The organism is Hazenella coriacea (assembly GCF_004341825.1).
Taxonomy (GTDB): Bacteria; Bacillota; Bacilli; order Thermoactinomycetales; family Thermoactinomycetaceae; genus Hazenella; species Hazenella coriacea.
The window spans coordinates 346,029-459,967 of sequence record NZ_SMAG01000003.1; the positions used below are offsets into that span (position 1 = coordinate 346,029).

At 37.6% G+C, this 113,939-nt stretch carries 125 protein-coding genes, 6 pseudogenes and 8 CRISPR repeat arrays (2 of these 139 cut by a window edge); of the genes and pseudogenes, 45 read left to right on the top strand and 86 right to left on the bottom strand.

The annotated features are described in order from the left end of the window. The 4 genes from EDD58_RS07800 to greA form a co-directional block, all read right to left on the bottom strand. Nucleotides 1-2,345, bottom strand: the 5' portion of a protein-coding gene (locus EDD58_RS07800; RefSeq protein WP_131924298.1) for an AAA family ATPase. The gene continues 460 nt to the left of window position 1, outside the view; 2,345 of the gene's 2,805 nt are visible here — the first part of the coding sequence; the start codon lies at nucleotides 2,343-2,345; its stop codon lies off the left edge, out of view. Beyond that, nucleotides 2,342-3,475, bottom strand: coding sequence for a metallophosphoesterase family protein (locus EDD58_RS07805; RefSeq protein WP_131924299.1), 1,134 nt, complete (start codon nucleotides 3,473-3,475; stop codon nucleotides 2,342-2,344). Before EDD58_RS07805 ends, EDD58_RS07800 begins: the two co-directional genes overlap by 4 nt. Nucleotides 3,476-3,607: 132 nt before the next feature. After that, nucleotides 3,608-4,378, bottom strand: coding sequence for a nucleotidyltransferase domain-containing protein (locus EDD58_RS07810; protein ID WP_131924300.1), 771 nt, complete (start codon nucleotides 4,376-4,378; stop codon nucleotides 3,608-3,610). A 180-nt stretch (nucleotides 4,379-4,558) separates the two neighbouring features. Next, nucleotides 4,559-5,038: a transcription elongation factor GreA gene (greA, locus tag EDD58_RS07815; protein ID WP_131924301.1), complete on the bottom strand. Its 480-nt coding sequence runs from the start codon at nucleotides 5,036-5,038 to the stop codon at nucleotides 4,559-4,561. Nucleotides 5,039-5,907: 869 nt separating this feature from the next. Between greA and EDD58_RS07820 the strand changes: the two genes are divergently transcribed. The 4 genes from EDD58_RS07820 (at nucleotide 5,908) to EDD58_RS07835 (ending at nucleotide 9,858) form a co-directional block, all read left to right on the top strand. After that, nucleotides 5,908-7,335 (top strand): amidase, encoded by a 1,428-nt coding sequence (locus EDD58_RS07820; protein WP_243648673.1) that lies wholly within the window; start codon nucleotides 5,908-5,910, stop codon nucleotides 7,333-7,335. Nucleotides 7,336-7,688: 353 nt separating this feature from the next. Further along, the gene (locus tag EDD58_RS07825; protein WP_131924302.1) at nucleotides 7,689-8,576 is read left to right on the top strand and encodes a metal-dependent hydrolase; all 888 of its coding nucleotides are present in this window, start codon (nucleotides 7,689-7,691) and stop codon (nucleotides 8,574-8,576) included. A 33-nt stretch (nucleotides 8,577-8,609) separates the two neighbouring features. Beyond that, on the top strand, nucleotides 8,610-9,029 hold the full coding sequence (locus tag EDD58_RS07830; RefSeq protein WP_131924303.1) for a VanZ family protein: 420 nt from the start codon (nucleotides 8,610-8,612) through the stop codon (nucleotides 9,027-9,029). Next, entirely contained in the window at nucleotides 9,022-9,858 is an 837-nt protein-coding gene (locus EDD58_RS07835) for a sulfurtransferase (protein WP_131924304.1), read from the top strand. The genes EDD58_RS07830 and EDD58_RS07835 overlap by 8 nt, the downstream gene beginning before the upstream one ends. A 55-nt stretch (nucleotides 9,859-9,913) precedes the next feature. Here the strand turns inward: EDD58_RS07835 and EDD58_RS07840 are convergent, their stop codons facing one another. Next, nucleotides 9,914-11,272: an aldehyde dehydrogenase gene (locus tag EDD58_RS07840; protein ID WP_131924305.1), complete on the bottom strand. Its 1,359-nt coding sequence runs from the start codon at nucleotides 11,270-11,272 to the stop codon at nucleotides 9,914-9,916. A gap of 377 nt (nucleotides 11,273-11,649) precedes the next feature. On the opposite strand from EDD58_RS07840, the gene EDD58_RS07845 reads away from it, so the two are divergent. Next, nucleotides 11,650-11,991, top strand: coding sequence for a DUF4870 domain-containing protein (locus tag EDD58_RS07845; RefSeq protein WP_131924306.1), 342 nt, complete (start codon nucleotides 11,650-11,652; stop codon nucleotides 11,989-11,991). Nucleotides 11,992-12,133: 142 nt separating this feature from the next. After that, the gene (locus EDD58_RS07850; protein WP_131924307.1) at nucleotides 12,134-12,460 is read left to right on the top strand and encodes a DUF4870 domain-containing protein; all 327 of its coding nucleotides are present in this window, start codon (nucleotides 12,134-12,136) and stop codon (nucleotides 12,458-12,460) included. A gap of 38 nt (nucleotides 12,461-12,498) precedes the next feature. On the opposite strand, the gene EDD58_RS07855 is transcribed toward EDD58_RS07850, so the two are convergent. The 3 genes from EDD58_RS07855 to asd form a co-directional block, all read right to left on the bottom strand. Next, the gene (locus tag EDD58_RS07855) at nucleotides 12,499-13,869 is read right to left on the bottom strand and encodes an MFS transporter (RefSeq protein ID WP_207903274.1); all 1,371 of its coding nucleotides are present in this window, start codon (nucleotides 13,867-13,869) and stop codon (nucleotides 12,499-12,501) included. Nucleotides 13,870-13,981: 112 nt separating this feature from the next. After that, a complete protein-coding gene (locus EDD58_RS07860; protein WP_131924309.1) occupies nucleotides 13,982-14,581 on the bottom strand; it encodes a rhomboid family intramembrane serine protease in 600 nt (199 codons plus the stop codon). A gap of 2 nt (nucleotides 14,582-14,583) precedes the next feature. Next, a complete protein-coding gene (gene asd / locus EDD58_RS07865) occupies nucleotides 14,584-15,441 on the bottom strand; it encodes an archaetidylserine decarboxylase (protein WP_131924310.1) in 858 nt (285 codons plus the stop codon). 90 nt (nucleotides 15,442-15,531) lie between these two features. Here asd and EDD58_RS07870 point away from each other — a divergent pair, with 90 nt between their 5' ends. After that, complete coding sequence (locus EDD58_RS07870) at nucleotides 15,532-15,747, top strand: gamma-type small acid-soluble spore protein (protein ID WP_131924311.1); 216 nt, start codon at nucleotides 15,532-15,534, stop codon at nucleotides 15,745-15,747. 6 nt (nucleotides 15,748-15,753) lie between these two features. On the opposite strand, the gene EDD58_RS07875 is transcribed toward EDD58_RS07870, so the two are convergent. Beyond that, complete coding sequence (locus EDD58_RS07875) at nucleotides 15,754-16,374, bottom strand: DUF502 domain-containing protein (protein WP_131924312.1); 621 nt, start codon at nucleotides 16,372-16,374, stop codon at nucleotides 15,754-15,756. A gap of 11 nt (nucleotides 16,375-16,385) precedes the next feature. Then, complete coding sequence (locus tag EDD58_RS07880; RefSeq protein ID WP_243648688.1) at nucleotides 16,386-18,272, bottom strand: peptidoglycan D,D-transpeptidase FtsI family protein; 1,887 nt, start codon at nucleotides 18,270-18,272, stop codon at nucleotides 16,386-16,388. Nucleotides 18,273-18,588: 316 nt separating this feature from the next. Between EDD58_RS07880 and EDD58_RS07885 the strand changes: the two genes are divergently transcribed. Continuing rightward, a complete protein-coding gene (locus EDD58_RS07885) occupies nucleotides 18,589-19,899 on the top strand; it encodes a S8 family peptidase (RefSeq protein WP_131924314.1) in 1,311 nt (436 codons plus the stop codon). Here EDD58_RS07885 and EDD58_RS07890 read toward each other — a convergent pair. Continuing rightward, nucleotides 19,891-21,018 (bottom strand): S8 family peptidase, encoded by a 1,128-nt coding sequence (locus tag EDD58_RS07890; protein ID WP_131924315.1) that lies wholly within the window; start codon nucleotides 21,016-21,018, stop codon nucleotides 19,891-19,893. The two genes, EDD58_RS07885 and EDD58_RS07890, sit on opposite strands and share 9 nt — an antisense overlap. A gap of 81 nt (nucleotides 21,019-21,099) precedes the next feature. Between EDD58_RS07890 and EDD58_RS07895 the strand changes: the two genes are divergently transcribed. Beyond that, nucleotides 21,100-21,510 carry a hypothetical protein gene (locus tag EDD58_RS07895; protein ID WP_131924316.1) on the top strand — a complete coding sequence of 137 codons (411 nt, stop codon included), beginning with the start codon at nucleotides 21,100-21,102 and terminating at the stop codon, nucleotides 21,508-21,510. 112 nt (nucleotides 21,511-21,622) lie between these two features. Here EDD58_RS07895 and EDD58_RS07900 read toward each other — a convergent pair whose 3' ends face one another. From EDD58_RS07900 to EDD58_RS07915, 4 genes are all read right to left on the bottom strand, one after another. Next, the gene (locus EDD58_RS07900; protein ID WP_131924317.1) at nucleotides 21,623-21,976 is read right to left on the bottom strand and encodes a hypothetical protein; all 354 of its coding nucleotides are present in this window, start codon (nucleotides 21,974-21,976) and stop codon (nucleotides 21,623-21,625) included. Between the two features lie 150 nt (nucleotides 21,977-22,126). After that, on the bottom strand, nucleotides 22,127-22,678 hold the full coding sequence (locus EDD58_RS07905) for a hypothetical protein (protein ID WP_131924318.1): 552 nt from the start codon (nucleotides 22,676-22,678) through the stop codon (nucleotides 22,127-22,129). A gap of 68 nt (nucleotides 22,679-22,746) precedes the next feature. Continuing rightward, nucleotides 22,747-24,303: an acetate--CoA ligase gene (locus EDD58_RS07910; protein WP_131924319.1), complete on the bottom strand. Its 1,557-nt coding sequence runs from the start codon at nucleotides 24,301-24,303 to the stop codon at nucleotides 22,747-22,749. A 130-nt stretch (nucleotides 24,304-24,433) separates the two neighbouring features. Beyond that, on the bottom strand, nucleotides 24,434-24,655 hold the full coding sequence (locus EDD58_RS07915; RefSeq protein ID WP_131924320.1) for an alpha/beta-type small acid-soluble spore protein: 222 nt from the start codon (nucleotides 24,653-24,655) through the stop codon (nucleotides 24,434-24,436). 215 nt (nucleotides 24,656-24,870) lie between these two features. Here EDD58_RS07915 and EDD58_RS07920 point away from each other — a divergent pair, with 215 nt between their 5' ends. The 5 genes and pseudogenes from EDD58_RS07920 to EDD58_RS15350 all read left to right on the top strand — a co-directional run bounded on the left by EDD58_RS07920 (nucleotide 24,871) and on the right by EDD58_RS15350 (nucleotide 27,819). After that, nucleotides 24,871-25,140: a spore coat associated protein CotJA gene (locus EDD58_RS07920; RefSeq protein ID WP_131924321.1), complete on the top strand. Its 270-nt coding sequence runs from the start codon at nucleotides 24,871-24,873 to the stop codon at nucleotides 25,138-25,140. Between the two features lie 5 nt (nucleotides 25,141-25,145). After that, nucleotides 25,146-25,400, top strand: a complete 255-nt coding sequence (locus tag EDD58_RS07925) for a spore coat protein CotJB (RefSeq protein ID WP_131924322.1) — start codon at nucleotides 25,146-25,148, stop codon at nucleotides 25,398-25,400. Nucleotides 25,401-25,415: 15 nt separating this feature from the next. Further along, a pseudogene (cotJC, locus tag EDD58_RS07930) lies at nucleotides 25,416-25,652 on the top strand (spore coat protein CotJC); the annotation flags it as partial. Nucleotides 25,653-25,932: 280 nt separating this feature from the next. Beyond that, nucleotides 25,933-26,357: direct repeats of the CRISPR family, unit length 30 nt. 344 nt (nucleotides 26,358-26,701) lie between these two features. Next, entirely contained in the window at nucleotides 26,702-26,818 is a 117-nt protein-coding gene (locus EDD58_RS15345) for a Fic family protein (protein ID WP_424321659.1), read from the top strand. Between the two features lie 225 nt (nucleotides 26,819-27,043). Further along, nucleotides 27,044-27,356: a CRISPR direct-repeat array (repeat unit 30 nt). Between the two features lie 346 nt (nucleotides 27,357-27,702). Continuing rightward, nucleotides 27,703-27,819 (top strand): Fic family protein, encoded by a 117-nt coding sequence (locus EDD58_RS15350; protein WP_424321660.1) that lies wholly within the window; start codon nucleotides 27,703-27,705, stop codon nucleotides 27,817-27,819. Nucleotides 27,820-27,977: 158 nt separating this feature from the next. Beyond that, a CRISPR array of direct repeats spans nucleotides 27,978-28,336; the repeat unit is 30 nt. Between the two features lie 83 nt (nucleotides 28,337-28,419). Beyond that, nucleotides 28,420-29,504: a CRISPR direct-repeat array (repeat unit 30 nt; unit sequence ATTTAAATACAACTCATGTTGATGTTCTAC). A gap of 179 nt (nucleotides 29,505-29,683) precedes the next feature. Here EDD58_RS15350 and cas2 read toward each other — a convergent pair. From cas2 to cas6 (EDD58_RS07980), 8 genes are read right to left on the bottom strand one after another with little or no spacing between them, the layout of a single operon-like run. Beyond that, a complete protein-coding gene (cas2, locus tag EDD58_RS07945; RefSeq protein WP_131924323.1) occupies nucleotides 29,684-29,980 on the bottom strand; it encodes a CRISPR-associated endonuclease Cas2 in 297 nt (98 codons plus the stop codon). Then, entirely contained in the window at nucleotides 29,980-30,978 is a 999-nt protein-coding gene (cas1b, locus tag EDD58_RS07950; RefSeq protein WP_131924324.1) for a type I-B CRISPR-associated endonuclease Cas1b, read from the bottom strand. Before cas1b ends, cas2 begins: the two co-directional genes overlap by 1 nt. Before the next feature lie 12 nt (nucleotides 30,979-30,990). Next, nucleotides 30,991-31,485, bottom strand: coding sequence for a CRISPR-associated protein Cas4 (locus EDD58_RS07955; RefSeq protein ID WP_131924325.1), 495 nt, complete (start codon nucleotides 31,483-31,485; stop codon nucleotides 30,991-30,993). Continuing rightward, nucleotides 31,482-34,061 (bottom strand): CRISPR-associated helicase Cas3', encoded by a 2,580-nt coding sequence (gene cas3 / locus EDD58_RS07960; RefSeq protein WP_131924326.1) that lies wholly within the window; start codon nucleotides 34,059-34,061, stop codon nucleotides 31,482-31,484. Before cas3 ends, EDD58_RS07955 begins: the two co-directional genes overlap by 4 nt. A 52-nt stretch (nucleotides 34,062-34,113) precedes the next feature. Further along, nucleotides 34,114-34,893 (bottom strand): type I-B CRISPR-associated protein Cas5b, encoded by a 780-nt coding sequence (cas5b, locus tag EDD58_RS07965; RefSeq protein ID WP_243648675.1) that lies wholly within the window; start codon nucleotides 34,891-34,893, stop codon nucleotides 34,114-34,116. A 13-nt stretch (nucleotides 34,894-34,906) separates the two neighbouring features. Next, nucleotides 34,907-35,854: a type I CRISPR-associated protein Cas7 gene (locus EDD58_RS07970; protein WP_131924327.1), complete on the bottom strand. Its 948-nt coding sequence runs from the start codon at nucleotides 35,852-35,854 to the stop codon at nucleotides 34,907-34,909. Next, a complete protein-coding gene (locus tag EDD58_RS07975) occupies nucleotides 35,854-37,749 on the bottom strand; it encodes a hypothetical protein (RefSeq protein ID WP_131924328.1) in 1,896 nt (631 codons plus the stop codon). Before EDD58_RS07975 ends, EDD58_RS07970 begins: the two co-directional genes overlap by 1 nt. An 18-nt stretch (nucleotides 37,750-37,767) precedes the next feature. After that, on the bottom strand, nucleotides 37,768-38,460 hold the full coding sequence (cas6, locus tag EDD58_RS07980; RefSeq protein ID WP_131924329.1) for a CRISPR-associated endoribonuclease Cas6: 693 nt from the start codon (nucleotides 38,458-38,460) through the stop codon (nucleotides 37,768-37,770). A gap of 651 nt (nucleotides 38,461-39,111) precedes the next feature. Further along, nucleotides 39,112-39,802: a CRISPR direct-repeat array (repeat unit 30 nt; unit sequence GTAGAACATCAACATGAGTTGTATTTAAAT). Nucleotides 39,803-39,947: 145 nt separating this feature from the next. Between cas6 (EDD58_RS07980) and EDD58_RS07985 the strand changes: the two genes are divergently transcribed. Further along, nucleotides 39,948-40,283: a hypothetical protein gene (locus EDD58_RS07985; protein ID WP_131924330.1), complete on the top strand. Its 336-nt coding sequence runs from the start codon at nucleotides 39,948-39,950 to the stop codon at nucleotides 40,281-40,283. Between the two features lie 138 nt (nucleotides 40,284-40,421). Here the strand turns inward: EDD58_RS07985 and EDD58_RS07995 are convergent. Beyond that, a pseudogene (locus tag EDD58_RS07995) lies at nucleotides 40,422-41,031 on the bottom strand (tyrosine-type recombinase/integrase). A 1,221-nt stretch (nucleotides 41,032-42,252) separates the two neighbouring features. Between EDD58_RS07995 and EDD58_RS15260 the strand changes: the two are divergent. After that, nucleotides 42,253-42,423, top strand: a complete 171-nt coding sequence (locus tag EDD58_RS15260; protein WP_131924496.1) for a helix-turn-helix domain-containing protein — start codon at nucleotides 42,253-42,255, stop codon at nucleotides 42,421-42,423. A gap of 80 nt (nucleotides 42,424-42,503) precedes the next feature. Here the strand turns inward: EDD58_RS15260 and EDD58_RS08005 are convergent, their stop codons facing one another. After that, complete coding sequence (locus tag EDD58_RS08005; protein ID WP_131924332.1) at nucleotides 42,504-43,379, bottom strand: competence protein CoiA family protein; 876 nt, start codon at nucleotides 43,377-43,379, stop codon at nucleotides 42,504-42,506. A gap of 1,282 nt (nucleotides 43,380-44,661) precedes the next feature. Next, nucleotides 44,662-45,083: direct repeats of the CRISPR family, unit length 30 nt; unit sequence GTAGAACATCAACATAGGTTGTATTTAAAT. A 1,008-nt stretch (nucleotides 45,084-46,091) separates the two neighbouring features. Between EDD58_RS08005 and EDD58_RS08010 the strand changes: the two genes are divergently transcribed. Then, a complete protein-coding gene (locus EDD58_RS08010) occupies nucleotides 46,092-46,451 on the top strand; it encodes a helix-turn-helix transcriptional regulator (protein WP_165875873.1) in 360 nt (119 codons plus the stop codon). Between the two features lie 272 nt (nucleotides 46,452-46,723). On the opposite strand, the gene EDD58_RS08015 is transcribed toward EDD58_RS08010, so the two are convergent. From EDD58_RS08015 to EDD58_RS08035, 5 genes and pseudogenes are all read right to left on the bottom strand, one after another. Beyond that, nucleotides 46,724-46,954 carry a hypothetical protein gene (locus tag EDD58_RS08015; protein WP_131924334.1) on the bottom strand — a complete coding sequence of 77 codons (231 nt, stop codon included), beginning with the start codon at nucleotides 46,952-46,954 and terminating at the stop codon, nucleotides 46,724-46,726. A 28-nt stretch (nucleotides 46,955-46,982) separates the two neighbouring features. Then, nucleotides 46,983-47,252, bottom strand: a complete 270-nt coding sequence (locus EDD58_RS08020; protein WP_207903276.1) for a hypothetical protein — start codon at nucleotides 47,250-47,252, stop codon at nucleotides 46,983-46,985. Continuing rightward, a complete protein-coding gene (locus tag EDD58_RS15355; protein ID WP_424321661.1) occupies nucleotides 47,249-47,506 on the bottom strand; it encodes a homing endonuclease associated repeat-containing protein in 258 nt (85 codons plus the stop codon). Before EDD58_RS15355 ends, EDD58_RS08020 begins: the two co-directional genes overlap by 4 nt. A 130-nt stretch (nucleotides 47,507-47,636) precedes the next feature. Beyond that, a CRISPR array of direct repeats spans nucleotides 47,637-48,393; the repeat unit is 30 nt; unit sequence GTAGAACATCAACAGTAGTTGTATTTAAAT. A gap of 1 nt (nucleotide 48,394) precedes the next feature. Next, nucleotides 48,395-48,676 (bottom strand): annotated as a pseudogene (locus tag EDD58_RS08025) (transposase family protein); the annotation flags it as partial. Nucleotides 48,677-49,056: 380 nt separating this feature from the next. Continuing rightward, complete coding sequence (locus tag EDD58_RS08035) at nucleotides 49,057-49,401, bottom strand: ArsR/SmtB family transcription factor (RefSeq protein WP_131924337.1); 345 nt, start codon at nucleotides 49,399-49,401, stop codon at nucleotides 49,057-49,059. A 638-nt stretch (nucleotides 49,402-50,039) separates the two neighbouring features. Then, nucleotides 50,040-50,731: a CRISPR direct-repeat array (repeat unit 30 nt; unit sequence GTAGAACATCAACATGAGTTGTATTTAAAT). A 161-nt stretch (nucleotides 50,732-50,892) separates the two neighbouring features. On the opposite strand from EDD58_RS08035, the gene EDD58_RS08040 reads away from it, so the two are divergent. The 3 genes from EDD58_RS08040 to EDD58_RS14835 all read left to right on the top strand — a co-directional run bounded on the left by EDD58_RS08040 (nucleotide 50,893) and on the right by EDD58_RS14835 (nucleotide 52,272). Beyond that, complete coding sequence (locus EDD58_RS08040; protein ID WP_131924338.1) at nucleotides 50,893-51,627, top strand: hypothetical protein; 735 nt, start codon at nucleotides 50,893-50,895, stop codon at nucleotides 51,625-51,627. Beyond that, the gene (locus tag EDD58_RS14830; RefSeq protein WP_165875875.1) at nucleotides 51,617-51,754 is read left to right on the top strand and encodes a hypothetical protein; all 138 of its coding nucleotides are present in this window, start codon (nucleotides 51,617-51,619) and stop codon (nucleotides 51,752-51,754) included. Before EDD58_RS08040 ends, EDD58_RS14830 begins: the two co-directional genes overlap by 11 nt. A gap of 347 nt (nucleotides 51,755-52,101) precedes the next feature. Continuing rightward, the gene (locus EDD58_RS14835) at nucleotides 52,102-52,272 is read left to right on the top strand and encodes a hypothetical protein (protein ID WP_165875876.1); all 171 of its coding nucleotides are present in this window, start codon (nucleotides 52,102-52,104) and stop codon (nucleotides 52,270-52,272) included. Nucleotides 52,273-52,516: 244 nt separating this feature from the next. On the opposite strand, the gene EDD58_RS08045 is transcribed toward EDD58_RS14835, so the two are convergent. Together EDD58_RS08045 and EDD58_RS14840 are read right to left on the bottom strand one after the other, a co-directional pair. Continuing rightward, nucleotides 52,517-53,704: a protein kinase domain-containing protein gene (locus EDD58_RS08045; RefSeq protein ID WP_207903277.1), complete on the bottom strand. Its 1,188-nt coding sequence runs from the start codon at nucleotides 53,702-53,704 to the stop codon at nucleotides 52,517-52,519. A gap of 855 nt (nucleotides 53,705-54,559) precedes the next feature. Continuing rightward, on the bottom strand, nucleotides 54,560-54,703 hold the full coding sequence (locus EDD58_RS14840; protein ID WP_165875877.1) for a hypothetical protein: 144 nt from the start codon (nucleotides 54,701-54,703) through the stop codon (nucleotides 54,560-54,562). Nucleotides 54,704-54,936: 233 nt separating this feature from the next. Here EDD58_RS14840 and cas6 (EDD58_RS08050) point away from each other — a divergent pair, with 233 nt between their 5' ends. Together cas6 (EDD58_RS08050) and EDD58_RS08055 are read left to right on the top strand one after the other, a co-directional pair. Next, on the top strand, nucleotides 54,937-55,695 hold the full coding sequence (gene cas6, locus EDD58_RS08050) for a CRISPR-associated endoribonuclease Cas6 (protein ID WP_131924339.1): 759 nt from the start codon (nucleotides 54,937-54,939) through the stop codon (nucleotides 55,693-55,695). Nucleotides 55,696-55,726: 31 nt separating this feature from the next. Next, on the top strand, nucleotides 55,727-56,137 hold the full coding sequence (locus EDD58_RS08055) for a hypothetical protein (RefSeq protein WP_131924340.1): 411 nt from the start codon (nucleotides 55,727-55,729) through the stop codon (nucleotides 56,135-56,137). On the opposite strand, the gene EDD58_RS08060 is transcribed toward EDD58_RS08055, so the two are convergent. From EDD58_RS08060 to EDD58_RS08070, 3 genes are all read right to left on the bottom strand, one after another. After that, on the bottom strand, nucleotides 56,121-56,528 hold the full coding sequence (locus EDD58_RS08060) for a hypothetical protein (RefSeq protein WP_131924341.1): 408 nt from the start codon (nucleotides 56,526-56,528) through the stop codon (nucleotides 56,121-56,123). The two genes, EDD58_RS08055 and EDD58_RS08060, sit on opposite strands and share 17 nt — an antisense overlap. Before the next feature lie 235 nt (nucleotides 56,529-56,763). Beyond that, nucleotides 56,764-57,057 carry an SMI1/KNR4 family protein gene (locus EDD58_RS08065; protein ID WP_131924342.1) on the bottom strand — a complete coding sequence of 98 codons (294 nt, stop codon included), beginning with the start codon at nucleotides 57,055-57,057 and terminating at the stop codon, nucleotides 56,764-56,766. Between the two features lie 78 nt (nucleotides 57,058-57,135). Next, nucleotides 57,136-57,567, bottom strand: a complete 432-nt coding sequence (locus EDD58_RS08070) for an endonuclease domain-containing protein (protein WP_131924343.1) — start codon at nucleotides 57,565-57,567, stop codon at nucleotides 57,136-57,138. 351 nt (nucleotides 57,568-57,918) lie between these two features. Here EDD58_RS08070 and EDD58_RS08075 point away from each other — a divergent pair, with 351 nt between their 5' ends. Continuing rightward, nucleotides 57,919-58,401: a DinB family protein gene (locus EDD58_RS08075; RefSeq protein WP_131924344.1), complete on the top strand. Its 483-nt coding sequence runs from the start codon at nucleotides 57,919-57,921 to the stop codon at nucleotides 58,399-58,401. A 72-nt stretch (nucleotides 58,402-58,473) separates the two neighbouring features. On the opposite strand, the gene EDD58_RS08080 is transcribed toward EDD58_RS08075, so the two are convergent. The 8 genes from EDD58_RS08080 to EDD58_RS14850 all read right to left on the bottom strand — a co-directional run bounded on the left by EDD58_RS08080 (nucleotide 58,474) and on the right by EDD58_RS14850 (nucleotide 63,998). Further along, the gene (locus tag EDD58_RS08080; RefSeq protein ID WP_131924345.1) at nucleotides 58,474-58,947 is read right to left on the bottom strand and encodes a class I SAM-dependent methyltransferase; all 474 of its coding nucleotides are present in this window, start codon (nucleotides 58,945-58,947) and stop codon (nucleotides 58,474-58,476) included. 276 nt (nucleotides 58,948-59,223) lie between these two features. After that, on the bottom strand, nucleotides 59,224-59,574 hold the full coding sequence (locus EDD58_RS08085) for a hypothetical protein (protein ID WP_131924346.1): 351 nt from the start codon (nucleotides 59,572-59,574) through the stop codon (nucleotides 59,224-59,226). 97 nt (nucleotides 59,575-59,671) lie between these two features. Continuing rightward, nucleotides 59,672-59,992: a hypothetical protein gene (locus tag EDD58_RS08090; protein ID WP_131924347.1), complete on the bottom strand. Its 321-nt coding sequence runs from the start codon at nucleotides 59,990-59,992 to the stop codon at nucleotides 59,672-59,674. A gap of 528 nt (nucleotides 59,993-60,520) precedes the next feature. Further along, nucleotides 60,521-60,778 (bottom strand): AbrB/MazE/SpoVT family DNA-binding domain-containing protein, encoded by a 258-nt coding sequence (locus EDD58_RS08095; RefSeq protein WP_131924348.1) that lies wholly within the window; start codon nucleotides 60,776-60,778, stop codon nucleotides 60,521-60,523. 1,077 nt (nucleotides 60,779-61,855) lie between these two features. Beyond that, a complete protein-coding gene (locus EDD58_RS08100; protein WP_131924349.1) occupies nucleotides 61,856-62,326 on the bottom strand; it encodes a hypothetical protein in 471 nt (156 codons plus the stop codon). Between the two features lie 147 nt (nucleotides 62,327-62,473). Further along, the gene (locus EDD58_RS14845) at nucleotides 62,474-62,770 is read right to left on the bottom strand and encodes a hypothetical protein (protein ID WP_165875878.1); all 297 of its coding nucleotides are present in this window, start codon (nucleotides 62,768-62,770) and stop codon (nucleotides 62,474-62,476) included. A 311-nt stretch (nucleotides 62,771-63,081) separates the two neighbouring features. Then, entirely contained in the window at nucleotides 63,082-63,549 is a 468-nt protein-coding gene (locus EDD58_RS08105; protein ID WP_131924350.1) for an HNH endonuclease, read from the bottom strand. Nucleotides 63,550-63,794: 245 nt separating this feature from the next. After that, nucleotides 63,795-63,998: a hypothetical protein gene (locus tag EDD58_RS14850; protein ID WP_165875879.1), complete on the bottom strand. Its 204-nt coding sequence runs from the start codon at nucleotides 63,996-63,998 to the stop codon at nucleotides 63,795-63,797. A gap of 140 nt (nucleotides 63,999-64,138) precedes the next feature. Between EDD58_RS14850 and EDD58_RS08110 the strand changes: the two genes are divergently transcribed. From EDD58_RS08110 to EDD58_RS15020, 4 genes are all read left to right on the top strand, one after another. After that, nucleotides 64,139-64,591: a hypothetical protein gene (locus EDD58_RS08110; RefSeq protein ID WP_131924351.1), complete on the top strand. Its 453-nt coding sequence runs from the start codon at nucleotides 64,139-64,141 to the stop codon at nucleotides 64,589-64,591. A gap of 204 nt (nucleotides 64,592-64,795) precedes the next feature. Then, on the top strand, nucleotides 64,796-65,239 hold the full coding sequence (gene ribD / locus EDD58_RS08115) for a bifunctional diaminohydroxyphosphoribosylaminopyrimidine deaminase/5-amino-6-(5-phosphoribosylamino)uracil reductase RibD (protein ID WP_131924352.1): 444 nt from the start codon (nucleotides 64,796-64,798) through the stop codon (nucleotides 65,237-65,239). Nucleotides 65,240-65,399: 160 nt separating this feature from the next. Then, complete coding sequence (locus EDD58_RS08120) at nucleotides 65,400-65,723, top strand: NUDIX domain-containing protein (RefSeq protein WP_207903278.1); 324 nt, start codon at nucleotides 65,400-65,402, stop codon at nucleotides 65,721-65,723. Beyond that, the gene (locus tag EDD58_RS15020) at nucleotides 65,720-65,869 is read left to right on the top strand and encodes a hypothetical protein (RefSeq protein ID WP_207903279.1); all 150 of its coding nucleotides are present in this window, start codon (nucleotides 65,720-65,722) and stop codon (nucleotides 65,867-65,869) included. The genes EDD58_RS08120 and EDD58_RS15020 overlap by 4 nt, the downstream gene beginning before the upstream one ends. Nucleotides 65,870-67,000: 1,131 nt before the next feature. Here the strand turns inward: EDD58_RS15020 and EDD58_RS08130 are convergent. Then, nucleotides 67,001-68,230 (bottom strand): cell wall-binding repeat-containing protein, encoded by a 1,230-nt coding sequence (locus EDD58_RS08130; RefSeq protein ID WP_131924353.1) that lies wholly within the window; start codon nucleotides 68,228-68,230, stop codon nucleotides 67,001-67,003. A 248-nt stretch (nucleotides 68,231-68,478) separates the two neighbouring features. On the opposite strand from EDD58_RS08130, the gene EDD58_RS08135 reads away from it, so the two are divergent. From EDD58_RS08135 to arsC, 3 genes are read left to right on the top strand one after another with little or no spacing between them, the layout of a single operon-like run. Then, a complete protein-coding gene (locus EDD58_RS08135) occupies nucleotides 68,479-68,805 on the top strand; it encodes an ArsR/SmtB family transcription factor (RefSeq protein WP_131924354.1) in 327 nt (108 codons plus the stop codon). Nucleotides 68,806-68,824: 19 nt separating this feature from the next. Continuing rightward, nucleotides 68,825-70,126, top strand: a complete 1,302-nt coding sequence (locus EDD58_RS08140) for an arsenic transporter (protein WP_131924355.1) — start codon at nucleotides 68,825-68,827, stop codon at nucleotides 70,124-70,126. A 12-nt stretch (nucleotides 70,127-70,138) separates the two neighbouring features. Beyond that, the gene (gene arsC, locus EDD58_RS08145; RefSeq protein ID WP_131924356.1) at nucleotides 70,139-70,564 is read left to right on the top strand and encodes an arsenate reductase (thioredoxin); all 426 of its coding nucleotides are present in this window, start codon (nucleotides 70,139-70,141) and stop codon (nucleotides 70,562-70,564) included. A gap of 115 nt (nucleotides 70,565-70,679) precedes the next feature. Here arsC and EDD58_RS15360 read toward each other — a convergent pair. The 12 genes and pseudogenes from EDD58_RS15360 to EDD58_RS14860 form a co-directional block, all read right to left on the bottom strand. Beyond that, nucleotides 70,680-70,790 (bottom strand): annotated as a pseudogene (locus tag EDD58_RS15360) (PEP-utilizing enzyme); the annotation flags it as partial. Between the two features lie 19 nt (nucleotides 70,791-70,809). Continuing rightward, complete coding sequence (gene merA / locus EDD58_RS08150; RefSeq protein ID WP_131924357.1) at nucleotides 70,810-72,447, bottom strand: mercury(II) reductase; 1,638 nt, start codon at nucleotides 72,445-72,447, stop codon at nucleotides 70,810-70,812. Further along, on the bottom strand, nucleotides 72,448-72,597 hold the full coding sequence (locus EDD58_RS14855; protein ID WP_165875880.1) for a hypothetical protein: 150 nt from the start codon (nucleotides 72,595-72,597) through the stop codon (nucleotides 72,448-72,450). A 24-nt stretch (nucleotides 72,598-72,621) separates the two neighbouring features. Beyond that, nucleotides 72,622-73,020, bottom strand: a complete 399-nt coding sequence (gene merR / locus EDD58_RS08155; protein WP_131924358.1) for an Hg(II)-responsive transcriptional regulator — start codon at nucleotides 73,018-73,020, stop codon at nucleotides 72,622-72,624. Between the two features lie 261 nt (nucleotides 73,021-73,281). After that, nucleotides 73,282-73,743, bottom strand: a complete 462-nt coding sequence (locus EDD58_RS08160) for a sporulation protein (RefSeq protein ID WP_165875881.1) — start codon at nucleotides 73,741-73,743, stop codon at nucleotides 73,282-73,284. Between the two features lie 643 nt (nucleotides 73,744-74,386). Continuing rightward, nucleotides 74,387-75,292: a class A beta-lactamase gene (gene bla, locus EDD58_RS08165; protein ID WP_131924360.1), complete on the bottom strand. Its 906-nt coding sequence runs from the start codon at nucleotides 75,290-75,292 to the stop codon at nucleotides 74,387-74,389. Between the two features lie 115 nt (nucleotides 75,293-75,407). Then, entirely contained in the window at nucleotides 75,408-75,812 is a 405-nt protein-coding gene (locus EDD58_RS15130; protein ID WP_243648677.1) for a hypothetical protein, read from the bottom strand. A 106-nt stretch (nucleotides 75,813-75,918) separates the two neighbouring features. Continuing rightward, nucleotides 75,919-76,287 carry a hypothetical protein gene (locus EDD58_RS08175; RefSeq protein ID WP_131924361.1) on the bottom strand — a complete coding sequence of 123 codons (369 nt, stop codon included), beginning with the start codon at nucleotides 76,285-76,287 and terminating at the stop codon, nucleotides 75,919-75,921. A 607-nt stretch (nucleotides 76,288-76,894) separates the two neighbouring features. Further along, complete coding sequence (locus EDD58_RS08180) at nucleotides 76,895-77,662, bottom strand: SDR family oxidoreductase (RefSeq protein ID WP_131924362.1); 768 nt, start codon at nucleotides 77,660-77,662, stop codon at nucleotides 76,895-76,897. Beyond that, nucleotides 77,663-78,082: a MerR family transcriptional regulator gene (locus EDD58_RS08185; RefSeq protein ID WP_243648678.1), complete on the bottom strand. Its 420-nt coding sequence runs from the start codon at nucleotides 78,080-78,082 to the stop codon at nucleotides 77,663-77,665. Nucleotides 78,083-78,257: 175 nt separating this feature from the next. Continuing rightward, on the bottom strand, nucleotides 78,258-78,752 hold the full coding sequence (locus EDD58_RS08190; protein WP_131924364.1) for a hypothetical protein: 495 nt from the start codon (nucleotides 78,750-78,752) through the stop codon (nucleotides 78,258-78,260). Between the two features lie 89 nt (nucleotides 78,753-78,841). After that, nucleotides 78,842-79,000, bottom strand: a complete 159-nt coding sequence (locus EDD58_RS14860; protein WP_165875882.1) for a hypothetical protein — start codon at nucleotides 78,998-79,000, stop codon at nucleotides 78,842-78,844. Nucleotides 79,001-79,073: 73 nt separating this feature from the next. Between EDD58_RS14860 and EDD58_RS08195 the strand changes: the two genes are divergently transcribed. Beyond that, nucleotides 79,074-80,645: a recombinase family protein gene (locus EDD58_RS08195; protein ID WP_131924365.1), complete on the top strand. Its 1,572-nt coding sequence runs from the start codon at nucleotides 79,074-79,076 to the stop codon at nucleotides 80,643-80,645. A 42-nt stretch (nucleotides 80,646-80,687) separates the two neighbouring features. Beyond that, nucleotides 80,688-81,038 (top strand): annotated as a pseudogene (locus EDD58_RS08200) (manganese catalase family protein); the annotation flags it as partial. 190 nt (nucleotides 81,039-81,228) lie between these two features. Here the strand turns inward: EDD58_RS08200 and EDD58_RS14865 are convergent. Continuing rightward, nucleotides 81,229-81,396, bottom strand: a complete 168-nt coding sequence (locus tag EDD58_RS14865) for a hypothetical protein (RefSeq protein WP_165875883.1) — start codon at nucleotides 81,394-81,396, stop codon at nucleotides 81,229-81,231. Between the two features lie 259 nt (nucleotides 81,397-81,655). Here EDD58_RS14865 and EDD58_RS14870 point away from each other — a divergent pair, with 259 nt between their 5' ends. Further along, the gene (locus tag EDD58_RS14870) at nucleotides 81,656-81,814 is read left to right on the top strand and encodes a hypothetical protein (RefSeq protein ID WP_165875884.1); all 159 of its coding nucleotides are present in this window, start codon (nucleotides 81,656-81,658) and stop codon (nucleotides 81,812-81,814) included. Between the two features lie 10 nt (nucleotides 81,815-81,824). Next, nucleotides 81,825-82,043, top strand: a complete 219-nt coding sequence (locus EDD58_RS08205) for a hypothetical protein (protein WP_131924367.1) — start codon at nucleotides 81,825-81,827, stop codon at nucleotides 82,041-82,043. A gap of 62 nt (nucleotides 82,044-82,105) precedes the next feature. On the opposite strand, the gene EDD58_RS08210 is transcribed toward EDD58_RS08205, so the two are convergent. Further along, on the bottom strand, nucleotides 82,106-82,543 hold the full coding sequence (locus EDD58_RS08210) for a hypothetical protein (protein WP_131924368.1): 438 nt from the start codon (nucleotides 82,541-82,543) through the stop codon (nucleotides 82,106-82,108). A 352-nt stretch (nucleotides 82,544-82,895) separates the two neighbouring features. Here EDD58_RS08210 and EDD58_RS08215 point away from each other — a divergent pair, with 352 nt between their 5' ends. Further along, nucleotides 82,896-83,729, top strand: coding sequence for a hypothetical protein (locus EDD58_RS08215; protein WP_131924369.1), 834 nt, complete (start codon nucleotides 82,896-82,898; stop codon nucleotides 83,727-83,729). Nucleotides 83,730-83,763: 34 nt separating this feature from the next. Here EDD58_RS08215 and EDD58_RS08220 read toward each other — a convergent pair whose 3' ends face one another. The 6 genes from EDD58_RS08220 to EDD58_RS08245 form a co-directional block, all read right to left on the bottom strand. Further along, entirely contained in the window at nucleotides 83,764-84,009 is a 246-nt protein-coding gene (locus EDD58_RS08220) for a hypothetical protein (protein ID WP_131924370.1), read from the bottom strand. Between the two features lie 35 nt (nucleotides 84,010-84,044). Then, complete coding sequence (minD, locus tag EDD58_RS08225; RefSeq protein WP_131924371.1) at nucleotides 84,045-84,845, bottom strand: septum site-determining protein MinD; 801 nt, start codon at nucleotides 84,843-84,845, stop codon at nucleotides 84,045-84,047. Nucleotides 84,846-85,235: 390 nt separating this feature from the next. Beyond that, nucleotides 85,236-85,604 carry a YkvA family protein gene (locus tag EDD58_RS08230; protein WP_131924372.1) on the bottom strand — a complete coding sequence of 123 codons (369 nt, stop codon included), beginning with the start codon at nucleotides 85,602-85,604 and terminating at the stop codon, nucleotides 85,236-85,238. Between the two features lie 27 nt (nucleotides 85,605-85,631). Further along, complete coding sequence (locus tag EDD58_RS08235; RefSeq protein WP_131924373.1) at nucleotides 85,632-86,192, bottom strand: hypothetical protein; 561 nt, start codon at nucleotides 86,190-86,192, stop codon at nucleotides 85,632-85,634. A 211-nt stretch (nucleotides 86,193-86,403) separates the two neighbouring features. Further along, nucleotides 86,404-87,636, bottom strand: coding sequence for an MFS transporter (locus EDD58_RS08240; RefSeq protein WP_131924374.1), 1,233 nt, complete (start codon nucleotides 87,634-87,636; stop codon nucleotides 86,404-86,406). Nucleotides 87,637-87,791: 155 nt separating this feature from the next. Then, entirely contained in the window at nucleotides 87,792-88,040 is a 249-nt protein-coding gene (locus EDD58_RS08245; protein WP_243648679.1) for a YlbG family protein, read from the bottom strand. 189 nt (nucleotides 88,041-88,229) lie between these two features. On the opposite strand from EDD58_RS08245, the gene EDD58_RS08250 reads away from it, so the two are divergent. Next, entirely contained in the window at nucleotides 88,230-88,559 is a 330-nt protein-coding gene (locus EDD58_RS08250) for a hypothetical protein (protein ID WP_131924375.1), read from the top strand. Here the strand turns inward: EDD58_RS08250 and EDD58_RS08255 are convergent. Further along, nucleotides 88,556-88,966 carry a YlbF/YmcA family competence regulator gene (locus EDD58_RS08255; RefSeq protein WP_131924376.1) on the bottom strand — a complete coding sequence of 137 codons (411 nt, stop codon included), beginning with the start codon at nucleotides 88,964-88,966 and terminating at the stop codon, nucleotides 88,556-88,558. The genes EDD58_RS08250 and EDD58_RS08255 overlap by 4 nt on opposite strands. 235 nt (nucleotides 88,967-89,201) lie before the next feature. Here EDD58_RS08255 and EDD58_RS08260 point away from each other — a divergent pair, with 235 nt between their 5' ends. After that, nucleotides 89,202-89,690, top strand: a complete 489-nt coding sequence (locus EDD58_RS08260) for a protease complex subunit PrcB family protein (protein WP_131924377.1) — start codon at nucleotides 89,202-89,204, stop codon at nucleotides 89,688-89,690. A gap of 162 nt (nucleotides 89,691-89,852) precedes the next feature. On the opposite strand, the gene EDD58_RS08265 is transcribed toward EDD58_RS08260, so the two are convergent. Continuing rightward, on the bottom strand, nucleotides 89,853-90,221 hold the full coding sequence (locus EDD58_RS08265; RefSeq protein ID WP_131924378.1) for a hypothetical protein: 369 nt from the start codon (nucleotides 90,219-90,221) through the stop codon (nucleotides 89,853-89,855). A gap of 99 nt (nucleotides 90,222-90,320) precedes the next feature. Here EDD58_RS08265 and mgtE point away from each other — a divergent pair, with 99 nt between their 5' ends. Both mgtE and EDD58_RS08275 read left to right on the top strand, forming a co-directional pair. Then, nucleotides 90,321-91,685, top strand: a complete 1,365-nt coding sequence (mgtE, locus tag EDD58_RS08270) for a magnesium transporter (protein ID WP_131924379.1) — start codon at nucleotides 90,321-90,323, stop codon at nucleotides 91,683-91,685. A gap of 89 nt (nucleotides 91,686-91,774) precedes the next feature. Then, nucleotides 91,775-93,121, top strand: a complete 1,347-nt coding sequence (locus EDD58_RS08275) for a hemolysin family protein (RefSeq protein WP_131924380.1) — start codon at nucleotides 91,775-91,777, stop codon at nucleotides 93,119-93,121. A gap of 20 nt (nucleotides 93,122-93,141) precedes the next feature. On the opposite strand, the gene EDD58_RS08280 is transcribed toward EDD58_RS08275, so the two are convergent. From EDD58_RS08280 to EDD58_RS08320, 9 genes are all read right to left on the bottom strand, one after another. Next, the gene (locus EDD58_RS08280; RefSeq protein ID WP_131924381.1) at nucleotides 93,142-94,227 is read right to left on the bottom strand and encodes a S8 family peptidase; all 1,086 of its coding nucleotides are present in this window, start codon (nucleotides 94,225-94,227) and stop codon (nucleotides 93,142-93,144) included. 68 nt (nucleotides 94,228-94,295) lie between these two features. After that, nucleotides 94,296-94,490: a type II toxin-antitoxin system antitoxin gene (locus EDD58_RS08285; RefSeq protein WP_131924382.1), complete on the bottom strand. Its 195-nt coding sequence runs from the start codon at nucleotides 94,488-94,490 to the stop codon at nucleotides 94,296-94,298. After that, nucleotides 94,487-95,329 carry an SPFH domain-containing protein gene (locus tag EDD58_RS08290; protein ID WP_207903283.1) on the bottom strand — a complete coding sequence of 281 codons (843 nt, stop codon included), beginning with the start codon at nucleotides 95,327-95,329 and terminating at the stop codon, nucleotides 94,487-94,489. The genes EDD58_RS08285 and EDD58_RS08290 overlap by 4 nt, the downstream gene beginning before the upstream one ends. Nucleotides 95,330-95,422: 93 nt before the next feature. Next, on the bottom strand, nucleotides 95,423-96,064 hold the full coding sequence (locus tag EDD58_RS08295) for an SGNH/GDSL hydrolase family protein (protein WP_131924384.1): 642 nt from the start codon (nucleotides 96,062-96,064) through the stop codon (nucleotides 95,423-95,425). 14 nt (nucleotides 96,065-96,078) lie between these two features. After that, nucleotides 96,079-97,095, bottom strand: a complete 1,017-nt coding sequence (spoVAD, locus tag EDD58_RS08300; protein WP_243648680.1) for a stage V sporulation protein AD — start codon at nucleotides 97,093-97,095, stop codon at nucleotides 96,079-96,081. A gap of 54 nt (nucleotides 97,096-97,149) precedes the next feature. Further along, entirely contained in the window at nucleotides 97,150-97,626 is a 477-nt protein-coding gene (spoVAC, locus tag EDD58_RS08305) for a stage V sporulation protein AC (protein WP_131924386.1), read from the bottom strand. 285 nt (nucleotides 97,627-97,911) lie between these two features. After that, nucleotides 97,912-98,259 carry a cupin domain-containing protein gene (locus tag EDD58_RS08310; RefSeq protein ID WP_131924387.1) on the bottom strand — a complete coding sequence of 116 codons (348 nt, stop codon included), beginning with the start codon at nucleotides 98,257-98,259 and terminating at the stop codon, nucleotides 97,912-97,914. Between the two features lie 324 nt (nucleotides 98,260-98,583). After that, entirely contained in the window at nucleotides 98,584-99,030 is a 447-nt protein-coding gene (locus EDD58_RS08315) for a CBS domain-containing protein (protein WP_131924388.1), read from the bottom strand. A 79-nt stretch (nucleotides 99,031-99,109) separates the two neighbouring features. After that, nucleotides 99,110-100,300, bottom strand: coding sequence for a M20 metallopeptidase family protein (locus tag EDD58_RS08320; protein ID WP_243648681.1), 1,191 nt, complete (start codon nucleotides 100,298-100,300; stop codon nucleotides 99,110-99,112). Between the two features lie 336 nt (nucleotides 100,301-100,636). Here EDD58_RS08320 and EDD58_RS08325 point away from each other — a divergent pair, with 336 nt between their 5' ends. After that, on the top strand, nucleotides 100,637-100,981 hold the full coding sequence (locus EDD58_RS08325; protein ID WP_131924390.1) for a YugN family protein: 345 nt from the start codon (nucleotides 100,637-100,639) through the stop codon (nucleotides 100,979-100,981). A gap of 44 nt (nucleotides 100,982-101,025) precedes the next feature. On the opposite strand, the gene EDD58_RS08330 is transcribed toward EDD58_RS08325, so the two are convergent. From EDD58_RS08330 to EDD58_RS08340, 3 genes are all read right to left on the bottom strand, one after another. Further along, complete coding sequence (locus tag EDD58_RS08330; RefSeq protein WP_131924391.1) at nucleotides 101,026-101,406, bottom strand: Asp23/Gls24 family envelope stress response protein; 381 nt, start codon at nucleotides 101,404-101,406, stop codon at nucleotides 101,026-101,028. 308 nt (nucleotides 101,407-101,714) lie between these two features. Then, on the bottom strand, nucleotides 101,715-102,605 hold the full coding sequence (locus tag EDD58_RS08335) for an NYN domain-containing protein (RefSeq protein ID WP_131924392.1): 891 nt from the start codon (nucleotides 102,603-102,605) through the stop codon (nucleotides 101,715-101,717). A gap of 350 nt (nucleotides 102,606-102,955) precedes the next feature. Further along, entirely contained in the window at nucleotides 102,956-104,026 is a 1,071-nt protein-coding gene (locus tag EDD58_RS08340; RefSeq protein ID WP_131924393.1) for a citrate synthase/methylcitrate synthase, read from the bottom strand. Nucleotides 104,027-104,155: 129 nt separating this feature from the next. Here EDD58_RS08340 and EDD58_RS08345 point away from each other — a divergent pair, with 129 nt between their 5' ends. Beyond that, the gene (locus EDD58_RS08345) at nucleotides 104,156-105,052 is read left to right on the top strand and encodes a LysR family transcriptional regulator (RefSeq protein ID WP_131924394.1); all 897 of its coding nucleotides are present in this window, start codon (nucleotides 104,156-104,158) and stop codon (nucleotides 105,050-105,052) included. Nucleotides 105,053-105,244: 192 nt separating this feature from the next. Here EDD58_RS08345 and EDD58_RS08350 read toward each other — a convergent pair whose 3' ends face one another. After that, nucleotides 105,245-105,538, bottom strand: a complete 294-nt coding sequence (locus tag EDD58_RS08350) for an Fpa/YlaN family protein (RefSeq protein ID WP_131924502.1) — start codon at nucleotides 105,536-105,538, stop codon at nucleotides 105,245-105,247. Between the two features lie 195 nt (nucleotides 105,539-105,733). Here EDD58_RS08350 and EDD58_RS08355 point away from each other — a divergent pair, with 195 nt between their 5' ends. Together EDD58_RS08355 and EDD58_RS08360 are read left to right on the top strand one after the other, a co-directional pair. Next, nucleotides 105,734-106,099, top strand: coding sequence for a molybdopterin-binding protein (locus EDD58_RS08355; protein WP_131924395.1), 366 nt, complete (start codon nucleotides 105,734-105,736; stop codon nucleotides 106,097-106,099). 236 nt (nucleotides 106,100-106,335) lie between these two features. Beyond that, nucleotides 106,336-106,965 carry a DUF3267 domain-containing protein gene (locus tag EDD58_RS08360; protein WP_131924396.1) on the top strand — a complete coding sequence of 210 codons (630 nt, stop codon included), beginning with the start codon at nucleotides 106,336-106,338 and terminating at the stop codon, nucleotides 106,963-106,965. A gap of 86 nt (nucleotides 106,966-107,051) precedes the next feature. On the opposite strand, the gene EDD58_RS08365 is transcribed toward EDD58_RS08360, so the two are convergent. The 4 genes from EDD58_RS08365 to EDD58_RS08380 form a co-directional block, all read right to left on the bottom strand. Continuing rightward, nucleotides 107,052-107,537: a PaaI family thioesterase gene (locus tag EDD58_RS08365; protein ID WP_131924397.1), complete on the bottom strand. Its 486-nt coding sequence runs from the start codon at nucleotides 107,535-107,537 to the stop codon at nucleotides 107,052-107,054. A gap of 15 nt (nucleotides 107,538-107,552) precedes the next feature. Then, the gene (locus EDD58_RS08370) at nucleotides 107,553-108,593 is read right to left on the bottom strand and encodes a M42 family metallopeptidase (protein WP_131924398.1); all 1,041 of its coding nucleotides are present in this window, start codon (nucleotides 108,591-108,593) and stop codon (nucleotides 107,553-107,555) included. Nucleotides 108,594-108,828: 235 nt separating this feature from the next. Beyond that, entirely contained in the window at nucleotides 108,829-109,959 is a 1,131-nt protein-coding gene (locus tag EDD58_RS08375) for an aminopeptidase (RefSeq protein ID WP_131924399.1), read from the bottom strand. 113 nt (nucleotides 109,960-110,072) lie between these two features. Beyond that, the gene (locus tag EDD58_RS08380; RefSeq protein WP_131924400.1) at nucleotides 110,073-110,414 is read right to left on the bottom strand and encodes a MazG nucleotide pyrophosphohydrolase domain-containing protein; all 342 of its coding nucleotides are present in this window, start codon (nucleotides 110,412-110,414) and stop codon (nucleotides 110,073-110,075) included. Between the two features lie 101 nt (nucleotides 110,415-110,515). Here EDD58_RS08380 and EDD58_RS08385 point away from each other — a divergent pair. Together EDD58_RS08385 and EDD58_RS08390 are read left to right on the top strand one after the other, a co-directional pair. Beyond that, a pseudogene (locus EDD58_RS08385) lies at nucleotides 110,516-111,071 on the top strand (LOG family protein). Nucleotides 111,072-111,200: 129 nt separating this feature from the next. Further along, on the top strand, nucleotides 111,201-111,710 hold the full coding sequence (locus EDD58_RS08390) for a GAF domain-containing protein (RefSeq protein ID WP_131924401.1): 510 nt from the start codon (nucleotides 111,201-111,203) through the stop codon (nucleotides 111,708-111,710). Between the two features lie 59 nt (nucleotides 111,711-111,769). On the opposite strand, the gene EDD58_RS08395 is transcribed toward EDD58_RS08390, so the two are convergent. From EDD58_RS08395 to EDD58_RS08405, 3 genes are all read right to left on the bottom strand, one after another. Next, nucleotides 111,770-112,351 carry a hypothetical protein gene (locus tag EDD58_RS08395; RefSeq protein ID WP_131924402.1) on the bottom strand — a complete coding sequence of 194 codons (582 nt, stop codon included), beginning with the start codon at nucleotides 112,349-112,351 and terminating at the stop codon, nucleotides 111,770-111,772. A gap of 65 nt (nucleotides 112,352-112,416) precedes the next feature. Then, the gene (nagA, locus tag EDD58_RS08400; RefSeq protein ID WP_131924403.1) at nucleotides 112,417-113,586 is read right to left on the bottom strand and encodes an N-acetylglucosamine-6-phosphate deacetylase; all 1,170 of its coding nucleotides are present in this window, start codon (nucleotides 113,584-113,586) and stop codon (nucleotides 112,417-112,419) included. A 72-nt stretch (nucleotides 113,587-113,658) separates the two neighbouring features. Further along, nucleotides 113,659-113,939: the 3' portion of an NUDIX hydrolase gene (locus tag EDD58_RS08405; protein ID WP_165875886.1), read on the bottom strand. 154 nt of this gene lie beyond the right edge of the window; 281 of the gene's 435 nt are visible here — the last part of the coding sequence; its start codon lies off the right edge, out of view; it ends in the stop codon at nucleotides 113,659-113,661.

Here is a 113,939-nt window from a genome sequence, read left to right on the forward strand (position 1 = left end):
TTTGCCAAGTGACAAGCATTTCTCTGCAATTGTAACCGATTCATCTCATCTTTAAGTCCAGCCAATTCCCCTTTAATGACAGGTAGTTGGTCCACTCGACTCGCTAAACTCTTCCATCTACCTTCACTTTGGTCATACTCTTCCTTGATTTGCTTTTCTTCTTCGCTTAATCGTTTTTTCTTATTTTTGATGTTGAGAAATTCCTGATGCCAATCGATTCCTGCCAATTCTGCTTCTATCGTTAACTTTTGTATTTCCAACTGTTCAAGTTTTATTTGCAACTCTATGATCTGTCGCTTCCAGTCTTCTTCTTGTTCCACTTCTTGCTCTTCTTCAATCGTCTGATGAAGCATATGAAGCTGTTTCTCAAGGGTTTGGATCTTCGCTGTCTGTTCTGCCCAGTTGCCAATTTCACTTATATCAATCGTTTTATAATGAAGAAGCCATGGCTGAATGGATTCTTCCCATTCCTTAGCTTCGATCCGTAATGTCTCTATCATTGTCAACTGACTTTCCAAATCCCTTGTTGCAGAACGAAACTGCTCTTTGATTTGTAAAACATGCTCTTGAAAGTCACATAAAAGTTTCTTCCACTCAACTCCAAAAGGAGGCAGTTTTTCCACATAAGAGCCCAACCATTGTTCAAGTTCCGTACGGATCTTTTGCTGTCTCGCTTTATTTTTAGTTAGCTGCTTTTGCTCCTGTTCCCATTGAGAGAGTTGATTATATTTGTGATGTAGAGAAGAAATCGAAGAGGTTTGCCACTTCTTATACACCATTTGATCTTGCTCCCGAATTTGTTGCATCTGTTTATTAAATAAAGTGATCTCTGTCAACAATGGCTCAACCTGCTTCAGATGGTTTTTCTTATGTGACTTCCTTTCAGTCGATGTTTGTCTCCATTTCCAAATAGCAAATAAGGTCCAGAGCAGTGGAACGACCGATACCTCTAGGAAAGAGAACAAGGCAATGACAGTAGCGATGACACCTAGTCCGCTTCCAATCATCCAAGGTAAGGTGGAGTGAACAGACTGAACATGATTCATTTGCTCTAAAGCTTGTTCAACCTTCTCCTTGTTCAGTTGAATAGAAGTATAGGTCTCTTCATTTTGACTTAGTTGACGGAGATCTTCTTCCAGCTCGTCCAACCGAAAGTTTTGATTCGACCCTATTCGATTTCTTAAATCACTCTGTTCAGCTTCAGCTTCCAATCTGATGTATTCTTCCATTTGGATTAATGGCTGATGAAGCGCATCGTGCTCCAGTGATTGAACCTTTTCATACGATCCCCTTAACTCTTCCAACTCCGAAACTAACTCATTTTTTTGCTTATTGGCTTCATCTAATTTCTCACGAACTTTTTTCAATTGATCTAGTTGTTGCGTTAATCTCTGTACATCTACTTCTTGAACCCGATGAGGTGGCTCCAACTCTTCAATTTGCTTCTGAATGGCGATCCTCTTCTTGAGGTTACTTTTTAGTTTTTCCTCTTTTTCCGAGATCGATTGGCTTTGTATTCTTACACTTTCAAATTGCTCCATACACAAAGCTAACTTGCTTTGTAATTGACTTTTTTGTTCAGCTTGTTGCAGTCGTTGATCAACCTGAGCCAACTCCTGCTGAAGTGAAGCCAACTCTTGACCTTTTTGTCTCCAGTAATGTTTGTCTTTAATATATTGCTCGTAGTCCTGTTCTAATTGTTCGCATTCACCCATCAATCGTTGATGTTGTGCAAAGATTTTCCCATACTCTTTCTTTTGAGAGCTTTTCGTCCCGATTTCTTGAATCTCTTTTTCTAAAATTTGAATCGCTGAAGAAGTTTCTCCACCTCCACCATGACTCACCAAAGATTTTAATCGTTCAACCACTTGTGAATCCTTATTTTTGGGGTTATATAGTGAATCTGATGTCAAAAATGAAATTCGGTGCAGTTGCTCTCCTGAAAGCTGAATCTGTTGTTCTATAAAACGACGATTCTTTTTAGTCGCATCCATACTGAATTGATCCGTAATATCTTTTCCTTTTGCTAGGTGAATGATTTGCTCACGATCTTTTGGAAACTTTAAGTGCCTTACAATTCGATACATTTCCTCTTGGATCTGATACTCAATCATTCCTCCATATTCATCTGTCTGCCAAGGGGTATAAGGATTTACCCAGTCTGCTCGTGTTCTTCTTTTAACATCTTCCTTCACAGGGCCAAACCATAATGCATGAATGCCCTGAATAAATGTAGACTTTCCAGACTCATTTTTTGCTTCAATAATATTAATTCCATCTTTAAATTCAAATTTCTGATTCACTAAACAACCAAATCCACGAAATTTGACTTGTCGCAATTTCATGTTGCTATCTCCCTTGCATATAGAGCTTCTAACCCTTTCCTTAATGCCAACTCATACTCTTCACGTTCTACATCTGTTTGAGCATGAGCTAAGCGCTTTTCGACTAAGCGAATAAAAGCTCCAATCACATCCGACTGTTGCCGAAGATAATCGAGATCAAAGTCAGGTAGAGTTTCATCTTCCCAAACAACCGAATAAAATCCCAACTCCTCTAGTTGTTGGGACAACCAATGACATGTATCTTCAGATAGCTGTAAATGAATCGAGCGTCTTCCACTCAAAACAAACCGATGATAACTCTCTTTAGATGAAGATTGGGTCTGTTGCACGATCTCATCTCGTAAAGTCTCTACTGTCTCATAACCACTTACATCAATGAAGTGTTTTTCATAGGTTCGAGTTTGAATCGGGATTTCTTCGATCCGAAGACTTTCATCAGTCATTTCTCCAATGGTAATCGTACGTGTACCAGTTTCTTTCCAACTAAGGGCTTCAGGTGAACCTGGATATCGGACAAGAGTTTTACGCCGATTCTCGAGGCGAGTTTCATAAGCTTTATGTATATGACCAAGAGCGATGTAATCCATTTCTAAAGGAGCTAACTCATTTTTCCTAAGTGGGAAATATTCAGATGATACATGATCTTGAGATGAAAAGTCCCCATGTACAACCATAATTTTCTTCCCAGTTGAGTGAACTTGAGGAGGTGCAATCCACTCAGGCTCTCTAAATTCAGTAAATCCACGACCATAGATATGTAAATCATATTCTGGAAATGAGATACTTTCCCAATCTCCCTGAAAAATATGAACATTCTCTGGCCATTGTTCTGAAGCATAGACAGAATCCTTACGAAAAGGATCATGGTTACCTGGAGAGATCAAAATCTGTGTGTCGGCAATTTCTTTAAAACAAGTTTTGACAAATTCGACAGTGGATGGTGTGACTGAACCGTGTTCCAGAAAATCTCCAGCAATGAAGAAAAATGGAATATGTCGATCTTTGATCAGGGAGATTATTCGTTGAAAAGTTTGCCGATGTTCTTGTCGTCTTTGTTGAACATGTGTAACTCTTTTCATTGGTTCATCTAGGTGCAAGTCAGCCGTATGCACCCAAGAGATGGGTTTCACTTCTATTTTCCCTCCTATATTTATGAGCCATTCTAATCACATATAGAGCCAAATTCCGGTGGAATAGCGTTATTTCTAATTCATTCAAGTAACTTTACTCTAGTTAAAAACTTATTTTATTTAAGTCATGACTTACCTATTGTATACAAATCCCAACTGAGATAAGATCATTTCATCAATCTGAGACACCTGAGTCTTATGATCTGGGAATGATGCTATTTTTTCTTCGAATTGGTCTATTTCATTCATGATCCATGAATGAAATTGTTCATCAGCTGGAACCAATAAGCTTTCTTGTACCATTTTCTTTTCGACAAGATCATGAAATCGTTCTATACACCAAGAAGCAAGGGAAATGTTAGACAGGAGTTGCCATACTGAGACAGGAGGGACACTCTGATGCTGGTCCAACCAATGCAAACAAAATAACGCACGTAATAAATACATATATTTTTTGGCTGAAACTTCTTGCTGATTCATCATAAAGTTTTTATAATTTCCACGTGCCATACTTAAATAGTGATAACCTAACCGTTTCAGCGAAACCTGATTTAGAGCCCAATCCCTCATTTTTTTCGCTATTTCTCCTTGCTCTATGTAAACAATAGGTGAGAAAAGCCATTCGATTAAAGATGGGTTGGAGCGGAGCAATAATTGACCTGCTTTATAAAGGTCCCAACCATGAAAATCAAGATCCTCATGGATCGGGAGTTGAATCACATCCTCAGGAGAAGCTAAGGAAAGGTATTTTTGCACAGGATGATGGTAAATAAATCTCACATCATAGTCACTATCTACAGAAGCAAAACCCCATGCTCTGCTTCCAGACTCCACAGCATATAGGATAGTTACATCATGCATTTCCTCTGTTGTTTGTAATTTATTTAAAATGGTTTGCTTCATGATTTAGATCTCCATGATTTATTGGAAAGAATATAGGGATTTCAACATATATTAAATTAACTAAAACTTTTCGTATAGTCTAACTACAGAAACCCTTTTTCCAATTACTTTTGACTCATTTGGAAAAAGGGCTCATAGAAAACCGGAATGATTTATAGACCATTCCAGGTTACTGTTCGTTTAGGAAATCTCCACAATTTTAAATTGAATGGTACCAGATGGGACTTGTACATGAATGGTTTCGCCCACTTTTTTACCGATTAATTCTGCTCCAATCGGTGATTCGTTAGAAATCTTATTTTCTGATGGGTCAGACTCTGCACTTCCAACAATGGTATAAGACTCTTCATCCCCGTCAGGTAATTCCTGAATGGTAACCTTCGATCCAACATGAACTTTATTCTTATCACCATTTTCAGAGCTGATGATTTTTGCATTTCGAATCATATTTTCCAATTGGATAATACGAGATTCAATAAATGCTTGCTCTTCTTTAGCCGCATCGTACTCCGAGTTTTCACTAAGGTCTCCTTGGGCAATGGCTTCTTTTAGCCGCTCTGCAACTTCATGACGCTTTTGGGTTCTAAGGAGTTCCAACTCTTGCTTCAACTTCTGAAGCCCCTCTTCCGTTAACAGCACCTCTTTTTTATTTAGCGACATACCGATTCCTCCTTATGATCGAACTATCTGAAAGAGTTACCTTCGATCTATTAGTTTCATCATTAATAAACATCATATAGGGCATGCAAAAGAACAATATTCCCCATTTAATGCATATGCTAGAACATCTTGTATTATGACATAAGCGGATCGAAAGCGGCACAAGTCACAGAAAACGAAGCGGCATTATACACCAAAATGTTTCATATGCACATCGTAAGCGATTACATTTTAAAATTACTACCAAATGAACCAACCATTAGGAGAATACCTTTTTATACCACGCGTAAACCACGCAGTCAATATGAGTTGCAGACTATATTAGCATATTTACCCTCATTCTCCAAGATATTTACTGAAGTTTTTCTTTCAAAGAGATGAACATTTGGAGATAATAGGAATATATGCTAAGCACTGATTCCTTTAAATTTTTCGGCCTTTTTTCGTTCGCTACATTGATCAATCACGAAAAATTCCTGCTAGCTATTTTAAAATGAATTGAAAGCAAATAGCTCTTTGAAGTATGCTGATTCTTGTAGATTCCATTTTAATTTTTAAATGCTGAAAAATGAGATGCCTTCTTTCTGTATCACTTTCAGCTGTCAGTCATATTCGAATGGATCTGGAAATAAAGGCATGATGACTAGACTCCCTCACCCTTTCTCAATCGTTTGTACAACAGGTTGGGACTTTGGCATTTTTTAAAAATTCCTATAATATTCGTCAAAACTGTGTGAAACTCCTTCTTTTATCTACATTTTTTTGAGCCGGAGGTTCACCCCATTTTTGTCATGCGAAAGCTATTTTTTGTGTACGGGTTACAGAGTTCTATGTACTGATATGCCATAACCAGTTTAGGAGGTTCGGCAATGAATGAGTTGATCTCCATGGATGCAACCACACTTGCTGATAAAATTAGAAAAAGCCAGTTAACTCCACTCGAAGTGACTGGTGCCTATATTAAACATATTCATCGAGTCAATCCACATCTTAATGCAATGATTCAAAATCGTTTTCAGGAGGCAAAGCAAGAAGCAAAAAAGATGACCAACCAGTTACACACTAGACAAGCTTCTACCTCTGGACGGCTATTTGGAGTTCCAATTAGTATTAAAGAGTCTTTTATGGTTAAAGGGATGAAAACGACTGGAGGTTTACCATCTCGACAACAGTTGGTGGATGAGCAAGATGCTGAAGTCGTCCGTCGTCTGAAAAACGAAGGGGCTATTATCCTCGGAAAAACAAATACACCCGCACTCTGCTTCTGTCAAGAAACAGACAACACTGTATACGGGCGAACGAATAATCCTTGGGATCTATCTCGTACTGTAGGGGGATCAAGTGGAGGTGAAGCCGCATTAATCGCCGTAGGAGGAGCCGCTGTAGGCGTGGGGTCTGATATTGGGGGTTCGATTCGTTTCCCTGCCCACTTCAATGGTGTGATCGGCTTTAAATCGGGAAACAGACAAGTACCTTCTGAAGGAAGCTTTCCACCTATTACATTTCCTCTACAAGAGCAAATGTTGGGGATCGGTGCCTTTTCAAAGTCTGTAGATGATTCTCAATTGATCTATGAAATCATTTCTGATCATCACCTAGAAAAAAGGGATCTACAAACCTTTAAAGTGGTCATTCCAGACCTTCCCGCTGATCTTCCTATGCAGTCAGAAACTTTGCGACAGTTGCAACACGTTCAACAGTTATTGTCCACAGAGTTTACGATGCATCGTGATCAACCACCTTATTTTCAGGAATCGGCCTGGATGTGGCAGCAAATCATGTCTGTAGATGGTGGAAAAAATCTTGTTGATCTAGCTGCCGAACGTGGTTGGAGTTCAGTGATCTCCGATTGGACAAAGGCAAAGATAGGTCTAAAGCCTCACTTACATCCGTACCTCACTTGGGCATTGATGGGGGCAAAAATGTTTAAACCCAACACTCAATCATGGGAAAAATTAGTCCAATTAATAACAATCGCTCAACAGGCCGTTGATCAATATTTGCGCGACCGAATTCTTATTTTACCGGTTTATCATTCTACCGCACCCCAACATGGGAAATTATATAGTGAAATTTTCTCTATACGAAAAACCTTTATGAAATACATGCCAACCATCTCCTATGCAAATACCTTTGGACTACCTACCCTGATCATGCCGATTGGTACTGATGAGGCAAATATGCCATTAGCAGTCCAACTGATTACTGCTGTCGGTCAAGAAGATGCTTTATTTCAACTAGGTAGATATTTAGAGCCCCTTGTACGTGGATACCAACGGTGTACAACTTTTGACTGATCACATAGGATTCACACTTTTAAAAGAAATGCCCATTTCAAGGTTGTTAAGATTTCCTCACCCAGCTCCCATCGGCTAAAGAGAGCTGGGTGTCTCTCATTCCTAATGATTCGGATTCAGCCAAGTCATTGTTTCTCTTCTCGCTCTCGTAGCAGATTTGCAAAAGTCGCTCGTCAGAGAAACATCTCCTCTCCTAGAATCAGTTAGTCAAACCACTTGATTTCTAATTCATCAAGTTATTTTGCTCAAGTTGAGTTCATTAACATACTTTTTCAACACATTAAGTTCCCAGTGTTTGATAAAATGAAAACTGTAAGTGATCTTCATAACTGGCCTGAAAGTGAGGTTTAACTTTGGATACGATTACCCATGGTTTATTTGGAATCACCCTATATGGGGCTATAAATAAGGAGCATTTGCCTGTTCAAGTCAAACGAGGACTGCTTGCAGTGGCCTTAGTAGGTAGCCAAACTCCCGATATTGATGTAATCGCAGGATTTACCGAAACAGGTGCCATCATGTCACAAATGTGGCATCGAGGACTCACCCACTCCATTTTTCTAGTTCCTGTATGGGGATTTCTCCTCTATTGGCTCGCCTCCTGGATTTTTAAAGTACGAGATCGAAGGTTTTTCTATTATGGAATGTTAGCTGTTTTTATCCACGATACCATCGACTTATTTAATGCTTGGGGAACAGGATACTTAGAACCTTTTTCATCGGTCCGGCTCACGATCGGAACCATCCCGATCGTTGATCTAGTTTTTTGGTCGATTTTCCTCATCGGAATGATTGTCTTAAAAGTAAAAAAGCAGGGAGCATCTACGAAAGTCTTTCGGGTAATAGCTCTTGCGATGTTGCTTCATTTTTCGATCCAAACTACACAAGGGTTGATTATTGAATCTCAAGCCCAAGATCGCTATGATCAAACCGAATTAGCCGCTTCATTTATTCCATGGCACTATAAAGTGATTGGGAAAAAGGACGACCAAATAGAAATTTATTCAGATAGCTTATTTACTGAACCGAAACTAGAGCTCACCTTAACTTCAAATGAAAAAAGCGATCTGACACCCTTATTTGAGCAAAATCCAAAAGCAAAAGTACTTTCAGATTGGTCGCCGTTTGTAGTAATTGTCGACAATGACAAGCATCTGGGGATTTTTGATCCACGTTTTTATCGGAACGGTGAATCGATGCTCTACGAATATATCGAGAAAAAATCTGTCGCTCAAGAGTAAACCTAGGGTTCCATATATGATTGGAGGGACAGCATGAAAGTAATGAACACATCCCCAACTCATAAGCCCTGGAAGTTCGCTTTTATTGGTTATATACTATTTTTGTTGACTGTTTTCGCCTTAGCTTATTTGAAACTAATCCCAGTGAAACTGCAATATTTACCGCTGTTTGATACCATTGGACACTTTATGTTACTTGGGATCGCTTCCTATCTGTCTCACCGCGCATTTAATCGAAAAATGATTTCACTTGGCTGGGTAAAAATCCCTCTCGGACCTCTTCTGATCAGTATCTTTATTATGATTGAAGAGTTCCTTCAATCATTTTCACCTTATCGGACGATGAGCCTGTCAGATATTGCCGCAAACTTGAGTGGGATTATTCTCTTTTATTTGATTGACTGGGTTTATCTGAAAATAAAACATCATCAAAGGGGTGAAGACCATGCATAGTTTAATTGAGATGGAATGGCTACAGCAACACTTGGACGATCCTAACCTCCTCATTATTGATTGTCGATTCCAACTTGGTCATCCAACATCAGGGAAAGATGGTTATTTACAAGAACATATCCCTGGAGCTCATTATCTTGATTTAGAAAAGGATTTATCAGGCTCCATAGGTTCTCATGGGGGCAGACATCCTCTTCCTGATCCACAAGACCTAGCCCATCGACTTGGGGAGTTGGGTGTGAACAAGCAAAAGCATATCATCATCTATGATAATCAAGGTGGTTCCATGGCCTCCCGTTGTTGGTGGTTACTCCAATACTTAGGTCATCCAAAAGTCTCCGTGCTGAACGGAAGTTTTCATCACTGGAAACAAGCAGGATTTCCAGTTACTCATGAGCTTCCCCAAAAATCTCCGTGCACATTTGTCCCACAATTAAATGAACAGATATTAATTCGGATGGAAGAGCTAAAAAGGAAGTTAAGTGATCCTGATCTAAAGCTTATTGACTCACGGGAGTATCAACGCTACATAGGGGAAATGGAACCAATCGATCCCGTTGCCGGTCACATTCCAGGAGCGATCCACTCTTTTTGGAAAAAAGTTCTGAATGAAGATGGTTTTTGGAAGAACCCAGAGGAACTACAAAGTCTATTTGCCCATCTTCCTCGAGATGAGGAGATCATTGTTTACTGTGGATCAGGAGTAACCGCCACTCCCAATGTTTTAGCATTGAAGGAAGCTGGCTTTTCTAACGTCAAATTATATGCTGGAAGTTGGAGTGACTGGATCTCTGATCCTAATAACCCCATCGCTCGCGGCGAAGAATAAGATAAATAATCAGTAAGAAAAGAAGGCGACCCAAACACAGGGTCGCCACTTTTTTCTATTTCATTAATTTTTTGATCCCATTAACCCCCGCTTTACTCGAAGGATAACGAACGGAAAGATCAAAACGAGTCGTTTGTTTGACAATACTTTTAAGATGGGAAAAGGTTTCAAAGCTAAACTTTCCATGATAGTTCCCTAACCCACTAGTTCCTACTCCACCAAATGGAAGATAGGGACTAGCCAAATGAACCAGCGTATCATTGATACATCCTCCACCAAACGGAATCGATTGAATTACCTTTTCCTGAACAGCGGGGTTTTCAGAAAAGAAATATAAAGCTAAGGGCTTGGGTTGTTCTCGAACCAACTGAATCACATCATCCAATTGCGTGAATGGTAAGATCGGTAAGATCGGACCAAAGATCTCATCTTGCATCACAGGCGAATCCCATGACACATTTTCTAATAAAGTGGGAGCAATTACACAACGAGAAGCATCTGTTTCCCCCCCGACTACCACCTCACCATCCTGGATAAATTGCTCCAAACGATGAAAGTGTTTTTCACTAACAATCCGTACGTAATCGGGATTTTCCAAAGGTTTATCACCATAAAAAGAAGTGATTACTTGCTTCATTTTAACAAGTAACTCCTCTTTTATATCCTTATGTACATATAGATAGTCAGGAGCCACACATGTCTGACCTGCATTCACAAATTTACCCCAAATGAGTCTTTTTGCAGCCAGATCCAAGTTGGCATCTTCTGCTACAATCGCAGGGCTTTTCCCACCCAGCTCTAACGTGACAGGTGTTAATGTTTTAGCTGCTTTCTCCATCACGATTTTTCCGACTGGAACACTTCCTGTGAAAAAAATATGATCGAAAGGCTCTTCCAGTAAAGCCGAACTGACCTCAACATCGCCTTCCACCATGGTGACAAACTCTTTTTCAAAGATCCCTTCTAACATTTGAATCATCATTTTCGAAGTGTTCGGTGTATACTCAGAAGGCTTAATCACCGCACAGTTTCCTGCCGCAATCGCTCCCACTAAAGGTGCCATCGACAATTGAAATGGATAATTCCATGGAGCGATGATTAATGATACCCCATAAGGCTCCGGATAAATATAACTTTTGGAACCCACTAAGGTAAGAGGAGTTTTTACTTTTTGAGGAGTCATCCATTTCTTCAAGTTTTTCATTGTATGCTTAATCTCTTCTAGCAAAAAGCCGATCTCTGTAATATAAGCTTCCTTCTCAGATTTATTTAAGTCTTTCCTCAAGGCTGTTAAAATGTCGGGTTCATATCGTTGAATAGCCTCTCTAAGCTGTTGTAAACGTTGCATTCGAAAAGAGTAATCTCTCGTTTTTCCGCTATAAAAGAAATCCTTTTGTTTCTGTACAATCTCCATCACATTTCATCCCTCCTGGCACGATGCTTCTTCTTTATATTAGAATACTACTCCATAACCTGTTAGTCTTTATATTATTTTTTAAAATGAGGACTTATGATTTCAGTTTATCATCCTACCAATCGGAAAATATTCAAATTTGGGAAGAATATATCCAACAACTTGTCGAATAATTGGAAATGATATAAACTAAACCTGATTGTTTTTATAAGTGTCCTATTATTAAATGCGTCCCATCAATCCCCTATTTTAAATAGGGCTTATTACATTTGAACTTCAATTTCAAGAGGCAGATTTTTTATGAAATAAGTAAAAATGATGAATGGTGGGATGTTACAATAACCTTTGAATAGGATAGAACATAAAGGAGGAATTTGATGGAACATTCATTCGTTTCAAATGAAGAAAAGTTTTTTGCTATTCTGTGTCATGCGAGTCTTATTTTGGCTGCCCCCATTCTACTACCTGTTATTTTTTATATTCTAAAGAAAGATTCCACCTTTATTCGTGAACATGCAAAAGAAGCTTTGCTCTTCAATATTGTAGTTGTAATTGCCATTGTGATCGCAAGTATTTTATCAGCTGCCGTTATCGGGCTTATTCTCTTGCCCATCGTTGCGATCTTCGCCATTATTTGTCAAATAATCGCCATTTCAAAAGCAAAAGATGGACAAATGTATCAATATCCGATCACTTCTGATTGGACCAAAAAGTTTTAACATCTCTAACGATCTTCTTTTTGCAAGATGATGAGCATCTACGATTATCAGGTAGATGCTTTTTATTATGCAAGGAAAACGAACATATACGTAGAATATAAAGCAGAGAAGATGGTTTATTTCATAAAAGGTGAGGTGGACGATGGTTACAACAAAAGAAAAAGGATTAAGTATACTTTGTCATGGGAGTGGGATTTTCTTCCCAATGATTGTTTCACTTTCGATTTTGTTACTTTATAAAAAGTCACCCTTTATTCGGCTTCATGCTCGAGAGGCTCTCATTTTTCAGTTAGCCTTTCATCTGACACTGTATGCATCCTTTTTGACATTGCATATTTATATCGGATTTATACTTGTACCTGTTTTACTTTTATATGGGACAATTGTCATTCTGATCGCAATCATCAAGGTATGGGAAGGTCAGTCCTTTCATTATCCCTTTACATCTCGCTGGGCCAAAAAATTATAATTGGGCAAGTACTTAATTTCATACTCACCCTGTTTATCCTATGTCTGTGGTTTGGTATCGTTAGGATGTGTAACCGTTTTCTGATTAGATACCAATGATTCCTTCTCTCTTTGCGGTTGTAGGATTGGTACATGGCGCTGGGCTAGCCAAGCAAGCATCTGACTAAAACCAACGATCAAAATAAACCAGCGAATATGTTCAATCTTCGGAGAGACCCCTACCCAATAAATAAAAAATGCGATGCTGATTAATTTCCCCAAACTAATAGCTAATTCGCGTGAAACTACGTATTCCACTCGTTTTTGAGCAGTTTGCTCTGTCTCTCCAATGACATCAAAAACAGTAGATGTTAATGGTGACATAAAGAGAGGATAAAATAATGCAGCTCCAATACCTAAAACAAAAAGACTCCAACTACTCACCTGGAAAACGAATGGTAAAACAACCAGTCCCATCATTAATGAACCGAAAAAAATAAAATGATTACGTCGTGCTGGCTTCATAAATCGACCCACAAAATAAAATGAGAGCAAAGAAACGAGTGATGTAATCGTAAAAAATGATCCTAGTGTTAGCTCATTTTGAGTCATCACATAAACCAATAATCCAATGAGGAAACCAAAAACTCCTTCCCGCATCCCTTGAGCAATCATAGCAATTGTCACCCAAAACCAATGGTTTCTAGGGCTTTTGATCAAAGCTAAAATAGATCCTAGTTGAAACCTTCCCTTAGCCATTCTCCGCTTAAACAAGAAACTAACAACGACCGCAGCCAAAAAAATACCTAGAGAAATACCAAAAATGATTCGATAACCTAGAAAATGATTTACTTTGGTAATGACTAAACCTGAAATAAAAGGTGCAGTAATTCCAGCAATTGAACCGATTAATCCGTTGACTCCATTAAAAACATCGCGATTTTCTCGTTCAGTGATTTCAAAGTACATGACATTAAATGCTAACCAAAAAAAGCCTGCACCTAAGCCTAACAATGCCCCAATCCCAGACACATAATCGACAGAGTGAGTTCCTAGGATCAACACACTGAGATAAAATATAGACAGAGTAGCTACACCCACTCGAATCGCAATAACACGATCCACATGTTTCACTACCCATCCTGCAACAATAAAAGTCATAGCACCTACTAAGTAATGCATAAAATTAAACCAACTAATCAACTGCCAGTCTTGTTTGATTTTCCATAAGTACACATTGACAAATGAATTGGAAAGTGCCGTAGCGGTAGCAAATAAACCACTCACAAGCAGTAATAGCCAAGCTTCACGATCCAAACGATCGATGTCTCCCATGATTCGCATAAATAACTCACCACGAATAGCTTTTCCAAAACAGCTTTTTTTACTATCCAATGGGGCAAATTCACAAACACAAAGATTTAACTTCAAAATCTTTAATCCACTATAAATTAATCAAAAATTTTATATTTTATAAATATTAACCCTAAAGTACCCCCCTCTGTTCGCAAACAAAAGGGGGGTTTGTGTCAGTGACTAACCCTTAATCTTCATCTGACTGATTTAATTGTTTCATCATAATAATCATGGCAGCTAAAAGAAAACCCGCCAATAATGCTAATAAATGAGGAAATAGTAAGCTAAAATTAAATAAGAGATTGATAACCGTTAAAATTAACAAGGCTCTCCCGGTCATCACATCCATTAATCGACGAGCATAGAGATATAGATAAACTCCCAACAATCCATAGATGGCAGAGCTAGCCCCTGTTTGTATGCCATCCACTTCAAAAAGTATGATTCCGATGTTTCCAATAAGTCCAGTAAGCAGGAAAATCAATAAAAAGTGCAACTTTCCAAATAACCATTCTAACTGTGGTGCTAATATATACTGGGCGAAAACAATAAATATAAATTGAAAAAAGTTAACATGAAGGAATAATGATATTAAAAATCTCCAGTATTCTCCTTGATCTATTCGCAGATGATCAATGGCTCCATATTGCACCCATGTATGAGGATCACTCATATGTCCAGTGAACAAAACCGAAATAAAAAATACAGTTTGGACTAATATCAGGCTACTTACTATTGGAAATAAGCGTGGAAATTTACGCAAAGGGATCATCGTATGTCCAAACAAAATTAGTCCCCCTCAGTTGTACAAACGCGAGCTATACTTTGCCCCATAACCACTTTCGTTCCAGAAACGGCTTCAATCGTCCATTCAATTTGATTGGGCTCAAACAGCAAAATCACTGTGGAACCAAATTCAAAACGACCCACTTCGTCTCCTTTTTGAAAGTGATATGATTCGCTGTACTTCTTATGATTTTCAAGTTGTCGATTTCGTGGATTGGTAATGATCTTTTCATCAAAAACCACTTTAATACTACCTACATTGGTAGCTCCTACTTTAACCAAAGCCATCTGTCCACAAGAAGATTGAATATAAGAGATCACTCGTTCATTGCGAGCAAATAAACCAGGAAAGATCCGAACCCCCAACTCATTGACAGGGTATAATTCACCTGGAATATAGGTTAATTCTTCGATCCAGCCCGAAACAGGCATATGGATGCGATGGTAGTCACGAGGGCTTAGATAGATCGTGACAAATTTTCCACCATTAAATTTCTCCATATATGTATCATTCTCACCTAATAATTCCGATAGCGAGTAAGAAACTCCCTTAGCCTGAATCAAAGTCCCTTGGTCAATCATCCCTGCCTGGGAGATCGTTCCATCCACTGGACTGATCACTACTTGTGGATCAACAGCAATCGGTCTTGCCTCTGGTTTGAGCTCACGAATAAAAAAGTCCAATAGATTTTCGTATTCACTAAGCGGACGTTTTACAATCGAAAGATCAATGTCATACATTTTAATGTAAACGGGTATCACTCGCCGACTAATTGGATGCTTTGCAAAACGTCCTACGACTCGAGACATGCTCTTTTTAGGCATCCATTTCCATATCTTTTGGGTAATAGACTTTTTCATATTTCCTCCTTAACGATAAAATTACAGGAAAAAAACGGTTGCAATAATTCAATTTTACTCGGGCATGATAATGATCGGGAGGTGATAATCATGCCTATTAACAAAAACGATCTGCCACAACAAGCTAGAACAAATGCACAAAAAGTGCGCCAACAGAACCAACAAGCTGCACAAAGCGCTGGTGGATACCAAAGCTATAATGCAGCTAACCAAACTGAGTTTGCTTCCGAAACGAGCGCTCAAGAGGTAAACAAACAAAACCAACAATCCATGGCTAAAAAGAACCGCAATCAAGCAAACCAATAATACTAATTAAGTTTCTGCCCCATCTCGTTGGTTAGATGGGGTTTTCTCTTTCTTACCTGCTACTCCAGCCGATATCACAAGTCGCAATGCCTCATCAACGGAGAGATCAATCACTTCCACCCGTTCTTTTTCAAACCAATGTAAATCCCCTGACACCTGTAAACTTTGCGGAAAATAAACCCCTACATACTCTTTGCCATCTTCTGTAGAAAATATTGGCTTCTTCACAGTTAGAAAACCAATTCGTTTAGAATCAGCAACCGAAACAAATACAACAGTATCAAATGATTTCTTCTCTCCAATAAATGAATGGATTGTATCTTTTAAGGTGCCATATAACCCCTTTACAAATGGAATACGTTCAATCACTGCTTCTAAAGCCACTAAAAATTGTCTAGTAATCCATAGTCTAGCAAAAACCCCCATAGCTAACACAATCAATACAACTGTAAGTATTCCCATTCCTGGAAAATCTAAAGAAATAGGAAATTGCTTTAACCATGTATTTCCTAAGCCATTCAACAGTTGATACAAGTAAGACAACAAATAAACAGTTCCAGCAATTGGAACCAATACCAACAGACCATTCAGAAACGTAATACTTAATCTTCGCATCAACTGTTTCATATTCCTCACCCTCAAGGTTGTTTCGTCATAAATCTTTGATAATAAGTGGTAATTAAATTCTCAGCAATCGGTCCTGCGGCTACAGCCCCATACCCTCCTTCTGGTACAACGACAGCAACTGCAATCTGTGGATCATTGGCTGGAGCAAAGGCGATAAATACAGAGTTCTCTACTCTCCCTCTGCCCGGAATATCTTGTTCAGAGGTTCCTGTTTTTGCAGCTACCGGAAATGGCAAATCGTTAAATAAATGAGATGCAGTCCCACCTGGTTGAGTCACTTTCACCATTCCATCAACAACCACTTGAACATGATCAGGTTTCATCGGAACCTTATTTAACACTTTCGGTTGAGTTACTGTTGTTATTCCTGTCGCAGGATCTACCACTTTCTCCACTAGTTGCGGTTGCAAACGTACTCCGTGATTGGCAAGAGTAGCTGTAAACTGCGCCAATTGCATCGGCGTGTAACGCTGGGCTTGACCAAAAGATGCCAGAGCCATCGCACCTAGTCCCGAGTTTCGCTTCGATATGATCAGGTAATCCTCTGATCCATCCTGTTCTCCTTTCAGTGGAACACCTGTAGGAACTCCTAATCCAAAGCCATGAGTGATTTGCTGAAATTGGCGAACACTTTGCATTTTATCTTGACGATACCACTTTGTTGCAATCCAAGCCATATAGGTATTTGATGATTTTTGCAGTGCTTTTTCTGGTGTTAGAATTCCATAGTTGTGACCACCTGAATTTCGTACTGGAGGTGTTGCAGGCGCATAGTAATAGGAGCCTGGATCAGACCATGTCGTCTGCGGTTGAATCACCCCTTGATCTAACCCCATCCACACCATTAAAGGTTTAAAAGTTGAACCAAGTGGAACCACAGAAAACGGATGCTTAGTAAATTCTTTTTCGGGGTCCTTAGATCCTCTTGCATCATATGGCGCCTCTTGAATCGTTCCATTTCTCATCACAAAACTTAATTGGCTTAACTCCTTTTGAGTCACTTTGCGATTCCACATACTTGGATCATAATCTGGATAACTAACCATTGCCCGAATTTTACCTGTTTTCACTTCCATCGCCACAGCATAAGCGGTTTTCGCATATGGGGCAGGACGAACCCCTTTTCCCTGTTGGAGATCGGCTAAATGCTGTTTAGTAAATTGTTCAGCTTGTAGCTGCATCGACTCATCTAAGGTTAAATACAAGTCCTTTCCAGATTGAGGAGGGACCTCTTTTAAGATATCCACCAGCTTTCCAGATGAATTAACACGAACCAATTGATAACCATGTTTCCCTTTTAGGGTATCGTGATAGCTATACTCAATTCCGTCAATCCCAACTTGTTCCCAATCTAAATAATGTGAAGAGGAACGATCCACGTTTTTATATTTTTTCAACGATGACTTTGCACCGCTAAAAGGTCGCACATAACCAATCGTTTGAACAGCAAATGTATCATTTCTATATTGACGCAAAGGTTCAATTAGTACGTGAACACCTGGGAAAGAAGAAGGGTTCTCCGAAATCTTTACAACCTCTTGATCAGAAAGGCGATCCTTTAATTTTTTTGGAACATACGGAGGTTGTTTGCGTATCGTTGATTTCCCACCACCATCCATCCCAATATCCATGCTTTCAATTACTTGGGGATAGGAAAGTTGTAAAGTTTCTGCTAGTCGATGAGCGGTTGCTATTTTTTCTTCTTTTTTAATATCTGGTTCCAAGTAAATCGCTGTGTAAAGTGACTGGTTGGTAACTAGTGATTTACCTTGATGATCAAAAATTTTACCACGAGGAGCGATAATTGGAATCTCTTTAAAATTATTCTCTTGGGCTAATTGTACATATTGCTCTCCCGTTCCTAGTTGAATCCAACTCACACGTACAATGATCAGCACAAACAACAAAAAAATAAGAAACCAAAACACCTGTAATCGGCCATGATGATGAGCCGATCTGTGTTTATTTTTATTATAAGTCATCTTTTCATCTGACCCTTTTTCTCTCAGTTGTAAATGGTGATTGATAAAATATTCGCTTTCTAGTTTACCATAAAAATAGAGCTGGAACAGTTTTTGCTGAGCACACTTCACCCGTCATTCATGGATTTTTTTATTTCTAGACAAATGAAGTTTCCTCCCTTTTCTATTAACCATATGCTAATCTAACAGAATTTCTACTAAAAGTAGTTTCTAGAAAAGGAGGAGAGTTTAGATGCCTACCATTTTATCACGTTGGGTCATCGATCATGGATCTAAAATGGACCCTGCCCTCAAAAATATGCTTATGCATCGATTTCGTTTTCTTCACCGGATCCCGCGTATTTTTCGAATTGCCACCGAAATGACTCTACAAAGAGTGACAAGTATTCCTGTGTTAGTTCAATTAGAGTTAGATCCTGTTCAAGCAAATAGTATGACAATAAACTCAAATCCACTTAAATTTCAAGGGTTTTCAATAAAAAAGTACTTTAAGGAGCTCCGTACCTGCTCTTTGCCTGTATCTCTTTCCCAACTTCCACAGCTGCTACAACTATCCGAAGTGAAAAAAATTTATTTAGATCGCACTGTAACCACTTGCCTAGATGTCGCTTCTCCAACAGTGTCAGCACCCCATTTCTGGAAAGAGGGCAATGAAGGCCAAGGCACAACTATTGCAATTATAGATACAGGTATTCACCCTCATCCAGATCTCTCTGATCGACTCACTGCCTTTGTCGATTTCGTCAATCACAAAAAAAAACCTTATGATGATAATGGACACGGAACCCATTGTGCGGGGTGTGCAGTTGGAGATGGAAAGCTTTCACAAGGTCGCTATCGAGGCACAGCTCCAAAGGCTCAGGTAGTGGGTGTCAAAGTATTGGGTAGATTTGGAGAAGGGTCACTTTCAAAAGTTATCTCTGGAATTGAATGGTGTATAAAAAATAAAGACAAATATAATATTAGAATCATCTCACTATCATTAGGTACTGAAGCCACACTTCCATATCAAGACGATCCTATCTGTCAGATCGTTGAACTTGCTTGGAAAGCAGGGATCATCGTAGTAGCCGCAGCTGGTAATGCAGGTCCAGATCCACAGACGATCTCCAGCCCTGGTCACCATCCACTTATCCTTACGGTTGGTGCCTCTGATGATCGAAATACTACTCACCCCACCGATGATCAAGTCGCTACCTTTTCCAGTCGTGGTCCTACCGCAGAAGGGCTGATTAAGCCTGATCTTGTTGCTCCAGGCACCAATATTACTTCTCTTCGTAGCAAATGTTCATTTTTAGACTATACCATGCATAAAAACCGCGTGGATGGTCACTATTTTGTGATGTCAGGCACTTCTATGGCTACACCACTGGTAGCAGGGGCGATCGCAATACTCCTCACTGAAAACCCTTCCTTGACTCCAAATCAAGTAAAAGAAAAACTCATAAAATCAGCAAGATCTTTAGATGATCTAGAAACATCTCAAGGAAAAGGACAACTCGATATTCGCCGAGCTTTTTTTATAAAAAATTCTTCATTGTAACCGTTCATAGGATCGAATCGCTTGATAGGCATTGAGGACACCAATATTACCAGCTACCTTCATACGACTGGAAGATTGGCTCAAAATATAGCGAATCTGTTCTGGATTTAGTTTTCGGTTTAAGTATAGTAACAGAGCGACTACCCCAGAAACATGAGGAACTGCCATTGAAGTTCCACTCATCTCACGACGAGAATGATTTAACCAAGCAGACAAGATTTTATCCCCTGGTGCTGCTAGATCAACACCTTTACCCATATTACTAAAAGAAGAAATCATTCCATCTTTAGAGATCGATGTTACAGCAATGGTCTCTGGATATCTAGCTGGATAATCAATCTGTGAAGAAAGCCCGCGATTTCCTGTAGCTGCTACCATAACAATCCCTTTTTGATGTGCGATTTGCACGGCATGGCGAAGCGACTCACTCACATTCTCCATACCAAAACTCATATTGACTACATGCATTTTATTTTCAATACACCAATTAATCGCACTAAGCAAATCGGATAGGTTAGCACTTCCTTTCCGATTAAATGCCTTTACCGCATATAGATGTGTTCGTGGAGCAACACCAATCACTCCTAGTTCTGTCGCATATCCAGCGATAATACCTGCTACATGAGTCCCATGACCATTATAATCATGAGGAGTAAAGTAAGGGGATAAAACGTTCACACCACCTCGATAACGATCCCGAATCGCTGGATGGTCATTCGCAATCCCTGTATCGATAATAGCAACACGAATGCCTTTCCCTTTCGTTTTAGGCCAAGCTTTGATTGCATCGATAAATTGGATCCCCCAAGGGATTGATTTTCCTATTTGTGGGGTTAGTTTACCGAGATAAGGCTCAGTTATTTTCACACGTATATCAGGCTCTGTATATTCCACATCTGGATGCCCTTTCAGTCCTTGATAGGCTAACTCTTGTTCATACTCTCCTATAATCATTCCCAATTGATTTAAATAGCGGATCGGTTGTACTCCAGATCTTTTCATATCTTGAAGATAGCGATTCACTCTAATTCCATTCCTCAAATAAAAGATTTGGCGTATTTTCTTTTTCCGCTTCATCCAGCTCATGGTAATAGGGAGTTGCCACTCAGAACTTACCATCTGTTATCACTCCCATCTTCACTCAATCATGTAGAGTTGAATATTTAAGAACTATGGGCAATTACGAAGGAGGGATATACAGTGAAAAAACCCAAAAATGTGCGCCCAACCTCTTTACCCAAGATGTTTCTTACAGCCGATTCACAAAAGTCACAGCAAGCTTTACCTTCACCAACCTCATATATCGATCAGGTCAGAAAGTTCACCAATGAAATTTCCAAACGATCTAATCAAGTTGACCAATTAATGCAAGCGATGAACTCTCTCAACTTTGCATTTAAAGATCAGGAGGGCTTAAAAAAGCTGATTGAATCCTTAGCTAAACTAAATGAATCGCAACAAAAAAAAGCGTCTCCACCTCCTTCAACAGGAAAAACAGGTGGGGGAAACTCTCCTGCTACTCCCAAGTTAACTGGAGATAGTTTTTATGATTTATTTAACTCTCCAGCTATGAAAGAGATAGTGAAGGAAGTGTTTAAGTCAAAAAGCTAAGAAGTTAAAGTTGCTTCCCCAGAGCCTATTTTTCCAAGGACTTCTTGCACAAAAGAGTAAGAACAACGAAGAAAAATCAGACTCTGGGGAAATTATATCTACTGTTTATCAATTATCGTTTTCCTTTTTTTCTTAATGTTCTTTTTTGTAATGGGCGTTTAGGGTAACTTTTATCCGCAGAGTTAGGAAGATCCAAAGGAATTTTGTAATCTTTCAGTAATTGTTGCGTTCCTTGTGGTGATCTCATTTGATTTAAAATCGATTCCATCATTTCGTTGGAGATGGGTGCTTGGGTAACTTTCCGAATATAGTCAAAAAAGCCATTCATTCCTTTATTTTTGTATGACTTTTTAGCACCTGTTAAAAACTGATCGATTTTCTCTTCTGTCATGGTATTTTCGCCTGTAAAACGATTGATTAAATCTGCAAAATCCTTTTTGGATGGCTTCTTTGCCTTTTCTTCCATATCTTCATACCTCCTTACTGCCTACATGACAAGATCAGGTTGCTTATCCTTAGTTGTATGTACATAGATACCACCCTGTATCTGGTAAATACCCAAGCCAACAAAAAAAGGCAGAAGCCCCTATCGCTTCTACCTTTTTTAAAATGGCAACTAGTCGTTGCAACAACTATTTTTTTTCTGTTTTAATAAGCGACTAAATTCATTAGCTGTACAGCCAGTTAATTCAAAGTTAACATCTCTTCCAACTTCTGAAACTTGGCTCCAAAATTCAACTACGCAAGAGAGCGGCTGAGAAACTCCTTTTTCATCTGCAAAGAAGTAAGTCGTCTCTTCACCTGTCTCTGGGTTTTCAAACGTTACATAAATCACTTTGTAAGGAACTGTACCATGATCTTCATCTAAGAGATCAAAACTGGCTTCATGACTAATTAATAACTCATCAAAAGAAACAGAGATCTGACCCGATTGATGAGAATCATCATTCAACTGGTATTGAAACTCACACTCTTTGTTTTCATTATTGATCCTTACTGATGTTGCAGTTCCATATATCCGTAATTCATCATTATTTACATCAATCGTGCCAAACAATATTTGCTTACCTTCCATATATCTTTGTAAAAGTTGCTCCAAATGAGAATCAAACATTTCTCGAGTGGATGTTTGGAAGTTCACATTACTACCATGAGGAAATACTTTCATAATAATAGCTCCTTCGCCGATGCAAGTCATGCAAGTCGCATCAATTATATCGAAGGCGATTCAAACATTCAAGACATCGACTGTTTCCGTGCCTTCTCCATCTCTCTTAATTCGATGCGTCTAATCTTGCCACTCGTGGTTTTTGGCAATTGATTGACAAATTCAATCTCCCTCGGATACTTATAAGGAGCGGTAACCACTTTCGTATGATTCTGTAATTCAGTCACCAGTTCATCTGAAGATGGAATGTTTTCTTTCAGTACTACAAAAGCTTTCACGATTGAGCCACGAATGGGATCTGGACTTGCAACCACCGCACACTCTTTTACTTTGGGGTGTTTGACCAACGCATCTTCGACTTCGAAAGGTCCAATCGTATACCCTGAACTAATAATAATATCATCAGACCGACCTTCAAACCAAAAATAACCCTCTTCATCCATCCGTGCACGATCCCCCGTTAAATACCAGTCTCCCCGAAAAGCAGCTTTTGTTCGTTCATCATCAAGATAATATCCTTTGAAAAGAGCTGGAGAAGATTCATGAACAGCAATATGTCCCACGGTTCCTTGCGGAACTTCATTTCCTTCATCGTCTACCAATGATACACGATTACTTGGAGTCGGCTTACCCATTGATCCTGCTTTTGGCTCCATATCCTTGAGCGTAGCTACGAGTAAGGTGTTTTCTGTTTGTCCGTAACCATCACGTACTGTTACTTTAAAGTATTTTTTAAAGGTATCAATAACCTCACGATTTAATGGTTCTCCAGCACTTACCGCACTCCGTAGTGGAGATAGGTCAAAACGGTTCAGTTGCTCTGTCTTCGCCATTAAACGGTACTCTGTCGGGGTACAGCAAAGAACATTTATTTTTTGATCCTGTAACAAGGTTAAGTATGTTTCTGCCTGAAAAGACCCATGATATACAAAAGCCGTAGCACCTGCCCCTAAAGTGGAGATAAAAGGACTCCAAATCCATTTCGCCCAACCAGGTCCTGCAGTTGCCCAAACCCGATCACCATCCTGAATATCAAGCCAGTACTTAGTCGTCTCTTGGTGAGCAACCGCCCACTGGTGATGGTGAATCACTCCTTTAGGACCACCTGTTGTTCCTGAAGTGTAGGAGATAAATGCAATATCATCGGCCTTTGTTTGTGGTAAGACTGTATTAGGATCTCCTACAATCCTATTTAAGCTGATCCATGACTCTGCCGCTCCATAAACGATGCGGTGAGTTACACTGTTTAATCCATCCATAGCTTTATTCACTCGATCTACAAGGGATTCATCCGCAATGACTGCTTTCACATGAGCATGTGAAAGGCGATAATTTATATCTGATATTTGTAACATTTCAGAACCCGGCAAAAGAACTAAACCAGCTTTTAAACAAGCCATGTAAGTCACATACGCCTCAGGGATCCGAGAAAGGAGAATCATCACTCGATCTCCTTTTTGAAGACCTTGCTCCACAAAACCTTTAGCTAGCTCATCAGATTTTTCCTTTAATTGTTGATATGTAAGAATCTGTTGATCACCTACTTGATTCATCCAATGAATGGCAATCCGACTCGAATCAGCATAACGATCAATGTCATGACACATATTGTAGTAAGTATTCATTCAATACACCCCTTTTGAATTTATGTGAATAATTATTCTTTAAATACCTCTTATTTTCCTTCTATAAAAAAATGAATAAGCAGTGGCAATATTAGCCACTGCTCATTAACCAAGTATTTAGTTGGAATAATTACTGGATGACAGATCCACCAAGTTGTTGTTCTGCTAAAGCTACAAGACGCTTGGTGATTTCTCCTCCCACAGAACCGTTAGCACGAGAAGTTGTGTCAGGACCCAATTGAACACCGAATTCTTGTGCGATTTCGTATTTCAATTGATCGATCGCTTGAGCAGCTCCCGCAACTAACAATTGGTTCGTGTTACGCTCACGGTTGTTAGCTGATTGTTGCATGTGTTGTTCACCTCCTTGTAAGTTTGTATCCTTATGATGTGCCGAGATCATCTTTTCATGTGTAGGAAATATTGGTACCAATGGATGAAAAGAGAAGCATTCTTCTTTGATATACCTATTGCCATTTAAGATTGCTTTTTGGATAAACAATCCTCAACATGAATAAATCCTTTTTCTCCTCATATAGTTTAGAAAAGATTTTGCCTAAGAACCTTATGAAAGGATGGTGTCCTGTATTGAATAAAGTAAAGTCTGCACCTAATCCTTTTAAGCACCAGTACCGAGTATGGTTTCCATATATAAGCCCTTATGATCCCTGTCCTCCGATGAAAGCCAAATATTATGTAGTTCCACCTAATCAATATTTAGGATTTCAACCTCCTAACCTGCCACAATATCCACTTGAGGCTGCACTATACCATGGAACCCTTTGGCCCATTTTATACAGTCCCTATCACAAACGATCAGACATTAAAGGGGAGTGAAACGAATGGGAGGCAAAAGTCAATTTCGTTTACTACGCAAGCTACAGGAAGTGGATTTTGTCCTTTTAGAACTAAATTTGTATTTAGACACGCATCCTAACGATCTTAAAGCATTACAACAGTTTAACCACTTATCACAAAAACGAGAACAAATTCGTGAAAAGTATGAATCTAAATATGGGCCTTTATACAACTATGGACTTAGCAAAAATCGATACCCAAAAGGATGGTCAGAAGGACCTTGGCCATGGGAGATGTGAGGAGGCAATAAGACGATGTGGGTTTATGAAAAAAAGCTTCAATATCCTGTTCGAGTAAGTAAGTGTAATCCACGTTTAGCTAAGTATTTAATTGAACAGTACGGGGGAGCTGATGGGGAACTTGCTGCCGCCCTGCGTTATTTGAATCAAAGATATACACTTCCAGATAAGGTAAAAGGATTGCTTACAGATATTGGCACCGAAGAATTTGCCCACCTAGAAATGATCGCAACAATGGTATACAAATTAACCATGTTATTATATCTATCCCTAAAAAGGTGGGATCATGATTGGAAAAAGCAAATTAGCCCATCAGTCAATTGGTGGGCTAATTTAATGGAGTAGAGGAAATGAATGCCGATCTTATGTCTTGATTTCAGCTATTATCTTCTTTCTATTGTGCTATTTAGCCCCTAAATCGATTCTGAGTAATCCTCACCAAACTTAAGGAAAAAACTTTTAAGTATATTTAATACATCCAATGTTGTTGTTCTACCAAGCCATAGACAAAATAAAACAAATCTTCTGGAGGATTTAAATACAACTACTGTTGTTGTTCTACATTACAACAATTTTTATTGTTACTGCGATAACTGATTTAAATACATCCAATGTTATTGTTCTACTTCTGCATCAGTCGATCATTCCTTTCGATTTCATATATTTAAATACATCCAATGTTATTGTTCTACAAATAAATAGCTTAAAGAAAAAGAATGAGCTTGATGAATTTAAATACATCCAATGTTATTGTTCTACTCGTGGACTACCTTGGGATTATGAATATCCCAGTTATTTAAATACATCCAATGTTATTGTTCTACAATGGGGGTTTTTATTGTGATATGATATATAACAAAATTTAAATACATCCAATGTTATTGTTCTACAAAGTTGATTTGAAGGCATCGGAAAAGGCTCAGGTTATTTAAATACATCCAATGTTATTGTTCTACCCAGTCACTATAGGCTTTATCATTTCAAACTTACTACATATATACATGTGTATCAAGGGTTAGAGGCGTTTTTCTCCAAGTGGTTGTCCTTTTTTAGAAATTGATGGGAGAAATCTGAGAAAGTAGTGTGATATCAATACTTGGACTCTATTTAGAATGGATCGAGGTTGGAGAAAAACTATAAGTATAGTGCTTAGAATCCATCATTTTATCATGGAGCTTCATGGAGATGAGGATTAAGCAGGTGTAATGTCTCCTGATCGATGTCATCTACCCTCCTAAGCAAGTGATTTATGGAAAAGAATTTCATCCAACACTCGAACAAAAGGCGGGAGTTTTGGTACAATCCTTTATCACACACACCCCTTTTACAATGGAAATAAACGAACAGCTTTAATGTGCTTGGATATTTTCTTGCCGATGAAAAACTATCATCTCAAAACTCCCAAAGGAATTTGCTAAAGAAGAACAATTCAAAGGAGACACTGGTCCTGAAGAAATCGGAAAAGTAATTGGAGAATACATGGTGTTACTGGGTTGACCATTCCCCATGTATAAAACGAATAAAGACCACCCGGTATAGGATAGTCTTTTGCGTTTAATAAATATTGCAAAAATCCAGTTTAATATATCTAATGTTATTGTTCTACTTTCTTGGATAATTTTCTTTTGTTGTTTCCGTGTTGCATTTAAATACATCTAATGTTGTTGTTCTACAAGAAGTTGTTGTTCTACTTCCCACAATCAAGCAATGGGGAACATTGTCGAACTATTTAAATACATCTAATGTTGTTGTTCTACTTCGATGATCGAGCTAGAAAGAAAGTGTGATCGTTGATTTAAATACATCTAATGTTGTTGTTCTACGTAGGATCTTGTGGGCTTTGTTCCATTTGCTATCTCATTTAAATACATCTAATGTTGTTGTTCTACGTCTCAGAAGTTCCACAACTTCCCTAAAGGGTTCTTATTTAAATACATCTAATGTTGTTGTTCTACCCCGGTCACTACAGACCTTTTCATTTCAAACTTACTACATATATACATGTGTATCAAGGGTTAGAGGCGTTTTTCTCCAAGTGATTGTCCTTTTTTAGAAATTGATGGGGGAAATCTGAGAAAGTAGTGTTATATCAATACTTGGACTCTATTTAGATATGGATCGAGGTTGGAGAAAAACTATAAGTATAGTGCTTAGAATCCATCATTTTATCATGGAGCTTCATGGAGATGAGGATTAAGCAGGTGTAATGTCTCCTGATCGATGTCATCTACCGTCCTAAGCAAGTGATTTATGGAAAAGAATTTCATCCAACACTCGAACAAAAGGCGGGAGTTTTGGTACAATCCTTTATCACACACACCCCTTTTACAATGGAAATAAACGAACAGCTTTAATGTGCTTGGATATTTTCTTACCAATGAAAAACTATTATCTCAAAACTCCTAAAGGAATTTGCTAAAGAAGAACAATTCAAAGGAGACACTGGTCCTGAAGAAATCGGAAAAGTAATTGGAGAATACATGGTGTTACTGGGTTGACCATTCCCCATGTATAAAACGAATAAAGACCACCCGGTATAGGATAGTCTTTTGCGCTTAATAAATATTGCAAAAATCCAGTTTAATACATCTAATGTTGTTGTTCTACTTTGTTTCGTGAAAGGAGAAGAAACCGAATTCTTTGTATTTAAATACAACTACTGTTGATGTTCTACTTTCCCCTAAAACCTTTATCCGAACTGTGTCACCCATTTAAATACAACTACTGTTGATGTTCTACACGAGGTGGTTATATCATGTCAAATCGAGTTATCCATTTAAATACAACTACTGTTGATGTTCTACACGAGGTGGTTATATCATGTCAAATCGAGTTATCCATTTAAATACAACTACTGTTGATGTTCTACCAATCATGCCCTCGCTGACATCTGCCTCAGCGTGTTATTTAAATACAACTCATGTTGTTGTTCTACGCGGCTTTTGCTTCAGTGGTTTCAGCAATTGGACCTTATTTAAATACAACTCCTAGTTGTAGTTGGAAACTGAGAGGGCACATAATTTAAATACAACTCATGTTGTTGTTCTACGTTTGTAGAGTTTAACTTCTTGAAAGATCTGGGTTAATTTAAATACAACTCATGTTGTTGTTCTACATATGGAGATGATGAGGTTGTTTCCAATTTCGATTATTTAAATACAACTCATGTTGTTGTTCTACAGCGGATCAACTGGATGAAATGGAACGCTCAAAAACCATTTAAATACAACTCATGTTGTTGTTCTACGATTCATATTGTTGATTTAACAAATCAAGGCATGTTGATTTAAATACAACTCATGTTGTTGTTCTACGAAAGATTACTATAAAGATCGCAAACATCCCAAGAGATTTAAATACAACTCATGTTGTTGTTCTACAACTGACGCAGATATGACTCCATTCGCTGACGTTGAATTTAAATACAACTCATGTTGTTGTTCTACAAGGTCATCCTTTGATCGCCTTTTCTGCTTGCTTGGATTTAAATACAACTCATGTTGATGTTCTACGTTTGTGGGTTCACGGTTGAGCGAACCGGATCAAGTAATTTAAATACAACTCATGTTGTTGTTCTACTGAAGGTGGAACATTCACAAATACAAAATCAACCTTATTTAAATACAACTCATGTTGATGTTCTACTTGGTGAGCAATTTGGGGAGACAAGAGGGGAAATTTAATTTAAATACAACTCATGTTGATGTTCTACATAAGCACGATCAGTGAGGCGCCGATAAAAATAATATTTAAATACAACTCATGTTGATGTTCTACTATCTGAATTCGATGGATGTAACCCAAATACCAACATTTAAATACAACTCATGTTGATGTTCTACAACATACTAGGAACATACTTACCAGTTGAAAATAGGATTTAAATACAACTCATGTTGATGTTCTACACTTTCATGTCTTTTTTATTGTCCATGATTTCATTGATTTAAATACAACTCATGTTGATGTTCTACGCGATTTCCCGAGATATAAGAGAATGCCAGAGCCAATTTAAATACAACTCATGTTGATGTTCTACATAACAAAGAATGGTGAACTGCTAAATGCACCATTATTTAAATACAACTCATGTTGATGTTCTACCCCAGTCACTACATGCTTTATCATTTTAAACTTACTACATATAGACATGTGTATCAAGGGTTACGGGCATTTTTCTCCAAGTGATTTTATTTTTTAGAGACAGGTGGGGGAAATTTGGGAAAGTAGTGTTGTATCAATGCTTGGACCCTATTTTGATACCGATTGAGGTTGGAGAAAAATCATAAGAATAGTGATTCTCCATCTTCCTTTAATGATGTTCCTAAGGATATTTCTGTAAAAGCATGTTCGTTTATCATTGTTATAATAGAGACAAAATCATAGTCTTTATCAATGATGGCTTCTATTTCCTTTCTCATTTTCATGATATTCGATGGAGTGATCGGTCCGCGGAAAACGGAGTTTTGATAATGAACCAAGTACTTTTTACAAACTTTAAAGACTTTATGGACACGTTTTTCGTGAACATCATATAGGACAAACGCATAATTTGCATTGATTTTCTTTGTTTTTGTCATTATTGTTTCTCCCGATCATCAAAGGGCTGAAAGGACTCGCCTTCCATGATGCATTTAATCAACTTATATGCATCTAACTTTATTGCTGTACGGTAAGATACTTTTCTTTTTAGCTTGGGATGCATAAATACCTTATCCAACCTTTCTTCCAAGGACTTAACAAAAATATTCCTTCCCGCATCATTTAATAGGCAATAATTCAATTGCTTATCAAAGTGCTTTTCAACTTGTAACTTCCTATTATTAATATTTTCAAAAATGGTTCGAAATACGATTAGCGGTTTAAACACCTCGCATAAATCCAAACTTAATGAAAAACGTCCATCTGATGGCTCATGCAAAAAACTAATCGATTGATTTAAATGTGTTTGATAAATTTGTGAAATCGTTTTGGCATACAATATTGAATTACCAAATGAAATCAGAGCATTCATTGGATTATCTGGAAGTTGTCTCACACGCTTATTAAACAGGAAACTCTCTGGTAAAAAATATTGGAAAGAATTATAAAACTTCTTCCAAATAGTTCCCTCAATAAAAAGTATTTGCTGGATTGTTATATCTTTCTCCATCCAGTTCGGAACATCTTTGCGTAGCCAATCTAAAAAAGGCTTTATTTCTTTTGATCCATGTGTGTAGTAATGGTACAAAACATAATAAATATTATTTGCGATTCCTTTCACAATAGCCTTTGCAATCGGTAGACGTATTTGTTGAAATGCTTCTGCTTGCTTAACCGTCAGCCGTCCACTTACTAGCCCTTCTTTTGGATAAAATGTTCCTGAATAATGTTGATGATAATTAAAAAAGTGAATAATAATCCCTGCTTTAGAAAGCAAGTTCAATAACTTAGTATTTATGCTCACTTCATTTAAACAATAAATCTCTTTTATTCCTTCAATCGGTATGTAATTATTACCTCGATCATTTCGAAAAATTAATGAATGATCTTTTCGTTTTAATTCCCCCATTGACGTTAAATACCTAACTGACTTCATCGTTCTACCTCCTCAAATGTAACAGTATTCGTAGTAAGCACATTTTCGGCACTTTGGTTCGTTTAATACTTTGGCGATTTGACTGCCTTCAATATAACTTTGAATCTTAGCTAATAGTTGTTCTAGCTCAATCTCTTTCTCCTTTGTCAGCTCTACATATTCTATCTTATTCTTCTGCCTTTTCTTTTCGATAAACTCAATTTTCCCTTTTCTCTCAACGCCTTTATCTTTTAACACCTTCAAGTAATAGAGAGTTTGCCATCTCACTGCTTCAAGATCCGAATCTGATTTTTTCACTTCAACTAAATAATCATCTGTAATTTTGTCAATTTTAATATTTTCAATCGCTACTTCACTTCGTTTCGCATTTTCATTTTTTAACTCATGCAAAATTTTCCCTATACGCACATCTTCACTGTTATCTTCTAGATTCAATTTATTTGCAAATAACCAACATTGCCGCTTACAATGAATATAGTAGTTCACGACCGTTCCAGTAATCTTCATAAGAACAAGTCATCTCCTTGCTTCTTTAGCTTATCTTCGTTAAAAACCATCATCCCCGTAAATGGATCTTCCTCTACAAAATGTTCACCATGTTCAATGTAATAAATTTCACCAATGCTCTTTTCTTCATCCTGGTCTTGGATAACTGGCTTTGTGTAGGTTGAAAAAAGAAAATAGCTCATATCCTCCGACAATAACGATAATTTGACACGTCGTTCTGCAAAGCTCATCTTCCTGTCTAACGTTAAGTCAACAAACCGTTGCCATACTTCTCTCCCTCTGAGAGGCGTTCCATCTTCTCGTTCCGTATCATAAGCGAGAAAGACATTATATTTATGATCATCAATTAACCTCATATGTGCTGCTACTTCTTCATACTGCAGCTGATGCACTTGTTGATAGAACTTTGCAATATGATTCTCGTTAAGTTGTCTTTTATCCCTTTTCACTTCGCCAAATACAGACTCATAAAAACAATCGAATTCTTTGTTTTCAAGGTGTAGTCGATACTTTTCTTCTAGCACATTGAATGGTAAACGGAAATCTCCTCGATAAACATGTTTGGCATCAATCATATTAAAGAAATAAACATAACAATCTGTACGCAAACAAGAGCGATTGATGCGTCCTGCAAACTGTTCTTCACTATCTAATGTTGCAATATCTTTAAAGCCGAGGTCCATGTCAATATCGACACCTGCTTCAATCACTTGTGTCGTGATCATCATCACATCATCCAGCTTAAACGTACCATCTTCATTCTTTCCTAAGGCATCAATCACTTTTTTACGATAATGTGCATGATGATTACCATTCAAGCGGATCATTGGAATATCTTTTTCTCCTAATCTTTCTTTTAACAATTGGTATACTTCTTCAGATGATTTTAATCGAATACATTCAATTAAAATGCGCTTTGGACCCAATTCTTTTCTTTTCGCAATGATTTCATCGACAAGCAGTTCCGCTGTAATCTTATCTTTCGTAAGTAAATCATACCGAAAAGTGACTCTCTCTTTGAATAAAGGATGAGCAAAATAATCTTTAGCATTCGGTAGCAGTTCAATTACATTTCGTTTTTCTGGTAACAAACGATCTAGCTTAGGTAGAGTCGCAGACATAATGATGATTTTCATATTTAGTAATTCTGCAAATTTCGTGAGAAACTCAATCATTTCCATCCATCGAGCATTGCGATAGCCTTGAATTTCATCAATAATAACAACACTATTGCACAGATGAGTAAAAGCAAGATTAGATTCCCTTCCCACACCGAATAAATAGTTAAAAAAATTCACATGAGAAGTTAATGTGATCGGATACTGTAACATTTGACGATATAATACTTCTTCTTTGTAATCAAAAAATGACCGTCCTGTTTTTTCAGAAACATCCACATACTCTTCTTCCAACTGCTTCTCTTTTTCATGGACAATGGGTGTTACAGAATTCACAACAGCCATTGGGTATTTCTGTTGCAGTTCTTGAGGAAAAATTTTATCAAGTTCTTTCTTCGTTTGTTCAATGAGCGTATTAAATGGAAAGATATACAATACTTTATTCAACTTAGGCTGTTGCTCTAATAAAGTTAGTGCTAGATTTATTGACATATTTGTTTTTCCAGCACCGGTTGGAGCTTCTAAATAAAATAACGACTCATTTTGATGTTCGATGATTTGCCGTTCTGCTTCGATATACAGATCAGATCGCAATTGATTAATAGGTACTTTTTCAAAAAAATTCGGATTACATTTATATGCTTCAATCCCTTGAACCACTTGCGTATCGTTGTATGTTTTTCGTAAGATGGTGACATCCTCGCTCTGCAAATATCGAAAACGGGGTCGCTCACCATTTTTATCGTATGTGTATGTTGCATAAAAGTCCGTAGCAACAAGTGTTGAATACAATAGACGAGTTAAAGTATAGAAGGAATAGTGATTATGACTCTCATCGTCTATGTTTTCTTCCGCGGTATATTCTTCTAGATCAAAGTAGTCATAATATACTGTTTTATCTCGGTAAAATTGAAGATACATTTCATTTTTTTGTAACCGCTTTACAAGTAAATCTAAGTCACTTGCATAATCTTTCAAACTAAAATTCTTTAAATATGTGTGGTGTCTTGAAATGAGGTATGAGAAAACCAGTAGGATATAGGCAAAAAAGCTTTGCTTCTCTTCATCCTCTTGTTCTTCAATCTCATGACCAAACTCATTTAAATAAAGAAGAGATGATAATAATGAGTGCTTCGTCATCATCGCTCCTTCAAGATCTAAGGGCTGCTTCATCTTTACTTTCTGAAACGCCGGGTTTATCTTCCCCAAGTCATGTAAAGAAATCGCTGCATAAAACCACTTTTCAATGGTGTTATATTCTTCTAAAGTTAGATATTCTCCATTAAAAGTCAACGAATGAATCGTCTTCTTGACAACCTCTTGTAAACCATTCTCTTCTTGTAATTGACGTACAAATGACATCACAAGATCCGTGTGTTCTGTTAATGTTTCATCTTTTCCGCCTCCGATATGAGCTAATATTTTCTCTGGTTGTGTTAATAGTTGTTCAATATCCAAAAGACATCCCCCTGATCAATGATGATGAGGGGCAAAATCACCCCCTCACCATTTAATAAAAAATAATAGAACGTTCTTCAACTTCAAAAACGGTCACATCATTTTTTACAGTTTTCACTTGTCGATTCGTACACATCATTTCTTTGAACACATAACCATTTAACTTCTCATCTAAGACATAGGGCAAGTGTTCTCGATAATAGTACATTTTTTCACCATGACCATGAGTACTTTTGCTTTTACGTTGAAAGCCTCCAAGCTCCAAATCCCCCACTGAAAATAAAGAATGTACTTGCTTCACTTCTTGTTGCTTTCTCATTGAAGCAATACGAACATGATGGATGTCAGCGGGATGATCATTTTTCCCCAAATAAGGAATGTATGTTGTTCTCCTATTGATCATTTGTTCTTTCAATGCTTGATAAGCATCTGTACCATCGTCTAACACATAGATTGTCCAATGTGGATTGTCTAACCACTGTTCTTTCACTATTAAGTTGTTACCTACTTCACCACTTGCATAGCCAACAGCGTTATTAAATATTTGAATCTTTTTCGCAAAGTAACTTCGATCACCATGTGGTACAATACTCACCTGGAGCTGTTGTTGTTTACTATAAAACTCTGGATATTTATTTTCTTCTGTTGGACCATGTCTCTCGATATGGCGTTTTTGTTCATGATAACCACCGTAACCAACTATCGCACCCAATAGACCGAGAAGAGCCACTTTCGGAATATGATTATATGTGAAATACACATTTGCATTCACATCTGGCTTTTTAAAAAAAGCGTTCTTTCCTGATAATTCGAAGGCCAATGCTTCTATCATTTTATCCACATCCTTACACTAATGTTTCATTCGTATAAAGATGTTTTTGTTCAAATGAATCTCCTATATTTTCTACAACCACTTTGTATGGATTATAGAACAATTCAACCTGTTCAATACTAGAGTTAACCGATTGCAAGAAAGTAGACAATTCTTCAAAGTCATACACGATCTTATTCGACTGATTTTTATACACATTTACATAACGGTCTAACTGTGGTAAATACAAGTCTGTTCCTTCTTTACAAGTTACAAATAAGGCTAGCTCATTCTCAGCACCTGACTTACTGTTCGTGTTCAAGGCTGTAGCACCTTTCATCAACCCTTCACGCAACTTTTCATATGCTTCAACAGTGTAGCCTTCGAAGCCATCTATAAGATCCATGTACCCATCATAATGATTTGGATTGACGCTAAATGGATACACATAATGAGCTTCATCACTAACAATTTTCTTTCCAAGAGAAGAAGCATCTGCATCTGCTTTCGTTGAATTACGGAACGGAGATAAAATATCTTGTACTTGTACATCTGTGTACTCATACTTGTTCATCCCTTGTCCAACTTGAACAACGCCTGTTAAACCAATATTTTGTTTTTTTACCGCAAATGTTGCTCCAAAATTCATCACATCAATCGCCGAAAACAGATTCGCCAACACATCTTTAGAAGAATTTTTGTCTACAACGACTTCACCAAAAATCTCCTCATAGCGCTCTGTTAAGTCTTTAGGTTGAATCTTACCATCTGCTTTTTCAGGAATTGTGTAAGATTTATAGTAAAGAACTTTTTCACCTTGCTTGTCCCAAAAGTTTTTCACTGAGTATTTTAACGCTTTATCACTACCGAAGATGGTTCCATCTCCAATCGTCTTCGGACGCCCTGTAAAGTCAGCATTCCAGTTCGCCATATATGATGCAATCCCAACAACCCCGTATACTCGTTTCGTCATTTTTGCCATTACTTCTGCCCCTCCCCTTCTTGCTTCAGTTTTTGATAAAATAAATTATTCGCACATAAGCCAGCGATTAGCATACTACGATTTTTTTCAACAATTTTTGCATTTATATCGTATCCTTGGACCATCGCCATCGCATTATTAAACACGATATGATTAAGACGGACAGCATGTTTATATGTATCAAATAGTTCAATAAGCTTATTTTGAAGAATACGGGCATTTCGCGATTTAATAATCGGCTCTGCAATCCCATAATTTTTACTATCTTGGTTAGCAACGGATTGAGATAACAAATACGAACCTAACTGACCAGCTAAAAAGAAAAACTCTGCGTCACTGTCGCATACAACCATGTCATTTTTTGTTTGCAGTTTTGCTTTTAACGTTGTGTAGATCTCTTTTAAATCTTCTGCCATTTGTATACCCTCCTCATCATTCATTTCTTTCAACAATGCTAACCGAACTTGATAAGCATCTGCGATTTTTTGAAATCCAAAGCCTTTAATCGTTTTTAGTAATTGGTTTTCAATTAAGTCCAAGGAATACTTTTTAATAAAAGGTTGAATCGTTTGAGACGTGTCTTTCACGAGATAATCGAATAACGCTTGTCTCGTCATCATGTAGATCGAAACCATCTCAACAGTAAAGACGTTTTCTTTCGGTTTCGGTGCATCTCTGCTTAATAAATTATTTGGCATATATCCATTGAAAAATAATTTATTAATGACCGTACGTAAGCTACTTTTCCCTTTTATATCATCGTATGCTTTCGTGATATATTTTTTATCCACATACTCTTGTCTTTCTAAAATGTTATCCACTGACAGTGCCCAAGACTCATCGGGGTTAAATGGAACATGATCAAACTCGTCAATGCTTCCATTTTTATCTAACGTTAAATAATACGCACCCTTGGCGACACTTCTCGCTGTCGTGCCACTACTTGTCCCTGGGCCAAATGGCTCATGAAAAGGTATCGTAATTTCTTGAAATTTTCCTTTTTGCAGTAACCACTGAGAAAAGTTTTTAATCATTAACGCTTCTTCTAGTGTTACCCGTGTTGGGACAGGGGTTTTACGTGTTTTCATTTCAAAAAACGGCTTTTTAGAGTTCATACTAATATCATATGCTGGAAGACCTACAATCTCACCGTAAAGCAACTCATTGAACGTATTCACATTAAAGATGCGTGGAAGTACATAGATGTCATATTCTTGTTCATACAACGAAAGTTCAACGTCGAAAAAGATTTTTATGTAATTTTGAACATTATTCTCATGGACTAACGTTCGAATGTACTCCATCACTTCATTAAAGTTCTCTTTCCAAAACTGCCGGATCATCTCTAAGCGTTTTTGTCGCTCTTCTGATGAAATATAAGTGGTCAATTCACTAAATCGCTCTTGAAAAAAGGCATTTTTCTGTTCTTCTTCAACTGCCTTTTCATCTATCTTCCGAGCACGCATCGGATATAAATCTTGCAATCGTTGAGTCACATTCGGTAATTTCTCATCTAAGAAATGAAAGTAATGAGCTTGTACAGGGGTAAGTTCGTCCTTCCCTTCTTTACCAAACAAATAATCTTTTTTCGCAAAGAACGTAAACATATTGGTACTATGGATCTTTTTAGAAGGTGTATCAATACTCTTATTCATGTCATCGTTAAGGACTGTACTCAACATGTCCCTGTGTTTAAAAAATGAAAGCAATCTGGAATCCAACTCAGCTTCGTTTGTTTTCTTATCAATGATCATCATTTCGATAGAATCTTCCGAAAAAACAGCTTTAAAAGGTACTTTTACATAAATACCTTCTTTTAACGAATAATTATCCTGTAAGATCTGTGGATATTGCTCTACAACTTCAGCAAATTGTGGGATTAAATCTTTCAGCAATCTTCATCACCCCCCTCTTCAAATAAAGTTAGCTAAGCAAAAACCGCTACCGATTGATGATCCCTTCTCTCCTAATCCAGCTCCTAAGATAACATGAGCTAGCTTTTGAGAGTCTTTATCCGACTTCACTTTCACTCTTACCTTATGTCCCAGCAGAGTGATCCCTTTATATGAAGTTGGAACAGGATTCAGGTTTGTAAATTCAATCCCTTCAATAAAGTGATAATGATTCACTTCTTCATGAAGTAATGCCTTCAACTTTTTCTCCGCGTTATCTTCCAGTCGCCTCATAAATAAATCTACATCATCATCTTGCATCCACGGACGATTGTTTACTGTTACAATCACTGGGTTCACTGTATAGACACTATCAATCATCTTATTTACATATGTCTTATGCTCTACTGCAATCACATGCATACGACCTAACTTATTCATCTTCATACAACGTTCTAATTTCTTCAGAAATGATTGTTGAAGACTTCTAACCCGAAGAACATAAATATTCCCGGCTTTGTAAATCTTCGTTTTTTCTATAGGATAGAAGCCTGAAAATACGTAGTTTTTTAATGTTCTTTTTTCATGCAAAGATTTCAATTCCTCATCTAAAAGCATGGACTCATTTAAATATCGACCAATTGATTCTTGAACTCCTTTAATCAAAATATCATCTTTGATTAAAGCAGTAACAACGAGCTCATAGTATTTCATAACATTCCTCCTCTCATTTAGAAATGAATCATCTAGCAGATAGTATATATTACCATTATCCTAGTTTCAATGGTTGCATATGATACTTATAAAAAAGTTCATATATATTTATTGATATTAATTATTTAGAAAATAACATTTGAGAAGATGAGTAAACTTCACATCATATGTTTCCGTTTTCCAATAGATTTAATCTTAAAATAAATACATGTATATCTTTAAATGCTTCAATTATTTGTACTGCTCTTCACTACGAATCGAAATACCATTCTATCATCTTCAAAGTTTCCACCCATATGGAATCATTTAATCTTCATTTATCAGTGGTCTTGATAATCGTAGTTCAATGTTCATCCTTCATAAATTGACCTTGCAAAAAAGTGAAGGGTTCCGATCCGTGGCAGTACAAAGTTATTTCGTGTGAAATATCGAACCTCATTAATGGAAGATGGAAAAGATCTATTCTCATATTTTTTCTCCAACCTCGATCCATATCGAAATAGGGTCTAAGTATTGATATAACACTACTTTCTCAAGTTTTCCCCCACCTGTCTTTAAAAAAGAAAATCACTTGGAGAAAAACGCTCGTAACCCTTGATACACATGCATAACTGTAGTAAGTTTGAAATGATAAAGCCTATAACGACTGGGGTAGAACATCAACATGAGTTGTATTTAAATTAAAGATAGTTATTGTGCTTTGATAAATGTAATTGTGTAGAACATCAACATGAGTTGTATTTAAATGTTTTGACTTGGTATGTTCTACATACCCCTCCCCGCGTAGAACATCAACATGAGTTGTATTTAAATGTTCTTTAGCCGCTTTCTTGTAATAACGTCTCACTAGTAGAACATCAACATGAGTTGTATTTAAATTGCTGGCTGTTGTGGTTACGATCGCTTTGATCGTAAGTAGAACATCAACATGAGTTGTATTTAAATCGTTCAACCTGTTGATACATCTAGCTTTACAGTCGTGTAGAACATCAACATGAGTTGTATTTAAATGACAAGAGTTGGTCTTGATTATAAAGAAGATGGTAAGTAGAACATCAACATGAGTTGTATTTAAATCAAAAGGGACCGTAAGTGAAGCTGTTAAGCCCTTTTGTAGAACATCAACATGAGTTGTATTTAAATTATAATGCCCTGACGACCCAGTTCGGCTTTCTCATAGTAGAACATCAACAGTAGTTGTATTTAAATAAGAATGTATTCACGAGTCACAACACTCTGAAGTGCGTAGAACATCAACAGTAGTTGTATTTAAATTTTTCAATTTCTGATGGGAAAGTTTTAAAGCGTGCACGTTGAACATCAACATAGGTTGTATTTAAATACGCTTAAAACAGCCAATTCTTTTTGGTTATAACGAGTTATACATCAAAGAGTGCAAATTATTTATATACTATCCTTTTATATTATCCGAATTAACCACACAAATCGGAACCATCTGATATAATTCATAAAAAAGGAGGGATCTGGTGAAAATCAACGTAGAATTTGAAGACCCCATAGTCAAAGAGCGAGAGCTCACGCTATGGCTCACCCTGTTCAGTTTTGCGGAACCATTTTTGCTGTGGTTCGCTATGGTCAAACTAATTGATCTTGAACTGGTGGGTGTCTGGTCCATCCTTATCTGCCTAGCACTTCTCACAATCCGCTTTATATACATAGCCAAGCTAATTGCTTACCCTTTGGTATGGGCGTGCCTTGTAGGAATGATCTCCAGTGGCTATGTGTCCATCTGGGTGGATGTTCTAGCTGTATTAGTCGCAGGTGGCATCCGTTGGTGGGTGATGCGAGCGAAAGGGAAGTAATTTGTTAACATGTGAGCTTCGTTTTCAATGTAATCGCAGTATCAGGAAGGATATCACAGTAATTGTGTTGCCCTCAGTTGACTATGATCAAAATCAAAGTGTATTGTATCAGAATATACTGATTAAACCAGCTTATCTTTAAAGCTGGTTTAATTTATTTAACATTTCTTTTCGACTAGGATTGGTGTAAAGCAATGTGGTATGAATGTTACAATGCCCCGCATTTGATGCCACCTCGTGAACATTCAATCCCTTTTCTAGCGCATTTGAACAAAAAAAATGGCGTAATCCATGAGGAGAAATGCTAGGGTGAATATTGGCCAGTTCACTATATTTTGCAAATGACTTGAACACAGTAATTCGTTAGTTGGCTACGATTGCTTAAAAACACAAATGGGCTTACTTCTGCTAACCGATACTTAGATCTCTCCTGCTTCAGATAATCACGGAGTAGCCGAATCACTTTATCAGAAAGGAAAACCGTTCGAGACTTATTCCCTTTTCCATCTCTCACTAATAACTCTTGTGACTCCAAATGTAGATCATCTAATCTTAAAGCTAATGCTTCACTAATACGAAGTCCTGTATAAGCAAGCAAATTCACTAGTACATAATCACGCTTATTTTTTGTCTCTAACACTATTTGAATGAAGAGCTGCACGTCCGATTCACTATGTATAGCTGGTGAAGCATAACCATGTTGAACTTTTTTAAAGTCTTCTCTTTGGATTGCTAGATGGTCTTGCATTCCCTTTTGAATGAGATGTTCATTCCAGGAACGGAGACTTGCTAAGTGAGAATTAAAAGTACTGGGAGCAATTCCTTTACTATCAAGAAATAATTTGTAATCCACAATATTCCCAGCAAACAGTTGTTGTGGAATCTTCTGATAGCGATTTTGGAACTATTGTAAATATGATTTCATAGAATTCAGATAAGATAAGATTGTATTGTGGGATTTTCCTTTCAATAGAAGATGCTTCTCAATATAACGATGATGAACGAACATGCTATTACAGCAATTTCATTAGGTATGTCTTTACAGAAGCACTATTCTTATAGTTTTTCTCCAACCTCGATCGATATCGAAACAGGGTCTAAGTATTGATATACCACTACTTTCTCAAATTTCCCCTACCTACCTCTAAAAAAGAAAATCACTTGGAGAAAAACGATCAAAGCCCTTGATACACATGTATTTATGTAGTAAGTTTGAAATGATAAAGCCTATAGTGACTTGGGTAGAACATCAACATAGGTTGTATTTAAATAGATGTACAGGCTTGGAAGTTGTTAGAGATTGAAGAGTAGAACATCAACATAGGTTGTATTTAAATTTCGGTACCAAGAAAAAGAACGCGGCGGCTTTCCTGTAGAACATCAACATAGGTTGTATTTAAATTAAAGGTGATTGGAGTAACAACGGATCGCTTCAGCGAGTAGAACATCAACATAGGTTGTATTTAAATTCGTAACAGTATCTTGGTTAGACTCCCAAAAACCGGGTAGAACATCAACATAGGTTGTATTTAAATCCCAAAAGGTATCATTTGTCCTCGGATATACTTTTTTGTAGAACATCAACATAGGTTGTATTTAAATTCGTTGCCACGTGCATACTTATCCAATACTCCCAATAGTAGAACATCAACAGTAGTTGTATTTAAATTGTTCACTTTGGGTTATATATCGTTGTGTAGTTTGGATGTTGAACACCAACACTGGGTATATTTAAATATCCTGTGGAATGGTGGTTTTGTAACAGGTTTAAATTGCATCCATATTGGAAAATGAAACGAATACAGATCACTGTGTCTAAATGCGTTTGTGCAAATTTAAATTGAAATAAAAAAGAACCAACTATCTAGTAGTGGTTCGGAGGTTCATTATATTTACACAATAGTAGATGTTCATATCTACTATTTAACACCCCTTTTTCTGAAATACAGAAAGGTCAGCTACAGAGAGAATTGCCACTAAAGCAAGAAGAAGACTAGGTGACAGATCTGAGAAGTTTGGTAAGAAGGAAATTGAGATGATGAAGGCACTTGCTAAATCTGGTACACCTATTATAGATATTGCCTCTATGCTAGAAACTTCAAGTGCTACAGTATATAGATACATTAAGAAAGAGAGATGAAAAACAAGTGATTCAATCTATCATAAATCTCTTTATAAAGTCTCATGTGGTTCTAGTCTTAAAAGACTTGGTTGGGATATTTAATACAAACCCATTTTCTTTTTTTGTCTGACCCTTTTTAACGATCCAGATGGATGTATCCGAAATAGATGACCATAGCTTTTTTCTACACGCAAAAAAGATTTATAAGTCGTGAAGAATAGAAAACCTTTTGCACCTAATGGCGCATTGATATGAATAAGGTAATATACATACCGCGGAACATCTGGCTTAAAATGGTTTTGGTGTTCCCATTTCTCGACGACTCCATAAATGCTATTCAAAAAATCATCAGCTTGTTCTTTATCATCTTTCATTTTCTTCTCCATTTTTCTCGGGAAGAAATACTCTTCATTCAATGAATACAATGGAACCATCTTAAATATCCTATCCCTATTGACATGAACCTCTACTGCATGAAGTTTTAATTTCCGGTAAATTTGTTTATATTTCGGACTTTTGGGGTTCTTGTAGGCAATCTCCAAAGCAACCTGACTACCTCCTTCAAGGGTAAAGAGAATATCTGGTCGCAAGATCTTTCCATCATCCAGCTTCACTGCTTTTTCCATCACTGACTTAACTACTGGTTTGGATATATTCCTAATTTCTTCCTTCATTTCCTCCTCGTTTAACACTTTCTCTGGATACTCTAAGACTTTCAATTTAGCCAAGTATTGCTTCCAATATTTATGTACGGTAGATTCTCCGCTTCCATTCACCCTTGTTAGACAATGAAAATTTTCCCCAGATCTATGTGCAAAATGTTTTTCTTTGATTGGACCATCTCTTACGAGCAATTCCCCGCCGCACTCGTCACAATAATATTTCAAGTGTGGATCGTTTTTCATAGCATCCTTAATGTGGATCAAGGTTTCCTTATCATTCAACAAAGCATATTCAATCATAACCTTTGCCATAGTCTTCTCTCTGCTCCTGTTCTATGGTGATTTTTATTGCTTTATTTGATACGAAAAAATCTCCCTCCACTTTTTCACTAAATCCATAGGAAACATGCAATAAATAGTTCATATTATCACTAATCCCACCTTCGTCTCTAAATAGTTCTCTATTTTAACCATTACCCCTCCCTTAGGTCATTGTATTATTGTAATATTTTTTATAGTTCGAACCTAATTGTATGTAAAATCCCAAATAAAGGAGATGGAAATTAGTTGGATAATAAATATTGAAAATTCTATATTTACTACCTGTTAGATGGCAATAGAAAGCACTATCGCAGAGGCAATTCAGCAAGCAATAGAACAGAATATCAATGCATGCACTATAAAAGAATAGGAAGAGTAAAACAATCATTTTCAAAACATGCTCTTCCTTATTCATTTATCAATCTTATTCCAAAACTACAGACAATTAGCAGGCTACTATTCTCTGAATTTTCATAGTAAATTATATTTCCGATAAAATTAACTTGTATTTTCATAAGATGACCTATACATTTTTGTTGAGCTTTAACACCATACACAATTATTTCTAAAAAAGAGGTCTTATACTCATTGTTTTAACCGTCATTTTATATTTTTTTAGCAACATCCATTAGTGCATTCCAAATTACGTGAATATCCCTATTCTTAGTTCTCCAAAGAGCTGTAGATCAGGTGCAATCTAGCACCAAGCCAACTATTTGACAGTAGGAATAGTAATTCTAGTTACACACATGATCTATACATGTCAGCAAACCTTCCGGGATTTTTAGTTCTAGAGGTTTGCTGACAAAATATGAATTGCATCAATGGAAAGCCTTGTGGTAAGGTGGATAAGTTTTGTTATCAAGTTTATTCTTTTTTCCTCTAGTAAAATACTTGGCTCATTATTAAAACTCAGTTTCTATGGACTGATCATTCCATCAGATATCATGGAAATGAGAAAGGAAATGGAAGAAATCATTGATGAAAACTATGATTTTGTCTCAATTATAAGGATGATGAACGAACATACTTTTAGAGAAATCACATTAGAAACATCATTATAGGAAGATGGAGAAGCCACTATACTTATTATTTTTCTCCAACCTCGATCAATATATAAATAGGGTCTAAGTATTGATATAACACTACTTTCTCAAATTTCCTACACCTGTCTTTAAAAAAGGAAAAACACTTGGAGAAAAACTCCTCTAACCCTTGATACATATGTATATATGTAGTAAGTTTGAAATGATAAAGCCTATAGTGACTGGGGGTAGAACATCAACATAGGTTGTATTTAAATAGAAATTCTTTAGATTGTTTTAGGCGATGATCTGTAGAACATCAACATAGGTTGTATTTAAATATGTAACCCCAAGCCCCGCAGTTGTAACACTTAAAAGTAGAACATCAACATAGGTTGTATTTAAATCCATTTTCTCCAGCCATAAATTCTGCTAGATTTGGAGTAGAACATCAACATAGGTTGTATTTAAATAAAGGCCATAGCTGAAGTACTAGGCACTAGCAAATGTAGAACATCAACATAGGTTGTATTTAAATATTTTGTTTGGATCGGGATCATTCTTCATTTCATATGTAGAACATCAACATAGGTTGTATTTAAATAACGAAAACTAAATGGAGAATGAAAAAACCAGTCGAGTAGAACATCAACATAGGTTGTATTTAAATAAGTTTACCGTGGTATTTTCCAACATGAATTATTCAGTAGAATATCAACATTCGCTGTTTCAAAAAACTCTGGAAATTCGCTAGAGCTTTATACTAAAAAGTCTTATGTCAGTTGATTATGATCAAAATCAAAGTGTATTAGATCAGATACACTGATTAAACCAGCTTATCTCTAAAGCTGGTTTAATTTATTTGGGGTAAAAGAAGCGAAGACTGATTTTGCAACCATTTGCACAACAAGTTGTATATTTAAGAACATATAACATACGGAAAAACAAAGTATGTGCACCTTTGATTTATTCCGTTTGTGTTTCATCCATTCCAATACGAAACCTAATATAAAAAGACCAATTATTAATGTAGAGAGATCAATATCGATCATCATGGATTATATCCTCCTCTTAAAGAAAAAAATACTTTGTAGCTTTAAGCATCAAAGTATTTTTCTTGTTGAGCTATTGAGTTTTTAAAGTTCCAGTTCCTTTGGAATAATGTCTGTCATCTTCCGTCTTACTTATTTCCAAATAGTAATCTTCTATCAGTTCTGAACCTAAATTCTCCGATTGGTTTAACTACCTCTAATTGGTGATGACTTCAATCAAATTCTGGAAATTCTCATGACTTCTCCGTAGCAATTTCACTTTTTGGGGTCACCGTACCTAAAGAAGAAAAACACACGTTTAAACATACTTTAGACACGAATTAACCGGCTACCCACACGTTAAGGACGGAAATCATCGCGAAAAACGTTAGCTTCGCTGAAATGAGCCTTAGCGTGTATTTTTCTCATATCGATACCGTTACCCCTTATAGGGAGGAGGTGAATTGTAAACGAAGCTCACATGTTAGCATGGGATGAATGAAGAAAGCCTTCTCGGTGGGAGAGGCTTCATGACATCTCTATTATATCACTTTTAATATAAATTAAATATATATTTAAGTTTACATCATACTTAGTTGATGATAGGATATGGAATACAAATTAAATTTGTATATGAGGTGATGAGAATGGTAAATGATGATAAGATCATACATGTTGGTTATAAAGTAAGAATTAAACCCAGATTTCGGTATTGGATGAAAGTTCGCACGTCAGAGGGATATCTACTCGAAATCTACGAATACGAGTATGAAACGGACGAGAAGGGGAAAAAGATGAGAAAAGTTGTATTCGATGAGAACGGAAATCCCAAGACCAAACGGGTCCCCTTGAACCAACTAAATCTCGCCGAACGACTGGGCATGAACAAAATGCAGGTGAATCACTGGTTCACTGGGAAATCGTTCCCTCGTACAGAAATGTTATTTGAAATCGCCAACATTTTGAATGTGCCTGTAGATGAATTGTATGAAGTTATTGTTGAATGAGCCACCCACAGTCAGGTGGGTTTTTCATTTCCGATTCTTCAGCGACTGGATGAATGTGGGTAACACTTCTATAAGTGCAGAGTCAAAGTTACCCGTATGGATGAGCAGGATACGGTAGCTCATCTCCCCATGTGACTGTGACCACTTCTGAAATTCCTTCAGTTGGTAGGAGATGAAACGGTAGATCACCTGCTTGTACGACCCCACAGCATATCGGTTACCAGGGAAGTAAGTTTCTTGGTTCAACCTCAACTTCGTCTCCACCACACTGCCTAGTCGGAGTCGGATGTCTCAATGTTGGGGAGAATCTCATGCTTCGACTTCCGCCACTGTTCATACTCCCGTTCCGTAAATCGACCGCCTAACTCCTGATAACACCGATCCAGTGCCTGTTGTAGGTCATCATTCGTGAACTGGAGTCCCTTCCCCTCATCGGTCAGTAGTTCAACCTCTTCCTTCGCATAGTTAAACGTTTTGTTGAACCGACTGGTAATCACTCTCACCCGTGGGAAGCCATGAGCCTTCGCTCATTTATTCATACTGTCGTTTGCTGAACCCTTCCCCTAACTCCTCGGATGCCTGTAACAGTGAACAGATGCAATCTTCCTTGGTGAATCGATCTCGACTTTGGGGTAACTTCAAGTGTTTGCGGATGCCGTCCCATGTGAGGGAGAGAAGATTCTGCTTCAACGCTGATACACTGTATAGGTCATACTTCCGTGCGTACATGTCCCATGTAACCACAGTGGGAAATCCATCCTTTGCACTCATCTCCCATAGCCTATCGAGGGTGCGGTTCATTTCCCCTCCTGTTTCTCCCATAGCGTTCGTTTCGGAGATTTCTTCTTCTCAAATCCTGCTAATCGGAGTCCCACGCTCCATGACCCGAATCGGTAGATCACCGCTGAGTATCGGGGGAGTTCCCGTTTGCGTGGAGGTCTGCCGGTTCGGCTCCCTTGTCCCGAAACGTGTACTTTTCTTCTTTGGGTACGATGACCTCTTATAGGTTTTCTCCAACCTCGATTACTATCAAAATAGGTTCTAAGTATTGATATAACACCACTTTCTCAAATTTTCCCCACAGATCTCTAAAAAAGAAAATCACTTGGAGAAAAACACTCGTAACCCTTGATACACATGTATATATGTAGTAAGTTTGAAATGATAAAGCCTATAGTGACTGGGGTAGAACATCAACAGTAGTTGTATTTAAATTCCGCAATCCTCCAAACATCCACATATATCCCATCCGTAGAACATCAACAGTAGTTGTATTTAAATAGAAATTACGTTGCCTATTTTTAAATCTTCTATAAGTAGAACATCAACAGTAGTTGTATTTAAATACCCTAAAGTTACTAGAATCAACATCACGAGTATGTAGAACATCAACAGTAGTTGTATTTAAATCACTGTTCTCCTTACATATCCGACAAAGTCATAAAGTAGAACATCAACAGTAGTTGTATTTAAATTTAATCACGACGACGACAAATTCATTTCCGTGTTGTGTAGAACATCAACAGTAGTTGTATTTAAATGTTGGTTAAAAAGAGGAAGTAAATTTGATGAATTGGTGTAGAACATCAACAGTAGTTGTATTTAAATTGTGATAATGTACTGCCCCGCGTCCGTTCTTGTCCTGGTAGAACATCAACAGTAGTTGTATTTAAATGAAGTGGATCGCCGAGCAAACAAAAAAGCAGGAAATTGTAGAACATCAACAGTAGTTGTATTTAAATGGTTGTAAAGCCATAACACAAAAAAGAACCCCTCTAAGTAGAACATCAACAGTAGTTGTATTTAAATTAGATTGATCTGCCCATATGTTAGAAACACTATTAAGGTAGAACATCAACAGTAGTTGTATTTAAATGAACGAAAAGTATAGAGAAGTCGCTGGGCATGATCCGTAGAACATCAACAGTAGTTGTATTTAAATTACTACGCTTTTCGTCAATGGATATAAGGCGTTCCCAAAAAGTTGAGCCGCATTCACGACATTTATAACGTCTGCGGTTTAATTCTAAGCCTATTCGCTTTAAACAAATTGGTAGATCCATGATTAGTTGTTTTCTTGATGTATGTTTATATAGCCTGTCAAAGCCACATTGAGGGCAACGTTCTGGTGGATAAGTTGCTTCCACTTTAAACATCATGTCGGATTCATTTTCTTGTGGTGGTTCTGTTGTTTTAAGATCTGGTAGTAATAATAAGTCTGACATATTATTGTTCATCCTTTACTACTCTGTAGTGTTACGGTATTAAGAATATTGATTTTTGAACTATCATTGCTAATTACTTTTCGTGACCGTAAATTCTCATATAGTATTCCATAAAGCATTTAGATGATGGGCGATCAGAAAACCTATCATTGAGTATCCTACGATAAAAAAGGTTATCCCATGGTTTCACAGGATAACCTTACCATTATTGGAACTATGCAGTTACACAGCTACAATCTTTGCACTCGCAATCTTCATCAGTACAATTGTCTGCACATTCTTGACTACAATAAACTTTTTCTTCTACTTCCACTTTTTTTACACCAAGAAGACAATTACAGCTCGGTCTTGCACATTTTTCCATACCAAACTCCTCCTTATTATTTAGGTAAATCTTCAGTTAAACACCAACCTTGATCTAAAAGACTAACGACGCAATTATCAACAACTCGGTACCGAATAAAATTGCCTTCACGATTACTGCGAACGATGCCTTTATCAACTAATCGTTGAAGTTGGTTGGAAATGGCCTGAGGTTTCATTTCAAGCTGTTCTGCTACCTCACTAACAGATACATTTGGTGTTCGGATCAAAGTATGCAATATTCTAAGCCTTGTTCCATTAGAAAGTATTTTAAAGGTCTCACTTAAACCCTCAGCATTATCTGTATCTAACAAAGGGCGTTCCGTTAGTTTTGGTTTTGGTGTACACCAGTTTTCAGCCATTATTTCCTCCTCCGTTCCACAATTACATCATATAGTGTAATAGTTTTTATGTCAAGTCCCCTATAAAGTGGTGAAGTTCATAATATAAGCATCTTTTTTATCAGTACATTATGACATCTTAATAATACAACAACATAATCCCCTCTTGTTGGACTACCTACCTCCTGTAAACACCCATGTTTGATTGAAGCTTATATGGTATTATTGTTTTTCCTTAGCATTCCACCAAATAATCCGATTTAAATACTAACTGTTTTTGAATTATTAAAATAATAATTCCACTATATATTCCGAAGACCCCCCATAAATAAGAGGTGGATTATAAATTGACTAGAGTCACCAGCAATTCGCTTTAACTTTACTTATTTCATCAGAAGATATTGCACCCACCACCATAAATAGCTTTATAAACTTGCTTATAAGAACATCATTAAAGGAAGAGAAGCACTGTTCTTATGGTTTTTCTCCAACCTCAATTGGTATCGAAATAGGGTCTAAGTATTGATATAACACTACTTTCTCAAATTTCCCCTACCTGTCTCTAAAAAAGTGAATCACTTGGAGAAAAACGCTCGTAATCCTTGATATACATATATCTATGTAGTAAGTTTGAAATGATAAAGCCTGTAGCGACTGGGGTAGAACATCAACATGAGTTGTATTTAAATACTGTTTTATTTGTTTTATTTGATTTAATTATAATACGTAGAACATCAACATGAGTTGTATTTAAATCCCGCCGGGAGGCATATCCTTTTATCTTTCTCTTTCGTAGAACATCAACATGAGTTGTATTTAAATACAAAGTAATAATCTATCATCAATATTTTCTAGCGGTAGAACATCAACATGAGTTGTATTTAAATATCGTCTTCGCCTGGGCGATTCGTAAACCTCGCCTGTAGAACATCAACATGAGTTGTATTTAAATTGATGTGGGGTAGTAAAGGGGTTTTGGCTGATTCAGTGTAGAACATCAACATGAGTTGTATTTAAATTAATCAATATCTTTTTCTCTGTTAACTTTCATTCTTGTAGAACATCAACATGAGTTGTATTTAAATCTTGCCATCTTCTCAAAATACGCGACCTCGTCTAGTGTAGAACATCAACATGAGTTGTATTTAAATACCCCAGCCCAAGGGAGGGCAGGGGAGGGCATAAGGTAGAACATCAACATGAGTTGTATTTAAATTGTTGTCACCTCATCTATTTGGTTATCAATGTGCCGAACGTAGAACATCAACATGAGTTGTATTTAAATGATTCTTTTTGCTTTCTCTTTTGAATCTTTTCTTGCGTAGAACATCAACAGTGGATGTATTTAAATTTCTATTTTTCACTTTGTTGCGTCGGCGAGATCTCAATAAATACTACAGTTGTAAAGTGGAGGTGAAACAAGATAAGGGAGAGTTATTCTCTTATTCTATTTACTCTATTCCCAATTCTATAATCACTTGATAGAGTTTATAGAAGAAAGGGGAGATTACGATGAGAACAAATATAAAATGGTCGTTATTTTCTTTAGTAGTTGGTACTTTGTCCTTTGGTATTATAGTAGTTTTATGGCTTTCACAAAAAGTGAGTGCTAATCAGTTTTTTGCTTTTACTTTTTTATCGCTTTTAATTTTATCTTTTTCTAGTGCATCATTAATTCGTAAAAAAAATATATCGAATGAAAGAACATATGAATTATATAATGATCCTTTGGTAAAAGAGAGTGTATTGCCATCTATTTGGCTCCAAATGTTAAATCATAAAGATGAAGGTGAAAAGTTGATGTGGGGGGCCAGACTTTTGGGTATTGGATGTATGATTGGGTTCATTTGTTTCATTGAAGATTTCGTTCGATGGATTGATTCAATTTACCCTCATCACAAGTTTGCTCCTGATGTTGATGCAGCTATTATCACAACAATGGGTTCTACATTCACACTTGGCTTGACTCTTATAGTCACCTTTTATTTTAATCGCCAAACTCAACTGGCTATGATTGAACAGTCTCATGCCAATTTAAAGGAACGAGTGATTGAAAAACGAATGATTCTTTACCCCGAAGTGGAACAATTAATTGAAGACCTAGGAATTCTTTATCCTGATTTTTTACATACAGATGATTGGAACGATACAGTATCTCATCTAGATCAACTATATCAAGAAAACAAATATTATTTGTCTAAGAGTCTTCGAGTATATATCCAAAATTTTGGTTTTTGTGAAAGCTGATCACGATGAAGAATTGTCCTCTGAAAAAGTAAAAGAAGCTGAAGAAAAACTGGATAAACTCATTACTCTCTGCCAAACAGAAATTGAGAAATCCCTTGATTTGGCAGCCTTGGTTGATTTGGATTAGTTAATTCCCATGTAAGAAAAATAAACCAGTAAACATGTTGTATTTAAATGAAGAAGATACAGAAGAATATGAGAAAAGAATAAAAGGTTGAACATCAACAGTAGTTGTATTTAAATACCGCCGATTTGTCAGAGTTTCGACGGGATGAATGGTAGAACATCAGGCTTAACAAGCTCTTTGGCTTCACTTTATTTATTCTTTATAATACATCCTGCCTCCAATCTTCATTATTTGAGCCCTTAATTGACAAAAATATAAGGAAAATGTTACAATATTTATATTATTAGCATCGGTCAGGGTCGGCGCAATTTTTTTCAATAGGTTTGACTAGACTGGGGGTAGCACTTATGAAAACGAAAAACCTTGCAGTTGAGTGGTTTAAAGGATTTGAAATTAATCTTTCTTGCTTAACTCTTATTTTTGAAAAACCTAAAACTAAATGCAGTAGCGCTGTGCTGGCCGATACTAATAAATTAACTCCCGCAATGTTGGCGGGAGTTTTTATTTACCCTATTTGAACAATGCCTTTAAAACATCCTAACAAACTCTTCGACAGAAAGAATAGTAATTATATCTACAAACCTCTTGAGATTTTTCAAGTTTCAGAGGTTTGCAGACATAAATATTCACTGGTAGAAAGCCTTATTGTATGTTGGATTTGTAACAAATTATAATTGCATCTCTACTAGAGTTGAAAGATATTCATAATGACTAATGCCTCATAAGTTAAGCTTCTTTTACATAATTAATATAAGTAATCATCTATATCTTAATTTTTTTAATATCAGATTTATTTAGCGATTCGATAAAGTTATTGAACTCTTTTTGAAGTTCTTCAACATTTTTATAACGTTTATTTATATCTTGAGAAATCCCCTTCTCAATGAATTTATAAAAAACACCATTCTTATTTGTTATCCTTGACCTACCAGTCATTACAAAATGAATCAACCGTGTTAATGAATATGTTTCATGTCGTATCTCATATTTACTAAATCCAAGAAACTCTAGATCTGGATCATTAAAAATTCCTTTTATTTCAGTGCTATCTCTTGTGAGTACGCTGTCTTCTAATTTCACCAAGCCGAAATCTGAAACTTTGATCACATTTATTCCGTCATACTTTTTTAAGAGAACATTTGTAGGGCTTATATCTCTATGCAAAACACCTCGGTTATTAATGTAAATGAATGCTCGAAGGATTTGTTTGACTAACCTAATTCTTTCCCCAACCTCCAATTTACTATTATTTTTCGAAATATAATTGTAAAGCGTATCATCTGCATATTCCATTATATATTGACGATTTTTTTCATCAAAGTTATAGACTTCAATAACATAAGGAGACTTCAATTTCCCCATTTCTTCAAATTCGATTTTAAATCGCTTATACTCATCCTCACTTAGATTTTTATCTGCTTTTTTAATAACGAAAAAACGCTTATAGTAGTCATCATAATATTTGTAAACACTTGCATAAGAGCCCTTACCAATAAACTCTTTACTAATTTTTTTTATGGGTGTAAGACTAAATATAGGCTTTGTTTCAATGAGGTTTATTTTCTGAAAGTTACTGGGAATAGCACTTCCAAAACTACTTTCTAAAAATCCATCACATTCATTCAATATTTCTTCGTAATGAGGATCTACATAAAAATAGTATTCAGAACGCTCTAGATTTAATTGGAGTGACTCCAATTGTTCGTGCAAGTATATGAGTTCTCTACTTTCTTCAGCTGTATAGTGACCATTGTTAAGTCGGGCATTCATATAATTAAATAAAAAGTTTAATTGATAATGAAACACTGAAAAGAGTCGTTTTAAAACAGGAATAGGAACAGTATCATATAGCCCCATGTATTTTTGTATATTTTCATCGCCAAATCTTTCAATATATTCATTAACCTTACTACTTAAATAATCTAGATGAACATCTTTAGTTGATAGCATTCCCAATGCCCCTTTTCTACTATATAGTCTCTATAATGAATAAAAAGCTAGTTTCCAATCATAAAAACCTATTACATAAACTATAGTTGTTCTAATATGCTTTATCAATTTTTAGTTAAATAATTTATATTGATTTCATTTTCTCTTTTTAACTCAGTAGAAAAAATAAAGGCTCCGTTGAAACTCTTCTTCGAGATTTAGTTTAAAAGACTAAATGAAATTGAATTTTAAACCCTCAGAGACATTATGCCTTTATGCTTCCTCTTTTGTAGACTAATTAAACCCATCTATTAAAATCTTAAATATAAAAGGATAACTTGATGAAATTGATATAACACTATTTCCCCAAAATTACCCACGTATCTCTAATAAAGAAAATTACTTGGAGAAACACTCCCATAAGCCTTGATATACATATATATGTAGTAAGTTTGAAATGAAAAAGCTTATAGTGACTGGGGTAGAACATCAACATTAGATGTATTTAAATGGCGTTATCTGTATTCGGGGTATTTGCATTATCGAGTAGAACATCAACATTCGTTGAATTAAATTCGTGCGGGATGAGTATACCCAAAGCCTAAAAATAAAGTAGAACATTAATTGCTCGCTTGCGCCATATCCAGTCCCCATTTTTTACTAAAGAATCCCTTGGCTTTAGTAAAAAATTATCACATGTACACTCAAGGATGGATAGGATAATAATATTTTTTCATCAATACAAGAACGTAATTCATCCACCTTGAATTGCTTGGTTCCTTCATGTAGTCCAATTGCTTTCAGTCTACTAGGAGCCTCATTCATCATATATCGGTAAAGACCATCCTATACAGGATGGTTATACATGGGAAATGGTCAATCCAGTAACACCATGTATTCTCCAATTACTTTTCCGATTTCTTCTGGACCAGTATCTCCTTTGAATTGTTCTTCTTTAGCAAACTGAACCATCAAATCAGCAGCTCTTCCTTTAGGAGTTTTGAGGTAATAGTTATTCATCCGCAAGAAAACATCCAAGCACATTAAAGCTGAAAACTCAAAGCATCCCAATAAAGGGTGCTTTGTAGAACATCAACATTGGTTGTATATAAATTAAACTTTGTGATATGTTTAATGTAATCGTTGCATCCGAGATGGATTTGAAAGTTGAAAAAATAAATTACATCGTATTGGGTTTGAACCGCTCCTAAAAAGGGGCGGTTTTGCCGTAAAATAGCAAAGGAGGTGAATCATTGAGAATCCGAGCTACTTTTTATCTTGAAGAAGAAACAAATCTCCCCTATTCATTAAATTATCCAATCAGTAGTTATCTTTATCAGTGCATCTCTCAAGCAGATCCTGCTCTTGGAGAATGGTTACATAATGAAGGATTATCATATCAAGGTCGGTCGTACAAGCCCATCATCTTTTCTAATCTTCATTTTGAGTATCGGCGCTTTCAATCTAGGTCGATGAAAGTAAAGGGAAAGGTCACCTTTCAAGTCGATTCGATTCAACCCACTTTGATCCAGCGACTGATGGAAGGAATGTGGAAGAAGGGCTGTCTACAATTATTAGATATTCAGCTTCCTTTAAAAGAGATTCAATTAATGGGGACAACCACTTTCCAACCAGAGATGTCTTATCGATCACTTAGTCCGATTGTGGTCCCGATGCGGTTGGCTGATCGTCTTCACTTTTGCAATCCTCTCGAAAGTGACTTTTATGAGCAATTAAAGAAGTCAGCCAGAAATTGGTATTGGCTGAAATGGCAGAAAGAACTTCCTGCGGATGTCCCTTTTCGAATCCGACTACTTCACCCTGAAAAATTTAGTCTGAAAAAAGCAGCTGTTTTAACCGAATATAAGGAGAAAAAAATCAAAGGGTACCAGGTTCCTTTGTGGATCGAAGCCCCACCCGATTTACAACAAGTATTGATGGAAGCTGGTATTGGAAGCTTATCTAGCCAAGGCTTCGGATTTTTAGAACCGATGAAGGAGGTGACACCGTGAAAGTCCAGTTATTCCAATTGAGGAGGAAGAGTTGGATGAGGAGGTTTTACCCTCTCTTCGGTTAAGCTCCCACGTTGTTGAGTTTAAATTGAATGAAGAATCTCTTGAGGAATTGCAAGAAGAGTGTGTGGAGCTGCTACGAACGCAATTAAACCAAGTTCTTTTACCTCCAATAGAAATCAAGCTCCTCGGAACTCATCACGACTGGAAACACGAAACGAATGGCTTTTTAAATGAAAAGTATCAAGTAGAATTAACCAGCATGCGGAATTTTATCGGGTTAAAGTTAGATTGGAAACGCCTCACTGAATCATATAAAAAAGAGTTGTCGGATTTCTTCGATCAGCAATTACAGAAATTTACGAAGAAAGCAAAGCCCTGTCCTTTATGTGGTCGCCCTTCTGATCGATTTGATTCAGGAGTAGTTAATCTTTATATATAGATATAAATTCAATCGGTGATTTCCATTCATCCCAATCCTCTTCATCTAATAATTCAAAGCAAATTCCTGGGAAGTCCGGCATAATATAAACATCTAACTCCTCTTCCCATTTACCAACCCTTCGTTGTACATCTGTTAAATTAGAACCTATTCCAATTACACCCTTAAATCTCCCTTTAAATTCACCAAACACCGAAATTTGAGTGATTGAATTATTTTCTTTATCCAACCAAAACTTCATATTCTGATCTGTGATAACTAATTTTTGACCTCGATCCTCAATTTGAAAATCTTTCGTCAAATGTTCCTTTAAAGTATTAAAACTCCATCCTAGATAGTAGTCACCTATTCTTTCACCAGGTATAATCTCACCATTTAATGTTTTGCTCATATACTTAAATCTCCTTTATATGAATAAGTCCTCTTAACTCACTTCCCATATAATAGTCAATAATTTGACCTGATTGTTTATCTACAAGTGTCTCTGGATTAGCTTTAAAAAATGAAATAAACCTACTCCTTAACATACTAGGTAGTCGGCTTATAAGAAAAAGTTCTACCACTCTCAATGGAGAGAATAGTTGACCTTTATGTTCGATTCGGCTATGAAACAGTGAATTCAGTAACTAGGGATTCTTCAATCCATCAATAAAACGCTGAAAGCTATCAGCAATTTTATAAGTATTTTCCTCATCACTTAATTGCTCAAAATCATATGTATGATCCCAGTAATAAACTCCTTTGTACTCTGGATCCACAACTAAAACAATCTTTCCAGATCCAGAATCATCACCTATTATAATACTCTGAGGAAGTAAATCATTCATATATTCATCGTACCAATTGCATCCATCTTGGAATTGAAAGATAATTAGCATAACAGGAACAAGAATTCCAATAATTAGCCGTTTGAATTGCATCCATGTTGGAATAAAAAATACATCTTAACCCATGATCATGAGTTAAGCTGTAAGTTAATTGCCTCGCTTGAATTTGTGTCACCAGTGTTTATGGTGAATACCAGTATATTCATTAATCCGTTCAACACACTTCTCAATCTGTCCATTAATTTCTCGACCTTTAAAGCGCATTACTTTCCAACCATGCTTTCTTAATACAGCACTTTTCTTTCGATCACGTGCTTTTTGCTCAGTGTTAGAGTGATAAGCTGCCCCATCACACTCAATAGCCAACCGGTACCTTTTAATAACCAAGTCAATCTGATAACCACAGGTCTCATACTCAGACTTTACTCTTCTATATCCCTCACGCTTTAGTGCATCATATAACCGAATTTGAATAGGACTACGACTACATTTAATCCGTTGCCAATCAGGAAGACGCTTCGTTTGAAACAGTTGTTTAAAGTACATTCCAATCCATACAAGGTAATCCTTATTACGACGTAATTCAACACTGAGCTTAGCCATTTTACCCCTCCACTATTTAAATATTCCGTAATATCGTTATCGACATCTTCATGTATTAGAATCATAGGCTTTATTTTCATTCTATAACACTCACCTCACTTTTTTCACCTCTTTAACCTTTATACTTTTTGAAGGACTCCTAACCATATAAACTTAATTATTCTATTAAACTCAAAGTGATCTATCCATGTTCCATCTTATTAGGCAACAAAATTATAAATCATCTGACGAAATCTGTGTAAAAGGAGGGATTCGGTAATTAATGTTGAATTTAAAGACCCACGTGATACTATGTTGTAACTATCCATTTAATTTTTAGTCGTTACATATTTTAATTACAGGAGGAATCGTATGGACAAGAAAGCATTTTTATTGCACGGATGGGAAATTTGTTATGACAAAGAAGACTGGTATCCGCCGTTGGCCGATGTGCTCAAAGGCGTTACGGTGGAGCAAGCGAATTGGAAGCCTGAAGGCGCGCCGATCAATACGATCTGGGAGAACGTTCGTCATTTGACGTTTTACAAGGAACGGTTCCTGAAGCGTCTAACGGGTGAAGAAACCGAGAATCCTCAAGGTTTGACGAACGATGACACATTTGCTGTCACTTCCGTGGAACCGTCTGCTTGGGAAGAATCTGTTAAGAAACTGGACGACGTACATCAATCGATTCGCAACATCATTGCTGGGTACAGCGATTACGATTTGGAGCGCAAAGTTCCGGAGAACCCTGTCGATATGTGGTTATACAGTCTCATTCTTCACGATGCATATCACACCGGACAAATCATACAAATCCGCAAACTTCAAGGATCTTGGCCGGCTAAAAGGTAACTAAACCATAAACATCAAAACAGGAGCTCAAAGTCTAAGCTCCTGTTTTACATTTAACAGCAAAGACTATTTTTAGACAGCAAGGGATTGATCATAGGAAGGAGTTTTTGAGGGAGAGTGAGGTTTTTGTAGGGTAACTAAGCGGATTTGGACACCTGTCGGTCGATCCGATTCCCGAAAAGCATTTGGAGTGAGCTTTTGGGTGGATCCATCTATTTCGTCTAGAAAGTTTCTCCATTCTTTTGATTTACGATCTTGTCTGAAGAATGGACCTTCTGACATTAGGGCAACTACGATCCCACCTGGTTTTAGTAAATTGTAGGCGTGTTTTATATGATCGATATCTTGACCATGTTCAAAAGGGGGATTCATGATAATACGGTCATATTTCTCTTTCTCTTTAAACTCTAAGAAGTTCCATTCTACTAAATGATGTCCTTTGGCCTCTAAAATTTGACGTAGATCATAGTCAATCTCTATCACATCGACGGCAACACCTGTTTTAAGTAGCTCATCTGCGATATGACCACAAAGAAGAATACACATTTAGGGGTACTGCAACCAAAAGTTGAATATCCACTTCGGATCACCTCACTAGATTAAATACAAAGATAATACAAAACGAAGACAAAAAAACAGATTAATAAAAAAACAGAGTTGCCACCACCCCGTTTTTTTATTTGGAGAGCACTAATATAATCATCTCATAAGAATCACATTTCATTGAAAATTTTTCCTTGTCGAGCTGCATTATTAACTAGAACAGCGATAAACAAAAAATGAATCTGTTTACTACAACAATTATATAAGATTTTATTCAGATCAAATTCTCATTAATCGGGCACTATCCATTATCTCATACAGATCCAAAGCCTGGTCCAGATCATAAACCCCTTTATTGGCAGTCACAACAAAGGGAAAGCTTCCCATGATTCCATAGATTACTTGAATGATCCCAATGAAACTCAAAATATTCCCATCTCTAGGGATACCAACAACAATTGGAAGCCCTTTTTCTCTTGCTTTTTTCAATTCAGGGACTAATTTAGTGCCCATTTCTAAAAGATCAATTTCAGTTATTGGTAACTGCTCGATTAATTCGCTAGCTTTGAAAATCTGTGCTTTGTCCTGCTTAACAAGCACATTATCGGTGGAAAAATCAACAACAAACATACCTTGTCACTCCTTTTCATTGTGATACTACATTTTAAGTTTTTTAGGGACAATCATCCTTTGAAAAGTTGTTTTATTTTTGTTTATAGTTGCAATTTCAGCCCCCCTCTTTCATGTTTAAGAGACCATTTTCTAATTCTTTTAACTCAATCATGATGACCCCCATTTGTGGGTCAAAAGAATAGCTGTCATTCTCTACTCTTTCGATAGTTCCAGTGAAGTCTCCAAATGATGTATAAATAGTCATCATGTTGTCCCCTGTAAATTTAATTTCAGTCGCACATCCTTCATCACCATCACTAAAAACCCATTCTCCCTCAAGTTTTCCTGTACCAAGCATTATATATCCACCTATTAGTACTAATATAACAAGTCCAATGATTATAGGCACTTTCCATTTCATAATTTTTTCTATCAATTCAATCTTCCTTTCTTTTTAATAAACACAAAAGATAGTTTATCATTGTTTAAGATTAAATGGGATATTGAATTATTACTCTTCTTAAAAAATAAACACTAACAGTTGGCACTCTTCTATTGCAAATCTTTTTAGCTAAGGGATTCTTTAGTTTCCCTTTATTCCTTAATATATACTTTTTGGTTCGATCCATTTTATGAGCTAGTAGCAACCTTTTTTCTTTATTAAATTTCTACATATTCTTCAATAATTGAAAAGCTTCGTTTAACTTTGCGCCTTAAGAAATACGTTAAGACATTTCATTTGCCTGTTTCATGAAATCGAGAAGGAAAAAAGAGATAAGAGACATCAATCAATCTCTCTTATCTCTTTCAACTTTCGAAATATAGACTTTATCTCCACAAGTTCCTCTTCTTTGAATCCAAACATTAGCAGGAGACATAACACCTACTTGATCCTCATATCCATGAAGCTCCATGATAAAATGATGGATTCTGAGCACTTGTTTCTCCGTCAAATATCGGATGGTCAACGATCCCTCAACTCCTTGAGATCTTCTTCAAAACGTTTATAGGAGTTCTCCATTGCCTTAAGAAATACAGGATCGAGATCTTCATCTTTTATAACCTTTTGAATGATGAGCCTATGGTCTTCTTCAATAATCTCGTATAAATCGCCTAATTGGACTTGATTCTCTTCTATCCATTCTTTTGGTAAATTGAGAGCTAGACTTGAACCATTTTTGACGATTTTACGGAAATATCTTTTTGGCTTTTTTGTTTCCATGCTTATCCCCTTTCTTACACTTTTTTCTAATACCTATCATAAGTACAATATATATCAATAAGGATATTTGATTCACCTGTGCCTAGTGCTTTCCCATAAACAAAAAGGGATTATAAATAGATTAGAGTAACCAGCTATTTGCTTTACTTCATCCAGGTATAAAGGTCTTAGCCAAAATCGGCTATTATTAAAAACTAACTGAATGGTGTTCATTACAGCTTCTAACTCATGAATCTGCCCATTACGTTCATACCTCAAAGCTGATTGATCTTTAAACATTTCAAACTTTTTATTTATGCTAAGCTATAATTCAAAGAAATTTTTACATGTCTGCAAACCTCCCGGGATTTTTCAAGTTCCAGAGGTTTGCAGACAAAAATATGGATTGCATCAGTAAAAAGCCTTGTGGTATGGTGGATTTGTAACGGGTTTTAATTGCATCCATCTTGGAATTGAAAGATTATTGATCTTGTCCTCCTCAAACTTTCTCTCTCAAGTTGGTTTTAATAGTATCCACACTGAAATTTTAAGGGATCAAGGCTTTGGAAAAGAAAAATGGACCTCCATATATAAAAACTGAAGCTTCTTGGTTTATGCATTAATATTGGATTTCGAAGAAAAAACACCTGTCATGGGTGTTTTTTGTATTTCTCTATATACCTATCTTTCGATTTTTCCATTCTATACTTGTTCTAGTGTTAGACAAATTCAAAACTACACTTAATTCTAATCCCACAATATGAATGTATGAATTTGGATCAAGTTATACATTCAATTTAGTGATTTTAACGGGTTTTTAAAGTATATTAAATTCAACATCATTAAATCGTACATTAAATGTGTGATTCAGTATTAAACGAGGTGTTAAAATTGTCTAAAAAGCCATCTCGAAACTACAATGTTCAACCTAATAGTTGTTTAAGCCTCCACAAAGAGAATACCGAACAATGATCTTTCATTCCACGATTGAAACCGTGGATTTTCAGCTAAAACCTCGTATAAATACTATAAGATATTCTTCAACTTTAATCCCCTTCATTACCTGGTTCTTCTATTAACCGTTTTTTCATCAGTATTTTAGTTGCTTATCTTAATCTTTCTTTTAAACATCTCATCTAGTATCCAATATGCAAAAGCATATGGAAAAAAAGCAAAAAAACGCCAATCAACGATTAAAACAGCAATAAAAATTGGAGAGATATGAACGAGCAGAGATTTTAGCCAACGAAATGGAGTAAATGCAATTTTGTCTGATAACATTGAAATAGGCATCCCTATAAGAAAAAATCCGATAAAAACAAAAGCAACAATATAAAGATAAAGAAATAATATACCTTGAACATCATAATTATCGGATGATTCAATAATCCCAGGTACAGAAAGATAACCAATTACACCTACTGAAAAGGAAAATGATATAAAAATTTTCCTACTCCCTTCACTTTCGATCCATGTTGTTTTAATTCCAACGAAATAAACAAGTATTACCATTGTGGATAAAAATATTAGAAGTACAATTATTTCTTGTATTAAGCTTCCTTCGATCATTGTAAATCCTCCCTTTACATTTCATCAATTTGTTCTACCATCCGATTATAACGAGATCCCTCTTTGCTTATCGTAGCTAAAGCAAGAAAACAAGCATATGTAAGAAAATATGCTTGTTTTCTGCAATGAAGCCCTTCTACTATTTCATTAAAAAAATGGATCATTGGTAATGACACGTGCTTTTTGGTATCCAGGTAATAAGTAATGAAAACCTTGGTGTTTGTCCCTCATCAGTATCATATAATCATCTCCTGGATAATTGTATATATACATTTCGTGACTGGGAGCTCTGTCATGTAATACCTCATGATATCCGGAGCCATCAGGACTTACTCTGGAATAATGGCTATAATCAATATTAGGTGCTAGGGTTACCAATGGATTAGCAGATGCAACTACAACTTTAGCATTCCAAACTGATCCATCCATATAAGAGCGAGTCATTTTTATATCTGATCGTGGAGCTTGAGCCCAATCAACAAATACATATTTTCCATTTTTTTATTATACCCTCACTTGCCTTTTACCTTCTAATGGGCTCTTTAATAATTCAATAATATTACTAAATGATCTCCTGTAACAAAAGACCTAGCTTGCTAAAAATACTTACATACAAACTACCACTCAACAAATAATTAGGTAAGAAATTACAAAAATCCATATTTCGTTTATAGTGAGTGTATAACTTTTTAAATACAAAAACAGATTAAACCGCCACAACTGGAAAGATCTCAGATATGGCGGTTTAATTATCTCTACTTACTGATGACTTCTATCTGGATGTCTTTTATAAGAGAACCAGGCACCCTTATCACAACTCTTCGTAAGTTATGAATATGTTGGTTAAATTCTAAGAAATCCCCTGACTTCTTAGAATCATCTTTTGTCGCAGCAATTTCATTTTTTGCGACAAATGTGCTTACTCCTTTGGCTATAGCCATCTGAAGGCACAAATTCATTATTTTTTGAAATTTTTTTCTTGGAATTTGGAATGTTAAACACCACAAAACAAATTGTTGAGGTGTATTGTCTGAACCATAGATCTTGTGAAACTTTCTATGGCAACTTTCACAAAGAGTCAGACCATTCCATTTGTGATACATAAATTGAGGATACTTACTTTTGGAGTATAGATGATGAGCAGTAAGTTGTTCCTTACTGTTACATACTCTACACTTGTTTCCATCTTTGTTACGAATGAATTTGGACCACTCTTGATCCATTATCATCACTCCTTTTATGATTCTTGTATCTATCATTCTCTAGAATCTAGTAAATTATACTAGTCATTTTATGATCAAGATGGAATTGGGACTTACAGGACTCTCATTTTTGTATGTTAGTAATAAACAATTCTGATAAATACTATCACAGCTAGTATAATATCAAATGGTTGAGTGAGGAGATTAAAAGTGGATCAGATCTCTTTATTAATATCATCAAAAAGATTACTACCAGCTATAGAGTATTATTCAACGTTGGATATACCATAAATATTATTATAAACTGATTGAATGGTGTTCATTACCGATTCTAACTCACTAATTTGCTCATTACGTTCATACTCATTCGAAGCAGATTGAATACGTTCTGTTACTACTTCCCACGCCTCAATTAAATCCATATATCTCATAGATCTAGCCCATTCAATCAGTTCATTTTCTTGAAGCATACTTATTTGTAAACATTGAGGGATTCTTAGAAGATCCGCTAGTAGCCCTAGATTCTCTTCACAATGTAAATCATCTTGGTTTTATGACACAAAATCAGGAATGCTATGATCTATGGAAAGAGGTTGCCGTTGAGGAGTCATTGCAGTATTTATTATACAAGTTGAATGACGTAGGATTTACATTTTCTCCAGGAGAAAAAACCCTTACCGTTTTAAACGATCTTTTAAATAAGTTCTCTACTTCTCAAATGTTTAACCTTATCTGGCGTTCTGTAAAAGATGCAAGTGCGTTTTACCTTTCTAAAAATGTTAATAAGAGACATGCTGCGAATGTAGCCATATCAAGCATTCAAAAATATGGTGAGAAGGCAATTGCTGATGGCTGGATTATTAAAGGTTATCAAAGAGAATTTAATCTTCTGCAAACATCCGTTAGTGAAGTTCTTTATAACCGTGTCTTACAAATAGGTCGCCTTGGGTTCGAGAGTCCACCTTCCATAGATTTTATTGAATCCAAATTAAATGAACTAATTCAGTTAGCTACGCCAGAACAAAATAAATCCAAAGAAAAAGAAGAAAAAAAGAAAAAATAAAAAGCGATAAATTATATAGTGAATACTAGACCAACACTTATAGCGGAATGAGTTACACCTACCTGCCCATTCCAACATCCCTGTGGTGCGAATTGTGCGGCGGACACTGGATGACCTTGGGGAGTTGGTGGAACTTTGCTCACTGGTGTATCGAGCGGATTGTTACGAGTTTCAGTATCAATTCGATTTCTAGGGGGAGATACCATGGATTTGAAGTGGATGAAGGAAGCTGCACTGGAAGGAAGGCTCGCTCATGGGAAAACAGGAACCAATCCACCTGTAGGAGCGATCATCGTAAAGGATGAAGAGGTTGTAGGTCGTGGGCATACTTCCCATTTAGGTGGTCCCCATGCGGAAGTACAGGCACTCAAAATGGCGGGAAATGATGCAAAAGGAGCCACAGTCTATTGCACACTGGAACCTTGTGCCCATTACGGGAGAACTACCCCCTGTTGCGAAGCGATTGTACGGGTTGGTGTGAGCCGTGTGGTGGTGGGGATTCAAGATCCCTATCACAAGGTCAATGGAAAAGGAATTCAATATTTGAAAGATCATGGGTTGGATGTAGAAGTAGGGTTTTGCGAGGAGGAGATTCGGGAGGATTTGAAAGATTTCTTGGAACGTGTTGCGTTGGAACAGCAAGACTGAGACTACTATTATGGTGGTCTTTTTTTAATTGAGATAATACCATCATTTATTGATTCAACGATAGTATTATATAATTTTGCTATATAGCAGGGAATATATTTTAATCAATTTCTTCTGGATTTGATAGCACTAAACTTTACGAATATGAAAGGAGTAACTCATGAAACGCACAGACTATTACCACACCTCTAATGCTCCTACGCCAAATTCACTTGTCCCAGCTGCATCGGCCTTGGTAACGGATGAAGTGGGTCGTATCCTTCTACACAAACGAAGCGATAACCACCTCTGGTCTTTACCTGGTGGAGTCATGGAGCTAGGTGAATCCATGGAGCAAACCATCATTCGGGAAGTTAAAGAAGAGACAGGATTTGATGTAAAAGTAATCAAATGCATTGGGATCTACACTGATCCGCACCATGTGATTGCCTATAAGGACGGGAGATTCGGCAACAGTTCTCAGTTTGCTTTGAGTGCCAAATGATAGGTGGGGAAATTGCAGTTAGTTCTGAATCTACTCGAGTGGAATGGTTCACGAAGAAAGAGGTGGAGCAACTTGATTTGCACCCTGCCCAACGGATTCGGGTCGAGGATTACTGGAAGCAGGAAGACCGAGCGTTTATCCGCTAAAGGAGGACTGTCGATGAGCAAGATTGATCAGGTTGTCGAATTGTTGAAGTTTCAGATTCAGGAAGAAAAATATGTGGCAGGAGAGAAGTTGTCATCTGAACAAGAACTCGCTAAGAGTTAAATGTAAGTCAAGGAACGGTCCAGACAGCGATTAACCGTTTACAATCTGAAAATCTAGTGGGCATTGCCCCAAGAGCGAGCGTGTTCGTACGAGAGCGACCCCTATTGCAGGAATGGGTGATACCTCTCTTCTGCTCAATCAGGGTCTCGAACAAAATGAGGCACGGAGTTAATACCACAGAAACCATTTGATGTTTCTCACAAAATTATACGATGACCCCTAAAACATACAAAATCCCAACTTCACTCTTAAAGGAGTTGGGATTTTGTATAGTGCAAGCTAACACAGCAGCAAAACTTTTACCATGATAGAAAATTAGGGTTTTATAAGAACTACGTAGAATTAATTAAGAAAGAAAATGGGATTACCATCACACCAATAAAAGTAGCTATTTCTGTTTATGAAAAACATAGGTAAGACATAGGTAACAAATTTATAGAGTAGTATCGATAATTTCAAATATGATATCCATTCGATCCCCTCCATACATGTCTGCAAACCTACTGGGATTTTCCAAGTTCCAGAGGTTTACAGACAACAATATGGATTGCATCGGTGGAAAGCCTTATAGTATGGTGGGTTTGTAACAGATTTGAATTGCATCCATCTTGGAATTGAAACGCTTTATATCCGCTCTGTGTCGCATTTACCCGACTGTTAGTTTGAATTGCATCCATACTGGAATTGAAAAATTATTTAAGAGTGAGGTTTGGATTATTAATAGGTAAAAGATAAGTATTAAGATAGTCTTCATCAAAAAAACCACCGTTACTAAATCAAGACTAAATTTTAAAAAATGTAAAGAATATAAGCCCCTTACTTTTTAGACACGCACACAAAGGAAGGGGCTTTTTAGTATTTGTAAAGCTTATCTAGAAGAACCCAATTTTTGACTACGCTAAGGTCAACGAACAAACATAAACATCAGTTCCAACTCTACCATTGCGAGAACTGATGTTTATGAATTAAAGCTGATTTAAGGGATTCTGGCATCTAGCCTTCTCATTAAATTAGTGTCCCATATCCTCATGTCCTTTCCCACTAACAGAAGTGATTTCTAACATTTCATCGATCATTCCTTGTGTTGAAAATGGGATAGATTTCTCTGTTCCAATTACGTAGGCATGATTATAGGGTCCTTCAGTTGGTTCCTTTTTGAATTTGGGTTGTAAACTCATTAGATACTCATGCAATGGGGTAGACAGTTCAGTTCCCTGCAATAGAACCATAGGAGTATGTTTGCCTAAATGAGCAAAAGGGGCACTAACTATAGCTTGATCTACACGATCGGTCCGATTAAAGGTAAGACCATGACCAGGCTGTGTAACTCCCCAACCAAATCCAGTCTCTAAATCTTTATACTTAGCAAACGCAATCGCATTCTCTTCTGGAGATTCTCCACTTATCCTTGTTACTTTTCCATAAAATTGTAACTTCTGTTCCACTTTTTTGGAGACCACTTTTTCTGGCCCTAGAAGGTAAATATTTGCTTTGTTTTGTCGTTGTTTCAGTGCGTCTATTGTAGCTTCGGGAATCGTGTCTTTACTTACATAGAGAAGTGGTTCAGGCATATGGGCAATCCAATTGGCTACTGGAAGAGTATAGTCAGATGAATCCATTGAGCCAATCACCACACCATCTGGAAACTTCCCTCCACTGGCTTTTGCATAATAAGCATCAATCTCTTTAGCCATTGATGCAGGTTCGGTTCCTTTGATCTGGTCTACTTTCAATCCTTGATTTTCTAATTGTTGACGTACTGTATTCGCAAAATCACCAATCAAAATTACTTGTATCCCTTTGTTCATTTTGCTTCCAGTTGGATTTAGACGTTTAATCTCTTGCAGAGTTGCCTCAGGAATCTGATTTTTTTCTGCATAAAGTAGAGGTCCATTATTCGGATGATGAACTAAGGTGACTGCTGGTAAATTCACTTTCCACTCTGCTCCGATTCCAAGCAACACTGTCCCTGGTCGATTTCCATCACTAGTTGCTGGCCAAATCGTTTGGGATGTCTCTACAGCAACACGAATTGGGTCATCTTGATTAATGCGAGTTACATTCTTCGTATTTAAACTGAAGAGACCTTTTGTAGCCGATGAATTTTCCATTCCATGTTTAGAATGGTCTATAGTACTATCCTCTTGTTTTTTACTTGCTACTTCACCACATCCAGCAAGAAGAAAAATAAGAGTTAACATACTAAAAAAAAGAGAAAAAAAACGAATCAATTTAGACATTGGGATATATAACCTCCTTTAGACTAAGCTTATTCTAGGCAAAAGTTGTGTAGAAAATGTGATGACTCCACCAACACTAATTTTTAAATTTAAAAGGTAGTAAATATAAGCCCCTTACTTTGAAGACATGAACACAAAGTAAGGGATTTTTTATGTTTTGTAGACAATTTGTAAAGCCTATCTAAATGTTAGGAGGTTCTTTTGACAAACTATATAAGCATATAGTTATATACATATGAGGTGATGTTATGCTAGAGCTTGACCAGTTAGCAGAATGCCATAAAGCACTTGGTGATAAAACTCGCTTACACATCCTTTCTCTTCTTAAAGTGGAAAGCTTGTGTGTATGTGAACTGGTTGAAGTGCTACAGATTACTCAACCAGCAGTATCCCAACATATGCGGAAGTTAAAACAAGCGAAGTTAGTAAAGGAACAACGCAAAGGACAATGGGTGATCTATTCACTTTCAGGTGAAGATTTCCCGTTCTTTCGAACGTTCCTGGACTCACTTCCAGATACATCCGCAGAGATTGAAAGGCTCAAGGCAAGTGGCTTGAAAGTCATTTGTCAATGATGCGTAAGGAAGTGTTGTGATGTCAACGATATCTATATTAGCTTCTTTGGTATTCCTAGTAACTCTTGTGTTTGTCATATGGCAACCCAAAGGATTGTCCATCGGTTGGTCTGCATCAGGCGGGGCAATCTTAGCATTACTACTTGGAGTTGTTACTCTTTCTGATGTATGGACAGTCACAGGGATTGTCTGGAATGCTACGTTAGCGTTTGTAGCAATTATCCTGATCTCGTTGATCATGGATGAGATCGGATTCTTTGAATGGTCAGCCTTACACATGGCACGTTTGGCAAATGGAAATGGTAGAAAAATGTTTATTTATGTGATTCTTCTTGGTGCAGCAGTAGCAGCATTTTTCGCTAATGATGGTGCAGCCCTCATCTTAACTCCAATTGTACTGGCGATGGTACGGGCATTGAAGTTTGAGGAAAGTATGATCCTTGCGTTTATCATGGCAAGTGGCTTTATTGCAGATACGACCTCTCTTCCACTAGTAGTTAGTAATTTGGTGAATATCGTGTCTGCCGACTACTTTGGTATAGGTTTTGTGGAATACGCTTCGAGAATGATCATTCCAAACTTCTTTTCACTCGGAGCTAGTCTGATGGTTTTATTCCTTTATTTTCGGAAGCGAATACCCAAGAATTACGATGTAAGCAATCTGAAACCTCCAGCTTCAGCAATTAAAGACCCTACTCTGTTCAAGTTAACATGGGTAATTCTTGCAATCTTGTTAGCAGGATACCTATTTAGCGAGAGTTTAAGAATCCCTGTCTCATTGGTAGCAGGAATAGCGGCACTGTTCTTCATCTTAGTGGCGAGAAGAAGTCCAGTAATTGAAACTTGGAAAGTGGTAAAAGGAGCACCATGGGCAGTTGTAGTTTTCTCAATCGGAATGTATGTTGTGGTATATGGCTTAAAGAACGCAGGTCTCACTGATGCGTTAAGTCAAGTATTTACATGGTGTACAGAACAGGGGCTTTTCACCGCAACCATCGGAACTGGTTTCATAGCAGCGATCTTGTCCTCAGTGATGAATAACATGCCAACAGTTATGATTGATGCATTGGCGATCCAAGCTACTCCAGTAACAGGATTAATGAAAGAAGCACTCATTTATGCAAACGTCATCGGTTCGGATTTAGGTCCTAAGATTACTCCTATTGGATCATTAGCCACACTACTATGGCTTCATGTGCTATCTCAAAAAGGTGTGAAGATTGGTTGGGGAACGTACTTTAAAATAGGTTTGATTCTTACGATTCCAACCCTTTTCATCACGTTAACCGGTCTCTATCTATGGCTGACACTCATCAACTAAGGGAGTATACACATGGCGGATAAAAAAATTCTCTATTTCTTATGTACAGGTAACTCATGCAGAAGCCAGATAGCGGAAGGATTCGGTAAAAAATACTTAAGTGATCGGTTTGATATATATAGTGCGGGAATTGAAGCACATGGATTAAACCCAAGAGCTGTAAAGGCAATGGCGGAAGTTGGCATAGACATTACGAATCAAACTTCTGACATCATTGATCCTGTACTCCTAAACAAAGCAGACTATGTCATCACTCTTTGCGGAGATGCAAATGATAAATGTCCAATGACTCCTCCATATGTTCAACGTGCCCATTGGGGGTTTGATGATCCAGCTCATGCTCAAGGAACAGAAGAAGAGGTTTGGGCAGTATTCCAACATGTAAGAAATGAAATCGAAGCTCGTATTCAAAAGTTTGCTCAAGACGAACAACTGTAAGTGATGAACTACTTTGAAACCATCTAGAAGTAAAAATTAGATAAGGATGGTGACACACCGCTCTGGTAACCACTAGAGCGGTGCTATAATTAAATCTGGACGTATTCAGAGATCGTAATATTTCGATATACTCTTCTGTTCCATGCACACGAATTCGTTGCCCATCTTTTATCAGTTTGGTAGCATTCTCCACTTCGACAACTGCTGGTAAGTCATATTCACGTGCGAAGTGGTTATAAGTGTTGTTACCCTGCACAACAAGATAGTTTTGATACATCTTTATCCATCGTAAGGGCTACTAATTTCAATCCCTCTGCCATTGTTAAATATGGAGCAAGACTTTCCTGAAGATCCTCTACAGTTAGACCGAACTTCACGGCTAATGTTGCTGCATAGATTACATCCCCTGCATTTTCAGCAACAATATGAACTCCTAATACTTTAAGGTTTTTGGCATCTGCAACTAATTTAAAAACGCCTATCGTTTCCCGATTAACGATCGCTCTTGGTACGGCATCTAACGGTAAAACGGATGTTTTAACCTTAAGACCTTTTTCTTTTGCCTGTTGTTCAGTTAAGCCTACCGTTGCAATGGGTGGAGTAGTAAACGTAACACCTGGAACCACTTCTAAATTGACCTTTCGATTTAATCCTCTGATTGCATTATCTGCCACAATTCCCCCTTGATAAGCAGCTACATAAACAAACTGTGGACCCAGAGTTACATCTCCAGCTGCATAAATTCGTGAATTGGTCGTTTTAGAATATTCATCAATGAGGATTTCACCACGAGAACCTACTTCAACTCCTGCTACATGTAAATTCAAAGTATCTGTATTGGGTTTTCTTCCTGTTGCAACAAGTAGTTGTTCTGCTTCAAAAATTTGCTTTTTACCATTTATCTCAACATGAACTTTTTTTATGTCTCCATCTTGCTCTATGTGTTCAAAGGCTGCACCTGTAACTAAATGAATTCCTTGTTCTGTGAATGCTTGCGTAATAGCTTCCGAGATTTCAGAATCGTATTCTTTTAACAAACGTTCGCTTCTTTGCATCAAAGTTACTTCCGAGCCTAAATGATGAAATAGCTGTCCTAATTCCATCCCGATATATCCAGAACCAATGACCATAAGACGCTTTGGAATCTGCTTTAATTCAAGCAATGTAGTGCTTGTTAAATAATCTACTTCATCCAATCCAGGAATGTTAGGTACAGATGGAGAAGAGCCTGTGGCTATCAAAAATCGTTTGGCTGTTATTTGCTTACCATTTACTTCAACTGTTCTTTCATCTACAAATTTTGCTTCACCTTTTATGAGATCAAAACCGTACTCGTCAATTAAATTCACATATTTTTGATTTCGAAGCTCATTTACCAATTCATTTTTTTGTTTGACTAATGGTGCTAAATCAACATCGGCGGTTGAAGTGTATAATCCCGTAAATGGATTATTTTTAGCCAAATGATTGATTTCTCCAGCCCTTAACAAGGTTTTAGAAGGAACACAGCCGATATTAACGCACGTTCCACCCACTGTTCCTCGTTCGATCATCGCTACTTTGGCCCCATATTCTACTGCGTTAATCGCAGATGAAAATCCTGCTCCACCAGAACCAATGATAATGTAATCATAGTCACCTTTATCATCTAAAATATTTTGTTGCGATAGTACTTCTTCAACTTCCCCTGGTTGGAATTTTGCTTCAGCAATCACTTTTTTCACTGTTTCAATCTCTACGCCAGTTGGTAACTCAAACACAGCTTCCCCACGATGAAAATTAACTTCAATACTCTTTGCACCTATGTTTTCAAGAGCAACTGCCACGTGTTTTTCACAACCTGTACAGGTCATTCCTTGAATCTTGATCCGATATGTCTTCAATTAAATCACTCCTATTTTATACCCAGTCCTAAATAAGGCGGATTTTTGAATAGTATTGACATTCGTTTTTGTATCATCAAAAGAAACCGTTACTTTTCTTGTACTTCCTTTACCTTTAACGGCATTGCTTACACCATCTACTAGCTTCATTACACTTTCATCATGTTCACCTCCTTATTTTTCTATTAACATTTCAATGATGGGACATTCATAAATCTCTTTGTTTTCGGGGCATCTATCTTTTAAGTCAATGAGCATTTGTTCAATTTTTTTAAGATCTTCAATTTTACGTTGTATCTCTTCTAACTTTTTGACAGTAAAATCATACATATCACAGCACTTTGCTTCATCCTGATCAACAACACCTAATAATTTACCGATTTCATTTAGTGTAAATCCTAATCCCTGCACACGCTTAATAAAGTTCAAACGATCAACAATATGTTCTGAGTAAACACGATATCCTGAATCTGTACGAACAGGTTTTGGTATGATCCCCATTCGTTCATAATAACGAATTGTCTCTTTGTTAACATTGCATTTCTTTGCGAGTTCTCCAATGCGATACTGCATTTGTCTTTCACCTCATATGTAGTATAAACCCTGTATCTAAGTACAGGGTCAATGCCTATTTTTCTCTCTTAAATTAAAAACATTCTAGGGCTCAAAACCAACACATCAATCAAAAAATTGCTGTTTATTGCTTATCTCTAAACAAAAACTAACTCCCTTTTGGGGAGTTAGCCGTTATCTGACAGTATTAAGTGGTGGGAGTTAAATATTGATGCCTTACAACTTTCAATGGAATTTCATAAGACTTAATAGCCAAATTTCTTATTCTTCTTCTTTTTCGACGATATTATTCAGCTTTGGAGGAATCCCAAGATTAAAGAACAGTTTCTTCCCATCAGGATACTTACTCAATTCATTTTCTAACCATTCTTCTGCATCTTTATTTATACTGCTTAAAATGTATTCAACATAAGCATTTGATCCACCCTCTTTACAAATTGCCATCGGCCATTGAACTATATCGTATCCTTCTTTAGGTGGATAATTCTTGAGTATTTCTTTATTTCTACTCTCCTCATTTTTACGATCTAAAGTACAATAATTTCTTGGATTATTGCCAAATGCCTTTTTTAGAAATGTAGCCCTTTCCACAAATTGCTGGTCTGGAAAGAAAACAGCTTTTTCATTTGTCTTAACTAACCCTGTAGGTCTAGATTGATCCTCCATTGAATCACAACCTACTAAAAAAATTAAAAGGCAGAATACCATATACCACTTCCGCATAATCAATCCCCCTTTAGTAATTGAAGAGGTCTTACATCTTAAAACTATCTCACCCGATTAGGTGTTTTTTATGTCGTGGACGGCATCCTTCCCTCCTTTAGTGAAGGGAGCAAGCGTCAGCTTGCCATCAATCTACAAAAAAAGAGTAGTCTTGTCTGTAATTAGACTTTGTCTACAATCTGAGACCATGTACCAAAAAGTAAACTTCTACAAAAGAAACAGTAATCCTAGTTCAACCATTATCTATACCATGTCTGCAAACCTCCCGGGATTTTTCAAGTTCCAGAGGTTTGCAGACATAAACATGGATTGCATCGGCGAAAAGCCTTGTGATATGCTGGGTTTGTAACGGGTTTAAATTGCATCCATACTGGAATTGAAACTGTACCTCTTCAAAGTGTCGGCGGTTTTCTTCTATGATTTGTTTAAATTGCATCCATACTGGAATTGAAAGAGGGTTTCCAGTGAGGGCCAGATTGAAAATACATCTATTGTTTAAATTGCATCCATACTGGAATTGAAAGTAACATATCCGATTGGTCCACTTATACTTTCTATAAAAAAAGCCGCCGTACCCTTGTCGAGGGTACGGCGGCTTTTTGCTGGTCTTTACAAGCCTACTTCAATCTTGTATTTCCAATTACTACTTATGGTTGACTTTAAGGATATCGATGACTTCCTTTGTCGCCTGTGCAATCAGCTTGTCATCAAATTTAGCGTCTTTTTCATCACGATCAGAAAGTATGGCAAGGACAATCGGATCACCCTTCGGTGGCCAGAGGATCGCTATGTCATTTCGTGTGCCATAGAATCCGCCTCCAGTTTTATCTGCAACTTCCCAACCTTTTGGTACTCCCGCACGAATTAATGCATCTCCAGTGGTATTTCTCTTCATCCAATCTACTAATAACTCACGTTTTTCCGTTGGGAGTGTGTCACCGATTGTGAATGCCTGGAGACTGGTAGCAAGTGCTCTCGGCGTACTCGTATCATGAGTTTCTCCCGGTTTAACGTCGTTTAACTCTGGTTCGATTCGCACCGGATTGGTTACATCATCACCCATCGCCACGAGGGATTTTTTAAACCCACTCGGTCCACCCAGTTGTTCAAGGATGAGGTTGCCAGCAGTATTATCACTGTATCGAAGGGATGCATCGCAAATCTCTTTAAGAGTCATTCCTTGATTAACATACTTCTCCGTGATCGGACTATATGTCACAAGATCATCTTGGCTATATGTAATTCTTTGATTAAGATCAGATATGGACTTTTGTTGTAACAACGCTCCTACAGCCAACGCTTTATGTGTAGATGTGTATGCAAAACGCTCATCTGCTCGATAAGTGACTGTTTGCTTTGTGCCAGTATCCAATGCAAAGATACCAAGTCTAGCATCAAATTCTTCCTCAAGTTTGGCAAAATCATCTGTAACTGTGGTTTCTTTAATTTGTTGTTTGGGTTGAACAGCGGTATTCACTGAACAACCAACCAACGTTACACATGAGAGAATTAGTACGAGTGCAATTTTAAACCCAGTCCATGTTTTCATTAGAACCCAACCTTTTTAGACAGTTTATCACTCATTGGAGGTGGCAACAATCCACGAATTATATTGCCATTTTGACCAACTCAACTGTGTCCCTTTCAGGAACTGTAATTACGTATTACAAAACTTCTTGATTTAAGTCACTCATTTCGGGTGAGTGGATTTCTCGGAGAATAGTCCAAAGGCTGTTTGCCGAAACACCGTAGTTCTTTTCATAGAAGCTGATCGCTTCTTTCAATTCATTGTATTCCTTTATAAATTCAGAACCAGTCAGTGTTCTGTGTTTGAAGTTTTCGATGGACATATATAGCCCTTGGTATAAAGAGGAACTAACGACTGAATTCCCCTTGACTGTTTGTTCTTCCTCGTTCAACTTCTTTTTGACCCAGTGACCGATCTTATCACCTGATTCCTCAAGCTTTTCCCATTCTTCTAGTGTAAGAGTGAGAGAAACTTTCTTGGTGATCCCCAGTCTGGGACGACCAGCCCCAGGACGTTTTCCCCCGCGTTTTTTTACTTCCATTGATTTAACTCCTTTGTTTTAAGTACCCTTGACTCCCATTATGTTAATAAATAAAATCCCAACTCGCACTCCGCCAAGAGCACAAGTTGGGATGATGTATGATGAATCAGGCTCCTTCACAGCCTACATATCCAGTGCTACTACCACTTCTTTGATCGACTAAAACTTGCCATACCGTATTACTTGAATTTTGCTCAGTGAAAATCCAACTAGTCCCACTTGGTAATTGAACAGGACCGACAACCGTTTGCCAACTCCCACCATCCACTCTCTTACGGAGGGATACCCATGATCCTGTACCTGATTTGTGAATTGCAGTCATTCTGATTTTTGCATAAACCGTAGTACATTCAAAACCTATATGTTGCCCACTTGATAGACTCCATGAGTTATTGGCAGGTATAGCATAAGACTCCGTTGAAATAGAAAAAACAAATAGAAACATCAGAACAAATGCCAAACTCTTTTTCCACATAGTAAGACCTCCAAAGGTTTATTTTATGGTACAACTAAATTTTATAATATTCCGCGTTCGCTTACAAGTTGTAATTTTGATAAATAACTTATTATTATAATAAACTTAATATATAGTTATAAATTTGATATTCCGTGATATGAGGTAAAAAAAGAGCAGTTTTACCTACTTTACTATGACTTCCACATCTTAGATCCAATAAATCCCTGTGTCACATCTGGTTTTAGATTAACATTGCGAAATGTAAAGATATTTATATTTTTTTAAAAGTGTAATACTTATGGATAAAGCCGATCTACTACCAAAGTTAAAGTACAATCTTTATTAACAAAAAAAGGGTATCCGGAGATGTGGAAATATCTGTGCCGAATACCTTTTCGTAAACCCACTCATATTCCCTTGGTTGAAATGGTATATCGTACAATACATCAATCGATAATCATCTTTACCCCCACCATATTGGGAATATTTAGATTTTGGTGGATTTACATATTTAATGAATTCATCTTGTAACTTTTATTCTAATATCTGGCACAAAAGCATAATACCAAGAGTAATATGCATATTAGATATAGATCAGCTTTTTTATAAATATTCTCACCAATCTTTACCAAGCAATAGGCTGGCGATTACGAAAATAACCACCATTTGGCCCCTCTTCATTCAATGTTGCGAGCCAAACAGCGGTATCTGCACCTTCTTCGACTGTGCCAGGTGCATTAGATCCTCCCATATCGGTTTGAACTCTTCCAGGACAAACTGCGTTAACTTTGATTCCCATATCAGCCACATCTTGAGCCACTAAACATGTTAAGGCGTTAAGCATAGTTTTGGAGATTCGATAGGCGGGCGAAGATCCCCCCAATCGACGTACTAGGGTATGGTTTTGAATAGATCCTTGACCGCACATAATTTCAAAGGCCCCTAAACCAGATGATAAATTGACAATTCGTCCATAATTCTGTTGTCTCATAATAGGAACCACGGCCTGTGTCATTCGTAAAGCACCAAAAAAATTGGTTTCAAAAGTTTCTTTTACTACTAACTCTTCAACTTCTAAAACAGAAACTCCCCTGTCAAGAATAATTCCAGCATTATTCACAAGTACATCCAATCGTCCATACTTATTTGCTATTTGATTTATTATCTTTTCGATGCTACCGCTATCATTTACATCGATTACTTGCAGATCCACCATCAATCCATTACTTCTAAATTCTATTACAACTTTTTCTCCTTTTTCTGCATCTCTACATCCGATTAGGACATGGTATCCTTGCGAGGCTAATTGACGGGATATCTCTCGCCCAATCCCACGATTCCCTCCTGTAACTAAAGCAACTTTATGATCTTGTTTGTTTACTAAATTAACCATTTACTGTTCTCCTTGTTTGATTTGTTTTTTTAGATTTTTGACTACATCTTTAAGCTGAGATTCTGCTTTGCGTAAGATCTCAATCTGTTCCCTAATTTCAGTTAGTTTCAGTTCACCCTTTTTGATGCCATTTTGGATACAAGCTTCTTTATTTTCATCCCATGAACAGTGAAACAAATCAGCAATTTCATTAGTTTTTAAACCCATACTTAGATAAAGCTGAATCATTCGAATCTGTTCAATATCGATTTCGCTATATTGACGATACCCATTATCTAACCGATTTGGTTTCAAAAGTTGTTTTTCTTCGTAATATCGAAGAGACCGAAGACTTACACCCGTTTTCCGAGCTAATTCACTAATATGAATGGTGATCACCTCTTTTGCATGCCTTACTTTAGCTTTACTATAAACCCTCACATAATGTGAAGGTCAAGCGCTTTATTCAATGAACAACAAATCGATGAAGGTAATGTAAATGTTTACTGTGTGATCAAAACACTTAAATAAAAAAGTATTCAGATCTCGTATGAGCACAATTCCACACGATAATCCGAATACCTCAAAAAAATAATCCAGTCACTCGACTGGTTTCTCATTCTCCATTCAATTTACGTTTAATCTCCTGTAAATCTCGATCCACTTCACTCTGTTTGTAGACCCAGGCTCGCATAATATCAGATATGTTATTCAATGAGCCAATCACCTTCTCGAAGTTCTGATCTATTTGTTCAAATCGTTGATCTACTTGCTCAAATCGCTGGTCTACCTGTTCAAATCGTTGATCTACTTGTTCAAACCGTTCATCCATCTTTTGCTCCAGTTTGTCTATCTTCTCCGTAAGTCGTTTCTCAGTCCCGTATGTGATGGATTTATTCAGTATATAGGCGGCTTCTGCTTTGTCTTCCGCTAACTCCTTCGCCACTGCCACCTCATCTAAGGTGATTTGTTCCAATGTGACTGTGACCGCCAATAAATCTTCATGCCGTGCCATTTCGGAGTGTACGATATCGACCTTTCCATCCACCTCGGCTAGTTTGCTGTCGATCTGTTCCAGTTTCGTTAGAATTCGCTGAAGATCCTCGTTCAAGCCTCTCACCTGCTATTGGGATTTTCTTCATTCTAACACAAATAAATCAGAATTGGACGGGCCTATGTTATAATTCTTTATAATATTTGCTATTTTGTTTCATTCATACATTTCATCCATAGATACCAACATACATATTGAATTTCTTTCAGCCGTGCTTGCCTCTCCTCTTCAGTAATTTGTGGTGGGACAATTTCGATCCGTGAGTTACCTATGTAAAATATCTTTCTTTCACTTTCATTTTTCACTTGACCACCTCACAATTCATGTATATGCGACTGAAAGATATGGAATACAACATAATAAATATGGGGTGAAAATATGGAAAGAGTGGCTATCTATCTTCGTAAATCACGTGAGGATAGCGAAGCTGAATCGCGTGGTGAAGGGGAAACACTGATTAAACACAAAAAAACGCTACTTGAAGTAGCTAAACGACAAAATTTGAATATCGTTAAAATTTATCAAGAGATCATCTCTGGTGAAAGTATCATTCATAGACCTGAGATGATTAAGCTATTAGAAGCAGTAAAAAAAGGGCTGTATGATGGTGTCCTAGTGATGGATATTGACCGATTAGGACGGGGAAATATGCAAGACCAAGGAAAGATCCTGGATGCATTTAAAACAAGTAAAACGAAGATTATCACTCCGCGTAAATTCTATGACTTAGACGACGAGTTTGATGAGGAATACAGTGAATTTGAAGCATTCATGGCAAGAAAAGAATTCAAGATTATTAAGCGACGGTTACAAAGTGGTCGAGTCAGATCAGTGAAAGACGGTAATTATGTAGGCACACGTCCACCTTATGGATACCAGAAGGTCAAATTAGATGATGGGAGTATTACCCTTGCCCCTGATCCTGATCAGGCACCGATCGTAAAAATGATCTTTGAATGGTATACATCAGAAGAATCTACTGAACGAATGGGAACAACAAATATCGCTAAAAAATTGAATCGTTTAGGTATCGAGTCCTACTCTGGAGCAAAGTGGAGTAATACCGTGATCCTACAAATTCTCAAAAATTCTGTGTACATAGGAAAGATTAGTTGGGGAAAAGTCGAAAGAAAGAAATCTGTCGATCCTTCAAAAGGCGTAGATACTAGAACCCGATCCGAAGGAGATGATGGATTGATTGTGGTGGATGGAAAACATGAACCACTCATTTCTGAAGAGCTTTTTGAAAAAGCCCAAGAGATTAGAAAAAAGAAAAGACACCCTAGCTGGAAACCCACTACAAGCCTCAGAAACCCTCTAGCTGGTCTAATTGTCTGTGGGAAGTGTGGAGCTATGATGAAAATGAAACAAGCCTCTCAAAGCGGCGGTAGGCGTCCTTGGCCACATCTTGTATGCACGAACCGAGGAAAAGGCGGTAATTGTAATAAGAGTTCTAGACTCGAACATGTTGAACGAAAAATTCTAGAATCACTTTACAAAGAGTTAAAAAGTTATAAAATGAGATTCGACTTTGAAGATTACTCAGTAGACAATGGTAAAATTGAAGTTTACCAAATGACTATCGATAACATTCATCAAGAGATCAAAAATCTTCAATTACAAAAAGGGAAACTTCATGACTTTCTCGAACGTGGGATCTATGATGAGGAAACCTACATTGAACGGTCAAAAGATATTGCAACTCGGCTCAATCAAGCAAGAGAATCACTTGAAGCTACTACCAGTGAATTAAAATCCATACAAGACCGACTAGGAGCTAGACAAAGTGTGATCCCAAGGATTGAGCACGTGTTGGACATATACGAAGACTTAGACACGCCTGAGCAAAAAAATATCTTACTAAAAACAGTTCTTGATAAATGTGTATACACGAAAGAGCAGCATCAAAGAAACGATCAATTCACTTTAGTTATTTATCCGAAGATTTAGCTTTATTTTTTTCGCACTATGATATATGATAGATATAATAATATGGTGAACAAATTAACCAAGGATGCCACTCCTGAACAAATGAAAGAAGCGGGATTGGGCGATCATTATGCTAACCATGACAAAGCCTTGTTTTACACAGATGCATCAGGCAATCCATTTACTGCTACATACATCCAAGCCAAAGGAGACCCCATCGCAGATTTATACGAAGATATTGCCGCAGAAGAAAAAGCACGGGCAACCTATCAATGGCTGATCGATCTTTCCGATGATCCCGATATTAATGATTCACTAAAATTTCTACGAGAACGAGAAGTCGTTCATGCGCAAAGATTTAGGGAAGCCGTCGAAATATTGAAAGATCAACAGGGTCAAAAAAGATTTTACTGATATACTCTATTTTGTCCCTATCCCTATTTTGAAACAATCGCACAAAAAAAGTAGCCGCCTATTGCTCTGAAGCGTGACAGTTCAATCACGCCAGACAAAGAGGTGGCTTTGTTCTTTATGACCAGCAAATCGCTCATCATTGAACCTGATCCTTCATCTATATTTACCTATTGATCTCTATCCTATAGTCCTACATATGTCTCAGTTTTGATGCTAATGCCTTATGTTGTTCTTTCAGCTGCTTTAGTTCTTCATGCAAATCATATTGAGCGAGGAACTCATGACGTTCTTTAGCCAACAAATACTCCTGGTGAACAGAGAAAAGACGCTCCTCCAGTGCTTTTAATTCTTCTAACATATTAAGCACCTCAATTCTTATTAGATTAAAGAACAGAAAGCTTGGCTTAGAAATGTATACCCCTTTTCCAGACAAATAAACCTTCAAGAAAAGATCTTTATCATTTAAATTGCAAAATATTCAACACACCACGAAATAACCAAGAAAATGAAAAAACAATGAGAAATTTGTAGGAGTTGGCAATTGACCAATGTCGAAAATTTGATAAAATAAAATTTCAGTACTCATTCAAGTTCATAATCTTTGAAAGGAGCCTATCATGTCCCTCAACCCACAATATATACCAACATCCTTTCTTGAAGAGTTTCGTACCTTAAAGTTAGAATGGATGATTCATGATCTTCGTAAATGTACCCCTGATGAATTAATTCAAATAAAAAAAGAGATCGATCAACTTTTGCATTTAGATACAGAATAGGATGAATTTGATGAACCAATCAACTGAGAAACTCCTCATTCAGACCTACCAACATATTAATGAATCCAGAAATCTAGTCGAAAAATTGATCAATCAGCTTGGACAACAACATCAACTGATCAATCAATTACCTGAAGACATTCAACACTTAGTTCAAGTTGCATTAGAACTCTCCCCTGATCAAAGAAAAACTCTTCGATTATTCTTAGAGTCACTTAAACAAGAATAACCCAGCCTCATCCAAGAAATCATACGGATGAGGCTGGGTTATCTTTATGTAACTGATTCTTTTTATAACCCTTGTTGATAATGAAACATTCTTCTGGACAAAACAGAATTTCGGAAATAACGGTACATTTTAGCGGCGTCGATCGAAGCGAGAAGCCCTGTTCCGGGAATAATCCGAAGTGTTTTTTTTCCTTCTAACCTTATGTAGTCATGCTGTTTAAACATTAAAAGAAAGTTCATACATGATTCTTGTTGCCCCACATAGTCACCAAAAAGACGAATTAGTTCATCGACAGTGATGTGACTTCGCTGATTACTTTGTAAGTCTGGATCCAGTTGAGGATAAATAAGCAATCCCCACAAAATAACTAGAACTGCTTGACTTGTAGCATCCCATTGATGATGCGGAGGTTGATCTTGTATATTATTTGGTTTCTTAATCGGAGAAGACCATCGTGTGCTTAATAGAGAGCTGATCTCTTTCACTGATAAAGGGTTCAATCAAAACTCCCCTTTCTTATATTAGGACTACACAACCTAGGAATATGATTAAGAAAACTCTTTTTCTGAACCCTCTTAATCATAAAAGAAAACCTAAATATCATTTGTTATTATATGGGTATAGTCAAATTTTTTAAGTTTCATACATATCCTAGAATGTTTTTTCTTAAAAATATAATTTTATTGTCTCTCTCCCGTCTTTTCTTGGTATTTATTAATCGAGTTGTTCAAAATTATTAAATATCTTTTAATAAATAAGTTTTTAAAAAATTATAGTAGAAAAGATTACATTTTTTCTGTTATATTATGAAGTAAGACTATATTTATTATGGGAGCGGAAAGGTGATCATGAATGATCGAAACAAAAAAAGGAAAATATTCCGATGAAGAAAATGAACGGATTATCGAGTCCATCAATGAAGGGCTTCAAGAAGGAAAAAGAGAACGTGATATCTTAAGAGAGTTATCTGAAGAGTTGAAACGTGGGTATGCAGGAATTATTTCACACGCACGAAAACTACGGGCAGAGTATCCAGAACGTTTTCATATGCAAGAAGAAACTGGAGACGGAAGTCGTTTAAATAGCTGGGAAGAAGATGAAGAGAAGTTAGTGATTGATACAGTAAATCAATACCTGGATCAAGGGAAATCTTTATCTGCCGCCATAGAGGAATTGGAAAAAAAATTATCTCGTACACAAGGGGCGATTTATCAGCGGATTTATACACTTCGTAGAAAACATCCAGAAAAATTCTCTCAGCTACCTGCACAACGACCCCGGCGACGACGTAAGCTTGAAAGCTGGCAAATTCACCGTCCCATCGTACGTTCTCTAGATGAAGGTACTTCGATGCAATCTTCTTCAGATGTAGAGGACTATCATTCAACTGTAGAACAACAACTAGCTAGTGCATCTGAATATCTGCACCAATTCAATTCTCCAAATGCTAGAATTATCTCTAGCTCTTCACCTTTAAATAGTGAAGAAGGAATGTTACTGAAAGCGTTTGAAGAACGGTATGGTCGTCTTAATCCTGAATTAAAAAGCAAAATGGTCCAGCTAATGCGGTTCTATGGGTGTACTCGTGTGTCTATCACCTTATTTACTTTGGCGGAAGACAAGCAATTTCCAACAGTAATTATTAAATTTTTGGAAAACCGCTTACAAAGCCAAAAGTTCCTATAACTGCAACAAGCACGAACCAAAAGGTCCGTGCTTGTTAGACTTGCTCTTTCAATCTTACAGGAATTGTCGCATTGATAATAGTAGTACGCTCTCTAGCTTGTGGAACAACTTCCACTTGTCCCACTACATCATATCCAAAGTCGTCACACAAATCGATCAACCGTGCCTGGAATAGTTTAATTTTCTTTTCATCTATATCCGAGCGCTGGTAACTGAGAACGAGCGATAACCGATCATCCGCCTTCGTTGCGGTTGGCTCTTCCTTATCCTTGCTGAACATGTTTAAAAAGGCCACCAAATTCACCTCTGGGCACGTTAAGCAATGTGAAACAATCGCTTAATCTTTGTAATTAATGTGGATGATTCTAGTTCTAAAAACGGAACATCTTCTCCAATTAATCTTCGTGCAATATTCGAATAAGCCTTCCCAGCAATAGATTTTTGATCTAGAATAACAGGCTCACCCGTATTGGAGGAACGGATGATTCTTTTATCTTCAGGTACAATTCCTAACAGATTAATAGCCAAGTGATTTTGAACTCTTTCTACACTAAGCATATCCCCATCACGTACCATGCCAGGTTGAACTCGATTCACAATCAAGTCTATCTTTTCTAAATTGGCAGATTCCAACAATCCAATCACCCGATCAGAATCTCGAACAGAAGGAATTTCGGGGTTTACTACCAGAATCGCCCGATCTGCTGGGGCAATTGCATTTCGGAATCCCCCTTCAATTCCCGCAGGAGAATCGATCAAGATAAAGTCAAATTCTTTTTTTAACTCTTCGACCACATACATCACTTGTTCAGGAGAAACTTCTTCTTTATAACGAGTTTGAGCAGCTGGTAACAACGCCAAGTCTGGGTATTCCTTGTGACGTACTAAAGACTGTCTTAACTTACATACACCTTCGATCAGATCAACTAAATCGTAGACGATTCGATTTTCTAATCCGAGCATAAGGTCCAACTTTCGAAGTCCGATATCTGTATCCAACAGACAGACTCGATATCCAAGTTGGGTTAATCCCAATCCCAAGGAAGCAACTGTCGTTGACTTTCCAACACCACCCTTGCCGCTTGTCACTGTGATCGCCACAGAATTGCGGTTCATTCTACTCCCCCCTTTCCAACCTCTTTATATGTATCCAAAGGTTGTTGCATCATCATCCCACCGCCCATCGCTTTTAAACCATCTCTTGTAACGGTTATCACAAAGAGTCGCTACGAACCAAACCTATTCTGGATTCCACAACAACAATCCAATGGCTTACTCTATATCGCAACGGTGAATCCTACAACCCCATCCAACGACTTTCATCCCCTTATTAGGAAATTCGACAGATTCACCCGATATTCATCTACAAGTTTCAACATTATTGTAACAAAAGCTGAGAAATAAAAAAAGTAAGAAATCAGAACTTTTTCCTTTTTATGGATCCATATTCTGATTCCCTACTCCTATATGTAATCGATCTAATATCTCTATCTGGTTTTTTTCGCTTCATTCTCCCTTACTTTCAAACTTCTCCAACTCTTTCGCTAGTATTTTCCAAATGAACAATGTTGCAGTTAGATCATCCAGATAACCGACCACTGGAATCCAGTCTGCAATCACATCTGTAGGAATAATAAAATAGAGTAAAGCTGCACCAACAAAGCTCTTTTTTACTTTTGATGTGTTTGGAGAACGAAAATAATTATAGCAGACACGTAATTTGCTAATAAAAGAAGTCATACCTCCCACAAGTTTTACCTTTTTGTTAAATCCATGAACAATTTTTTCCGAACCTTCTTGAGTCAACGACTTTTTTCGGAGGGGTCCAAGTACCCGAAGGACACGTGGGAGTAATTTATTTTTCGAGTTAGTCAAAGGAACACCTCCTAGATGATTGAAAGTTTAATAATATCGTTTACCACAATGAGTACAGTTATTAGCTTCGTTCGCAACTTGATGAGCACAAAAAGGACAAATATATACAACTGGAGATACAGGAATGAGCTCATTTTTTGCCACAGGTCGTTGCTTAACTTCCTTCGATGGAGAAACCGCCTCAGTTGGTAATACCTGTTCTTGATCTCCTTGTTCTTTCCGCACTGGACTGACTTGGAGGTCCATGTCATTAGTAGGAGTTAAACCTACGTCTACTTTTTCTGTAGTGGCTTGAATATCGAGTGATTTAAGATCTTCCAATTCTTTTTCAAGCGCTGTGCATTCCTCCTGCAAATCATGCACAGCTTTTAAAGCTTCTTGAATCTCATCGGAGACTTCTAAAATTCGCTCAGGCTCCCAAGCTCGATAAACTTCCCATCCTAACTTACTAATCAAACGCTCTATATCATCTTTTTTCCCCTTAATCTTAAACGTTAAGCTACTCATCTTCAACATTCGTTGCGATTGCTTTCCAGCTGTTTCTACACCTCTATTTAACTTTTGTTTGAGATCTTGAAAAAAGTCCACTCTCATCTCTCCTTTGTATGTACTTACACGTTTGTTACTGATTAATATACTATTTTAGCAAAGGAAATGTTATTGTTTGAAGCAGGTTGTCATCTAACAGTAAAGAAGCTTGTTTCATGAACATAAATAATAAGAAAGGAAGGAGTAGGCTCTGGCAAACTCTTCTTTTTGTATGCCAAAGCTTACTCCCTATCATTTAGACTTATCTAATCTATGCGGTATTTTTTAATGATTTTCGTACTGATTGAGCAAGTGGTTTCATATTTACATGAAGCCCCATTTTCAACCATATAGCTACACCAAATAACAAACCGGCCGTAACTAGGAATATCCCTCGAATCCCGATAAACCCTGAGATCACTCCATAAGTAATCGGACCTAGTAAATTCCCTAGAAAAATAGCACTTGTATTGTAACCAAAAGCGGTACTCTCTTTACCCTTTGGGGCATACTGCCGAATCAAAGCACTCAATGATGGCGTTAACCCTCCAACAAATAACCCTAAGATAAATCGGAGGATGAGCAACTGCCATACCGATAGTACAAAATAGTGTGGGATAAAGAGTAAAGCAGCCCCGATTAGTGCTAGAAACATGACTTTTTCTGCTCCAAAGCGATCACTTACTTTTCCTAGGAGTGGTGATGAGACCATTGTAGCGATTCCAGCTGCGGCTGTGACCAAACCGGCAAAAAAGGCCACATAGCCTCCAGGTACTCCCAATTGATCTACAAACAACGACATTTGCGGAGCGATCCCTACCATAGCAAACTGCATAAAGATCCCTACAACAAACAGTATCAATAATGGACGAATATGAAAAATCATCGAAGTATCCTTCCAGAAACCTTGTGATTTTTGGTTTTTCTTTACTGGAACAAATTCTTCTTGGACAGCGAAAAGGACGATAAAAGTAGCGATAGCCAATACGATAGCAGTTAAGAAGAAGATATTTCGGAAGCCAATGACTTCAGCTAGAACACCACCAATAAACGGCCCCATGATCGAACCCGCAACAGCACCTGACTGCAACATTCCCAAAGCGTAACCTACTTTCTCTTTAGGGGCACTCGTTGCTAATAATGAGATGGATGCAGGAATAAAACCTGACACGGTTCCATTTAAGAGTCGTAAGAAGAATAGTTGAAGAGGGGATGTAGCGAGACCCGTCAGAAAGATGATAATAGCCATACCGAATCCGGATCGCAAGATCATAATCTTTCGTCCATATCGATCTCCTAAACTACCCCAGATCGGTGCAAAGATAAAGGCTGTGAGAAAGTTAATACCAAAAATTAAACCCGCCCAACGTTGAGTGTCAGCAGGATCAGTAACTCCCATCTCCTTCAGATACAAAGGTAGAAAAGGCATGATCATTGACATGGCACTCATCACTAGAAATTGTGATATCATTAAAATGTATAGGTTTCGACGCCACGTTTCCATGTCTTTTCACCTCCTATTTCACGAATCCTCCAACCTGATAAAATCAGGCATTTGATTGGATTTGTGAGTATAAAAACAGTTAAAATTTCGTAGATCGAAACATACAAACAAAAAAATCTGCCACAACAACCGCGGCAGTTTTCAAATATATATCATTAAGACTGCATTAATTTCTTACTGAAATCAAACGAAATGTTGGTCCTTTGTGAACGCTCCACCCTTTGGACATAAGGGAGTCGTTCGATTCGATGGATGACCTGATCTGCCGTTCGCCCATCTACATACAGATATACATATTTAAGTCGTTTAGATACATAGTGAATATTTCCCATGCGTCCCAACGAACGAGCTGCTTTTACATCTTTCACCCAAACAGCCAGACCTAACCTTTCAACTATGTCCATGACAATCAAATCTCCTTTTAGCGTGTCACGACTTGTCCGGAGGGCGCAAATCAGGTTGTTTTCAAGAGAAAGGTTCCGATGGTTAAACTCACTATAATCGTATCATTCTCTCATAAGAAGATCAACTTTTCCAGAGTGGTTTACCTATGAAATGATTCCCAGCAAAAATAATGTTTGGAGTGATAACAAATGGAAAAGCCGATTGACCATTTCATACAAACTTTGTCTACTCTCACAGAAAAACCATTTTCTCAACTTGAACATCGTCAGTTTGCTGGAGCATCTTTCTTTATGGTTCAGTTAAAACCACCTTTTTCCAAGCGAGATTTAGAGCAATTTCTACTAGATGAAATGAATCATTTTTTTAAAAACACTATTTTCACCTATGAACTTACCTATTTACGAACTTCCAAATCAGAATTCATCTATCGGCTTCAGCTTCGTGTTCCAGATGAAAAAAGTTTCTGTTGTGGGAATCAATGTCCACATTGTATTCTTTTTAAAAAGTCCTCTAATTAATTTCCTCCACATTTTTTACCTATGGACTTCTTTTGTTCATTGACAGGAACCTTAATTGAATCAGAAACAGAATGAGCGATCATTGAGGAAACTTCATACAATAAATGATCCAAATTTTTCTCTGCTTCCAAATAGTCACCGATGATTGAATGAGCTAACATTCGCTCTTGATAAACCTGTGCTTCCTCTTTCACTTGGTGATACTCGGGATGAAAGATACCAAAACGCTGAACTTCTTCTAAGCGTTCTTTCATCTTTTGGAATCCCTGAATGATTTTTTGAGCTTCTAAATCTTCTTCTAAGCGTTTTTTACAAGCTAAATAATGATTGACCTCATTGGATTCTTTTATATGATCAGCTAGTTGGTAAGCTTCTAATAAAATCTCTGTCATGTCTAAAGTTTGCATTCACTCTCCCCCTGCCTCTATTTTATCATAAACTGGTATTTTCTTTTTATGCCAAAATACACCGAGAACACTTTCTTAAGTAATCCCCGACGTCAGCTGAATTTGGAGAAGAAAAGTCATCTTTCTTCATACAAATATGATAAAATATTTGAAAAGGAATAACTTTCTGTACGACTCAATAACTCTTTATTTTGAGCAAGTGAGAGAACGAAAAAGGTTGAAGTAGGTGAATAGAATGAAACAACCAAAAATTTTTCTTTGTCTTTGCATGTTTTGCCTGTTTGTTACTGGTTGTGGGTTAGATTCATCCCCAAATGATCAATCAAATGCTGGAGGTGCAAACACCGACATGAAGGAAACCAAATTAGATTTTAAAATTATCCCGGTCTCTGATTTACCAGAATCACTTCAAACTAAAGCGAATGAGTTGGTCATGTCTAAAAATGGGGGAAACTTCACTGCTTTTAGTGATCAAAAAACATTTATAGTAATCGCTCTAGGTGAACGAAGAACAGGTGGTTACTCGATCGATGTCGAGAAAGTCATCCAAAAAGGGAGTAAACTTACTGTATCAGCTAAGGAAGAAGCTCCGCCCAAAGGCTCATTTGTCACCCAAGCAATTACTTATCCGTCCATCGTTGTTGTTGTAAAAGGAGGACCCTTTGATCCAATCGAGATTGATCTAAAACGAGCCCCTTCTACAGATTCTGGTGAAACTCAATAAGTTTGATTCTTCAAAAAGACTTGTCCAAAAAAAGGACGGGTCTTTTTATTATAAAAATCCCCCCTATCGACAGAGGTCGATATAAGGAGGGAAATAGCAAGGAAGGGGGGGAGCAAGAAAGCCCCCCATACTATGTATGCAAATTTCAAATCAAATATCCATCTACATTTCTTCTTTATGATTTTCATATGCTCGAATCCATGGAGATTGAGGAGATTCTGGTGAGTCCCATTGTCGTTTCCATTCACTTTCTTTTTTTTGATAAGAAGATTGTTTTGGAGAAATGTTATTAAATGAAGAGTGTGGAGTAGGGAATGATGGTGGATTGATTGGAGCATGCCGCATCATCGGATAAGAGGACCTACTCCATAGGAACTGTGGATAAGTTGGAACAACCATTCTTGGATATCCCCAATAACTTCCTGTACCACTATATCCATTGATATAAGGATATGCATAAGGATGAACATATGAACAAACTAAAGGAGATGGAAGATACTTTTTTGAAGATTTTCTTCCTTTTTTCGACATCACATAAAACCTCCTTAGCTCTATTTCTAGATGTTATGCATCAACCTCATCCAATTATTCAGTCCACATCCATGATGATCTATAGAGAGGAGGGAAACGATGACTCAAGAACAAACATCGATCCAAGAGTGGTTAGAGCTATCACACGCTCTACAAAAAAAAGATCATCAGAAGACCCGACAGATGATCGATGAGCTTCAACCCTATGATTTAGGTCAACTATTTTTTCGACTCCATGATGTTTTTCGAAAACGTTTTTTATCCATTTTAACCCCTATCGAAATCGGTCAACTATTAGAAGAGTTAAATATCAATGAGCAAAAAGAAGTAATCTTTGCCCTCGGACCTGTAAAAACAGTCCAAGCATTGAATCAGATGTCCAGAGATAAAGTGGCTGACTTACTCGTAGAGTTAGACCCGGTCCAAGCCCAATCCTTACTTAAAGATATGGATCGGAGTGAAGCTAATAAAGTACAGGAGCTACTCTTATATCCTGAGAAAACTGCGGGTGGGTTGATGACTAATGAATATGTGCGTGTATATGAACACTATACGGTAGAACAAGCGATTACATACTTACGTCAACAAGCCCCAACAGCTGAAACAATTTACTACATTTATGTTGTCAATCAAAATCATCAATTGGTAGGAGTTGTCTCATTACGGGAATTGTTGATCGCTTCATCCTCTGCCCAAGTCAATGATATTATGTTTGAGCGTGTGATTTCTGTACCTACTGATCTGGATCAAGAAAAAGTGGCTCATTTACTCGAGCAATACGACTTCTTAGCTATTCCCGTTGTCGATGCTAACGAAAAGTTGCTAGGAATTATTATGGTTGATGATATTATAGATGTCCTCATCGAAGAAGCACATGAAGATATCGCCCATTTATCAGCCATCACTCCTGGAGAAAAAGAAGTTCTTACCCATCCATTTCAATCTGTAAGAAGACGTATTCCTTGGTTGATTTTGCTTTTATTTATCGGAATGATCACAGCAAACTTATTAAATCTATTTGAAGGAACGATTGAAGTTTTACCTGTTTTGACCCTTTTCATGCCGATGATCGCAGGAATGACTGGTAATACAGCAACCCAATCCCTAGCCATTATCATCCGGGGATTGGCTAGTAAAGAGCTTCATAAAGGAAATATAAGAAAAGTGATCCGTCAAGAAAGTATGGTTGGGATGTTGATTGGACTTGTTTGTAGTCTATTCATTATCGTAATGATCTCCATATGGAAGCACAGTGTAGAGCTAGGCATGGTTGTGGGTGCCTCTCTTTTCTTCACTTTGTTAATCGGTACATTTGTGGGCACCATCACTCCTATCTTATTAAACAAGTGGAATGTAGATCCAACAGTTGCTTCTGGACCCTTAATCACAACCTTAAACGATGTCTTTTCCTTAATGATTTACTTTGGCCTAGCCACCTTTTTTATAAACTACTTGTTAACTTAATCACCACTAACAATTTTATTTACACAGACTAAAAACATTAGTAACATATGAGTAATGTCTTGAAAAATCCGTAGGAGGTCACTAAGTCATTGGAGTCTGATATATTTGAGATCATTCTCAACTTACTGCTAGTTGTATTTTTAGTTTTATTAAATGGTTTTTTTGTGGCATCCGAGTTTGCCATTGTGAAGGTTCGATCCACACGAATCGCCCAATTATCTGAACAAGGTAATTTCCGAGCGAAAACAGCACAAAAATTAATTGCGAATCTGGATGCTTATCTGTCCGCCACTCAGCTTGGAATTACACTTGCGTCATTAGGTTTGGGGTGGGTTGGGGAACCTGTTTTATCACGATTATTCGAGCCTTTATTTATCTGGCTCGGGATTCCCCAAATGTGGTTACATGTTGTTTCATTTGCAGTCGCCTTTTCGATTATGACATTTTTGCACATCGTGATTGGCGAGATGGCTCCAAAGTCATTAGCAATTCGCAAAGCGGAAGGAACAGCACTTTGGATTGCTCAACCTTTACACTGGTTCTTTATCTTATTCCGACCCATGATTTGGATATTAAACGGTTCAGCCAATCTCATCTTAAAGTGGTTAGGAGTAGAGTTAGTTCCTGATCATCAGCAAGCTCATACAGAAGAAGAGATTCGCATGTTAGTGCAACAAAGCCATCGAAGTGGGATGATCGATCAAACAGAGCTGTCCTTATTTGATAACATCTTCGATTTCACCGACAGGGTGGGACGAGAAGTCATGGTCCCTCGTGTTAATATGATTTGTCTTTATGCTAGTGACACGCTAGAAAATAATATTGCGGTTATCAAAAAAAGCCGCTTTACACGCTTCCCTCTATGCGGTCGTGACAAAGATGAGATCTTAGGGATTGTTCATATTCGGGATATCTATGAGCGATTAACCTCTGGAGAAACCCCTGTGTTGACGAAGATCGTCCGAAATACCGTACATGTTCCTGAAACGATGGAGATTAAAGATATTTTGCGAACTCTACAAAAAAAGCGAACCGAGATGGCAATTGTTGTTGACGAATACGGTGGAACATCTGGACTTATAACCATGGAAGATATTATCGAGGAGATTGTTGGAGAGATTCAAGATGAATTTGATGATGAATTACCTCTCATTCAGAAAAAAGGGGATCAAACCGTTATTGATGCCCATCTGTTAATCGAAGAAGTAAATAATTATTTTCACCTTGATATTGAAGATGAAGATAATGATACGATTGGCGGCTGGGTATTCTCTCAACTGCAAGAAATTCCACAACCAGGAGCTTCTGTTAAATTTGAAAACTACCAGTTCATCGTTCATGCGATTGATGGACGACGAATCCAACATCTTCTCGTCAAACAAATAAAAGAAGAACAAAATAACGAATCAGCTTCACCTAAACAAACGCCTTCCTAGTCTGGAGGGCGTTTGCTCTCTTATAATTGAACTAACCCAGCACCTGTATATCGATCAAACCCTTTGGGTGGTAAATCAATCGCACGACTTTGTAATAAGGATTTCATTTTTTTAACAGATAAATGTGGATATGCTTGCCGCATCAAGGCTAAAACACCTGACACATGTGCTGCTGCCATAGATGTACCTGTTAAAGTTGCGTAACGCTTTTGTGAGTAGGTGCTTAAAATTTCGGTTCCAGGTGCAGCAATATCAATCGAGGGGCCCGTAGCGGAGTAGTTGCCTCGTTTGTTATTGCGATCTAACGCTGCCACCGCAATCGCTGAAGGGATCCTTGCTGGAATCTCTACAGTATCCCCTTGTCCTGAAGGAGTACCTGAGTTTCCCGCAGCTGCCACCACAAAAATACCTCGCTTCGTAGCTTCATTGACCACTCTTGACAAAGCTGGAGGAATGTTTTTTCCACCACTAATGCTTATATTTAAAATATGCATTCGATTAGCAATTCCCCATTCAATCCCTTTAATTAAGTCTGTTAACGATCCAGATCCCTGTGAATTGAGTACTTTGATTGCATAAAGTGAAACTTTAGGTGCAATACCTACAACCCCTATCGAGTTATTGATAGCTCCAATCACGCCTGCTATATGAGTTCCATGACCATTTACATCTTTAGGCGGTTGAGAAGGTGTGACAATATTAACACCGCCCTTAATATTAGCAACTAGGTCTGGATGAGTAAGATCGATCCCAGTATCAATCACCCCCACCCGAACAGAACGCCCAGTTAAGGAACGCTTACCATTGATAACTCGTAGAATATTCCAAGGAATTACTTGTTTACTAGCCAGCATTTTTTGACTATTTCGCTGAGATGTTGTCACTCGTTCAATTCGATAAAACGGCAATTGCAGTCGGTGATTTTGTCCAATATAAAGGAGATCCGGATCTTTCTTTAACCGTTCAATTACCTTTTTATTAGACAAGGATGCAATCACTGTAGGACTATACTTACTCACATACATAATTTTTCCGCCAAAGGCTCGAATCCGATCTAGCTTTGGAAACGACCGATAAATCAGAGTAAGCGGTTGTTTCCCAAACATAAAAAACCACCTCCTTCTTTTATATATGAAGAAGGAGGTGAAAAGGTTTGGACTCTATCATCTCAAAATCATTGAGTTTTAGAATCATCATCCACTTGATTCTTATCTTTTTTTACTGGATATCTCCCAGCTTTTCTTGTAGCTGCTTTTAGTAAAAATTCAATTTGCCCATTTACACTGCGAAATTCATCAGCAGCCCACTTTTCTAAGGATTGGTAAAGCTCGGGGTCGATCCGAAGCAAAAAGCGTTTCTTTTGACTCATTGATATAACGAACCTGTATTAATAACAGGATGTGTCTCTCCTTCTGAAACTAAGGCCACTAACAAGTTGTTAACCATAGCCGCTTTTCGCTCTTCATCCAACTCAACAACCCCTTGCCCTTCTAAATGCTTCAGAGCCATTTCCACCATTCCCATAGCACCTTCCACAATCTCTTTGCGTGCCGCAATCACTGCTTGGGCTTGTTGACGACGTAACATCGCCTGGGCAATCTCTGGTGCGTAAGCCAAGTGACTGATTCGAGCCTCTAAAACTTCTACACCAGCAATATTTAAGCGTTCTTGTAACTCTGTACGTAGTGCTTCTCCTACTTCCTCTGGAACTCCGCGCAAGGAAGAAACTCCAGGTTCATGGCTGTCATATGGATAATTACTTGCCAGAGCTCGAATCGCTGTCTCACTCTGAATATCTACAAACTCTTCATAATCATCTACATCAAATAATGCTTTTGCTGAATCGACTACTTTCCAAACGACTACAGCCCCGATTAAAATCGGATTACCGTTTGCGTCATTCACCTTCAATTTATCACTATTAAAGTTACGTACCCGAAGCGAGATGCGTTTTTTGATCGCAAATGGATTGGCCCAATGAAACCCATCTTCTGTAATATTTCCGATATAGTTACCAAAAAAGATTAATACACGTGCTTCGTTGGGCTGTACAATCACAAAGCCTGGTAACAGAAGAATAGCTACCACGACTAAAACAGCACCTACACCATTTTCATTGATGAGTAATAAGCCTCCACCGATCGCTAAACCTATTGCCAATAAGATAAATAGAAAGCCATTCGCTTTCCAAGCCTGTTTCTCCTCGATCCGTGCCATTCGTTAGCCCTCCTCTATTATTTTGTTATCTAAATGATATCACTTTGATAAAAATAAAGCTAGCCCTTTTTTGAAAGTTTCGTTTTAAAACGATTTTAGAGGACTCGATGAAATGGTCTGGATAAATAGCTGAGCTAGCCGATTATATCCTTCTTGATTAGGATGAACTTCATCGCTAAAAAAGTCCTTACGTTGATAAAACTCCTTAAAAGGATTCACCAGTTCTACTTGGTATTTTCTGCATATGTTAGTGTAGTAGTAATTGGTTAACTGAACGATTCGTGAAGCACCTTTTCCTTCATAATCGTACGCTGGTAATGGCATATAAAATCCAAGCGTCTGGATCTTTGCTTGTGGACTTTTTTGACGAATGCTACGTAAAATTTCTTTACTATGATTTAATACTTTCTTAATTGTTATGGCGACTCGTGGGTGAGTGACAGGACCACTTTCATACATTTCAATAAAGTCACAGCCGCCAATCGAGATCGAGATATGAGTGACACGTGGGAATACTCGTGTTAATCCTGGATTGTGAATCAAGTCCAAAAGCTCCTTGGTTCTCATCCCAGATATTCCCCAGTTTCTGAGCTGGCATTGGTCAGAGCACTTAAGCTGACGAAAATACTGTGTGACAAAATTATGCTCAGGACTGATCGCACCTATGCCTTCCGTGATTGAATCTCCCAAAGCGAGATAGGAGATTGGGGTTAATTCTTGATCCAAAACTCCTCATCCTTTCATCCATCATTTTCAAAAGAAATTGCATGAGCAATACATGGAATCGATTCTCCTTGTTGAACAGAGACGGGGCTTAATAAAGCTCCTGTTGCCACAACAAGGATTCGATGATAGTCTCCTTTTTCCATCTGCTTCATCAGGTGTCCATAAGTCACAACTGCACTGCAAGCACAACCACTTCCCCCTGCAAATGTGGGTTGCTTCGCATGGTAAATCATCAATCCACAATCTTGAAATTGTTCTCCTAACCGATAACCTTCTTTTTCTAACAATTCTCTTGTGATTGGAAGACCTACATTTGCTAAATCTCCTGTCACAATCAAATCATAATCTTTCGGTGTTCGCCCTGTATCTTCAAAGTGCGTCTGGATGGTTTTGGCCGCAGCAGGTGCCATAGCTGAACCCATATCAAAAGGATTTTTAATACCAAGATCTGTAACTGTTCCCATGGTCGCATGGGTGATTCGTGGACCTCTAGTTCCTTTCCCTACAAGACCAGCTCCGGCTCCTGTCACTGTCCATTGGGCTGTATCGGGCTTCTGTCCCCCATACTCTGTTGGATAACGAAATTGCCTTTCAGCTGTACAATTATGGCTACTCACACCAGCGATGACATGATTTGCATATCCTCCATCCACCAGAACAGACGCAAGAGAAAGGGACAACATCGATGTAGAACAAGCTCCATATACTCCCAAAAAGGGGATTTGCATCGATTTAGCTGAAAAAGAAGAGGTGATATTTTGATTTAGCAGATCACCTGCCAAGTAAAGATCAATCTCATCCGCTGTCAGATGAGCTTTTTCTATTACTTTCCCCACAACATCTTCTAACATTTTCCGCTCTGCTTTTTCCCAAGTTTCTTGTCCTGCATAAAGGTCGTTATAAATGAGATCAAAACTATCTGCTAAGTTTCCTTCCCCTTCCATGGGTCCTACTACAGCTGCACTGGAGAGTAAACGAACCTCGTTAGAGAACACCCATGTACTTTTTCCAAGCTGGCGTTGTTCAATCAATGGAATTGTGTCCTCCTCCTATGACTAAAATCAAAAATCACTTCCCCGATCGCCCTAATGTAATACATTCATTTCTAGAAAAGTACGAATCAAACCAATGAAAAACGCAGAAACAACCCCAAATACAATGACAGAACCCGCTAATTTAAACATATTTCCACCTACACCTAATACCCATCCTTCGGCTCGATGTTCTAAAGCTGCTGAAGCGATGGAGTTAGCAAAACCAGTTACAGGAACTGCTGTTCCGGCACCTGCCCATTGACCAAACTTGTCGTACACCCCTAAGCCAGTCAATAGACAAGAGATAAAGATCAATGTAGCTACAGTTGGATCACCTGCTTTCTCTGGTTCGAATCCAAACCAGTGGATATACACCAACATCAATGCTTGCCCAATGACACAAATCAATCCGCCTATCACAAATGCCTTTAGACAATTCGTTACGACTTTGGGTTTAGGTCGATGCTTCTGGGCTATTTTCTGATAGTGATCCTCTTTTAACTTTTGTCTTGCTTGTTTGCCATCCATCCCGCTCTCCTCCAGACTAGAGTTACACTCTTATCGTGCGGCGAGAGATAATCATTTATTCGCAAGAAATACAAGCCATCGATATTTAATGATCAATTTTTAGTAACATGATGATCCAAATCCATCAGGACGCTGTTTTGCTCAAGTCGTGTAGATGTAATGCCCTTATGAAACAATCAAAAAAACTCCATCCAAATCTTGGATGGAGGTGGTTGAATTCCACGCATATATGAATGAAATCTGGTGACATGAAACTCCTAGAGCATCCATGTTCATATAGCAGATTTACGATTTTACCCTTTGTTTACGTATGGAAGGAGAGCTTTCCAATCCTTTCGTCGAACTGATTAAAACGGTACAACCATGAGTCGTAGAAATAGATTCCTTTTTACCCTGTGGTGAAAAGTAGTAATCCCCTGCTTGAAGAACAAAGTCCCCAATGATCACATCACCATCAATGACAAACAGTTCTTCCCCCACACTCTGAGAATGTGTTGAAAAAACTTTGCCTGATTCCATCTGAACCAAAATACTATATTCTTCTTCTACTTTACGTAAATATGAAAATTGTACCCCTTCACCCATGGGAATCTGATCCCGATGATCTTTACGGATCACATAGGGCTTAAGCATTGGTTAAAACCTCCTACCTGATTATAAAACCAATTGTACCCTGAACCACCCCAATCATCAATGAATTTTGAAGAGAATGATCATTCACTAAGACATCTCAACGCTTAATCAAATAGATTAATTATTCATTATATTATATACCCGGAATGTTCCGAAAGAGGATCACGAGAAAAATATTCACTCTTTCTCATCATGACGTTACCTATTACATGAAAAGTCTTAAACAAAATGCTCAGTACAACCTTTGATGAAACATTAACCCTTTATCAAGTGCGCATATATACATTACAAAAGCTGCCAGAACCAAATCCGGCAGCTTTTTTTTTATTGAAGAATATCGTTAGAAGCATTAGCTTGGTGGGTTTCGGAAATTTCATTGAGAGCTTGGCTAGCTTCATTTTGGTAAGGCGCTCTCACAGCCATATCTTTTAAGGAAACAATCCCTACCAATTGGTTATTATCTACAATTGGCAAGCGACGCACTTGCGCATCTGCCATTAATTGTGCTGCCTCATCGACAGACATTTGAGGTGATCCAGTAACCAATTGACTAGACATAACATCTTGGACCTGAATGGAATTGGGCTTCTTTTCAGCAATTCCACGAACGACAATATCTCTGTCTGTTACTACACCTTTTAATTCGCCCTGATCAACGACTGGCATCAATCCAACGTTTTGAGAACGCATTCTAGAAGCTGCTTCATAAACGTTGTCGTTAGGTGCAACATAGGCAACGTCTTTAGACATAATATCTTTTAATTGACTCATGATATATCCCTCCTTTGCTCTTAGGGTAACCAAAATGATCAATGTCATTCTCTAGAAGCTAAAGGAAGATTCAAAAACTTTAGGTATGGAGTAAATGTGATAAAGTTAAGCCCAGAAACATTTCTGCACCTACTTGAAAGGCCTGTTCATCTACATCAAATCGCGGATGGTGGTGCGGAAAAGTAATTCCCTTTTCTTTATTACCTGCACCAATAAAAAAGAAAGCTCCCGGAATCTTTTGCAAATAATAGGAAAAATCTTCTCCAGCCATCACCGGTTCTAACTCCCAAACTTTCTCAACCCCATAAAATTGTAAGCCAATTCTTCGGATTCGTTCGACTTCAGACATGTGATTGATTACAGCTGGATATCCCCAACGATAATCTAATTGATAAGTGGCTCCAAACATTTGACAGGTCATTCGTGTCACTTGTGTGATTTGATCAGCCAATTGTTTTTGGATATGAGGATCAAAACTCCGTACAGTACCTTCAAGGACACACTGATCAGCAATAATATTAAATGTATGACCACCACGAATCGATCCAACTGTAATGACTCCCGATTGAAGGGGATTTATTTGTCTACTGACAATTGTTTGTAAGTTCACGACAAGATGTGAGGCAATGATCACTGGATCAATCGTATGATGAGGGAGTCCCCCATGCCCACCTTTACCAATCACCTCGATTCGAAAAGAATCGGCAGCCGCCATTAGTTCTCCGATACGAACCCCCACAATGCCTGTGGGTAAAGGAGTCCAAAGATGAATTCCATAAATAGCATCCACTTGATGCAAAAAACCTGCCTCGATGATAGACTTAGCTCCACCTGGGACAATCTCTTCGGCATGCTGAAAAATAAAGAGCACATTTCCATGTAGCTTCTCTTTTTGCTGACTTAATAACAGAGCTACCCCTAATAACATCGCCATATGGCCATCATGACCACAAGCATGCATTACATTGGAAACCATAGAGCGATACTCACATTGTTTCTCATCTTGAATCGGAAGGGCGTCCAGATCTGCTCTTAATGCTACTGTAGGTCCTTGATGATGACCTCGTAGCAAACCCACAACTCCTGTTCCACCTATACCTGTATGAACTTCTAAGCCAAAAGAATCTAAAAGAGTAGCCACTTTTTTTGCGGTCTCAAATTCATGAAAAGAAGGCTCTGGAAACTGATGAAAATCTCTCCGCCAAGCAACTAGTTGAGGGAAGATTCTTTCTACATCCTGTTTGATCTGTTCATACAGCAACTCATTCACTCCCCTATTAACAAAATAACATTGGAATTTCAGTTGTTTCGATTAGGTAATATTCACTAATTCCATAGGCGTCGGAGCTCGATTTTCCCCCTCTTTGAGCTTGTACCTTGCAAAGAGGTGGATAAGTCCGCTCCCCCCTTTGATTCCGGGAGAAGGCAAAAGGCATAGAAAAAGCTCCACGAAGAGTTGCCTTCTCTTTTCCTTTATCGAAGGGTTCCGACTTAATTCCTAGATTTTCGAACAACTGTCACCTCAGTGAGTTGCGAGAATCTGAAGAACATACTATTATAAATAGAGGTTTCTATCAGGTGCCAAGAATAAAGGAGGCGCTCTTTCATGATTTTTAATGATGTAAAAACAAAGGGCATTAAAAAAGAGTTCGGCGAAACAGAAAAAATAATGAAAAACCTTGGCTTTGATCGCTCTTGGGACTATAACAAAGCCACTTATGATCTCAAATACACTGACAACAACAAAGTAGATTATTATTTACGCCTTCGTGGAACCGTTGTCAATGATAAACAATTGGAACATCCAAAAGCGCTCTTGGAGTTTGGAGTTCCGGTATTTGCCCGTCACTTTTTCCCTCATGGTTTAGATGAAAGCGTAGAAGTACCTAAATCTTTGAAAGAAAAAGTCGAAGCAAAGTTAGTTGAACTAGAAAAAGCACTGGCATCATAATCTTTATATGAAAAAAGAGAGTGGGGAACCACCCACCCTCTTTTTTATTTCACACGCTGTCCCTCGATCTGTTTGGCTGGCTCTTGAAGTTCTTTAAGCTCAACGCCTTCAACCTTCACATTTACCTCCACAACTTGGAGACCTGTCATGGTTTCTACAGCTTCTTTCACTTTTTGTTGAAGTTCATAACAAACATCTCTAAGATGGACACCATATTCCACAACCACACGTAAATCGATCGCCGCTTCCATTTTCCCTACTGCAACGTTCACACCTTTGGTGAGATTTTTACCACTCACCTTTTTTGCCCAGCCTTCTGTAATTCCCGCAGACATACTAGCAATTCCTTTGGTACGACTAGCTGCCAGACCGGCAATCACAGCAACCACATCATCAGCAATTCGAACGATTCCACCTTCAGCCATGATGAAGCCCCTCCTGCCAGTTACATTTATTCATTTTGTCATTGTTGCATGATCCCATCCCCATCATTCTCGATGATCATGATGTCTATTTCATCATACAACTCACATATCTTGTTCATCATTCTCATAAATGTTAGATACTGAAAGGTTTTCCTCTTTAGCGGACTAGTAAACATTTGTTGACAAAGCCCTATACAATTAGTGTAGCATAATTATTTTGAATTTGAATACTACTAGAACATCGAATTTATCTTTTTATCCAACGATCAAGGGTCTAGGTCTGGAAAAAATCTTTTCGCCAAAAGTGATCAACTTACTTTATAGCCTGCAATCTTAACCATCATCTGTACTTGAGGATGATTGAGATTGACCTTATAACCATAATATGTACGTTCATCTAGTTCAATCTCCACAGGCAAAATAAATTTCCCCCGAACAAGTCGAGTAAATAATTGATTGGCTTCTAGTTCATTGAGGTGGAATTTACGAATTAAATCATTTTTAATCCAAGTACTTCCATAGCTTTTTCCCGTATTATTTGGATCTCTATACCACTCATAAATTTGAACAACTGCATTGTATGTGAGTCGATCCATTTGGGATAGCGTTTGGAATTGATGGATATTCAAAAATTGAAATAGATTATGGGTATGGTCACAAAATTCATGTAGTTGAGCTGTTTTGGATAAGCTCTCATCACAGAGACAAAATAATTCAACCCTTTTTCCTTTTGACCACAGTCGATCCAATAAAGGAATCATATCTTGGTCAGCGCTTACAATGACAAATGTGTTAATTTCTGGTATCTGATATAACACTTCCATAGCATCCAAACATAGTTGAATGTCTGCAGCGTTTTTTCGTTCTTTCCCTTCTCTGCCATTTCCATATACCTGATGTACATGAACACGTTTTTTTTGTAAACTCATCATGGATAAATCCATCTGTTCAAAGTCCGCATATGCTTCAATCATTCGAATCGATTCTCTACCATAGTAATCTTGTAATCGGAGAAATAAATTATGAGATTCCTCCGGGTGATCAGGGTCCATATGATATTTCTTTAAACCATAGTACACATTTTCTAGATCAATAAAGATTGCTGTATCCTTCACTCTGTTGTGCATCCTTCTCCCTCCTCCCACACGTTGTTTGTCATACTCGTCTATTTCGATATTTTGTAAATATTTCCTGCTCAACCATCTATTGATTCCTCTCAGACTCCTTTTGATAATATTTGACAATCTTTTCTCTAAAAATCTACTATTCTCATCTCTTTAAATCAAATATTCTTTCTATTTGTTAAAATCCTCCTATCGTTCTACTTAGTCTCGACAATAAATAGGTTAAATATACATTTTTCAAGAGAAAATATTTTCTCTTATTTTTCCCAAACGCTTTTTAGATCAAACCCATCTTAATGAAATTCGTTTGTGATTAAAACCTTAGATCATTCCAGAGAAAAAGACAAGCTTATTTTCAAAGCTTGTCTTAATTACTCCATATAAATATATTCCAATTGCTATCGGTTTCCTGATCACTTCTAGAATCATCGTGGACCGATATAGGATGCTGATGGTCTAATAATACGATTATTCTCTCTTTGTTCAAAGATATGAGCTACCCAACCAGCTGTTCTTGTCACTGCAAAAATTGGAGTATATAATTCTTTGGGCAATTGAACTGCTTTTAAAACAGCAGCTGTATAGAACTCGACATTGGTATGAATTTGTCGATGAGGTTTTACTTCTTTTAATAGCGCAAGTGCTTTTTTTTCTACTTCAATTGCCATTTGAAACCAAGGCTCTTCTCCTGCCTCTAATTGTAGTACTTCCCTCAATGCCTCCGCTCTCGGATCTACAGTTTGGTAGATTCGATGACCAAATCCCATTAACTTCTCCCCATTTTCGAGGTGGTTTCGCATCCATGATTCAGCCTCTTCAACCAGTCCGATTTTCTCCAGCATATCATCTACTTCCGAAGGTGCCCCACCATGTAGTCTTCCTTTTAGTGCTCCCAAAGCTGCCACAATCGCTGAAGTTAAGTCAGCTTCAGTCGAGGCAACGACTCGTGCTGTAAAAGTAGATGCATTGAAGCCGTGTTCACAAGCTAAGATCAGATATGATTCCAACGCTTTCCGATGAACAAGGGAGGGTTCTTTCCCATGAACCATATATAAAAGATTCTCCACAAAAGAGAGATCTTCTCTCGGTTGAATCATGGGTAATTGATGCAAGTAACGATAACGAAATGCAGTGACGGATGACATAAAATAGAACAAACGAACCCCCTGAGTGAAGGATACTTCCTGATCACCTAAAGCAGATATGCAGGTTCTTAACACACTCATCATATCTACATCTACAGACAATGACTGTATGATGGTGATAATCTCTTCAGGTATACGATTGGGTTTAAATCGTATTTTCCATTTAGCAAGTTCTTGATTACTAGGTAGTGAGCCTTTCCAAAGTAAATAAACAACTTCTTCAAATGTATGATGAACAGCTAACTTTTGTATATCATACCCACGAATAATGATCTTTCCTTGAACCCCATCAATCATCGAAATCATAGTGTCAGCCACTGTAACTCCTGCCAAACCTGGATTCACACGCATGCTAATTCTCCCTCCATCTCAGTTGTTATATTCATCATAAGTTTGGAGAATTGAAAAATCTAATTTATCTTATGAATCATTATGATAAAATAAATTTATCATTTATACCGTTGAAGGGATTTATCTGTCATGAATGAACAACAATTAACCACCTTTGTAGAAGTTGCGAAAAAAAGAAACTTTAGACAAGCTGCAGAATTTCTTAATCTGACTCAACCTGCCGTCAGTGCCCAAATCAGAACGTTAGAAGATGAGTTGGGAACCACTTTATTCTATCGTACACATGTCCGACTGACTCCAAGCGGTTCTCTATTCTACCCTTATGCCCGGCACATCTTAGATCTCATACATGAAAGTAAATCCATTCTGTCCGATCACAAAGAAAGTCCAATCAGTACTCTAACGATCGGAGCTCTTCCTTCTCTTTCCTTAGCGATTTTATCTAGAGTTACAAAATATTTCGATAGGGAGATGAACCCTTCTTCTCCATCTCTTCGAATTCTGACTTCTAGCTCTGAACAATTGATCCAACAATTGAGTGAAGGGCAAGTTGATTTTGGCATTTCCTATCAAATTGAACCCATCCCATCTTTTCTGGAGAGTCGAACTTTGTTCCTTGATTCTTTTAGCTTAATTGTCCCCAATCATCATGAGTTAGCTAAGGTTGGTTTCTGTTCTCCTAGACAATTATCTAAAATTCCGTTCATTACATTTGCCCCTTCAACAACAGAACGAACACTGATCAACCACCTACTTAAGCAATTTGCCATTCAACCAACCATCGTGATGGAGCTCTCTAGTGTGGAGGAGATTAAACAATGTGTTGCTACTGGCTATGGTGTTGCACTCATCCCTACGATTTCACTTCATTCGGATCATTCAGTTGTCACTCGGATTCGAGTCACCTCATTTGAGCACTCTTTTCCAGTTCTCCTATACTTACCGGCTCAACGATACCAATCACGATCACTGAAGCAACTGGTGAATGATATTTCAGGAATTTATCAAGTTGAGAATGAATCCTGAAGAGGAAAGTCTATTCAATTAAAAAAGGACTCTCAAATTGAGAGTCCTTTAAACTGGATCACATCATGATTGGTACGATGAATGTTTGCGTTTCATCGAGATGATCCGATCACAATCTCCACGAAGACACATTCCAACCTGCTCGAAGCTAGATTCTAACTTATGTGAAATTCCCGTTCGCAAACCTTTAAGTTATAAAAGAATTTTTGTATATAGATCTGAGAGTTTTTGTTCCAATTCATGAAGAATTTGTTGCCCTTGCTCACGATGAATCAACCCTGCACGAACAGCAAAGTCGATTTCTCTTGACAGACCAAACATTTGTGTGTCTAAAACTTCCTCATATAAGGGACACTTTGGCAAGGTTAAATTTTCTAATTGAACCGAGATTAATTGCGCTATTTTATCCGCATCTTCTCTTAAAAGCTGAAGTGCTTTTAAATTCAAATCGGTCTGTGTCGGTGTGGTCAAATCCAACCCCCCCATCGACCGTTCCAATCGATTTGTTAAACGGTCCTTGATCCCAATTATACTAAATTTAGTTTATCATGATCCCCAAACGTTTGCAAAATTCCTTGTCTCTATAGTCATCATTATGCATGAAATGTGGTTTCATTTCATTTGTTTCTTGGTTCAGTTATAATAGAACAGACACAAATATTGGATTGGCGGTGTAAGAGCATGAGCTCTATCATTTTAATTACTGGACAAGTGAAATTTACTATCAACTTAGACCCTTCGATCTGGATCATCGATGATCGCCGTTTCCCTCTGGAGGAACGCTTAAATGGAGTAGAAGGATTAGCGCTCGAGTTGGCTCCATTTTTAAGTAATGCTGAGCCTGATTCAACTGCTACTCATGTGATCTGTCATCGTTCAGTGGGAGACCCTGTAAAATTTACATTTGAGCAGGTGAAATCATCCTATCTCTGCTTCGCTAAAGATGGTAAGCCCATTCGAGATGGGGGCCCTGCACTTCTCTATCTAGCTGATGGAAGTAATAAAGAAGCACCCGTTGACTTTATAACGAAACTAGAAGTGGTTTAACACACTGCATGATTATAACTGAGGGATTCTTGGGATTTTGAACAACTCCCACGTAGGGGTGTGCCATCACCCCATCCCATACAGTTAAAACTCCATACATACGCAAAAGTGGTGTAAAGAAACAAAATATTTCAAGGAAATGGAACCTTCCTCTCACCTTAGTTTATTCTCCAATAGATTTTCAGAATATGAACAACCTCCCCCAAAGTTTTAATTAATTTCTAAAACATCCATATATGAAGCGAGTGATCAAAATCAAAATAATAAATCAAACACCCAAAACAGATAACGATCGACATGCTACATTGCTCCAACAACAATGGAAACCCCTGAAAGAGCCAAAGAGTATAATAACGGCTATGATTGGCTCCATTCCTTTTGTCATCCTAAACGGTATCATTACTTTATTCATCATCCGTTTCGTATCTTCTATTTCCTTTGAAGAACTCGGATTTTCCAACACTGAGATCATGATTGAAATTGATCTTATGCTCCTTTTCAGTATCCTTATAATGGTGATCATCCATGAGTTAATCCATTTATTTTTTGTACCTAATTTTATGAAGTCGGATCGAACATATATAGGACTTACATGGTTTGGAGGCTATGTCTATACCGAAGAGATTATTTCTAAAGGGAGGTATCTCTGGATCGCGTTGGCTCCATTTGTTCTTCTTTCTATCATACTTCCCTTGGTATTAGGAATGCTTGGATGGCTAACAACTCCTATAAAGGTCCTCATCTTACTTAATGCTCTAGGCTCCTCAGTTGATCTGCTAGGCGTGTTCCTAGTCTTACTTCAAGTTCCTGCCCACTCTCAATTAGTGAATAATGGAATAATCACCTATTGGAAAAAGAAGAACTAGATTCTGATGCTGCTTTATTCCGTTCTAAAAAATTCAACACCCATTATACTTCATGTAAAGCAAATGGGTGTTGAATATCAATGTCACTATCTACGTTTGATTACATAAAAGCTTCCAGATGCAAAAGCAATTTTCTTTCCACTCTCATTCTTAATCTCACACTGTGCGACAACTAATTGTTGTCCTTGATGTACAAGTTTGGCTTGCGAAATGAGTTCCTTCCCAATCCCAGGCTTCAAATAATTAACCTTCATCTCTGACGTCACAGCTCCGTAACCATCAGGCAAGAGTTGGTTAATTAGTGAGCCCATTGTTGAATCTGCGATTGTAGCAGTGATTCCGCCATGAACAATCCCTGCACGATTCATCATAAAAGAAGTGACTGGGATCCGAAATTCATACACATCTTCAGCGATAAACTTACCTTTCAATCCCATAAAACCTGATAAATAGGCACTTTGACGCTCTCGTTTCTGGTTAATCGCTTGCATTGTAAGGGTGAGTAGTTCTTTTTCTTCAACGGTTCCATTTTCCCAGACCGCCAATAACTCTTCTTTGCTATATTCTTTCATCTAGGAAACCCTCTCTTATAACGACTCAGTCATCACATAATGATAGAGTAAGCGATAGGTATTTTCCAAAGCATCTCGGTGGGTTCGCTCATAGGCATGAGAGGCATCTACCCCTGGTCCGATTAAACCATGAACGATGTCAACACCCGCCCGTACAGCGGCACTTGCATCTGATCCATAATTCGGATAAATATCTACTTGATGATAGATGTCATGCTCTTCTGCTAAACGAGTCAGTTTTTTCCGTAGACCATAGTGATAAGGTCCACTACTATCCTTGGCACAGATGGAAACACAGTATTCATCTGTGGTTTGTCCTACACCAATCGCTCCCATATCAACTGCTAAATACTCTCTGACTTGAGCTGGGATATTGGAATTACCACCAAAGCCTACTTCTTCAAAGTTACTAAATAAAATATGGGTGGTATGTGGAAGTGTGATGTCTTCTTCCTGTAGGGTGTGAATGAGTTCCATCAAAACAGCTACACTTGCTTTATCATCCAAATGACGTGATTTAATAAATCCTGAATCAGTCACTTGTACCTGGGGATCAAAGGAGACAAAATCCCCTACACGAATCCCTAATTTTTTGACATCATCACTGTTATACACTTTCGCATCTAAGCGCACTTCGATGTTGCCATCTGTTCGTTCTTGTTCAGCAGCATCTTTATATACATGTACCGAAGTATGAGTATTTAAGATCGTTCCAGTTAAGTATTTACCTTCACTTGTTTCAATCGTGCAATAACATCCCTCAACGGAAAACCAGCCATAACCGCCAACTTTACTCAGTTTCAAACAACCATCCGATTTAATTTCCTTCACCATCGCTCCAAGTGTGTCCACATGGGCAGTCAGAAAGCGATGAACTTGATCATCTAGCCCAGGAAGCGTGACGAGTAATCCACCTTTATGGTTCCGACTGGTTTGAATTCCCCATTCAGCCATTTGCTTTTCGATGTATCGGATGGCTGGTTCTGTATGACCCGTAGGACTTTTGATTTGTAATAGATCTACCAGCGTTTGGATCAGTCGGTCTTCTTTCATCATCTATATTTCACTCCTTCGTTGCGAGTCATCGATCCCAGTGCCATGAAAATGATTCTACGGATCCACAAAAGTCGCTCGTCAGAGAGACCTCTCTCTTCCTAGGTTCATTCAAGTGGTTTTGCTCAACTTAGGTTTTATAGTTAAAACAGGAATCACTCAGAAAAAGTGATCCCTGTTTCAGAAAAAGCGATCCCATCCCGTCAACGACTAGCTATGCTTTAATTAGAGTTGCTCCTTAAAACGAGTCATTTTTTTTAAGGTTTTCGGGATTGAGTGGTTTCAGATCATCAATGACAAACAATCCATCTTTACGGATTAACTCCCCATCAAAGTACATTTCGCCTCCACCATAGTCAGCCCGTTGAATGTGAACCATATCCCAGTGGATCGAAGAACGGTTTCCATTATCTGCTTCCTCATAAGCTTGACCAGGGGTAAAATGAAAACTACCATTGATCTTTTCATCAAATAAAATATCTTTCATCGGATGATTGATAAATGGATTCACAGCAATACTAAATTCACCGATAAAACGAGCTCCTTCATCGGAATCTAGAATTTGATTCAAGCGCTCGGTATTGTTAGAAGTAGCATTGATCACTTTCCCGTCTTTAAACTCTAAGCGAACATTTTCAAACGAGGAACCTTGATACACAGTTGGTGTATTAAAGGTGATCACACCATTGACAGAGTCACGTACAGGTGCAGTAAACACTTCTCCATCAGGAACGTTATTTTCACCCGCACATTTTACTACAGGAATATCCTTGATGGAGAAAGTTAGATCCGTGCCTGGTCCAACGATATGAACTTCGTTAGCTTGCTCCATCCGCTTCACCAATGGCTCCATCGCTTCAGCCATTTTGTCATAGTCTACATTACAAACTTGGAAGTAAAAGTCTTCAAACGCTTCTGTGCTCATATTAGCCAATTGGGCCATCGCTGAATTTGGGAAACGAAGAACGACCCATTTGGTCTTTTTCACTCGTTGTTCACTATGAACACGGTGATTAAAGATCTGTGCATATAAACGTTGCTTATCATCTGGAACATCGCTCAGTTCACTGACATTTTCACTACCACGAATTCCAATATAACAATCCATCTCTTTCATAAAGGCAAGTGCCTGATTGGAGAGAGTTTCTAAATGTTCCTCTGATGTACCAAGCAACATTGCTCGAGTTACGGCTTGATCATTGAGTTGAACATATGGGTATCCTCCAGCTTGATAAACAGCAGATACCAGTTCTTTGGCAAGTTCCCGATCGGAACCAAATACATCAATCAAAACCCGCTCTCCCTTTTGAACGCGGCAAGAATGTTCTACAAGAATCTGTGCTAACTTCGCGATACGTAAATCACGCATCGAAGTCCCCCCTTTGATATGTAAAGCTCCCCATCTGTAGTAATTAGTAAATGTTTCGTCTTACTAACCAATTTTTATTCTATCATGTGTGAACTCAATTATAAAATCACATTTTATACAGAACAACTGCCTGACTCATCCTTTTTATATCGGTTCAATAACTTTTCTTGATGCTTTTGAATCACATCATCGAGGGATAGATCATATTTATTAGCTAAGATCGCTATGTTTCCAATCACATCGCCCAATTCTTCCATTAAGTGACCCAATAATTCTTCTTCAGATCGAGCTTGTTCATCAGGGCGATCTCTTCCTATTTCGATCGCTCGTACTGCTTGGGCTAATTCTCCAACCTCTTCCATTAGAAATCCGACACGCACAAAGGGGCCATAATCTGTCCATCCTCTTTTTTGATACGTCTCCTCAACCCAACTCTGTAACTCAGATAAGTTCATGATAATCTCTCCTTTTCTCTTCCTAAACTCCTGTAATATAATACATCTTTGAAATGATATTTTCTATTTCATGGATCACATCTGTTACGGGAGGAATCATTATGAAAAGAGTTTGTGTTTTCGCTGGTTCAAATGTAGGTACAAGCCCTCAATATAAGGAAGCAGCGATCCAACTAGGATTGGAGTTAGCCAAACAAAATATTGAAGTGGTTTATGGGGACTCTTGCGGATACAGTTTTAGAAAATAATGGGCAAGTGATCGGTGTGATGCCAACTGCACTATTCCAAGGAGAGATGGTTCATCAAAATCTAACCCAACTTTACGAAGTGAAAGATATGCATGAACGTAAAGCAAAGATGGGGGAGTTGGCAGATGCTTTCATCGCTCTTCCTGGAGGATACGGAACATTAGAGGAGATTTTTGAAGTAGTTAGTTGGGGACAAATAGGAATTCATAACAAACCTGTAGGTCTTCTAAATATTAATCAATATTACAACCCACTCATCGATATGATCTCCCAAGGAGTGAAAGCAGGATTTATTCCTTCTTCTCATGCTCAACTAGTATCCATCGATCACGCTCCTGATCAGCTTCTTCAAAAGCTTCATGATTACCAACCACCCCAAAAAGTAAACAAATGGAATGAGTTAACATAGTCATGAAGCTAGTATCGACCTGATCTATACTTGACTTGATCTCATCATCCAATTAACAATAGATCCAAACCTGTCGGAGTGCTGTTTAATAAGAAACAGCTTATTCCTCATATAAAGGGGGATTTGAGTGTGCATCACTTAAATCAAGTATCCAAGGACACATCTACCTCATATCAGCAGATATTAACCGAGCTTGAATATTTGCTTGAGGGAGAAACTGACTGGTTAGCTAACCTAGCCAATGTAGCTTCACACCTTTTTCATTCACTCAAACAAGTGAACTGGGCTGGCTTTTATCTACTTAAAGAAAATGAGTTGGTTTTAGGACCTTTTATGGGAAAACCAGCTTGTGTCCGAATCTCAATTGGCAAAGGGGTTTGTGGTACAGCAGTTTCCACAAATCAAACACAACGGGTAGATGATGTACATCTTTTTCCAGGTCATATCGCCTGTGACGCCACATCCTGTTCAGAAATCGTGATCCCACTACGGGTAAATGGAAAAATCATTGGTGTTTTAGATATCGACAGCCCCATCAGACAAAGATTTAGTGAAGAAGATCAAAAGGCTTTAGAGCAATATGTAGAGATTGTACTGAAGAAAACAAACTTTCTCCCGCTACTTGAGCAATCTTTATAAGCTAAATATCACCATCCATGGAAACATGGGTGGTGATATTTTCGCTCCACTCATTCTTTTTACTGTTCAGGCATAAATCTTACTTTCCAAATCCCTTGCTGGTTTTTAATTAAACCAAATGAACCTTTACCCGACTCATCCTCTCTTGGGTATGATACATTACCACTCGTTTCATCCATTTGAACAAACTCTACTTCCATCTCTTTATTATATGGGTCTAAGAGAGGTTCATCTTTACTGCTTGCATCTTGTAAATGTTGTTCTTTACTCCATGAAATATGTTCTGGATCATCAATATATAATTCATATTCTGTCCCATAGTCTTTTTGTTGTACGGCATGAAGATATAGTTTCATCACTGTAATGGGAGTTGCATCTTTTAATACCTGATTGTTATAACCTTGTTTAAAAGATTGGTATAGTTTCTCCTCATCATTGGTTAATTGTAATAAGTGAACCTTTTCTTTCATCGTAACTTGAGGTTCATTACCTGCAACTGTATGATCCTGCCCTTTTACATCTGCTTCAACTTCTTCCTCCGAGCTACAACCGACTAGGAGTCCGACAACTAATAAAAAAACAAAAAACCCTTTCGACCAGTTATTTATCATGGATGCACTTCCAATCATTTTGATTTGCATTTCATCATTATAAATGTTAAGAACCTATTTAGAATATATTGAGTCACTAAAATCCTTTTTCTTCCTCAAAGATCTGCGTAAGTCACCACACCTTGGCAAATCGTTAGCTTGACCTTCCAGTCCTGATCTACAACCACAAGATCTGCATCTTTTCCAATCTCTATGCTTCCTTTTAGTTTAAACAGATTTAATTGTTTAGCTGGATTGATCGATGTCATTCGAACAATTTCTTGAACTGAACAGCCCAAATGACTCATTCTTTGAGCTACCTCATTCATTTTACAGGTACTCCCTGCCAAGGTTCCATCATGAAGACGAGCTTCATCATCTGATACATATACTTTTTGTCCACCTAAATCATATATTCCTGCTTGCAAACATTTTGCTCTCATCGCATCAGTAATTAGAATAAGTCGAGAACTAGTTAACTGTTTTAAGGCTATACGAAGTATTTCTGGATGCACATGTACACCATCTGCGATAACTTCTACCATCACATCATCATGTAAAAAAGCAGCCCCTACCACACCTGGCTCACGATGATGTAAACCTCTCATTCCATTAAATAAATGAGTGATATGTGTAACCCCTGCGGCGATCGCTTGCTGACACTGCTGAAAGGTAGCATCTGAATGGCCGATGGAAGCAACCACTCCAGTTTGGGTCAAGTACTTGATTAATTGGATTGCTCCTTTTTCTTCAGGGGCCAGAGTAACAAGACGAATCTGCTCACTGGCTGTTTGTTGCCATTCCATAAACAAATATATATCTGGTGAACGAACAAAAGCTTTTGGTTGTGCTCCGGAACGATCCTGGTTAATAAAAGGGCCTTCTAGATGAATCCCTAAACAATGAGCTTGCCCTAAATGATTCGAACAAATCCACTTCCCTAGTTGGTATAAAACATGGTCTAACTCTTCTTTCTTCTGTGTCATCGTAGTGGCAAGAAAAGAAGTCACACCTTCTTTAGGTAACGTACTTGCAATCTGTGTAAACGATTGTACCGTTCCATCCATAAAGTCGGAGCCGTTCGCGCCATGTACATGTACATCGATCATCCCAGGTAAAATCAACCCATCCTTAGGCAAAATGATCTGCTGTTCTCCTGCTTCCGGTTTTACATGTTCCTGGCTACCGATCTCAGCAATCTTTCCGTTTTTGACTCTAAGATATCCAGAGGGGATCAGCTTTGTCTCCCCGTGAAAGATCGAAGCACCTGCAAGAAACAGATCCATATGCTCTCTCCTTCAACCAGCTAATCACAAAAAATAACCTCCTTATCTCTTGGTAAAGAGGTTATTTATTCATCAACGATTCACGCCACGAAAGTCTGTATAAATACGGTACGCTCTCCGAATCTCTTCTTTCATCCATTCTGGAAAAGCCTGATGTTGCAAATCACTCATTGGAACCCAATGGAAGCTTTCGTGTTCGGAGCTAAGAACTAAGTCCCCAATCGGTTGATCACAAGCAAACTTAATGATAATCAGGTGCTTCTCTGCCTGAATTTCATCATAAATATAAGCAGGTGCAACTACTTTCACTTGTAAACCTGTCTCTTCCATCACTTCTCTAGCTAATGCGTCCA

What these genes read in the sequence shown, in the direction of transcription:
- EDD58_RS07920 (WP_131924321.1), top strand. Translation starts at nt 24,871, where the DNA reads ATGAAAGGATGGTGTCCTGTATTGAATAAAGTAAAGTCTGCACCTAAT.
- EDD58_RS08330 (WP_131924391.1), bottom strand. Translation starts at nt 101,406, where the DNA reads ATGGCTGAAGGTGGAATCGTTCGAATTGCTGATGATGTGGTTGCTGTG.
- EDD58_RS08325 (WP_131924390.1), top strand. Translation starts at nt 100,637, where the DNA reads ATGATTTTTAATGATGTAAAAACAAAGGGCATTAAAAAAGAGTTCGGC.
- EDD58_RS08350 (WP_131924502.1), bottom strand. Translation starts at nt 105,538, where the DNA reads ATGGGGGGGTTGGATTTGACCACACCGACACAGACCGATTTGAATTTA.
- EDD58_RS08130 (WP_131924353.1), bottom strand. Translation starts at nt 68,230, where the DNA reads ATGTCTAAATTGATTCGTTTTTTTTCTCTTTTTTTTAGTATGTTAACT.
- EDD58_RS08370 (WP_131924398.1), bottom strand. Translation starts at nt 108,593, where the DNA reads ATGATGAAAGAAGACCGACTGATCCAAACGCTGGTAGATCTATTACAA.
- EDD58_RS08220 (WP_131924370.1), bottom strand. Translation starts at nt 84,009, where the DNA reads ATGTTCAGCAAGGATAAGGAAGAGCCAACCGCAACGAAGGCGGATGAT.
- EDD58_RS08215 (WP_131924369.1), top strand. Translation starts at nt 82,896, where the DNA reads ATGATCGAAACAAAAAAAGGAAAATATTCCGATGAAGAAAATGAACGG.
- EDD58_RS08175 (WP_131924361.1), bottom strand. Translation starts at nt 76,287, where the DNA reads ATGTGGAAAAAGAGTTTGGCATTTGTTCTGATGTTTCTATTTGTTTTT.
- asd (WP_131924310.1), bottom strand. Translation starts at nt 15,441, where the DNA reads ATGAAAAAGTCTATTACCCAAAAGATATGGAAATGGATGCCTAAAAAG.
- EDD58_RS08250 (WP_131924375.1), top strand. Translation starts at nt 88,230, where the DNA reads ATGGAAAAGCCGATTGACCATTTCATACAAACTTTGTCTACTCTCACA.
- greA (WP_131924301.1), bottom strand. Translation starts at nt 5,038, where the DNA reads ATGTCGCTAAATAAAAAAGAGGTGCTGTTAACGGAAGAGGGGCTTCAG.
- ribD (WP_131924352.1), top strand. Translation starts at nt 64,796, where the DNA reads ATGGATTTGAAGTGGATGAAGGAAGCTGCACTGGAAGGAAGGCTCGCT.
- EDD58_RS08310 (WP_131924387.1), bottom strand. Translation starts at nt 98,259, where the DNA reads ATGCTTAAGCCCTATGTGATCCGTAAAGATCATCGGGATCAGATTCCC.
- EDD58_RS07870 (WP_131924311.1), top strand. Translation starts at nt 15,532, where the DNA reads ATGCCTATTAACAAAAACGATCTGCCACAACAAGCTAGAACAAATGCA.
- EDD58_RS08355 (WP_131924395.1), top strand. Translation starts at nt 105,734, where the DNA reads ATGAGCTCTATCATTTTAATTACTGGACAAGTGAAATTTACTATCAAC.
- EDD58_RS08120 (WP_207903278.1), top strand. Translation starts at nt 65,400, where the DNA reads ATGAAACGCACAGACTATTACCACACCTCTAATGCTCCTACGCCAAAT.
- EDD58_RS08105 (WP_131924350.1), bottom strand. Translation starts at nt 63,549, where the DNA reads ATGGATCAAGAGTGGTCCAAATTCATTCGTAACAAAGATGGAAACAAG.
- EDD58_RS08035 (WP_131924337.1), bottom strand. Translation starts at nt 49,401, where the DNA reads ATGGCTGAAAACTGGTGTACACCAAAACCAAAACTAACGGAACGCCCT.
- EDD58_RS07835 (WP_131924304.1), top strand. Translation starts at nt 9,022, where the DNA reads ATGCATAGTTTAATTGAGATGGAATGGCTACAGCAACACTTGGACGAT.
- EDD58_RS08045 (WP_207903277.1), bottom strand. Translation starts at nt 53,704, where the DNA reads ATGCTATCAACTAAAGATGTTCATCTAGATTATTTAAGTAGTAAGGTT.
- EDD58_RS08100 (WP_131924349.1), bottom strand. Translation starts at nt 62,326, where the DNA reads ATGATCGAAGGAAGCTTAATACAAGAAATAATTGTACTTCTAATATTT.
- EDD58_RS08195 (WP_131924365.1), top strand. Translation starts at nt 79,074, where the DNA reads ATGGAAAGAGTGGCTATCTATCTTCGTAAATCACGTGAGGATAGCGAA.
- minD (WP_131924371.1), bottom strand. Translation starts at nt 84,845, where the DNA reads ATGAACCGCAATTCTGTGGCGATCACAGTGACAAGCGGCAAGGGTGGT.
- EDD58_RS08375 (WP_131924399.1), bottom strand. Translation starts at nt 109,959, where the DNA reads ATGCGTGATTTACGTATCGCGAAGTTAGCACAGATTCTTGTAGAACAT.
- EDD58_RS08140 (WP_131924355.1), top strand. Translation starts at nt 68,825, where the DNA reads ATGTCAACGATATCTATATTAGCTTCTTTGGTATTCCTAGTAACTCTT.
- cas6 (WP_131924329.1), bottom strand. Translation starts at nt 38,460, where the DNA reads ATGAAATACTATGAGCTCGTTGTTACTGCTTTAATCAAAGATGATATT.
- EDD58_RS14865 (WP_165875883.1), bottom strand. Translation starts at nt 81,396, where the DNA reads ATGTTAGAAGAATTAAAAGCACTGGAGGAGCGTCTTTTCTCTGTTCAC.
- EDD58_RS07890 (WP_131924315.1), bottom strand. Translation starts at nt 21,018, where the DNA reads ATGGTAAGTTCTGAGTGGCAACTCCCTATTACCATGAGCTGGATGAAG.
- EDD58_RS07820 (WP_243648673.1), top strand. Translation starts at nt 5,908, where the DNA reads ATGAATGAGTTGATCTCCATGGATGCAACCACACTTGCTGATAAAATT.
- EDD58_RS07900 (WP_131924317.1), bottom strand. Translation starts at nt 21,976, where the DNA reads ATGGAAGAAAAGGCAAAGAAGCCATCCAAAAAGGATTTTGCAGATTTA.
- EDD58_RS08010 (WP_165875873.1), top strand. Translation starts at nt 46,092, where the DNA reads ATGGTAAATGATGATAAGATCATACATGTTGGTTATAAAGTAAGAATT.
- EDD58_RS14840 (WP_165875877.1), bottom strand. Translation starts at nt 54,703, where the DNA reads ATGAATAACTATTACCTCAAAACTCCTAAAGGAAGAGCTGCTGATTTG.
- EDD58_RS08040 (WP_131924338.1), top strand. Translation starts at nt 50,893, where the DNA reads ATGAGAACAAATATAAAATGGTCGTTATTTTCTTTAGTAGTTGGTACT.
- spoVAC (WP_131924386.1), bottom strand. Translation starts at nt 97,626, where the DNA reads ATGGATGGCAAACAAGCAAGACAAAAGTTAAAAGAGGATCACTATCAG.
- EDD58_RS08065 (WP_131924342.1), bottom strand. Translation starts at nt 57,057, where the DNA reads ATGCAATTCAAACGGCTAATTATTGGAATTCTTGTTCCTGTTATGCTA.
- EDD58_RS07970 (WP_131924327.1), bottom strand. Translation starts at nt 35,854, where the DNA reads ATGGCAAAAATGACGAAACGAGTATACGGGGTTGTTGGGATTGCATCA.
- EDD58_RS08240 (WP_131924374.1), bottom strand. Translation starts at nt 87,636, where the DNA reads ATGGAAACGTGGCGTCGAAACCTATACATTTTAATGATATCACAATTT.
- EDD58_RS14845 (WP_165875878.1), bottom strand. Translation starts at nt 62,770, where the DNA reads ATGACTCGCTCTTATATGGATGGATCAGTTTGGAATGCTAAAGTTGTA.
- cas5b (WP_243648675.1), bottom strand. Translation starts at nt 34,893, where the DNA reads ATGATAGAAGCATTGGCCTTCGAATTATCAGGAAAGAACGCTTTTTTT.
- EDD58_RS08265 (WP_131924378.1), bottom strand. Translation starts at nt 90,221, where the DNA reads ATGTCGAAAAAAGGAAGAAAATCTTCAAAAAAGTATCTTCCATCTCCT.
- EDD58_RS08005 (WP_131924332.1), bottom strand. Translation starts at nt 43,379, where the DNA reads ATGGCAAAGGTTATGATTGAATATGCTTTGTTGAATGATAAGGAAACC.
- EDD58_RS14850 (WP_165875879.1), bottom strand. Translation starts at nt 63,998, where the DNA reads ATGCTTCAAGAAAATGAACTGATTGAATGGGCTAGATCTATGAGATAT.
- cas2 (WP_131924323.1), bottom strand. Translation starts at nt 29,980, where the DNA reads ATGACAAAAACAAAGAAAATCAATGCAAATTATGCGTTTGTCCTATAT.
- EDD58_RS07810 (WP_131924300.1), bottom strand. Translation starts at nt 4,378, where the DNA reads ATGAAGCAAACCATTTTAAATAAATTACAAACAACAGAGGAAATGCAT.
- EDD58_RS08020 (WP_207903276.1), bottom strand. Translation starts at nt 47,252, where the DNA reads ATGAACCGCACCCTCGATAGGCTATGGGAGATGAGTGCAAAGGATGGA.
- EDD58_RS07840 (WP_131924305.1), bottom strand. Translation starts at nt 11,272, where the DNA reads ATGGAGATTGTACAGAAACAAAAGGATTTCTTTTATAGCGGAAAAACG.
- EDD58_RS08395 (WP_131924402.1), bottom strand. Translation starts at nt 112,351, where the DNA reads ATGCAAATCAAAATGATTGGAAGTGCATCCATGATAAATAACTGGTCG.
- mgtE (WP_131924379.1), top strand. Translation starts at nt 90,321, where the DNA reads ATGACTCAAGAACAAACATCGATCCAAGAGTGGTTAGAGCTATCACAC.
- EDD58_RS08255 (WP_131924376.1), bottom strand. Translation starts at nt 88,966, where the DNA reads ATGCAAACTTTAGACATGACAGAGATTTTATTAGAAGCTTACCAACTA.
- EDD58_RS08315 (WP_131924388.1), bottom strand. Translation starts at nt 99,030, where the DNA reads ATGAGTCAATTAAAAGATATTATGTCTAAAGACGTTGCCTATGTTGCA.
- EDD58_RS08160 (WP_165875881.1), bottom strand. Translation starts at nt 73,743, where the DNA reads ATGCGGAAGTGGTATATGGTATTCTGCCTTTTAATTTTTTTAGTAGGT.
- EDD58_RS08080 (WP_131924345.1), bottom strand. Translation starts at nt 58,947, where the DNA reads ATGTGTATTCTTCTTTGTGGTCATATCGCAGATGAGCTACTTAAAACA.
- EDD58_RS07910 (WP_131924319.1), bottom strand. Translation starts at nt 24,303, where the DNA reads ATGAATACTTACTACAATATGTGTCATGACATTGATCGTTATGCTGAT.
- EDD58_RS07850 (WP_131924307.1), top strand. Translation starts at nt 12,134, where the DNA reads ATGGTTACAACAAAAGAAAAAGGATTAAGTATACTTTGTCATGGGAGT.
- EDD58_RS07915 (WP_131924320.1), bottom strand. Translation starts at nt 24,655, where the DNA reads ATGCAACAATCAGCTAACAACCGTGAGCGTAACACGAACCAATTGTTA.
- EDD58_RS14835 (WP_165875876.1), top strand. Translation starts at nt 52,102, where the DNA reads ATGAAAACGAAAAACCTTGCAGTTGAGTGGTTTAAAGGATTTGAAATT.
- EDD58_RS08360 (WP_131924396.1), top strand. Translation starts at nt 106,336, where the DNA reads ATGAAGCGAGTGATCAAAATCAAAATAATAAATCAAACACCCAAAACA.
- EDD58_RS07830 (WP_131924303.1), top strand. Translation starts at nt 8,610, where the DNA reads ATGAAAGTAATGAACACATCCCCAACTCATAAGCCCTGGAAGTTCGCT.
- EDD58_RS07905 (WP_131924318.1), bottom strand. Translation starts at nt 22,678, where the DNA reads ATGAAAGTATTTCCTCATGGTAGTAATGTGAACTTCCAAACATCCACT.
- EDD58_RS08070 (WP_131924343.1), bottom strand. Translation starts at nt 57,567, where the DNA reads ATGGCTAAGCTCAGTGTTGAATTACGTCGTAATAAGGATTACCTTGTA.
- merR (WP_131924358.1), bottom strand. Translation starts at nt 73,020, where the DNA reads ATGCAGTATCGCATTGGAGAACTCGCAAAGAAATGCAATGTTAACAAA.
- EDD58_RS08180 (WP_131924362.1), bottom strand. Translation starts at nt 77,662, where the DNA reads ATGGTTAATTTAGTAAACAAACAAGATCATAAAGTTGCTTTAGTTACA.
- EDD58_RS08365 (WP_131924397.1), bottom strand. Translation starts at nt 107,537, where the DNA reads ATGAAAGAATATAGCAAAGAAGAGTTATTGGCGGTCTGGGAAAATGGA.
- EDD58_RS15130 (WP_243648677.1), bottom strand. Translation starts at nt 75,812, where the DNA reads ATGGAAGTAAAAAAACGCGGGGGAAAACGTCCTGGGGCTGGTCGTCCC.
- EDD58_RS08340 (WP_131924393.1), bottom strand. Translation starts at nt 104,026, where the DNA reads ATGCGTGTGAATCCAGGTTTGGCAGGAGTTACAGTGGCTGACACTATG.
- EDD58_RS15020 (WP_207903279.1), top strand. Translation starts at nt 65,720, where the DNA reads ATGATAGGTGGGGAAATTGCAGTTAGTTCTGAATCTACTCGAGTGGAA.
- EDD58_RS08280 (WP_131924381.1), bottom strand. Translation starts at nt 94,227, where the DNA reads ATGTTTGGGAAACAACCGCTTACTCTGATTTATCGGTCGTTTCCAAAG.
- EDD58_RS07875 (WP_131924312.1), bottom strand. Translation starts at nt 16,374, where the DNA reads ATGAAACAGTTGATGCGAAGATTAAGTATTACGTTTCTGAATGGTCTG.
- EDD58_RS08260 (WP_131924377.1), top strand. Translation starts at nt 89,202, where the DNA reads ATGAAACAACCAAAAATTTTTCTTTGTCTTTGCATGTTTTGCCTGTTT.
- EDD58_RS08285 (WP_131924382.1), bottom strand. Translation starts at nt 94,490, where the DNA reads ATGAGTCAAAAGAAACGCTTTTTGCTTCGGATCGACCCCGAGCTTTAC.
- bla (WP_131924360.1), bottom strand. Translation starts at nt 75,292, where the DNA reads ATGAAAACATGGACTGGGTTTAAAATTGCACTCGTACTAATTCTCTCA.
- EDD58_RS07925 (WP_131924322.1), top strand. Translation starts at nt 25,146, where the DNA reads ATGGGAGGCAAAAGTCAATTTCGTTTACTACGCAAGCTACAGGAAGTG.
- EDD58_RS08085 (WP_131924346.1), bottom strand. Translation starts at nt 59,574, where the DNA reads ATGTTTGTTGTTGATTTTTCCACCGATAATGTGCTTGTTAAGCAGGAC.
- EDD58_RS08095 (WP_131924348.1), bottom strand. Translation starts at nt 60,778, where the DNA reads ATGGAAACAAAAAAGCCAAAAAGATATTTCCGTAAAATCGTCAAAAAT.
- EDD58_RS08060 (WP_131924341.1), bottom strand. Translation starts at nt 56,528, where the DNA reads ATGAGCAAAACATTAAATGGTGAGATTATACCTGGTGAAAGAATAGGT.
- EDD58_RS07885 (WP_131924314.1), top strand. Translation starts at nt 18,589, where the DNA reads ATGCCTACCATTTTATCACGTTGGGTCATCGATCATGGATCTAAAATG.
- EDD58_RS07955 (WP_131924325.1), bottom strand. Translation starts at nt 31,485, where the DNA reads ATGAAGATTACTGGAACGGTCGTGAACTACTATATTCATTGTAAGCGG.
- EDD58_RS08380 (WP_131924400.1), bottom strand. Translation starts at nt 110,414, where the DNA reads ATGAACTTATCTGAGTTACAGAGTTGGGTTGAGGAGACGTATCAAAAA.
- EDD58_RS07845 (WP_131924306.1), top strand. Translation starts at nt 11,650, where the DNA reads ATGGAACATTCATTCGTTTCAAATGAAGAAAAGTTTTTTGCTATTCTG.
- EDD58_RS08345 (WP_131924394.1), top strand. Translation starts at nt 104,156, where the DNA reads ATGAATGAACAACAATTAACCACCTTTGTAGAAGTTGCGAAAAAAAGA.
- arsC (WP_131924356.1), top strand. Translation starts at nt 70,139, where the DNA reads ATGGCGGATAAAAAAATTCTCTATTTCTTATGTACAGGTAACTCATGC.
- cas1b (WP_131924324.1), bottom strand. Translation starts at nt 30,978, where the DNA reads ATGAAGTCAGTTAGGTATTTAACGTCAATGGGGGAATTAAAACGAAAA.
- EDD58_RS08205 (WP_131924367.1), top strand. Translation starts at nt 81,825, where the DNA reads ATGAACCAATCAACTGAGAAACTCCTCATTCAGACCTACCAACATATT.
- EDD58_RS14855 (WP_165875880.1), bottom strand. Translation starts at nt 72,597, where the DNA reads ATGAAGCTAGTAGATGGTGTAAGCAATGCCGTTAAAGGTAAAGGAAGT.
- EDD58_RS08075 (WP_131924344.1), top strand. Translation starts at nt 57,919, where the DNA reads ATGGACAAGAAAGCATTTTTATTGCACGGATGGGAAATTTGTTATGAC.
- EDD58_RS08135 (WP_131924354.1), top strand. Translation starts at nt 68,479, where the DNA reads ATGCTAGAGCTTGACCAGTTAGCAGAATGCCATAAAGCACTTGGTGAT.
- EDD58_RS08245 (WP_243648679.1), bottom strand. Translation starts at nt 88,040, where the DNA reads ATGGACATAGTTGAAAGGTTAGGTCTGGCTGTTTGGGTGAAAGATGTA.
- EDD58_RS14870 (WP_165875884.1), top strand. Translation starts at nt 81,656, where the DNA reads ATGTCCCTCAACCCACAATATATACCAACATCCTTTCTTGAAGAGTTT.
- nagA (WP_131924403.1), bottom strand. Translation starts at nt 113,586, where the DNA reads ATGGATCTGTTTCTTGCAGGTGCTTCGATCTTTCACGGGGAGACAAAG.